Raw genomic sequence first — 115,343 nt, 5'->3', positions numbered from 1 at the left:
CTGGACGGACCGATGCTCTCCTGGCGCGGCCTGGACAACGCCGGGTACTACCTGCACGAGGGCCCTGGCCACGCCGGCTATCTGGACGTGACCGGATGCGGGAACTCCTTGGACTTCCGCAACCGCGAGGTGGTGCGGATGACGCTGGACTCGCTGCGGTACTGGAGTCAGGTGGTGGGGGTGGATGGGTTCCGGTTCGACCTGGCGGTGACCCTGGGGCGCCGCGAACGGCACTTCGACCCCGACCACCCGTTCCTCGTGGCGCTGGGATGCGACCCGGACCTGGCCCCGCTGAAACTCATCGCCGAACCGTGGGACATCGGCCCGGACGGGTGGCGCACCGGTCAGTTCCCGGCCCCGTTGGCGGAGTGGAACGACAAGTTCCGCGACGCGGTGCGTACGTTCTGGATCACCGACGCAGCCACCGCGGTGCACGGCGACGCCGAGCTGAACGACCTGCGGGACCTCGCCACGCGACTGTCCGGGTCCGCCGACCTGTTCGCCCATCTGCCCGCCCCGGACGGGCGCGGACCAGGCGCGTCGATCAACTACGTGACCGCCCACGACGGGTTCACCCTGGCCGACCTGGTGGCCTACGACGTCAAGCACAACGAGCCCAACGGTGAGGACAACCGGGACGGCAGCGACCACAACATCTCCTGGAACCACGGAGTGGAGGGCCCCACAGACGAAGCCGAGGTGCTCGCCCACCGGCGCCGCACGATGCGCAACATCCTCGGCACCCTGCTGCTCGGCTCCGGCACGCCCATGCTCACCGCCGGTGACGAGCTCGGGCGCACACAGCACGGGAACAACAACGCCTACTGCCGTGACGACGCCGCGGTGTGGGTGGACTGGACACTCGAGTCCTGGCAGGAGGACCTGCTCGCGACCACCGCCCACCTGCTCACGCTGCGATACGAGCACGCCGCGTTGCGACCGGTCGGGTTCCACACCCCGGACCCGCACGACCCGCACCCGGTGCTCGCCTGGTACGACGAGCACGGCGGGCAGATGACGGCGCAGCGCTGGCACGACCCGCACCGCCGGGTGCTGCAGATGTACCGCTCGGACTCCGATGGTGGCCGCGACGCGCTGCTGGTGATCAACGGTGCGGCGAACCCGGTGCGGGTGACCCTGACCAGTGCCGCAGCTGAGGAGTTCACGCTGGTCTGGGACTCGGCCCGGGAACGGCCCGAGGACGTCCCTGCGGAACAGCTCACCGACGCCGGCAGCACGGTCGAGGTACCCGAGCTGAGCACCCGGCTGTACCTGAGCAGCTGAGTCAGGCGGTGACCGCCTCGACCGCCAGCCGGGCGGCGATGCTGCGCGCCAGCAGCACACGCACCCCGCTGCGTGCGCCGCGGCGCATCGCCTCGGTGTAGCCGATGCAGTCCAGGAAGACCCAGTCGGCACCAGCAGCGGCCAGTCGGTCGGCGGCCGCGCCGACCACCTCGGCGGAGTCGGTGTAGGGGTTCGCGGCGGTGACGAGCACCTCCCGGCCGAGGGCGCGGTGCCAGCGCGCCGCGGACGCCTCGCTCTGGTCGGGCAGCGGGGAGACGACCCCCAGCCGAGGTCCGTCGGCGCCGTCACCCAGCAGACCTGCCACGGCGGCGTGCGCTAGGGCTTCGGCATGCAGCACCGGCACGCTCGCGTCGACGTGATCCAGGTCCCCCGTGCACAGCACCAGCACCGCACGCGCACCGTCGTCGACGCACCGCTGCACCGCCGTGCGCAGGTGCGGCATCAGCCGGCGGTGCGTCAGCACCACCGAGCTGCCATCGGCGAGGCGACTGGTGAGCACCGGCTCGCCCGGCGACGGCGCCAGTCGGGCGATCGCCGCGGCGTCCAGACCGTCCAGGGCGCCGTGCTCCAGGGTGGGCACCGTGAGCACGTCCGCGATGTCTCCGGTGAGGTCCACCCGCGGGGACTGACCGATGGTGACCATGCCGAGGCGCGCCGTCATCAGGCGGCCTGCCCGTCACCGGCGGCGGCGATCCCGCGTTCGACGATCTCGCGGCGCTGGCTGCGGTTGTGTCGCTGGCTCGGGTCGGTGACCGGCACGGCGGCGAGCAGCGCACGGGTGTACGGGTGGCGCGCCGCGGTGAAGATCTGCTCGGTGCTGCCCTGCTCGACGACCTGCCCGTGACTCATCACCACCACGTGGTCGGCCATCATCTCCACCACGGACAGGTCGTGCGAGATGAACACGTAGGTGAGTCCGAGCCGGTCTTGCAGGTCCTTCATCAGGTCCAGGACCTGCGCCTGCACCGACACGTCCAGCGCGGAGACGGGTTCGTCGCAGACCACCAGGTCCGGGTCGAGCAGCAGGGCGCGGGCGATCCCGATCCGCTGGCGTTGCCCGCCGGAGAACTCGTGCGGGAACCGGTCCGCGTGCGCCGGCTCCAGGCCCACCAGGGTGAGTACCTCGGCGATCCGTTCCTCGATCTGCGCGGCGGTCATCTCGGTGTGCAGGCGCAGCGGCTCGGCCAGCGTCTTGCCGATCAACCAGCGCGGGTCGAGCGAAGCGTACGTGTCCTGGAAGACGATCTGCATGCGTGCGCGCATCTGCCGCATGGCGGCGTCGTCGAGACCGAGCAGGTCCTGCCCGTCGAAGGTGACCGACCCGGAGGTGGGCTCGTGCAGCCGCAGGAGTGCCCGGCCGGTGGTCGACTTCCCGGACCCGGACTCGCCCACGATGGCCACCGTGTTGCCCCGGGGCACGGTGAAGCTCACCCCGCGCACCGCATGCACGGGCTCGGACCGGCGTCCGCCGACCCGGCGCCCGGGAAACGTCTTCACCAGGTCCCGCACCTGCAGCAGGGCGGGTGCGCCGTTGTCCGCATCCTGCGGATCGTCCCCGGGCTGCTCGGCGGGAGGGGCTGGCTCGTCCACAGGAGTGGGCTCGTCCAGGTGCAGCGCGTCCGCGACCCGGCCACGCCCCTCAGGCATGAAGCTGAGCAGCCGCTTGGTGTACTCCGCCTGCGGGCGGGCGAACAGGTCCGCCACGCCCGCGGTCTCCTGGATCCGGCCGTCGTACATCACGGCGACCTCGTCACAGGTCTGCGCCACCACACCGAGGTCGTGCGTGATCAGCAGCACGGCGGTGCCGTGGTCGGCCTGCAGGTCGAGGATCAGATCGAGGATCTGCAGCTGGGTGGTCACGTCCAGGGCCGTGGTGGGTTCGTCAGCGATCAACAGCGCCGGTTCGCACGACATCGCCATCGCGATCATCGCCCGCTGCCGCATCCCACCGGAGAGTTGGTGCGGGTAACTGTCCAGCACCCGCGCGCTCTCCCGGATGCCCACCATGTCCAGCAGCTCGCGGGACCGGTCCCGCGCGGCACGGCGTCCCATCCCCATGTGCCGGCGCAGCGGTTCGGCCATCTGGTTCCCGATGGTGAACACGGGGTTCAGGGCCGTCATCGGCTCCTGGAAGATCGTGGCCACCTGGCCGCCGCGCACGCCGCGCAGCTGCCGTTCGCTGAGCGTGCTCAGGTCACGGCCCTCCAGCAGGATCCGCCCACTGGTCAGATGCACGTTCCGGCGCGGCAGCAGCCGGGTGATGCTCATCGCCGTCACCGACTTCCCGCTCCCGGACTCCCCCACCAGGCCGAGCGATCCGCCGCGTGGGATGCGCAGGTTCACGTGCTGGACCGGGTCGATCGGACCGCGCGAGGTATCGATCCGTACCGAGAGGTCCTCCACCACGAGCAGATCGTCCGTGGCGGTGGGGGTGGGCGTGTCCATGGGGGCTCCTGTGGGGAGGAAGGTCAGGCGTGCTGGACGCCCAGGGTCTGCAGGTGCTCCGCCGACCCGTACCGGCGGGTCAGTTCGGCGAAGGCGGGCTCGTCGTGCAGGCTCACGGTGCCGGCGCCGTAACCCTTGGCCACCTCGATGCAGAACCGGGCTGCCAGGGCGATGTCGGTCTCATGGCTGGCGCCGGTCGCGCACCCGGCGACCGCTGTCACCGTGGTGAGGGCGACCCCTACCACCGGGCCGGTCGCGACCACAGCGGGCTGGAGGATCGAGTTGATGTGGTCCAGTCCATTGCCGTACGGGGTGATGTCCTGGGTGGAGAGGGCGAACACCTCGGCGGGCTCACCGGAGACGGTCTCCAGCACGGAGATCAGGTCGGGGCTGACCGGCAGGATGTAGCCCTGCCGCACCGTCGGTGAGATCGCCACCCCGCGGTGGTTGATCACCCGGTTCCCCTTGGTGGTGTCGATGGAGAGGATCGCCTCCATCTCCGGCTTGACCTCCTGGGCGTTCATCGTGTGGACGTTCACCGGGGAGGACATGAACGGCACCGGGTCGTGCGGCTGGGTCGGCGCCCACGCGCACACGTGGGTGGAGACGATCACGTCACCGGGCAGCCGATCCCCGCGGGTGTGCATGGTCAGCAGTCGTGCCGCGGCCGCCAGGGCGGCGGTGGCCCCGTCACCGTCGGAGACGTAGCCGATCAGCTCCGGACGTGCGCCGACGCCGCCGAGCCGGCCCACGACACCGAGGGTCGGCGCCTCTCCCCCGGACTGCCGGCCGCGCGTCCCGGGGATGGTGACGGTGACGAAGTCGGTCGACCCGTCCTCACCGGCCACACGTTCGGACTCGATCGTGCAGCCGGAATCCGCCGGGGTCAGCGTGCGCAGGTGCGCGGCGACGGTCTCCCCGTCGGCGCTGGGGCTGTCCAGCAGGTCGAGGATGGTCAGGACGTCCTTGAGCAATGATCTTTCCTTCGTATCGATGGTTCAGACGGCGGATCGGTCGTCCGCGCGCACTCCGAGATAACGCAACGTCGTCAGGGCATAGGTCTTCGCGGCGAGGATCACCGACTCCACCGGCGCCCGCTCGTCGAACCCGTGGATGGTGGCGAGCTCGGCGGGGCCGTACTGCAGCACGGGGATCCCGTGGCTCCGGAACGTCCGGGCGTCCGAGGAGGCCCACTGCAGCACCCCGGCGGTCTCCGGATCGCCACTGAGTTCACCGAGCGCATCCACGAGGGTGGCAACCACCGGGTCGTCCGGGAGGGTCCAGTTCGGCTCGCTGCGGAAGCCGATCTCCTCGATCTCGGCCTGCACGCCTGCCTCGGCGAGCAGGCGGCGCACCTCGGCGAGCACCTGGGCCCGGGTCAGCCCGATCGGCACCCGGGTGTCCACCTCCACCACGCACGCGTCGGACACCACGTTCGTGGACGAACCGCCGTGCACGGTGCCGATGTTGACGGTCACGTGCTCGAACACCGCCGAGATGCCGGCCTGATAGCCCTCCCGCTCCTCGGCGAAGACCTTCGAGGACTCGATCAGCTCCCGCACCTCCGGCGGCGCGTCCGGAGTCATCTCCCACAGTCCCTGCAGCGCGAGGATCGCCTTGGCGGCGAGCAGGTTCGCGTTCTCCCCGTGCAGCGGTTGCAGGCTGCCGTGCCCGGGTCGGCCGGAGATCGTGAGCCGGAACCAGTTGCTGCCCTTCTGCCCGATCGTGGGGTGCGTGCGCTCGGCCGGTTCAGCGATCACGGCACCGGTGGCCCCGTCCAGGTGACCGTTCTCCAGCACCCAGTGCGCGCCCAGCGGCCCGCCGGTCTCCTCGTCGGCCACGGAGGCCAGCGAGAGGGTCCCGGCCAGCGGTACCCGGAGGCGATGCAGCAGGGCCGCCGTGAACAGCGTCCCGGCGAGCCCTGCCTTCATGTCGCTGGCGCCGCGCCCACGCAGGTATCCGTCGACGACGTCCCCCGCGAAGGGAGGGAACGTCCAGCGGGAGTTGTCCCCCACCGGGACGACGTCGTGGTGCCCGGCCAGCACGAGGTGACGTCGCCCGTCCGGGGCGAGCTCCGCCGTCGTGGGCTGCTCGATGCGGGAGAGCACGTTGAGGCGCCCTTCACCCGCATCGAGCACCTCCACCTCGAGCCCCGCCTCGCGCAGGTACCCGGCGACGTACCCGGCCACCTCGGTGCAGTCACCGGGCGGGTTCTCGCTCGGGATGCGGATGAGATCTCCGGCCAGGGCCAGCAGGTCCTCGCTGGTGCGGTCGATCTCGTCGAGGACGATCTGTTCCCACTGCTGCACGGTGGTCAACGGGTGCTCCTTCGGGTAGGTGTCGCGCGTGGTGCCGGGCTCAGGCCGTGCGGCTCATCTGGAAGAACCGGATGATGCCGTCCGGGTAGGAGGTGTAGCCCTCCACGCCGTCCCGGTGGGCGACCACGATGTTGTACTCGTACAGATAGGCCCAGGGCGCCTCGGTGGAGATGATCTCCTGCATCTGCCCGTACAGGTCCGCACGGATGTCCGCGTCCGGCTCAGTGGCGGCCTGCTCCCACAGGTCGTTCACCTCGTCGTTGCGGTAGTTGACGTAGTTGCTGGTGCCGTCCTCGGTGAGCAGCAGGCCCAGGTGGTAGCCCGGGTCGTTCACGAAGGAGGTCCACCGGCTGATGTAGGACTGCACCTCACCAGTGGCGAGAGCGTCCAGGAACTGGGGGCGGGCCATGTTCTCGATGTTCATCGTGACGCCGATCTCGGCCAGCTCGGCCTGGATCAGCACTGCGTCGTCGGCCCAGTCCTGGAAGCCGGAGCCGAGGGTGAAGTCGAACTCGAAGCCGTCCGGGTAGCCAGCCTCCTCGAGGAGCTCACGAGCCCTGTCGAGATCGTGGGAGTAGCCGTACCCGGCGTCGGTCCAGCCCGGCGTGGAGCTGGCCACCGAGGAGTGCATCGGCGAGGCCTGGCCCATCATCACGTCGCTGATGAGGTTCTCGTACGGGATGGCGTAGGAGATCGCCTGGCGCACCAGCGGGTCGTCGAACGGCTCGATCGCGTTGTTCATCGCGAAGTAGAGGATCTTGTTGCTCGCGCGCGAGTCGATCGTCACACCGTCGACTGCGTCGAGGGACTCCACGTCCTTCGGCGGCACCTCCAGGGCGACGTCCACCTCACCGTTCTGCAGCAGCTGCACGCGGTTGGAGGCCTCCCCGATGAACTTCATCGTCACCTGACGCAGGGCAGGCGCCTCGCCCCAGTAGTCGTCGTTGCGGGAGAGCACCGCTTCGGAAGCCGGGTCCCAGGAGTCCACGGTGTACGGGCCGGACCCGGCGGTGTTGCTCGCCAGCCAGTCGGTACCGCCGTTCTCCTCGACGAGGTCCATGTTGATGATCGAGAACGAGTACATCGGAAGGATCTGCAGGAACAGGTGGTTCGGGGCGGTGAGGTCGATCTGCACCGTGTACTCGTCGATGGCCTGGACGTCGTCGATCCCGGCCATCCCGTACAGGAACGAGGCGTTCGAGGAGGAGGCGATGTAGTCGAACGTGGCGTCCACGTCCTCGGCGGTCAGGTCGCTGCCGTCGTGGAAGGTCGCGCCCTCACGCAGGTGGAAGGTGTACCGGGTGTCGTCCTCGGAGACGTCCCAGCTCTCCGCGAGCATCGGCTCGATCTCGGACGTGTCGGCCTCGAACTGGCCGTCGGTCTCGGTGCGGGCATAGGTGACGAGCTGGTCGTAGGCGGCCAGCACGAAGGTGTCGGAGGTGACGTCGCTGGCGATCGCCGGGTCGAGCGTGGTCCCGCCCTCGGAGTAGGCGACGGTCAGGGTGTCGGTAGCGGTACCGGCACCGTCTGCGTCGCCGTCGTTCGAGTTGGCGTTGGCACCGCAGGCGCTGAGCACCAGCGCGGTTCCGACGGCCAGCGTCACTGCATGGCGTTTCATCGTTGCTCCATTCGGGTGGGGGTAGAGGTCGTTCATCGGCTGGTGCGCAGGCGTGGATCGAGTACGTCCCGCAGACCGTCGCCGAGCAGGTTGAAGCCGAGGATGGACGTGGCGATGGCCAGGCCGGGGAACGCCGTCATCCACCACTCGCCGCTGATGATGTAGCCGCGCCCGTCGGAGATCATCACGCCCCACTCGGCCAGCGGCGGCTGGGCACCGAGGCCGATGAAGCTGAGCGAGGCGGCCGTGAGGATCGCGTAGCCCATGCCGAGCGTGGCGCGGACCAGGATGGGGGCGAGCGCGTTGGGCACCACGTGCCGGGAGAAGATGGTCATCCGCGGCAGTCCGATCGCGTGCCCGGCCTCCACGAAGTCCCGCTCCCGCAGGGAGACCGTCTGGCTGTACATGATCCGGGCGAACTCGGGGATCCCGACGATACCGACGGCGACCATCGCGCTGCTCATCCCGGCACCGAGGCTCGCCGCGATCGCCATGGCGAGCACGAGCGGCGGGAAGGCGAGGAGCACGTCCATCACACGCATCACGATGTTGCCGAACCGGCCGCCGATGAACCCGGACAGCCCGCCCAGCGGCACCCCGATCACGAACGAGATGCCCACGGCGAGCAGACCGGTCCACAGGGAGACCTGCCCGCCGGCGAGCACCCGGGTAAGGATGTCCCGCCCGAAGTTGTCGGTGCCGAACAGGTGGTCGGCACCGGGAGGGCTGAGCAGCGGGCCAGCGTTGGTCTGCGAGGCACCGTACGGGCTGAGAGGTACCAAGAGCGCGCCGATGGTCCACAGCACCACGAATCCGAGCCCGACGACGGCGATCCGGTTGCGCAGCAGGAGGCGCCACGCCGTGGTGGGGCGCTCCGTGCGCGGCCCCGCGCCGGAGGCCGGTGCCTCGGTGGTGGTCGTCTGCCCGTCGCTGGTCGGCTCACGCATGGGTCGTCCTCGGGTCGAGCACGCCGTTGATCAGGTCCACCAGGAGGTTCACCACGAGGTAGACGACGGCGGCCAGCAGTGTGAAAGCCTGGACGGGGGCGTAGTCGGTCGCCAGCACCGCGTCGGTCACGTAGGAGCCGAGCCCCGGCCAGGTGAAGATGGTCTCGGTGATCACCGCACCGCCGAGCAGCTGCCCGAACTGCAGACCCACCACGGTCATGGTCACCGGGGCGGCATTCTTCAGCGCGTGCTTGACGACGACGGTGAGCGGGGGCAGACCCTTCGAGCGTGCGGTGCGGATGTAGTCCTGATCGATCACCTCGAGCATCGCCGACCGGGTCATCCGGGCGATGATCGCGGTGCTCCCGGTGGCCAGCACCATGGCCGGCCAGATCAGATGTGCCAGTGAGGATCGCAACGCGACCGTGTCCCCGGTGAGCAGGGAGTCGATCACGTACAGCCCCGTGATGGAGGTCGGCGGATTGACCCCGGAGTCGACGCGACCGAGCGGTGCGGGCTCCCACCCGAGCTGGCCGTAGAACAGGTAGATCACCATCAACCCGAGCCAGAACAGCGGCATCGACGCGCCAACGAGGGAGAGCACGCGGCTGATGTGATCGATCGGCCGGTCCCGCCGCGTGGCGCTGATGATCCCGACCGGGACTCCGATCAGGAGCGCGATGACGAGGGCCGCGAGGCTGAGCTCGACAGTGGCGGGGAGCCGGATCGTGAACTCCTCGACGACCGTGCGGCCGGTGTGCCAGGAAAAGCCGAGGTCACCGCGCAGCAGGTCGGCCACGTATCGCAGGAACTGTTCCCACAGTGGAAGGTCCAGGCCCATTTCCCGCCGCACCTGCTCCACGACGCTCGGTGCGGCCTGCTCCCCCGCGAACGTGCGGGCGGGGTCACCGGGGAGCACCCGCGTGATGAGGAAGATGCACACGATCACGCCCAGCAGCGCGGGGATCATCGAGGCGATCCGGCGAAGGACGTACGGCACGGCACCACACCTCCCATCTCACTCAGCGGACATTGCGTCCGGCACTCGGGCACCACGTGAGAGCGAGCGTCCATCCAATAGGTCATTTTCTGCAACCTCATCTCACTATCTGCACCACAACATCAGTCTGTGACCTTCGCGCTGCTACGGTGAGGCGACCGAACGAAGGGACGAGATGAACGCCACGGCCGAGGACCGGCGGCGGTCCCCGTTGCAGACCGTGGACCGCGCCCTGCAGGTGCTGCTCTCCTACTCCGAGCGCCGGACGCAGTGGTCTGTGACGGAGCTGGCCGAGGAGTTCTCGCTCGACAAGTCGACCGCGCAGCGACTGCTCGCGGCGCTGGCCGCCCGTGGCTTCCTGCGCGCGGATCCGGACACCCGCCGCTACACGCTCGGTCCGACCATGTGGCGGATGGCGCTGCTCTGGGAGCGCACCGGCGGGCTCGCGCGGCTCGCCGACCCGGTGGTGCTGCGCCTCGCAGAGGACACCGGGGCCGCCGCGGCGTTCGCGATCCCGGACGGCACGCACGTGCGGTGCGTCGCTGCCGCCGACGGCTCCGACGGCCCGCTGCGCAGCTCGGCGCTGGTCGGTGACCTGTATCCCGCGCATGCCGGCGCGACGTCCCGTGCCTATTTCGCGTTCATCGGTCCGACCGAACGCCGGGCCCTGCTGTGGGGGCGGCCGATGGGCCGGTTCACCGATCGCACCGAGGTGGATGTGCACGCTCTCGAGGAGCGGTTCGCCGAGACCGAACGCCTCGGGTACGCCTCCTCGGAGGGTGAGTACGACGAGAACACCCGTGCACTCGCCGTCCCTGTGATGCTGGGCCGACGGCCCGTCGGGTCACTCACCGTGGGACAGTCCGTCGTCGAGCACCCGGGTACCACCCTGGCCGACCATCTCCCCCGGCTGCTCTCCGCCAGCCTCGAGCTCACCGACCTACTCGGCCAGAACAGCGCTGCTGTGCGCCGACGCCGCCCGACCATCACACGAAGGGGATCCCGATGACTCTGCTGCTGCTGTCCAACTCCACCGCACCCGGTCGCGGCTACCTCGAGCACGCGCTTGAGGAGATCCACTCGGTCGCGGGCGAGGCGCGGGAAATCCTGTTCGTCCCGTTCGCGCTCGCCGATCATGCGTCCTACACCGCGCAGGTCGCTGCGGCCCTGGCACCGTCCGGGTTCTCGGTGACCGGGCTGCACGAGGCCGATGACGCGCCAGGGGCGATCGCGGCGGCCGAGCTCATCTTCGTCGGTGGCGGGAACACCTTCCGGCTGGTGGACGCCCTGCACCGGCACGGCCTGATCGACCCGATCCGGTCCGCGGTCGCCGCAGGCATCCCGTATCTGGGATCCAGCGCCGGCACGAATGTGGCGTGCCCGAGCCTGCGCACCACCAACGACATGCCAATCGTGCAGCCGCCCACGTTCGACACGCTCGGGCTGGTCCCGTTCCAGATCAACCCCCATTATCTCGACCCGGACCCCTCGTCCCGCCACCAGGGCGAGACCCGTGAGCTGCGCATCCTGCAGTACCTGGAGGAGAATCCCGGCCCGGTTCTCGGGCTGCGCGAAGGAACCTGGTTGCGGCGCGACGGCAACCGTCTGCACCTCGGCGGGACCCCGGCGGGTGGGCGGCTGTTCTCGCGCGGCTCCTCACCGCAGGAAATCCCGGTCGGGACCGACCTCAGCACCATGCTCAGCAGTTCCTGAAGCTCGGTCGGTCCGGCGTCTCCCGCTAGGCTGCTGAGCATGACTGACACTGACGTCATCGTCGTCGGGGCCGGCCTGGCCGGGCTGGTCACCGCCACCGAACTGACACGTCGCGGGGAGCGGGTGCTGCTGCTCGATGCCGAACCGGCGGCCTCGCTCGGCGGCCAGGCGCACTGGAGCTTCGGGGGCCTGTTCCTGGTGGACTCCCCCGAGCAGCGCCGCCTCGGCGTGCGCGACAACGCCGGCCTCGCCTTCGCCGACTGGGTCGGCGCCGCTGACTTCGCAGCCGGGGCGGACCGCGGCGAGGGGCCCGACGCTCAGGGCTACACCTGGGCGCAGCGATTCGTGGAGTTCGCGTCCGGGCCGATGCGCTCCTGGCTGCACGGCAAAGGAGTGCGCTGGTTCCCGCTCGTGCAGTGGGCCGAGCGCGGCGGGTACCCGGCCGGTGGCCACGGCAACAGCGTGCCCCGCTTCCACGTCACCTGGGGCACCGGGCCCGGTGTGCTGGCCCCGTTCCTGACCGCGGCCCGGGAGGCGCGCGAGGAAGGGCTGCTGGAGGTCCGGCTCCGGCACCGGGTCACCTCCCTGGTGACCACTGATGGCGTCGTGACGGGGGTCCGTGTGGATCAGTTGGAGCCCTCGGAGGTGCGTCGCGGTGAACTCTCCGGCCGGGAGGTGATCGGCACGGTCGAGCTCTCCGCCGGTGCCGTGGTGCTGGCCACCGGCGGCATGGGCGGCGACCATGACACGGTCCGGGCCGCCTGGCCTGCCGAGGCGGGTCGGCTGCCGGACGAGCTGCTCTCCGGGGTTCCGGAGAGCACCGACGGCAGCGGCATCCGGATCGCAGGCGACGTCGGAGCCGCGCAGGTGCACAACGACCGGATGTGGCACTACCCGGAGGGCATCGAGATGCACTCGCCGGTGTGGCGCCGGCACGGGGTCCGAATCCTGCCCGGGCCGAGCTCGCTGTGGCTGGACGCCGACGGTGTACGGCTGCCCCCGCCACTGTTCCCAGGATTCGACGCCCACGGTGCGCTGCGGCACGTGACCGGGCATCAACACCAGCATTCTTGGTTTGTGCTGAACAAGGCCATCATGGAGACCGAGTTCGCCCTCTCCGGTTCCGACCTGAACCCCGACCTCACCGAGAAGGACCCCCGGCTCCTCGCTCAGCGGGTGCTGCCCGGAGCCGCCGGACCGCTGGCCGAGTTCGCCCGTCGTTCCCCGGACTTCGTCTGGGGCCACGACCCGACCGAACTGGCCCACGGGATGAACGCCCTCGTAGGCACCAACCAGATCGACCCCGCCGCCCTGGCCGCCCTGATCGACGCACGGGACGCGCAGGTGCGCACGGGACTGGGCAAGGACCCGCAGGTGACGGCGATCCACCATGCCCGCCGCTACATCGTCGACAAGCGGATGCGGGTGGCGCCCCCACGGCCGCTGACCACTATCAAGGACGGCCCGTTGCTCGCCGTCAGGTTGCGCGTGCTCACCCGCAAGAGCCTCGGCGGTCTGCACACCGACGGCCAGGCTCGCGTGCTGCGTGGCGACGGCACCGTGCTCCCCGGGCTGTACGCCGTCGGGGAAGCGGCCGGGTTCGGTGGCGGTGGCATCCACGGGCACCGAGCCCTCGAAGGCACCTTCCTCGGCGGGTGCCTGTTCAGCGGGAAGGTCGCCGGCGAGGCGATCTGACGGCGCCGGTGCTCATAGGATGGGCCGGTGAGTTCCGACGTCTCCCCCGCCGAGTCCGTGTCCGCCGATGCCGACGAGCTGAGCACCGAAGCAACCGCTGACCGGTCGCTGGCCACCGCGGTCGGACGCAGCGCCGACATCGAGGCCCAGCTGGCCGCCGACCCGACCGGGTTCCGGGTACTCACCGGGGACCGGCCCACCGGACGACTACACCTGGGCCACTACCTGGGCACCCTGCGCAACCGGGTACGGCTGCAGAACCTCGGCGTGGAGACGATGCTGCTGGTGGCCGACTACCAGGTGATCACCGACCGGGACGACGCCGGCCCGATCGCCCAGCGGGTGCGTGACTTGGTCACCGACTACCTGGCGATCGGGATCGACCCGGCACGGACGACGATCTTCGCGCACTCGGCCGTGCCCGCCCTGAACCAGCTGATGCTGCCGTTCCTCTCCCTGGTGACCGATTCCGAGCTGCGGCGCAACCCCACGGTGAAGGCCGAGTTCGAGGCCAGCGGCGGGCGGCCGATGAGCGGGCTGCTGCTCACCTACCCGGTGCACCAGGCCGCGGACATCCTGTTCTGCAAGGGGAACCTGGTGCCGGTGGGCAAGGACCAACTGCCGCACCTGGAGCTCACTCGGGTGATCGCGCGGCGGTTCAACGAACGCTACGCCGGCGGGAAGTCGATCTTCCCGTCCCCGGACGCGCTGCTCACCCAGGCCACGAACGTGCTCGGGGTGGACGGGCAGAAGATGTCGAAGTCGCGGCGCAACACCATCGAGCTGGCGATGACCGAGGACGAGACCGCCAAGCAGCTCAAGAGGGCCGTCACCGACTCGGACCGGACCATCACCTACGACCCGGACGGGCGCCCCGAGGTGGCGAACCTGCTGCTTATCGCGGCCGAGATGACCGGGCGCGACCCGGTCGAGATCGCCGCCGAGATCGGCGATGGCGGGGGCGGCGGCCTGAAAAAGTTCGTCACCGAGGCCGTGAACGAGCACCTGCGCCCCATTCGCGAGCGTCGCCGGGAGCTCGAGGCGGATCCGAGCGCTGTGGACGAGGTGCTGCGCCGCGGCAACGAGCGTGCCAGCCAGATCGCCGGAGAGACCCTCGATGAGGTCCGCCGGGCGATGCAGATGGTGTATTAATCCGTTGGACGCTTCCCGAGGTTCCCGTGCGGACCTACATACTGGAACAGGGCCGTCATGCCCCCGCACCCACCAGCCCGGGAACACCTGCGACGAGAAGACTATGGGCGAGGTCCCCAGAGGAACCGAAAGCGACTGCAGTAATAGTGATCACGAACCCGAGGCCGACCTTAGCCGCACGTCGTGCAGTCGAACACATTCGATGATGAATGGCCCGTTGTTGCATCACAGGCACCTAACCGATGAATTGTCGGCGTCGTAGACTCGGATCTCCAGCCGATTCGCGCAACGCGGATGCCAGTTCACCCACCATGTTGCTCTCCCGCCCCCACCTCAGTTGAGGTGATCTAAATCACACTAGCACGGGAGCAGGGAGGCAACGGCCGGCCACGAGGGGCGCCCGAGGGATACCGAGGCGCATGTGCGACGCCTGAAGCGCACTCTCTCAGGACGCCGCAGCCACCAGCCCCAGTTCGGTCGCACCAGCCAGTGCCGGGTGCCGCGGCACGATCCGCACCGCGTAGCCGAAGGGTCCGGACTGAGCCAGCGTGAACGCCCGGGAGAACTGGTAGCGCCCGCCTTCGTAGGTGTCGGTCAGGGCCAGCTCGGCGGTGCCGAACTCGTCCAGCTCGTCGTCCTCACCGACCCGGCCGTAGTTCACCTGCACCTCGACGTCCTCGGGCCGCAGGGACCCGAGCGCCACGAACGCCTTGAGGGTCACCCGGTCGCCGACCTTGACGACGTCGTGCACGTCCTCGGATTCCACGTGCTCCACCCGTACACCGGGCCACGCCTGGTGCACCTGTGCCTTCCAGTCCGCGAGCGCCGGGGCCGCCGATCGGTCAGCACCGTCGCCGCCGCCCAACGCCCGGTAGAACTCAGCCGTCGGCGTGTACAGCTCGGTGATGTAGTCGCGCACCATCCGGGTGGCCTGCACCTTCGGCCCGAGCGTGGCGAGGGTGTGCCGCACGTTCTCCAGCCAGTGCACCGGCAACCCGTCGGTGCGGTCGTAGAACCGCGGTGCCACGGTGTTCTCCAGCAGGTCGTACAGAGCCGCGGACTCCAGGTCGTCGCGACGCTCCGGATCGTCCACACCGTCGGCGGTGGGGATCGCCCAGCCATTCTCGCCGTCGAACATCTCGTCCCACCAGCCGTCCAGGATGGACAGGTTGAGGGAACCGTTCAGCGCGGCCTTCATCCCGGAGGTCCCGCACGCCTCCAACGGCCGCAACGGGTTGTTCAGCCACACGTCACAGCCCGGATAGAGGGTCTGCGCCATCTCGATGTCGTAGTTCGGCAGGAAGACGATGCGCTCACGCACGTCCTCGCTGTCGGCGAACTGCACGAGCTTCTGGATCAGCCGGATGCCCTGCTCGTCGGCAGGGTGGGACTTGCCGGCCACCACGATCTGCACGGGCCGCTCGGGGTCGGTGAGCAGCCGCCGCAGCCTGTCGGTGTCCCGCAGCATCAGCGTCAACCGCTTGTAGGTCGGCACCCGGCGGGCGAAGCCAATCGTGAGCACGTCCGGGTCCAGCACGCCATCCACCCAGCCCAGCTCGGCCGGTGACGCGCCCCGCTTGAGCCAGGACTTGCGCACCCGCACCCGGGCGTCGGCCACCAGCCGCGAGCGCATCTGCCGGCGCAGCTCCCACAGGGTGGTGTTGTCGATCCCTCCCTCGGACTTGTACCAGCCGGCACCGGACGCGAGCTCGTCGGGAGTGAAGGCCTCGGTCTGCGCCCGCACGAACGACGGGTCGGTCCAGGTGTCGCCGTGCACACCATTGGTGATCGAGGTGATCGGCACCTCACTGGTGTCGAATCCGGGCCACAGGTGAGCGAACATGCCGCGGGAGACCCGTCCGTGCAGCTGGGCCACCCCGTTGGCCTTCTTCGCGAGCCGCAGCCCCATCACGGCCATGTTGAACACAGCCGGGTCACCGCCGTCGTAGGACTCACGTCCCAGCGCGAGCACGTCCTCGACGCCGATCCCGGGCAGTTCGTTCCCGCCGCCGAAGTGCTCGGCCACCAGGTCGGCGCCGAAGCGGTCGATCCCGGCCGGCACGGGGGTGTGCGTGGTGAACACGGTCCCGGCCCGCACCGCCTCGGTGGCCGCGGCGAAGGACAGACCGGCGCGCTCGATCAGCTCCCGGATCCGTTCGATCCCGAGGAAGCCGGCGTGACCCTCGTTGCAGTGGTACACCTCGGGTTCGGGCGTACCAGTGAGCCGGGCATGCACCCGCAGTGCCTTCACTCCGCCCATGCCCAGCAGCAGCTCCTGGTGCAGCCGGTGCTCGCTGGTCCCGCCGTAGAGACGGTCCGTCACCCGGCGGGCGAGGTCGTCGTTCTCCGGCACGTTGGAGTCGAGCAGCAGCAACGGCACCCGCCCGACGTCGGCCCGCCAGATCTGTGCGTGCAGCACCCGGCCGCCGGGCAGGGGCAGGCTGATCCTCGACGGCGTCCCGTCACCTTCGCGCAGCAGCGTCAGCGGGAGGTTGTCCGGGTCGAGCAACGGGTAGGTCTCGTGCTGCCAGCCGTCCCGGGTGAGGAACTGGCGGAAGTAGCCGGCGCCGTAAAGGAGGCCGAGGCCGATGATCGGCGCGCCCAGGTCGGAGGCGCTCTTCAGATGGTCACCGGCCAGGATGCCGAGGCCGCCGGAGTACTGCGGCAGCGCGGCGGTGATCCCGAACTCGGCGGAGAAGTAGGCGATCGAGGACGGCAGTGCCGGTTCGCCGGCAGCCACACGCCGCTGCGCCTCGTCCTGGTACCACCGGTCCTCGCTGCGGTATCGGTGCAGGTCGTCGGCGAGGCCGTTCAGCCGGGCCACGAACTCGGCATCGGCGGCCAGCTCGGCGAGCCGCTCCGGGGAGAGCCCGCCGAGGAACCGGACCGGGTCGCCGTGCACGTCACCCCATCGTTCGGGGTCGATCGAGGCGAACAGCTCCCGGGTGGGTGCGTGCCACGACCAGCGCAGGTTCAGTGCGAGGTCGTCCAGGGCCGCGAGCGCCTCGGGCAGCACGGTGCGGACGGTGAATCGTCGGATAGCTCTCACGCGAGGCAGCATAGGCCACTGAGTAGGCGTTTCTGTATTTTTCAGAATGCGTTACAGCGATGTGGCCGGTCACGACCTGATCACGTCACGAACCGAGTGCCAATCCCAGATGTGTACGGGCTCTCATCTGGGTAGGTTCGAGTCCGTGAGCATTCCAGTCCCCACCCCCGCGACCCCGATCGGCCGGATCCCCGTCATCGAGGTCGGCCCCACCGTCGAGAACGGCCGCTGGCCCACCAAAGCTGTCGTCGGCGAGGCCATTCCGGTCCGGGCCACGGTGTTCCGCGAGGGGCACGATGCCGTGGCCGCCACCGCCGTCCTGGTCGGCCCGGACGGACACGATCACTCGAGCGCACCGATGGAGGACGTCTCCCCCGGCAACGACGTGTACGAGGCGTGGCTGGTGCCGGACGCCGTCGGCACCTGGGGGTTCCGGGTGGAGGGCTGGTCGGACCCGTACGGCACGTGGAGCCACGATGCTGAGCTGAAGGTGCACGCCGGCGTCGACACCGAGCTGATGCTCACCGAGGGCGCGCTGGTGCTCGAGCGTGCTCTGACCGAGGTGGAGGTGTCCGCCACCCCCGACGGCGTTCGCGTGCTCCGGGAGGCCGTCCTCGCCCTGCGCGACACCTCCCGCCCGCCACTGGCCCGTCTGGCCGTGGCCACCTCGCCCGAGGTGCGAGCCACCCTGGCCGCCGCACCACTGCGTGACGACGTCTCCCCCTCGGCCACCTATCCGCTGGTGGTGCACCGCGAGCGCGCCCTGTACGGCTCGTGGTACGAGATGTTCCCCCGCTCCGAGGGCGCCTTCCAGGACCCGGACACCGGCCGGTGGATCTCCGGCACCCTGCGCACGGCAGCGCATCGGCTCCCCTCGATCGCGCAGATGGGGTTCGACATCGTCTACCTCACCCCGATCCACCCGATCGGGACCACGAACCGCAAGGGCCGCAACAACACGCTCGAGGCGCTCGAGGGAGACCCAGGCTCCCGTACGGGATCGGCGCCGCCGATGGCGGCCATGATGCGATCCACCAGGACCTGGGTGACTTCGACGACTTCGACGACTTCGTCGCCCGCGCCCGCGAGCTGGGCCTCGAGGTGGCTCTGGACATCGCGCTGCAGGCCTCCCCCGATCACCCGTGGGTGTCCGAGCACCCGGAGTGGTTCACCACGCGTGCGGACGGGTCGATCGCGTACGCGGAGAATCCGCCGAAGAAGTACCAGGACATCTACCCGCTGAACTTCGACAACGACCCCGAGGGCATCTACGTCGCGATCCGGGACATGCTGCAGCTGTGGATCGACCACGGGGTCACCGCGTTCCGGGTGGACAACCCGCACACGAAGCCGCTGCCGTTCTGGGAGCGCCTGCTCGCCGAGATCGGGGCAGCGCACCCCGAGGTGATCTTCCTCTCCGAGGCGTTCACCCGGCCCGCAATGATGCGCACCCTGGCGGCGGTGGGCTTCCACCAGTCCTACACCTACTTCACCTGGCGGAACACGAAGGCCGAGCTGGCCGAGTACTTCACCGAGGTGAGCGGGGACGCAGCGGCGGTGATGCGGCCCAGCTTCTGGCCCACCACGCACGACATCCTGACCCCCTATATGCAGCAGGGAGGCGCCTCGGCGTTCGCGATCCGCGCTGTGCTGGCCGCCACCGGCTCGCCCACGTGGGGCATCTACTCCGGATACGAGCTGGCCGAGCACGTGGCCCGACCCGGCGCGCAGGAGCAGATCGACAACGAGAAGTACGAGTACAAGCCGCGCGACTGGGACGCGGCCGCCCGCCAGCACGGACTGACCGACCTGCTCCGACTGCTGAACACGGTGCGCCGCGAGCACCCAGCGCTGCAACGGCTGCGCAACCTCACGGTGCATCCCACCACCGACGACGCGATCTTCTGCTTCTCCCGCCACCTGCCGGCGCACCTGTCCCCCACCGGGCGGGCGGACACGGTGATCGTGGTGGTCACCCTGGATCCCTACACCACCCGGGAGTCGGTCATCGAGCTCGACCTGGCAGCGCTGGGCTTGACCGGTCGGAGCGAATTCACCGCCCACGACCGCCTCACCGGGGAGACCTACGCGTGGTCGAAGGAGCCGTTCGTCCGACTCGACCCGTTCGGGCGATGCGCGCACATCATCCAGGTGAGCTCCCAGTGACCTCCCCCGGCAGCCGCGGACGGCTGGCCCTCGCGGGCGGGCCGCGCCCGGGTCTGAGCGAGGACCCGCAGTGGTACAAGACCGCCGTGTTCTACGAGGTGCTGCTGCGCGCGTTCTCCGACTCCGACGGCAGCGGCACCGGTGATCTGCGTGGGCTCATCAACCGGCTCGACTACCTGCAGTGGCTCGGGGTGGACTGCCTCTGGCTGCCACCGTTCTACCCCTCCCCACTGCGCGACGGCGGCTACGACGTCTCCGACTACACCGCGGTGGCTGCCGAGTACGGGTCCATCGAGGACTTCGCCGAGCTGATGGAGTCCGCGCACGCCCGCGGCATCCGAGTGATCATCGACCTGGTGATGAACCACACCAGCGACCAGCACCCGTGGTTCCAATCCTCCCGCTCCAACCCCACCGGCCCGTACGGTGACTTCTACGTCTGGGGCGACGATCCGGAGCAGTACGGCGACGCGCGCATCATCTTCGTCGATACCGAGGTCTCCAACTGGACCTTCGACCCCGTGCGCCGGCAGTACTTCTGGCACCGGTTCTTCTCCCACCAGCCGGACCTGAACTTCGAGAACCCACGGGTGCGGGAAGCAATGTTCGAGGTGGTCCGGTTCTGGATGCGCACGGGGGTTGACGGCTTCCGGCTGGACGCGGTGCCCTACCTGTTCGAGGAGGAGGGCACCAACTCCGAGAACCTCCCCGCCACGCATACCTTCCTCGCCCAGGTACGGGCGATGGTGGACGAGGAGTTCCCCGGACGCCTGATGCTCGCCGAGGCGAACCAGTGGCCGCACGAAGTGGTGGAGTACTTCGGCACCGCGGACGCCCCGGAGTGTCACATGTGCTTCCACTTCCCGGTGATGCCCCGGATCTTCTACTCCCTGCGCGAGCAGTCCGCACGCAGCATTATCCAGATCCTCGCCGACACCCCGCAGATCCCGGCCGAGGCGCAGTGGGGCACGTTCTTGCGCAACCACGACGAGCTCACCCTGGAGATGGTCTCCACCGAGGAACGGGCCGCCATGTACGGCTGGTACGCCCCCGACCCGCGGATGCGTGCGAACGTGGGCATCCGCCGTCGGCTGGCGCCACTGCTGGACAACTCGCGAGCCGAGATCGAACTGGCGCACGCACTGCTCCTCTCCCTCCCGGGCAGCCCCTGCCTGTACTACGGCGACGAGCTCGGGATGGGCGACAACATCTGGCTCCCGGACCGGGACGCCGTCCGGACCCCGATGCAGTGGGACCCGGACCGCAACGCGGGCTTCTCCGCCGCCACGGACCCGGGTCGGCTGTACCTCCCCGTGGTGCAGAACCTCACGAACAGCTACCACCAGCTGAACGTAGAGGCACAACTGGCGATCCCCACCTCCCTGCTGCACTGGGTGCGCGGCATCCTCGAGGTGCGGCGTGCTCACCCGGTGTTCGGCACCGGCGCCTACGTCCCGCTGCAGACCGACAATGACGCCGTCCTGGCGTTCCTGCGCACGGACGAGGGCGCCGACGGCGAGACCATCCTGTGCGTGGCGAACCTCGCTGCCACCCCGCGATCGGCGACGATCGCGCTGCCCGGGTTGGCCGGCGCCGCTCTGGTGGACGTGTTCGGAGGCGAGAACTTCCCCGCTGTGCAGACCGCAGCTTCCGCGGCGGACGAGGACGCCCCGGCGGAGGATCCGGACCACGCTGAGCGGACGGACGGGACCGCCGTGCTGACGCTCGGCTCCCGCGATTTCTTCTGGTTGCAGGTGGTGAGCCGATGACGGCGACCGACGGATCCCTACTCCTGGATCTGCTCACCCCGTGGGTACGGCAGGCGCGCTGGTTCCCCGCCAAGGACGCGACCGACGCCGACCTGCGCATCCTCACCACTCTCGACCTCCCCGATCCGGAGGACGAGGGGGCCTGCACCGTGGTGCTGCTGGCCCTGGAGCGCGACAGCGGCACCGCCGTCCTCCAGGTCCCCCTCGTGGTGGCCCGCCGGGAGGACGAACCGCTCCCGGGGCAGATCGCCGCCGTGGGCACGGACTCGGTGCTGGTGGACGGACCGCACCACCCGGCCTTCCTGCGCGCCTGGCTGGCCGCCGCCGCCACGCCTGAACACCCGAGCCTCGCCCTGCCTGACCTGGACCCGACCGCCGGGCAGGTGCACACCGGCGAGCAGTCCAACACCTCCATCCGTATCCCCGCCGTCGACGGCGACCGGTCGGCGATCCTGAAGGTCTTTCGCGTGCTCGCACCGGGCCCGAATCCCGAGATCGAGATCACCCGCGCCCTGCACGGCGCCCGATGGCGTCAGGTGCCCGAACCACTCGGCTGGCTCTCCGGTCGGTGGCCGTCCCCGCACGGCACCGGGACGCCGGACGGATCACAGGCTGGTGACCTGGGCGTGCTGTCGGCATTCGTCCCCGATGCCCGGGACGGCTTCGAGCTCGCCTGCGAGCACGCGCGCGAAGCCCGCTCGTTCGCCGACCTCGCCCGGGAGCTGGGCCGGTGCACCGGGGCCATGCACACCGCCCTGCGCGAGGCGCTGCCGGTGCGCGATCAGCCGGCCGACCTGGCCGATGCGCTGCGCGCCCGCGCCCGATGGGCACTCACCGCCGTCCCAGCACTGAGCGAATGGGCCGACGGCGTGGAACAGGTGATCTCCGCCGTCACCTCACGGCCCCTCCCGCCGGACCAGCGCATTCACGGTGACCTGCACCTGGGCCAGGCGCTGCGTGGGCCGGAGGAGTGGTTCCTGCTGGACTTCGAGGGTGAGCCATTGCGCCCCCTCGCCGAACGCCGCGCCCCGGACCACCCGCTGCGCGACCTGGCCGGGATGCTCCGCTCCATCGACTACGCGGCCGCCGTCGGCCCAGCCGGCGACCCACGATGGACCGAGGACGCCCGCGAGGCCCTCATCGAGGGATACCGCCGCGAGGGCGGGGACGCCGATCCGGTGGTCCTGCGCGCCCTCGAGCTCGACAAGGCACTCTACGAAGCCGTCTACGAACAACAGAACCGCCCCGACTGGCTGTCGATCCCCCTGGGTGGCATCCGGCGAATCATCGAGGAGCAGGCCATGAGAGAGAACGACACCCCCACACCCGCGCCTGCGACCCCGGCGGGTGCGAGCCCCGCCCCGACCGACGACCAAGTGCTGCAGGCACTCTCCGAGGGAGCACACTTCGCCCCGCACGACGTCCTGGGACCGCACCTGGCCGACGGCGTGGTCACGATCCGAACCGTGCGGCACCTGGCCACCGCCGTCACCATACGCACCGTCGCCGGCGACCATCCGGCCACCCACGAGTGGGGCGGGATCTGGACCGTGGCCCTGACTGCCGAGGAGATCCCCGACTATCGTGTGCTGGCCACCTACGCCGGCGGAGAGGTTCTCACCGACGACCCGTACCGCTTCCTGCCCACCCTCGGTGAGATGGACCAGCACCTCATCTCCGAGGGGCGGCACGAGGAGCTCTGGAAGGTGCTCGGCGCCCAGGTGCGTCGCTACCCATCCAGCCTGGGGGACGTCGTCGGGACCTCGTTCGCGGTCTGGGCACCCAACGCACGCGCCGTCCGGGTAGTCGGCGACTTCAACCACTGGGACGGGCGCGGCAGCGCGATGCGCTCACTCGGGTCCAGCGGCGTGTGGGAGATCTTCCTGCCCGAGGTGGGTCCGGGTGAGCGGTACAAGTACGAGATCTGCCACACCGACGGTTCCTGGCACACCAAGGCCGACCCGATGGCCCGAGCCACCGAGATCCCGCCCGCGACGGCCTCCGTCGTGGACGAGTCCGGGTACACCTGGGCCGACCAGACCTGGATGGACAGCCGGGCGTCGTCCGATCCGCACCAGGGCCCGATGAGCGTGTACGAGGTGCACCTCGGCTCCTGGCGGCAAGGGCTGTCCTACACCGAGCTCGCCGAGCAGCTCGTGGAGTACGTCAGCTGGATGGGCTTCACCCACGTGGAGTTGCTCCCGGTGGCCGAGCACCCGTTCGGCGGCTCCTGGGGCTACCAGGTGACCTCTTACTACGCCCCGACCTCCCGCTTCGGCAGCCCCGACGAGTTCCGGCACCTCGTCGACGCGCTGCACCAGGCCGGGATCGGCGTGATCGTGGACTGGGTGCCGGCACACTTCCCGAAGGACGCCTGGGCGCTCGCCCGGTTCGACGGCACCGCTCTGTACGAGGACCCGGACCCGCTGCGCGGGGAGCAGCTGGACTGGGGCACGTACGTGTTCAACTTCGGACGCAACGAGGTGCGCAACTTCCTCGTGGCGAACGCGCTGTACTGGCTCACCGAGTTCCACGTGGACGCGCTCCGGGTGGACGCCGTGGCCTCGATGCTCTACCTCGACTACTCCCGCGAACCGGGCCAGTGGCGGCCCAACGTGCGCGGCGGGCGGGAGAACCTGGAGGCGATCCAGTTCCTCCAGGAGACGAACGCGACCGCCTACCGGGTAGCGCCCGGCACGATGATGATCGCCGAGGAGTCCACCGCCTGGCCCGGGGTGACCACACCCACCGAGCACGGGGGCCTCGGTTTCGGTCTGAAGTGGAACATGGGCTGGATGAACGACACGCTGCGCTACCTGGCGGAGGAGCCGATCAATCGGCGCTACCACCACGGCGAGCTCACGTTCTCCCTCGTGTACGCCTTCTCCGAGCAGTTCGTGCTCCCCCTCAGCCACGACGAGGTCGTGCACGGCAAGGGATCCCTGTGGGAGCGGATGCCCGGTGACCTGTGGGCCAAGCTCGCCGGGGTGCGGCTGCTGCTGGCCTACCAGTGGTCCCATCCGGGCAAGAACCTGCTGTTCATGGGTGGTGAGTTCGCGCAGAACACCGAGTGGGCCGAGGCCCGGTCCCTCGACTGGGGGCTCAGCGACACGCCCTCGCACGCCGGGGTGCGGCTGATGCTGCGCCAGCTCAACCTGCTCTACACCGCCTCCCCCGCGCTCTGGGCGGACGACTTCTCACCCAGCGGGTTCGAGTGGATCGAGGCCAACGACGGCGACCACAACGTGCTCGCGTACCTGCGCCGAGGCGCCGGTGAGCAGCTCCTGGTGGTGGCGAACTTCTCCGGCACCGCGCACGAGGACTACCGGGTGGCCGTCCCGCAAGCAGGCACGTGGGAGGAGGTGCTGAACACCGACCACACCGACTTCGGCGGCAGTGGGGTAGTCAACACCGGCCCGCTGACGGCCGAGGAGGTGCCGTGGCACGGTCGCTCGGAGTCGATCGTGCTGCGGGTGCCCCCACTCGGCGTCACCTTCCTACGCCCGACGCCCACCCCCTGACGCACTCGTCCTCCTGACGCCCCTCCCCTGACGCGAGTGCGGCTGATTTCGCTCATATCCCGGGATATGAGCGAGATCAGCCGCACTCGCTGTGGTGTCGGTGCCCGGTCGAGTGGGTGCTGGGTGAGGTGAGTGCTGGGTGAGGTGAGTGCTGGGTGGTCGGACTCAGTAGAGCGCGACCGCGAGGTCGCGGCGTGCCTTGACGACCTCAGGTGCATCGTGCGGGGCGAGCTGGAAGAGTTCCAGCAGGCGGGTCCGGGCCGCATCGCGGTCATCCCCGGCGGTCACCCGGATGACGCCGATCAGCCGGGCGAATCCCTCGGCGAGCTTGCCGGAGGCCACCTCGATGTCAGCGGCCGGAAGGTGCGCTGCGACGTCACCGGCGGCAGCCTCGCTCGCCGCGGTGAGCACCTGCTGCGGGTCCAGACCGGCGATCCGGCGGAGCAGCTCCACCTGCGCCAGCCCGGCAGCAGCCTCCTCGTCCCGCGGGTTCTCGTCGAGCCCCTGCTGGAACGCTGCGGCCGCACCATCGAGGTCATCGGCCTCGATCGCGTCGTAGGCAGCCTGGATGTGCGGCGGCAACGGGGGCTCGGCCGGCTCGGCGTCCTCCGCATCGTTCTCGGCGACCTCCACCGTCCCGGTCACGCCGTTCTCCTGGGCAGCCTGCAGGACCTGGTCGAGCACCGGGCGCAACTGGTCGGCAGCGTGCGACCCCTGGAACAGCGGCAGCGGCTGGCCCTTGATCACGGCCAGCACGGTCGGAACCGACTGCACCTGGAACACCTGAGCGATCCGCGGGTTCGCCGCCACGTCCACGCGGGCCAGGAGGAACTTCCCGCCGTACTCGGTGGCGAGCGCTTCCATGGTGGGGTTGAGCTGGATGCTCTGTCCCTCTCCGACCTGCCAGAGCATGACCACGACCGGCACGGTCATGGACTGCTGGACCACATCGTTGAAGGTGGCCTCGCTGACGTCGACCACCAGCCCGTCCGGTGTGCTCTCCGAGGGAGCGGGGGGCTTCGGGGCGGCGATCGAGGAGAGGTCCACGGCGCCGTGCAGGTTGACCGGGTTCGATGGCTGACTCATGGGGTTGATCCTAGTTCGTACGAGAGGTCGCCGATCACTCGTCGGCGTCTGCGTGACTCACCTCGGTGAGCACCCGCTCCGCACCGACAACGGTCACCTGTGCGTCCTCGGCCTCAGCGGGCACGTGCAGGGCGACCATGAGGCGATACCGCGCGTTCAGCGACTCACCGTCCTCGGACACCTCACCGTCTTCGGGGTCGAGCGCCGCGATCTCACCGCCCAGACTCAGCTCAGATCCCTCGACGGTCTTGGTGAACGTGTACTGCGTGTTCATCGCACCGACCACGAGATAGCCGCCGGCGGCTGTCGCAAGGGTGAGGATGTCATCCCCTGGTGCGGTGGTGTTGTGGCTGAACTCACCGGCCTCGTCGAAGTCGAAGCTGTCCAGCTGCTCGGTCACCAGCTCACGGAACGGGTCCTCGACGAAGGTGTCACCGATGGTCCCCTCCTCGTCGCGGTCGCCGAGCAGCTGTGCGTAGGCATCCAACGCTTCCTGCGGTGTATACACGTAGCCCTCAGCGTCCAGCGGCACCGGCGCGCTTCCCACGGACGGGACAGCGGTCTCCGGCATCTCGACTCCCGGGAGCAGCCGCACCCAACTGTGCATCCGGTACTGGTCTCGCGGCGTCTCCTGCTCCAGGGTGACCAGCAGCGGCACATTGGACTCGTCCGGGATCTCGGTGACGACCATCACCGTGCGCGGCCAGGTGTCGGTCACCGCCACGATCTCCACCTGCGTCTCGGCGGTCAAGGGCTGCGGGGTGTAGGACTGATCGGTGTCAGCCGTCGCAGCCGCGAGCGCGTACTCCGCCTCGCGCACCGAGAGCGCCGGATCCTCCATCCGGCCGGCCAGCAGCTCAGCGTCCTGCTCCTCGTCCGCCGCGGCGATGTCCTCGCCAAGCTCAGCGAGGAGGCGCTCCAGCCGGGGCTCGTCGAGCACGGGCAACGTCTCGGTCTGCTCCGGCGGCTCCTGAGGCTCGGGGATCTCGATCGCGCACGCGGTCAGCATCCCCGCCGCGGCGAGCAGCGCGGTGATCCCGGTCATCCGGCGTCGACGACTCATCGCTGGTCCTCCTCGTCTCCGTCGGTGGGTGTCTCCTCCGGCTGCGTCTCGGGCGCAGCCCGGTGCAGGCCCCAGGTCTGCCGCCACGAGGCTCCGGACGCCTGCGGGTTGTGCTCCTCCGGCGAGTCCGTCGTGGCTCCCGGATCGGCAGCGCCGTCCTCGGTCTCGGACGACTCACGTGGCGTGTCCACGCGCTCACCCGCTGCGGCGCTCCTCTCAGCGGCGGCGGCCCCGATCGTCGGCGCCCCCCAGGTGGAGAAGTCACCGAGTCCTGCGGAGCCGCTCTCTTCCGTGACGTGGTGCTCGTCCGCATCGCCCGTGTGCCGGGACCGACCGAACTGCCACCACCGGCGGCGTGGCGTGTCCTCCTTGGTCCCGGACGGGTCGGCGTCATCGACCTCGGCACCATCGGTCGGAGCGTCATCTGCCGAGGCGGCGCTCAGCGCATCTGAGTCCGGAGCGTCGGCCGTGGACCTGTCCTCATCGAGACTGTCGCGGGTGTCGCTCTCTGTCTCGCCGTCGCCGGAATCGGCATCCTCGGTGGAATCGCTGCTGGCGTGCTCAGGCAACGCGTCCTCGCCGTGGGACCCTTCGTCGTCCGGCGCTGCGTCCTTCCGGCCGGCGTTGACCCAGGCCGCCAGGTCCGTCGCTCCGTCCTCGGTGGTGTCCGTGTCCTCGGTGGTGTCCGTGTCCTCAGTGGATCCGTCCTCCCTGGGGTCCGCGTCCTCGGTCACGGCGATCGCTCCGGTGCGCTGCTGCTCCTCCGCGGCACGAGCGGCCTCCCGCAACTGACGGCGGGTCAACGGGGTGCCGTCCTCGGCGACCGTCGACACCATCGCCGGCGCCGCGTCCTCGGCCTCTGACTCGGCCGCACGGCGTCGGGCCTGCTTCTCCTCCCGGGCCATCAGCAGCAGGATCACCAGCCACACCAGACCGATCAGGAACAACACACCGCCGACGATGATCCCGGGCACCATCAACGGTGTGGTCACCTCACGCTCCCAGGTGAGCGAGACCGTCGGCGCCGGGGTGGAGCCGTCGGTGGCCACCAGCATCAGCCAGTCACCCTCGACCTGCGACCACTCATACGTGAGCTCGCCGGTGTCGCTGAGCTCCTCGATCCACAGGTCCGAGCCACGAGGATCGGGAACGGTCGGCATCTCGGCCTCAGCCTCGGCGCCCTCGTCGGCGGTCTCGGCATCACTGCTCTCGCTCTCGGCGCCCTCGGCATCGTCGGAAGGCGACTCGGACGGATCGGCCGACGCGTCCTCGCTCGGCTCCTCGGTCGGATCAGCGGTCACCTGCTCGACCGAGAGCGTCTCCCAATCGGTCAGCCCGGTGATCTCGACGGCGGGCGCGTCCGCGACCCAGGCGCGCACGTCGGCTGTCCGACCCATCGCGAGGACCACCGGTGTCTCACCGTCGGCGGCAGACACGGTGACGGTGACGTCCGGGTTCACCGTGGCCAGTACGTGCCCGGGCGCGAGGACGACGGGAACCTCCGGGTCCTGCGGCAGGGTGGCGGTGACCACCTCGTCAGGGCGCCAGACGGTGCCCGAGGCGATACCTGCACCTGCCGTGCCGAGCCCCAGCACGATGAGCAGGACCGCGAAGATCCTTCCAAGCACGAGCGGGCCACCCCTTCTGGTCGTGGTCGAGCGGTGTCGTCGACAGCCTCCCAGGGTACGTGACCATTCCGTGATCTGGGACAGGAGGTGACGCGAGACACATCCGCGCCTCAATGGGTACCGATACGCTGTCCTGGACTCTTCGAGCACCCGACACAGGCAGGAGACTGGTGTGGCTGACGACGCGTCGACCTTTCCGGTAGTGATGCGCGGCTATGACCGTGCGCAGGTCGATCAGTACATCCATTCCCTCGAACGCAAGGTCGCCGACGGCGAGCGCAAGCTGGCCGAGGTCCGCACGCAGGTGGAATCCCTGGATGGTTCCGTGATGCAGGTGTCGGGTGAGCTGGCCGATGCTCAGGCACAGCTCCGTGAGGCGGAGAAGCCGAGCTACGCCGGTCTGGGCGCCCGGATCGAGCACCTACTGCGTTCGGCAGAGGAGCAGTCCAGCGACGTCGTCACGCAGGCGAACCTGCAGGCCAAGGAGCTCCTCGAACGAGCCGAGGCCGGTGCCGCCGAACTGTCCTCCCAGGCGGAGAACGAGGCGGCCGAGCGGCTCTCGAACGCACGCCGGGACGCCGACAGCACCACCCAGCGGGCCACCAGCAAGGCCGAGGGAGTTCTGCTCGCAGCGCAGCGCAAGGCCGAAGAGCTGGTCGGCTCCGCGGAGCGGGAGGCCGCTCGGATCGCCAGCGTCTCAGCCACCGAGCAGAGCGAACGGCACGCGAGCCTGGAGCGCGAGCTCGGCACGCTCCGTGCCACGGCCGAGCAGGAGGTGGCCGAGCTCAAGGTGGGCTCCGAACGTGACGCCCGGGAGCTGAAGGCCACCAGCGAGACTGAGGCCACCGAGCTGCGCGAGCGTGCCAAGGCCGACGCCGAGTCACTGCGTGCGGACGCCCAGCGCACGGCTACGGCGACCATCAGCGAAGCGGAGGAGCAGGCGGCCGAGATCCTGCGGACGGCGAACGCCGAAGCGGATGAGATCCGCCGGTCGGTGGCCGACATGCGCGAGACGGCCGAGCTCGAGGTCGCCGCACGTCGAGCCGCCTCGGAGGAGGCCGACGCGCAGATGCACACGCAGGCCAAGGCCGACACCGACGCCATGATCGCTGATGCGCAGGCTCACGCCCAGGATGCCGAGGCCCGGGTGGCCGAGGCGCTGGCGAAGGCTGAGGAGGTACGTTCCGCGGCCGAAGCACAGGCGGAGGAGATCCTTACCGATGCCCAGTCCAGCGCCGAGCGGATCACCCGCGAGGCGCGGGAGAACGCCGATCGGTTGCGTAGCGACACGTCGGCGCAGACCGACCGTGAGCGGCGCACGGCGCAGCGGCAGGTGGACGACCTGAACCGGCAGCGTGAGTCCATCACCGGGTATCTCGATGAGCTGCGCGCCCTCCTCGGCTCCGGCCAGGTGGCCGAAGCCGCGGACCTGGCCGCTCCAGAGGACGACACCGACGAGAACGGTTCGCAGGAGCAACCAGACGAGGCGCACGACACCGAGGCCACCGAGGCCACCGACGATGCGGATCCGTCACAGGACGTGGAGGAGACCGACGAGTCTCCCGCGGAGGCAGCCGACCAGACCGAACCTGACCAGACCGAGTCGAGCGAGGACGCGGGGTCGAACGACGACACCCAGGTGCTCGACCAGGTCAAGGACTGAGCCGGCCGGGTCGTCCAAGGCCGGATCGCGCGCCCGGCTAGCGGACCATCCGCACCACAGCAAGGTTGCCCCACGCGTCGACGCGGCGTGCGGCACCGTCGGCCTCGAAGCCGTGTTTGCGATAGAACGCCAAGGCCCGCGGATTGTCCTGCGCGACCCAGAGCATGCACGGGGCATCGCCGGTGGCCAGTTGGAGCAGGTTCGCTGCCGTCCCCTGCCCGTACTCGCTGGCGCGCACATACAGTGCAGCGAGCTCGAGGGCCCGGACCTGCCCCGTCCCCGCTGCCTCCGCCCACGCGAACCCGACCGGCTCACCGTCCCGATGAGCCAGCCAGACCGACGGGCCGGCCATATCGGTGAGTCGGTGCTCCCAGGCTGGCAGCCCGTCCCGCTCGCGTGCCTCGAACACGTGCTCCGGCAGGAGATCGGCGTACGCCTCCCGCCAGGTGGCGGTGTGCAGCGCGTGCAGGGCGGCAGCGTCCCCGGCGTGCGCTGGTCGGATCCGTGCCGTCGTCATGGCCGTACTCTAGACGCCGCCGGCGACCCGGCACGCGTGCCGACGCGGGCGGGCACGTACCCTGGTGCGGTGAGCACGGAGCAGGACTGGGCGCGCCAACGCCGCGAAGCCGCGGCCGAGCACGAACGACGCCTCGCGAACCGCAAAGCCAGTGAGAGCAGCAGGGCACAACGACTGCTGGAGGAGTTCGCGGACGCCGCCGGCCGTGCCGGACTGGCGCCCCAGGCGCTCGAGGTAAAGGGCTACGGCGGCCGGGGTAAGGCACGCACCCCCCTACGCGGCTGGTACCTGCGCAACGACGGAACGGCCGCCGTCGGGACGGACGGCGCGTTCTACGTGCTCACCGCACCGCTCTCCCCGTGGGAGCGATTGCGCGGGGTCACACCCACGCCCAAGGATCCCCCGCTGGTACTCGGAGCGGGCGGGAAGGACGGCGAGTCGATCGACCTTCCGGTCGCCCTGGAGCGGTTGCTGCCCGGCTGGCGCGACGAGTGATCGCCCTGGCCGTGCACTAGACGCTCGTCCCCCGGATCGTCACCGCCATCGACTCCGTCGTACGTCCGGTCAGGTAGACCCGCGGCCCGGTGAGCGCGTCGGTGCCGCCGAGGAAGGTGTAGGCCTCCCCCGGGTGGTACACCGGCGGCCGGTCCGGCCCGCTCCCGTGGCCCGGCCCCACGATGATCTCGTCCCGACCGACCCGGTACGCGGCGTGCCCCTCGTCCAGCTCGACCGCGCCGGTGCCCAGGTCACGACCGCCGGTCAGCGTGCCACCGGCACGAAACGCGACCTCGACGGCGAACGGCACGTCGGCCCCGGAGAAGCTCAGGTCCAGCCGGAGACCGTCCGGCTCCTCGCGCACACCGAGCTCGGTACGCAGCCGGACCGTATCCACCGGGCGCCGGGAGAAGTTCATCGCCGCGGCGAACCGGCCCTCGAACTCGAGGTCGTACCGGCCGTCGAAGCGGTGCTGGTCCGGCGGCAGCGGCTGGTAGTAGCCGGTAGTGAGCTCCTCGACCAGCAGCAGGCCGCCGTCGATCTCCTGCCACTGGCTCGGCCGGAACGGCCCGAGACCGAAGAAGTCTCGGGAGAGGCGCACCGAGTCCAGCAGCGCCGCCCCGTAGCGGTACCGCAGCACGGTGGGGTTGCAGGCCAGACCGGAGGCGATCCGCCCGCTACGGGCCACGTCCGAGCCGGCGTAGACCGTGCTCATCTGCTGCGCGTCCCGCCGACGGCGCAACCCGAGTTCGAAGGTGCGCCTCACCTCGGGCGGTGGTCCCGTCTCCACGTCTGCTCCGAGTGCCGGCTCGGCGAGCAGCTGGGCGAGCGCATCGACCGGGTCGAAGCCCGGCGCCGTCTGCGCCGCCCCGCAGGCGTGCGCGCACCGCCGACACCCGGCCACGGCGAACCGGCGCCACTGCATGGCGAACGGACCGATGGGGAACCGCTGACGTTGGTCCTGCCGGCGCGAGTGCACGGTCTCCACCTCGCCGGCGTCGGTGAGGTCGATCATCGCGTGCAGGTTGCGGTGCACCACCTCTCGCAGCGAGTCCTCACCCAGCGCATCGGCGAGCGTGAGCAGCGACGGGTTGGACACGTGCGCGGCATAGTTCGCCGACCGTTCGGAGTAGATGCCGTCGGGGTCCACATCCACGCCCTCGGCGAGCCACTGCCGAGCCCGCCCGGTGCACCGGTCGTCGCCGAGCACCTGGGCCAACCCGGCGAGGGCGGAGGCGATCTCCCACCGATGGTTCGGCGTGTGCACGCCACCGGTCAGGACGGCGTCCGCGGCGCGGCAGGCGACCTCGGCCAACCCCGAGCGCACCGCCTCCCATCCTCGCTGGCCAGTGAGCAGCGTGTGCACGACGGCGAGGTCGTTCAGCGTGAAGCTGGAGTCCGGCGGGGAATCGACGTTGTCACCGGAGGTGAACAGCCCGCTCGGTCCCTGGGCATTCTCGAGCTCGGTCAGCCAGCCCGACGCCGCCCGGAGTGGCTCGTCCCGCCCGGACCACCGGGAGGTCGGACTCAGCGAACAGACCACCGCGGCCTTGATCATCGCCATCAGACCGCGATGACCACGCACGCGCTCGGCCGCCGCGGCCGGGCCACCGTCGATCAGTGCCGCCAGCACCTCGTCCGCACCCGATACGGCCTGGGTGGTGAAGACCGTCTGGTCGTCTCCCTGCACGCGCGGTCAGTCCTTCAAGCCGGAGTTCATATCTGCGCTCATGATCTGACGCTGGAATATCAGGAACAGGATGATCATCGGCAGCAACGAGATCACCGAGGCCGAGAGCAGCACCGACCAGTCGATGTTGTCCGCACCCACGATGGAGCGCAGCGCGATCTGCAGCGTGTACTGGTTCGGATCGTTCAGCACCAGCAGGGGCCAGATGTAGTCGTTCCAGCGCCACTGGAACGAGAAGATCGCCAGGGTCACCGCCATCGGCTTCGCCAGCGGGAGCATGATCGAGAAGAACGTCCGGATCTCCCCCACCCCGTCGATCCGGGCAGCCTCGAGCAGCTCGTCCGGCACCGTCTTGAAGTACTGCCGGAACATGAACACACCGGTCGCGGTGACGATCGAGGGGATGATGATGCCTGGCAGGGAGTCGTAGAGGCCGAGGTCGCGGATCACCACGAAGGTCGAGGGCATGATGACCTCGGTCGGCAGCATCGTGGTGGCCAGGATGCACATGAAGAAAACGTTCAGCCACCACGCCTTGTACTTGGCGAGCGCGTATCCGGTCATCGAGGAGACGAGCACGGTCAGCGCGGTGGTGACCACCGCCACGATGCCGGTGTTCATGAAGTACCGGGCGAAGTTGAACCGGCTCCAGGCGTCCACGTATCCGGAGACCGTCCAGTTCTCCGGGAGGATCGACAGCGGCAGGCTGAACAGCTCGCTACCGGGTTTGAACGAGCTGAGGATGAACCACAGCAGCGGGAAGGCGTAGATCGCCACCAGCACCCACAGCAGCACGGTCGCCGGGGCGGCCGAGGGCTTCTTCTCCCGGCGCACCGAACGGTCGGACGCTTTCGTCACCGAGCTCACTGGACGTCCTTCCGGTCGAAGCGCATCTGGATCAGCGCGATCACGATGAGGATCAGCATCAGCACCATCGATGCTGCACTGGCGTAGCCGATGTCCCCGCGTTCGAACCCGGTCCGGTAGATGTACTGCACCATCAGCACGTTCTCGGTACCCGGACCGCCGCCGTTGAGCGCCTGGATCATCGCGAACTCCTTCATGCCGCCGATCGTGGTCAGCAGGACCACCAGGAACGTCGTCGGCGCCAGCAACGGCATGGTGATCCGGAAAAAGCGCTGGGCCCTGGTGGCGCCGTCGATGGCTGCCGCCTCCAGGTAGGACCGGGGGATGTTTCGCAAGGCCGCGATGAACAACAGCATCGTGAACGCGGTCCCACCCCAGGTCCCGGCGATCAGCACCACCACGAGAGCGAGCTCACCGTTGGTCTGCCACTGCACCGGCCCGATCCCGAAGAGGGACAGGAAGTAGTTGAAGAAGCCGAAGTTCTCCCCGAACAGCCACCGCCAGATCACACCGTTGACGATCGGCGAGATGAGCCAGGGAAGAAAGAAGACGGCGCGCGCCACGGTCTGACCGCGGGCGAGCTTGGTGGTGAGCAGTACCGCGAGACCGAGCGGGATCGCATAGTGCAGCGGCACGGAGAGCCCGACGAAGAGGAAGGTCCGCCCGAGCGCGCTGTAGAACTCGGGATCACCGAACAACAGGGTGTAGTTGTCGAACCCGATGATGTCCGGGCTGCCGAAGCCGCGGTAGTCGGAGAGCGAGTAGATGAAGCCGAAGACGCCCGGCCACACGAAGAACAGCGCGAACAGCACCACGGCGGCGGCGATGAAGATCAGCGGTGCGAGGGTCTGACCACGGCGGATCGATCGACGCCGACGTCGGGAAGGCGGGGGCACCGGCGCGGTCTGCTGAACCGGCTCGGCGGTGGACGCAGTCATGGGGCTCCTTCGGATGGACTCCGGGTGCGCCCGGCTCGTCGGCCGGGCGCACCCGAACGGTCAGCGGATCGAGGTCAGCGCCTGCGTGAGCTGGTCCTTGATGCTCTGGATCGCGGTGTCCACGTCCTGCTCGTCGTTGAGGTACTTGACGACCTCGTCGCGCAACGGGTCGCCCTCGAGCTGGAGCCCCTCGGACTGGAGCACGAGCTCCTGCGCCTTGACCTCACCCGCGATCGGGTCGCACGCCTCGATCTCGGCGTTGTAGAGGTCGAAGAACTCCTGGTGGTTCTCGTAGGCGATCGTCAGCCCCTCCACGGCCGGGAGGAAGCCGGAGGTCTCGCTGAGCTCGGTGTAGTTCTCCGGCTGGTACAGCCAGTTGATGAAGTCGTAGGCGGCGTCGGCCTGGTCGCCCTCGAAGACCACGATGTTGGCGGCGTTGCCGAAGTTGGTGGCACGCACCGGCTGCTTGGGCAGGTAGACCGAGACCCACTCGAAGTCGGTGATGTTCTCCGCGAAGTCGGCGATCTGCCAGGAGCCGGAGAGATAGGAGACTACGTCACCGCTCTTGAACAGGGCGTTCGGGTCACCATCGGAGAGCCAGACCGAGCGCGGCATGAACGAGTCGTCGTTCAGCCCGTAGAAGTACTCCAGCGCCGGCTTGGTGTTCTCGTTGGTCTGGTACTCGTTGTTGTCATCCGCCAGGAAGGCGTCCGAGCCGAACTCGTACAGGAACGCCTTCAGCCGGTGGGAGGTCCGGTCCATCACCATGCCGTAGCTGACGCCGGCGGCTTCCTGCACGCGCTTGACGGTGGCGACGAACTCGTCCCAGGTCCAGATCTCCTCCGGCGACTGCGGGTAGCTCTCGCCCGCCTCATCGAAGAGCGACTTGTTCAGGAACAGGCCCACGGCCGTGACGTCGCTCGGCAACGACAGGACCCGGCCGGACTCGTCGATGACGGACAGGTCGGTCATCGCGCCGGTCGACTCGGCGATCTCGGTGAGGTCGCGGCAGGCGTTCATCCACTGCGGGTCGAAGCCGCCCGGCCGGGCGAGCGCGGGCAGGTCGTCCGCAAGAGCGGCGTTGCGCAGGCGCGTCTGCAGGTCCTCGTTGGCCACGTCCACGATCTCGATGCGGACGCCGGTCTCCTCTTCGTACTTGGTGGCCATGTGCTGGTAGCCGCCACCCTGGTTGGCGTCACCGGAGAGGTAGAACTGCAGCGTGCCCACGTCCGAGCCACTGCCGCTGCCACCACCATCGGAGCCGCATGCGGAGAGACCGACCACGGCGGCACCTGAGGCGAGTCCGCCGGCGAGCACCTGACGGCGACCGAGAATGGGATTCATGAGGAGTACCTCTCATCGTTGAGTGTGTCAGGGCGTCCGGAGGGGGGCACTCGTGACACGGGAAGCGTTTACCTCGGACAATAAGCGACATGTCGGCATGAACGCAAGGTTTGTCCTGACATAGTCCGATCACAACTCGGACACAGGTGACAACTTCAGCCGGTGTGGCGCACCCGTGCCACGAGGTCTGACAATGCCTCGGCCACGGCACCTGGCGCCTCCACCGCGCTCATGTGACCCGCACCGGCCACCTGCACCACGTCCGTTCCGAGCGCACGTGACATCGCCTCATGGTCGGCCACGCTGGCCGTGGCATCGTCGCTCCCCCGCAGCACCAGCCCAGGGATGTCGAGCCCGTCGAGCACATTGAGCCGATCGGGGCGCGCGGCCATGGCGCGCTGCCCCCAGGCGATTCCCGACGGCGGTGCCTCCTCCAGCCATCTGGTCACCGTGGCGCGCACCTGCGCTGGTGCACCCGGGGCGGTCAGCACGTCGATCATCGGCGCCACCGCCGCCGCACCCTCCGGTCCAAGCGCCGCGTCGGCGACCCGGAGCCGATTCTGCCGGGCCGGCTCCGGGTCGGCCTGCGCCTTGGTGTCCAGCAGACCGATACCCGCCAGCCGGTCGGGGTGCCGCTCGGCGAGCGCCAGGGCCACATATCCCCCCATCGACAGCCCGGCCACGACGGCGCGCTGCACACCACGTGCGGTCAGCGTCTCGGCCACAGCATCGGCATAGTCCTCCAGTCCACCGTCGATCGGCGCAGACCTCCCGAACCCGGGTGCGTCCATCGTGAGCACCCCCACCCTGGGCATCGCGGCCAGCACATCGGCCCACATCCGGGAGTCGAACGGGAACCCGTGCAGCAGCACCAGAGGTTCGGTCACTGTCGGTCCGTAGGCGTTCACGGTCAGCATGTCAGCCTCTCTCACGCGTCAGTCTCGTCCTCGCGAGCCTACTCACGACCTACGGCCGCACCCGATCGACGGGAATGCGTCGAGTCATGAGCAATAGGCCCCTGGCATGACGCATCACCGTCGATCACACCTGGAATCGGTGGCGGGCGAGCCACCGGGGTGGTGGGATGTGAGGACGCCGTACGGCGATCGCCGACCTGGAGGAGCTCGCGATGGGCGATGAGATCACCACGCACACGTTCTCCCGCGAACAGCGTCAGCGGTATCGCGAGAAGGTCCGGCGCTGCCTCGACGTATTCGAGGACATGCTCGGCAGCCACCACTTCGCGGATGCACCTTCGCGCAGCGGACTCGAGATCGAGCTGAACCTCGTCGATGCCCAGTACCAGCCGGCGATGCGGAACGCGCAGGTGCTCGACGAGATCGCCGACCCTGCCTTCCAGACCGAGCTCGCCCGGTACAACATCGAGCTGAACGTGCCGCCGGCGGAACTCCCTGGCGAGTCGGTGCTCGAGCTGGAACAGCGGCTGCGCAAGCACCTCAACGTCGCGGAGGAACGGGCGGGGAAGCACGGCATCGCGATCGCCATGATCGGGATCCTGCCGACCTTGCGCCCCGAGCACCTGACCGGCAACTGGATGAGCGCCAACCCGCGCTACCAAGCCCTCGAGGAAGCTGTCTTCGCCGCCCGCCGGGAGGACCTCGATCTGGACATCTCCGGACCGGAGCCGTTGCGGATGACCACCGGCACGATCGCCCCGGAGTCGGCCTGCACCTCGGTCCAGCTGCACCTGCAGGTCTCCCCGAACGAGTTCGCCGCACACTGGAACGCCGCCCAGCTGCTCGCCGGTCCGCAGCTCGCCCTCGGCGCGAACTCGCCGTACCTGTTCGGCAAGCAGCTGTGGGCCGAGACCCGCACCGAGCTGTTCCTGCAGGCCACCGACACCCGCTCCCCCGAGCTGCGCAACCAGGGCGTCCGCCCGCCGGTGTTCTTCGGCGACGGGTGGATCACCTCGATCTTCGACCTGTTCGAAGAGAACGTGCGTTTCTTCCCGGCGCTGCTGCCCGAGTGCACCGACGAGGACCCGGAGGCCGAGCTGGCGGCCGGGCGGACGCCACGCCTGCAGGAGCTACGCCTGCACAACGGCACGGTATATCGGTGGAATCGCCCGATCTACGACGTGGTCGACGGCGAGGCACACCTGCGCGTGGAGAACCGGGTGCTTCCTGCCGGTCCGACCGTGGTGGACATCCTCGCGAACGCCGCCTTCTACTACGGCGCGTTGGAGATGCTCGCCCGGGAGGAGCGCCCCGCTTGGACCCGGATCTCCTTCGCCGCTGCCCACGGCAACTTCACCAACGGCGCGCGGGACGGCGTCGAGGCGCAGATGTACTGGCCGGGCTATGGCGAGGTGCCCTGGGACGAGCTGGTGCTGCGGCACCTGCTGCCCCTGGCCGCGGAGGGGCTGGCGCTGCGCGGGGTCTCCCCGAGCGTGATCGATCGCTATCTGCCGATCATCGAGGGGCGCTGCAAGTGGCGCCGGAACGGGGCGTGGTGGCAGACCGAGACCGTTGCCGCCCTGGAGCGCCGCGGGCTCGACCGCACCGAGGCGCTCACCGAGATGCTGCGCCACTACCTCGACGGGATGCACTCCAACGAGCCGGTGCACACCTGGGAGGTCCCCGCCTGACGGCGTCAGCGTGGGCCGCGCCGGTGCCGCGCCCGCCAGCATGCCCGGTGCCAGTGCCGCCGTTCGGCGAGCGCCGCATCCGCACCGAAGAGGTGGTCGTCGCCCCAGGCGACCACGTGCCCGACCCCTGCCGGGATCATCTGCTCGCATCCCGGGCACCGGTAGGTCTTGTCCGAGCCGGCCACCTCGCGCACGTTCCAGCGTCCGCCGTCGGGTCCTGACTCCACTCGCGGACGGCCACGCAGCACGGCCTCCACGTCGAGCTCGGGATGAGGCTCGTCGTAACGACGTTTCCGGGACCGGCGTACCACCACCCCAGTATCACCCGCCGGCACCGATGACCACACCGTGGCGCCTCAACTCTGCGGCACCGGCAGTTCCCCGCTCGCGACCAGGCGCGCGTACCAGTGCGCCGAGTCCTTGCGGGTCCGCTGCTGGGTGTCGTAGTCCACCCGGACGATCCCGAACCGCCGCTCGTAGCCGTAGGCCCACTCGAAGTTGTCGAAGAGGGACCACACGAAGTAGCCGCGCACGTCCACCCCGGCTTCCCGGGCCTGCCCGACGGCGTCGATGTGGCCGTGCAGGTAGGCGATCCGGTCGGAGTCGTGCACCGTGCCATCGGCACCCACCCGGTCGTCGAAGGCGGCACCGTTCTCGGTGACCATCAGCGGCACGCCGTACTCGTCATGCAGCCGGTGCAGCAGCTCGGCGAGCCCGGACGGGTCGATGTTCCACCCCATCGCGGTGTGCGGGCCCGGCATCGGGAGGAACTCCACGTCGTCCGCGCCGACCCACGGGCTGTGCTCGGAGTCGCCATGCGCAGTCGAGCTCTCCCGCACTCCGCCACGGAACTGGCGGGCCGCCCCGGTGCAGTAGTAGTTCACCCCGAGCAGGTCGAGCGGCTGACAGATCAGCTCGGCGTCGCCCTCGTGCACGAAGGAGAAGTCGGTGAGGTGGGCGACGTCAGCGAGCAGGTCGTCCGGATAGTGCCCGCGCAGCATCGGGTCGAGGAAGATCCGATTCCCGACGGCGTCCAGTCGCCGCACGGCGTCCACGTCACCGGGGTGGTCTGGGTCCGCCGGGCGGTTCACGTGGGTGTTCAGGGTCACCGACACCTTCGTGTCCGGTCCGAGCTCGGCGCGGATCGCCGTGGCAGCCAGGCCGTGTGCCAGGTTGAGGTGGTGCGCGGCCTGCAGGGCCGCCACCGGGTCGGTGATGCCCGGGGCGTGCACGCCGGAGGCATAGCCGAGGAAGGCGGCGCACCACGGTTCGTTCAGCGTGGTCCACATCTGCACGCGGTCACCGAGCGCCCGGGCGACGATCCGGGCGTACTCGGCGAAGGCGTATGCGCTCTCCCGGTTGGTCCACCCGCCGGTGGTCTGCAGCTCGGCCGGCAGGTCCCAGTGGTAGAGCGTCACCACCGGGGTGATGCCATGCTCCACGAGTGCATCGACCAGGGCGGAGTAGAACGCCAGCCCCTCGGCGTTCGGCTCTCCGCGCCCGCCGGGCTGCACCCGCGGCCAGGAGACCGAGAAGCGATACGCGCCCAGGCCGAGCTCGGCCATCAGGGCGACGTCCGCACGCATCCGGTGGTAGTGGTCGATCGCCACGTCACCGGTATCACCGTTCAGCGTGGTGCCCGGGGTGTGGGAGAAGACGTCCCAGATGGACGGGCCGCGACCTCCCTCGGCCGCAGCTCCTTCCACCTGGTAGGCGGCCGTGGCCGAGCCCCAGACGAAGTCGGGTGGGAAGGTGCGGGTCATCGGGTGCTCCCGGGGTCGATCTCGGCAGACAGGTCGATGGACGCCCTGGCGCCGTCGGCCTCGCAGCGCACCCCGCGGTGCACCAGAGCCCAGGCCGGGCTGGATCCGCGGGTGAGGGTGGCCTCGATCAGGTCCCCGGACCGGCGCACGGTGAACTCGGCAGCGCACCCTGCGCCGTCGGGCGTGGGCACCTCGACGATCAGCTCGGAACCGTCAGCCGGCTCGAAGACGTGCAGTTCCACACCGTCGGCGTAGGCATAGTCCGGCCGGTCGGTGCGGGAGCCGAAGGCGATGACGCTGCCGGGCCGGGCGAGCAGCGGGACCGAGTCGAACGCGTGCTCCTCACGCACCCAGCGCGGCCCGGTCACGGTCTGGCCGGTGAGCACCTGGGTCCAGGTGCCCGCTGGGACGTAGTACTCGGCAGTGCTCTCGTGCAGCACCGGGGCTACCAGCAGGTCGCCGCCGAGCAGGTACTGGGTGTCGGCGGCGACCACGCTCCGGTCGCCGGGGAAGTCCAGCATCATCGGGCGCATCACCGGGACCCCGTCGGACGAGGCGAACTGCCCGGCGCGGGCGAGGTAGGGCATCAGGCGGTGCTTGAGGTGGGTGAAGCGCCGGGTCACGTGGACCGCTTCGTCGTCGAACGCCCAGGGCACCCGGTACGAGCTCGACCCGTGCAGGCGGCTGTGCGAGGAGAGCAGACCGAAGGCCACCCAGCGCTTGAACACGGCCGGGTCGGGGGTGCCCTCGAAGCCGCCGATGTCGTGGCTCCAGAAGCCGAAACCGGAGGCGGCCAGCGACAGTCCGCCGCGGAGGGACTCTGCCATGGCGGTGAACGTCGACTCGCAGTCGCCGCCCCAGTGCACCGGGAACTGCTGGCCGCCGGCGGTCGCGGACCGTGCGAAGACCACCGCATCGCCCGCGCCGCGCTCGTCCTCGAGGAGCTCGAAGACGCACTGGTTGTACAGCTGGGCGTAGTAGTTGTGCATCCGCTGCGGGTCGGAGCCGTCGTGCCAGAGGACGTCGGTGGGGATCCGTTCGCCGAAGTCGGTCTTGAAGGCGTCCACGCCCTGGCGCAGCAGCACCCGCAGCTTGTCCTGGTACCAGGCCCAGGCGTCGGGATTGGTGAAGTCCACCAGGCCCATCCCGGCCTGCCACATGTCCCACTGCCACACATCTCCCGACGGCGTCGTGACCAGATAGCCCTTCTCGGCGCCTTCGGCGAACAGGTGGGAGCGCTGGGCAATGTAGGGGTTGATCCAGACGCAGACCTTCAGGTCGCGTTCGTGCAACCGGGCAAGCATGCCTTCCGGATCCGGGAAGGTCACCGGGTCCCAGACGAAGTCGCTCCAGTGGAACTGGCGCATCCAGAAGCAGTCGAAGTGGAAGACCGAGAGCGGCAGGTCACGCTCGGCCATGCCCTCGATGAAGGAGGTGACGGTGGCCTCGTCGTAGTCGGTGGTGAACGAGGTGGACAGCCACAACCCGTAGGACCAGGTGGGCACCGCGGCAGGCCGGCCGGTGAGCGCGGTGTAGCGACGCAGCACGTCCTTCGGGTCGGGCCCGTCGATGACGTAGTACTGCAGGTGCTGACCGGCCACGGAGAACTGCGTACGGGAGGCGACCTCGGTGGCAATCTCATAGGAGACCCGTTCGGGGTGGTCCACGAAGACGCCGTAGCCGCGGTCGGAGAGGTGGAACGGCACGTTCTTGTACGCCTGCTCCGAGGCCGTCCCGCCGTCGGCGTTCCAGACGTCGATGCTCTGCCCGTTCTTGACCAGCGGGCCGAACCGTTCGCCGAGACCGTACAGGTGCTCGCCGATACCGAGGGAGTGCTGCTCACGCACGAATGGTCCGTCCGGTGTGCTGATCACCGCGGTACCGCGGTCTGTCGACTCGGTGAGCACGGAGCCGTCGGCGCGCACCAGTTCCAGGCGCCACGGACCGTCGGTGGCCACTCGGGCGGTCAACCCGCCGGAGGTGAGCGTGGCCGGCCCGCCCTCCGGGAGGTGCACCTCAGCGGCGGCACCGGTGGAAGCAAGCGCGAAGTGCGGGCCACGGTCGCGCACACCGCGGAAATGCTCGATCCGCACACCGATCACGCCCTCGGCCGGAGCATCCACGCGGATCGTGATCATCGGCCGGTTCAACGTGTCGCCACGATGACGCAGTGGCACGGTGGAGGCGTACACGAGGAGGTGATCCCCGCCGTCGACCACCGACTCCACATCACGGGGACGGAGGATCTCCACACCCGGAAGCGTCTGCCAGTAGCCATCGGTGAACTTCATCGTCGCCTTCCTGTGCTCGCGCTCGAATAGCGGAGCGGGGTTGCATTCGACTCGACCCGTCGAAGCGCTTCAACACTGTACGGTCTGCACTGTAGGGGCGACGTCACGCAGATCGCAACGCGGCGCCACGACCAGCACTGGGAGGACGAGGGATGGCCACGATCGATGACGTCGCCAAGCGCGCCGGCGTCGCCACCTCCACGGTCTCCTACGTCCTCTCCGGCAAGCGCCGCATCTCGGCCGCGACGCGAGCCAAGGTGCAGGCCGCCGTCGCCGAGCTCGGCTATCACCCGCACGCCGGCGCCCGTGCGCTTGCCTCGGCCCGCACGAACGTGCTCGCACTGATGGTGCCACTCCCCCTCACCCCTGGCACGAAGGCGCTGCGGCCGGACATCGACGTCAACGTGCTCATGCAGTTCGTCGCCGGGATCGCACCACGGGCGCGCGCCCTGGGCTATGACGTGCTGCTGGTCACCGACGACGACCCCTCGGCGACCGAGCGCGTCTGGGCAGGTTCGACAGCGGACGCGATCATCGCGATGAGCGTCCAGGCGGAGGATCCCCGGATCGAGGCGCTCTCCCGAGCGCGGACCCCGGCGATCCTGATCGGCCTGCCGGACGATCCGCACGGCCTGAGTTGCGTCGACTTCGACTTCGAGAGTGCCGGACGGCTGGCGATCCGGCACCTGGCCGCGCACGGGCATCGCCGGATCGCCATGGTGGGCCCACCATCGGTGACGTTCGAGCGCCGGATGTCCTTCGCCGAACGCATGGTGCGCGGACTGAGCGAACAGTCGGCCGCCGCCGGCGCGCAGTTCAGCATCGCCCCCACGGCCGCCCGCCGTGACGCCGTGGCGACGGCACTCGCCCCCGTACTGGACGGGCCGGATCGCGCCACGGCACTGGTGGTGCACCACGAAGCGGCGCTACCCAGCGTCCTGGACGTCCTGCGCGAGAGGCAGCTCCGCCTCCCGCAGGACATCTCCGTGATCGCCGTGTGCCCACCGAGCATCGCCGAGCAACAGGCCGCTCCACTCAGCTCGATCGACGTCCCGGCACAGTCGATCGGCGCCACGGCCGTGGAGATGGCCGTGGCCGCACTCCGTGGCGAGGGAGCCCCCGAGACGCGCCTCGTCCGCGCCGAACTCACCGACCGCGCCAGCACAAGCGCACCGCTGGCCTGACCCCGGGGCCACCAACCGCTTCGATCCGCTTCGGCCATCGCCCGCACCGGTGCGCCGAGATCGCATTTGTGCGGCCATCTCACTGGTCCAAGCATCCTTTCCCCTTTTGACAGGTGGCTGATCATCGGTCCATGATCGGACGCAGCAATCGAAGCGCTTCGCTAGTGCGACGATGCCACCCGCCTCATCCCAGCACGTCGAAGGAGATGTGAGACATGCGCAAGAACCTCCTGGCCGTCGCCGGCCTGTCCGTGGCAGGACTGACCCTGGCCGCCTGCTCAGCCGGAGCGGACGGCAATGCCGAGGCACCGAGCCCGGACGGCCCGATCACCATCGACTACTGGGCCTGGGGAACCGCTCAGCAGCCCATGGTGGACGCCTGGAATGAGACCCATCCGGACATCCAAGTGGTGCACACCGACGCCGGCGGCGGTTCCGACTCCTCCGCCAAGCTCGTCACCGCCACCCGGGCGGAGAACGCCCCGGACGTGGCGATCGTGGAGTACAACACCCTGCCGGCGATGATCGTGGCCGGCGTGGCCGCGGACATCAGCGCCCACACCACCGACCTGGAGAGCGAGTACGCCCCAGGGGTGTGGAGCCAGGCCAGCTTCGACGGTGCGACCTACGGGGTCCCGCAGGATGCCGGCCCGATGGCCCTGACCTACAACCAGGCCCGCTTCGACGAGCTCGGCGTCGAGGTGCCGACCACCTGGGAGGAGTTCGCCGAGGCTGCCGAGCAGGTGCGCGCCGCCGACCCGAACGCCTACATCACCACCTTCGCCCCGGCCGAGTTCGGCGGTTTCGCGGGCTTCGCCCAGCAGGCCGGGGGCGAGTGGTGGTCCGTGGACGGTGACACCTGGACGGTGGGAATCGACGACCCCGCCTCCCAGGAGGTGGCCGACTACTGGCAGGACCTGATTGATCGGGACCTGGTGCTCGCCGAGCCGCTGCTCACGCCCGAGTGGAACGCGGCGCTGAACTCCGGCGAGATCCTCTCCTGGCCCGCCGGGCTGTGGGCGGCAGGTGTGCTCTACGGGGTGGCCGAACCCATGGCCGGCGACTGGGCGATGGCTCCCCTGCCGCAGTGGAACGACGGCGATCCCGGGGTCGCGTTCCAGGGTGGCTCCGCCGTCGTGGTGACCACCTCGGCCGAGTACCCCGAGGCAGCCGCCGAGTTCGCCGCCTGGATGGGCGCGAGCGAGGAAGCTGCCGCGATCCAGATCGAGCAGGGTCAGTACCCGGCCTCGCTGACCGGCCAGGAGCTCACTCTCGACTCCGAGCCGCCGCTGCTGATGCCGCAGCAGTCCGACTACTGGGAGGTCGCCGCGGAGATCGCGGCCACCACGGTGCCCGACATCAGCTGGGGCCCGAACGTGAACGTCGCCTCGAGCGCCTTCCAGGACGCCATGTCCGCGGCCATCGAGAACGGCACGCCGCTGCGCGAGGCCCTGGCCGCGACGCAGGACGTCGTGGTCGAGGACATGGAGACCGCTGGCTTCACGGTCACCACCAACTGACGCACCCCGGGTGCCGGCGGGAGCCATGTCCTCCTCGCCGGCACCCGCTCGACGAAGGAGCACGTGTGCGATGAGCACCGCTACCGAACCGAGACCGACCCGGCGCCGGATCCGCCACCGCTGGGTCGCCCCCTACGGCTTCCTGCTGCCTGCCGGGATCCTCTACCTCACCTTCCTCGCGATCCCGATCGGGTACGCGATCGTGCTGAGCTTCCGCGGGTTACGGGTGAGCGGCGACGGCCCGTTCGGCGTGCAGGAGGAGACCTGGGTCGGCTTCGCCAACTACGCCACGACCTTCACTGACCCCGAGTTCCTGGCCGGATTCGGGCGCCTGGCGATCTACGGCTTCATCGCCGTGCCACTCACTCTTGGCCTCGCCCTCACCTTCGCGCTGCTGCTCGACCTCCCCCGGGTGGCGGGCGCACGCTTCGCGCGCACCGCGATCTTCATCCCGTACGCCGTGCCGGGAGTGATCGCCTCGCTCCTGTGGGGTTTCCTGTACCTGCCCTCGACCAGCCCGCTGAACTACGTGCTGCGCCGGATCGGGCTCGATCCGATCGCTGTGCTGGACGGCGCCATGTTGTTCCCGTCCGTGGCAAACATCGCGATCTGGACCGGCGTCGGTTTCAACATGATCATCCTGTACACCTCGTTGCGTGGCATCCCCGGAGAGGTGTACGAGGCGGCCCGTCTCGACGGTGCGAACGAGTGGCACATCGCCTACCGGATCAAGATCCCGCTCGTCGGCCCCGCCCTCGTGCTGACCGGGCTGTTCGCGCTGATCGGCACCCTGCAGGTGTACGGCGAGCCGACCACCTTGCGCCCGATGACCAACTCCATCTCCCAGACGTGGGTGCCGTTGATGAAGATCTACCGCGACGCCTTCGTCCGCGATGACCTGTCCCTGGCCGCCGCCTCGTCGGTGGTGTTGGCGCTGGGCACCCTGATCGTGTCGGTGCTGCTGCTCCGACTCACCCAGAAGCGCACGTTCGGAGCCGCCTGATGAGTACCAGCACCGCCGCACGCCCGGTGGTCCGGTCGGTCTCGAGCACCGCACCGCGGCCCCGCTCCCACCCGCGCCGGGTCCTGCCCACCCTGGTCCTGCTGCTCGGCGCCCTCTACTGCCTGGTGCCGGTGGCCTGGGTGGTGATCGCCTCGACGAAGTCGAACGCCGAGCTGTTCACCACCTTCACCTTCGCCCCCGGCTCCGGCCTACTGGACAACCTGCGAGACCTGTTCACCTACGGTGGCGGTCAATTCCCGCAGTGGGCGCTGAACAGCCTGATCTTCGCCGGCTTCGGTGCGGCAGCCTCCACCCTGATCTCCACGATGGCCGGCTTCGCGCTCGCCAAGTACACCTTCCCCGGCCGCCAGGCGGTGTTCTACGCCATTCTCGGCGGGGTGCTGCTGCCCGGCATCACACTGGCGATCCCGCAGTATCTGCTGATGTCCGAGATCGGGTTGGCCGGCACCTACTGGTCGGTGCTGCTGCCCTCGCTGATCTCCCCGTTCGGGATCTATCTCGCCCGGGTCTACGCCGCCTCGGCGATCCCCAGCGACACGATGGAGGCGGCTCGGATCGACGGGGCCAACGACGTGCGGATCTTCACCGCCATCGCCCTGCCGATGATGGTCCCCGGGATGGTGACCATCTTCCTGCTGCAGTTCGTGGGCATCTGGAACAACTTCCTGCTGCCGTTCATCATGCTCTCCGATGAGCGGATGTACCCGTTGACGGTCGGCCTGTACACGTTGCTGTCGAAGGGGTCCGGTACGCCGTCGCTGTACAGCCTGGCGATCATCGGCGCGGCCGTGGCAATCATCCCGCTGGTCGTGATGATGCTGGTGCTGCAACGCTACTGGCGCCTGGACCTGATCAGCGGCGGCATCAAGGGCTGACCACCACACCGCGAGTGCGGCCGATTTCGCTCATATCCCGGGATATGAGCGAAATCGGCCGCACTCGCCGAGAAGTGAAGGAGGACCGCGTGTCCGAGATCGCATCCGGCACCACCGGATTCCTGTTCGGCGGCGACTACAACCCCGAGCAGTGGCCCCGTGAGGTATGGGCGCAGGATATGGAGCTGATGCGCCGGGCCGGGGTGAACACCGTCACCCTCGGGGTGTTCTCCTGGGCGCTGCTCGAACCGCGGGAGGGTGAGTTCGACGCCACCTGGCTGGACGAGGTGATCGCCACCCTGGACGAGGCGGGTATCTCCTTCTTCCTCGCCACCCCGACCGCCTCTCCCCCGCCGTGGTTCACTCGCGCCCACCCCGACGCGATGCCGGTCCGCCCGGACGGCACCCGGGTGCTGCATGGCTCCCGGGACACGTACGCGATCAGCGCCCCGGCCTACCGCCAGGCATGCCGCCGGGTCGCCCGGTTCCTCGCCGAACGCTACGGGCAGCACCCGCGACTGCGCGGCTGGCACGTGCACAACGAGTACGGCACGATCGACCACGGCCCGCACGCCGCGGCGGCGTTCCGCCGGTGGCTGCAGGCCCGCTACGGCACCCTCAATGCCCTCAACGACGCCTGGTACACCGCGTTCTGGTCCCAGCACTACAGCGACTGGGAGGACATCCTCCCGCCGATGCAGACCCAGTACCTGCACAACCCCGCCCAGGTGGTGGACTTCAAACGGTTCTGCTCGGACGAGATGCTCGCCGCCTACCGCGAGCAGGTCACCGAGATCCGGGCGTCCTCGGCCGCACCGGTCACCACCAACTTCATGCTGCCCACCTGGAACCACCTGGATCAATGGGCCTGGGCCGAGCACCAGGACGTCGTCTCCGTGGACCACTACCTGGACAGCGCCGGACCCGACGGCGAGGCGCACGTGGCGTACGGCGCCGACCTCACCCGGTCCTGGGCCGACGGCCCATGGCTGCTGATGGAGCAGAATGCCACCGGCATCCGCACCGGCGAGCTGACCCTCGTCAAGGATCCGGACCGGAACATCCGCAACTCCCTCGGCTACATCGCTCGCGGCTCGCAGGCATCACTGTTCTTCCAGTGGCGCGCCTCGGCGGCCGGTGCGGAGTTCTGGCACGGTGCCCTGGTCCCGCACGCGGGGCCCGAGAGCCGCTCCTTCGAGGCCACCATCGAGCTCGGGCGCATCCTGACACGCATCGCCGAGGTGGCCGAGCCCCCTGCGGACGGGCCGTTGGTGGAGGCGCAGGTGGGCATCGTCTGGGACGCGAACGGGTGGTGGTCCCTGGAGACTCCGCACCTGCCGCACGACGGGATCGACTACGCCGAGGAGGTACGCGCCACGCACCGCTCGCTCTGGCGGGCCGGGATCGCGTCCGACTTCATCCGACCGGGCGCGGACGCCTCCCGCTACCGGATCCTCGCCGTGCCCAGCCTGTTCGCCATGGATGACGCGACCGTGGCCTGGCTGGACGCCTATGTCGCATCCGGCGGCCACCTGGTGGTCGGTCACTTCAGCGGCGTCGCGGACGAGAACCAGCGGGTCGTCCTCGGCGGCTACCCGGGGCGGATCCGCGACCTGCTCGGGATCCGGGTGGAGGAGATCCGGCCGCTCGCCCCCGAGATCACCGGCTCACTCACCGATGGCAGCCAGGTCCAGCAGTGGACCGAGCGGGTGCACCTCGAAGGGGCCGAACAGGTAGCGGGCTACGCCGATGGCGACCTGGCCGGGCTACCGGCGATCACCCGCCGCACCGTCGGTGCCGGCACTGCCACCTACCTGTCCGCCCGGCTCGTGCAGGAGTCCCGGGACGTCTTCTGGGCGAGGCTGTGCCAGGCCGAGAACATCTACGCACCTGTCCCGGACGCCGTCGGGACGGGCCTGGAAGTGGTGCGCCGCCGTGGCGCGCAGGCGGACTACCTGTTCTTCCTGCACCACGGCAGCGCGCCGGTCCGGGTCACCGGAGCCGGCCACGATCTCCTCACCGAGGCCAGCACCGACGGCGGTATCCTGCTGGAACCGGGTGAGGTCGCCGTGGTCCGGGAACAGCCGGGCGCCACCTGGCACGTCACCACCCCATGACCGCAAGGAGCCCTGTGCCTGCGTCCAACCCACCGAACGTCCTGCTGATCCTCTCCGACGACCATGGGTACGGTGACCGCAGCGCCCTCGGGTTCGACCCGGCCGTGCGGACCCCGGCGCTGGACCGGCTCGCCGCGAACGGGGTGAGCTGCTCCGACGCCTACGTGGCCGCGCCGATCTGCAACCCCTCCCGCGGTGCGATCATCAGCGGCTCCTATCCGGCACGGTGGGGGTCCACCTGGTTCTCCGACACGCGCTTCCCGGACGAGCGCAGCACGCTCGCCGAACGGTTCGGCGAGCTCGGCTACACCTGCGGCTACTTCGGCAAGGTGCACTACGGCCCGGAGGAGCCCGGTGATCGTGCCTGCCCGTCCGAGCACGGGTTCGACGAGTCCTACTACGGCCTTGCCGGGCAGCAGCAGGGGCGCCTCAACTACCTGGTGCACAGCGATGACGCGGTCGCCGAGTACGGACCGGAGGCGCAGTGGCGGATGGCGGTGCAGCCGATGCTGCACAACGGCGACGAGGTGGAGCTCGACTCCTTCCTCACCGCTGAGCTGGGCCGGCGCACCCGCGACTTCATCACCACCACCGAGGGCCCGTACTTCGCCATGGTCGCGTTCAACGCGGTGCACAACTTCTGCTGGCAGCTGCCGGCCGAGGAGCTCGAGAAGCGCGGCCTTCCCGCGAAGGCCGACTGGCACGACGCCGACGCGCTCAGCTACCACGACTGGTACGACGGGGCGATCGCCCCGAACCTGGAGCACGGCCGGGAGTACTACCTGGCCCAGCTGGAGCTGATGGACGCCGAGATCGGCCGCCTCCTGGACACGCTGGACGAGTCCGGGAACGCCGATAACACCATCGTTGTCTACCTCACCGACAACGGCGGCTCCACCTGCAACTACGGCGACAACACCCCGCTCAGCGGCACCAAGTACACCCTCGCCGAGGGTGGGGTGCGGGTGCCCTACCTGGTGCGCTGGCCCGACGGCGGCTGGTCCGGTGGGCGCACCCAGCCGGGCCTGGTCAGTTCGATGGACCTCTACCCGACGCTGCTCGCCGCCGCCGGCTATGACGTGGCCACCCTGGACAGCGATGGCACCGACCAGGGCGCGCTGTGGCGTGGTGAGGGCGGCGCGGGGCACGAGTCGCTGCACTGGGAGACCGGGTTCCAGTCGGCCGTGCGGGTGGGAGATCTCAAGCTGCGGATCACCCACGGTGACTCGGACGAGGCGCGCGGTGTACACACCGTCGAGCACGTGGACGTCGGGGACGGCGTGCACCTGTTCGACCTGTCCGCCGACCTCGCCGAGTCTCAGGATCTCCTCGGCGAACGTCCCGACGACGTCCGTCGCCTCTGGGAGCGGCACTCAGCCTGGTTGCACGAAGTGGGGCGAGCGGACCTGGCCACCCGGCACGGCGAGCGGGTGCAGGCCGCGCTCGTCTGAGAGGCGCGGCGTCGCCGCTACTCGCTGACCACCGCGAGCGCGTCGATCTCGACGAGCATCTCCTCACGGGGCAGTCCGCAGATCACGGTGGTGCGTGCCGGGAACACGTCCTGGCCGCCGTGCTGCTCGACGAATGCCGCGTAAGCCTCGTTCATGGCGGGGAACAGCGACCGGTCGGTGAGGAAGACGCGCAGGGAGATCACGTCGGAGAAGGACGCGCCGCCGGCGCGCACGATGGCCGCGACGTTTTCCAGCACGCGGGTCGTCTGCGCGGCGACGTCGTCGGGGAAGACGTACTCGCGGGTCGCCGGATCCACCGGCCCCTGGCCGGAGACCTGCAGGAACGGTCCCTTGCGTACCCCCTGCGGGAAGGCGTGCGCGGGCGGCGGGGCAGCGTCGGTGTGAACGGCTGTCTTGGTCATGATGGCTCCTTCGGTTCAGAACTGGGTGGTGATCAGGTCGACGGCGCGCAGCTGGTCATCGACCACTACGGCCGTGCGCCATTTGTCGAACAGGGTGCAGGGGTGGGAGATCCCGAGCCCGACGACGTCCCCCGGGCTGAGCGGGGTGGAGGTGCCGTTAGTGGTGCGCAGGTAGGCGTGCTGGTCGTTCAGCGTCGTCACCTGCCATCCTTCGATCGGGCCGGGGCCGGCCCACGCCCCGGTCTCGGCCAGGCCGAGCACGTGCAGCGGCACCGGAAGGTCGATGTCGAAGGGGACGTCGCGTCGTCCGGCGTTGAGCAGCGCAAGCCCCTCTTCCGGGGTGGACAGCACGGACGCCCACACCACGGCAGCGGGCTGCAGCGCCAGGCCGAGGTGCTGCCACGGGTTGGCTCTCGCGCAGAGCCCGTGATCGTGGGTGAGGGAGGCGCCGGAGCGGATCACCCCGCGGATCGGCATTCGGCCGTCGACCTCGCCCAACTCGGACAGAATCACGTCGATGACATCACTGCCGCCCACTGTGACGACGGGGGCAAGGCCGTCGGTGCCGATACCCGGGCCCCACAGATTCTCCCGATCGATCGCCTCGGCCAGGTCTCGCAGCGCGCGCACGTACTCGATCACCCGGCCGGCTCGCGGCCGTTCGTCGTGGTCGACCAGCGGACCCTCGTACCCGGCTACACCGACCAGCGGAATCCTCGCGGCGGCGAGGCCCCGGGCCAGCTCGAGTGCGTCGGCGGCGGAGCGCACCCCGGTGCGCCCACCCGGAACGCCGAGCTCGATCAACACGCCGTAACCCGACGGCGCCGGGTCACCCTCCGGCCGGAGCGCCTGCCGCGCCAGCTCGACACCACACAAGCTGTCCACCCAGTGCCAGACAGTGGCCGGCTCGCCGTCCCTCGCCGCGCCGATGAGGTGCTCGCGCAACCAGCGCAGCTCGCGGGGGTCAGTCAGCTCGTTCGCGAGCATCACCGGTGACGACCCCCACGAGCGGACGGCGCGCAGCTGCGCCGGGGTGGCCACCGTGGCGCCCCACGCCCCTGCCCCGGCTTGGCGTGCGTAGAGCTCTTGGGACATCGCCGTCTTCACGTGGGGGGCGTGCAGCACGCCGGCGTCGGCGCACACGCTGGCCATGGTCTGAATGTTGTGCTCCAGCGCGACCTCGCTCAGGGTCAGCAGCGGCCAGGAGAACACGTCATCGGTGATCGACGGTGTGCCCGCGAGCAGCTCGGGCACCGATGTGCCAGGGTCGACGTTCAGCCCTTTGAGGTGGGTGTCCAGTATCCGTTCAGGCATCAGCGGGTCACCTTCGGGGGTCGTAGCGCGCGGCCGGTTCGTTCGGGGGTCAGCATGCCGCCGGTCAGCACGGGCGTGCCGTTGACCAGCACGTCGTCGACGCCGGTGGCGAGGGTGCGTGGCGTCTCGTAGTCAGCGTTGTCCTGGACGGCGTCCGGATCGATGAGTGCGATGTCCGCCGCCATTCCGGGCGCCAGTGCGCCACGATCATGGAGACAGAACCGGGCGGCAGCCGCACCGGAGAGGTGCCACTGTGACTCGGCCCACGTCCAGTCGCTGAGCCGGCGTACGTGCTCGGCGAGGAAACGTGCGAATGCTCCCCAGCCGCGCGGGTGCGGCTTCCCACCGGAATAGATCGCGTCGGAGGAACCGATGTGCCCCGGCGAGCCCAGGAGGGTGCGGACCGAGGCTTCCGAGTTGGTAGGCGGCTGGGCGAAGATGCAGCCCGCCCGCAGCTCGGTGCTGATCAGCAGTTCCACCACGGTCTGCGCCGGGGACAGGCGGAGCCGGTCCGCCACCTGCATCAGGCCGAGCCCTTCGGCCCACGCCAGCTTGCCTGGCACGTGCGCCATCGTGATCCGCGGCCACACCTCCTCCAGCTGCGGGAGGTGCTCGGCGTGCAGCCGCTCCTGAACGTCCGGGCGCCGCAGCAGCGCCACCGCCTGCGCCGGATCGGCCAGCGGGACCCAGTCCGGCAGTGCCACCATGGACAGGATCGAGGCTCCGCGCAGATACGGGTAGGAGTCGAACGTGACGTCGAGCCCCTCCGCCTGCATGCTGTCCAACGCTGCGACGAGTTGATCGTCCGGGCCGTGCAGATGTGAGATATGGGTGGCGACGCCGCTGTCGTGAGCGATCTGAGCAAGCTCGGCCATGGCGCCGACGGCGAGCCCCTCGTAGCCACGCATGTGGCTGACGTGCGGGAGTCGGTGCTCCGCCACCACCCGAGCCAGGGCCGTCAGCTCGGCCACGTCGGCATATCCACCGGGCTGGTACTCGAGGCCGGTGGACAGCCCGCAGGCCCCGTCGGACAGGCCCTGCTCAAGCAGGCTGACCATCTCGTCGAGCTCACCCGCGGTGGCGGGCCGGTCCGATCCGCCGATCACGGCATGGCGCAGGTTCCCGTGCGGCACCAAGGTCGCCACGTTCACCCGGGTGCGTCCGTTGTAGCCCGCACGCAGATCCGCGATCCGTGCCTGCGCACCATCGGGGTGCTCACCGTTGATCGCGATGAAGTAGTCACTGGCCCACTCGGCTGTCGGACCGGGTGCAGGCGCGAACGACACACCGTCGTTGCCCACCACCACGCTGGTCACCCCCTGGCGGAGCATCGCCAGCTGCACCTCGTCGTCGAAGACGGCGCCTTCGGCGTGCGCGTGTGCATCGATGAAGCCCGGCATGGCGAGGCGACCACCGCCGTCGATGATCGAATCCGCCTCGGTCGCCCGAGCTGCGGGATGCACCGCCACGATCTGTCCGTCAGCGACGTGGATGTCCACCAGCTGTCCAGACATGGGCTCGTCAGCCAGTTGTACGCCCCGGATGACGGTCGACGGCATGGCTGGGCTCCTCACGGCCTGACGGACTATTATGTTTGCAACTATAACTTAATGCGTGACACCCCAGCGCGCATCAGGATGAGGTGAAGGCGACGCCCATGAACGAGCAGGAGCACCACATTGGCTCGCGTCGACAGGAACCGTCGATGGCGACCACCAGCGTTCTCGGCCCTGCTGACCTCGGCCGGGCCAACCGCGCCCGGGTCATCCGTGCCCTCCAGGTGCACGGCCCGATGAGCCGGTCCGAGGTGGCACGCGAGCTCGGCATCGGCCGGGGCAGCGTCACCACGATCGTGCAACCGTTGCTCGACCAGGGCCTGTTGCTCGAGTTGGCGAAGGTTCCGGCCGCGCACGGCAAACCACCTCGGCCATTGTGGTTCGCCGACACCTGGCAGCTCGGCGCCGTGTTCGCCGCACCGGATGTGCTCGTCGTGGCCACTGTCTCGCTCGACGGGCAGGTCCTGCAGCGCAGCCGTGCCCGGTTCACCGACGTCGACTCCTTCCGTACAACCCTGCTGACCCACAGCGAGCGGCTGTTCCGGGCGGACACCCTGCTCGGGATCGGCGTGGGATCGGCCGGTGCCGTCGACGTTCCGACCGGCACCATCATGGAGAACTATCGGATCCCGACCCTCAATCACCTCCCACTGGGACCCTTGCTCGCCGATCACTTCGGCGTGCCGGTCTACGTCGACCACCACCCGCGCGTGCAGGCCATCGGCGACCTGTGGTTCGGAGTGGGCCGCGACTGCCGCGACTTCGCCTCCGTCTACACCGGGGACGTTCTCGGCGTGGGCCTGGTAGCCGACGGCCGCGCCGTGCACGGTCCGCGTGGCGGGGGTGGCGAGATCGGGCACACCGTGGTCGACCAGCACGGGACCAGATGCATGTGCGGACAACTCGGCTGCTGGTACACGGTGGCGTCATTGGGCTGGCTGCGCGATCGGGCCCGCGAGCTCGGGATCGCTCGCCCGGACGAGCTCACCTCCCGCATCCTGGCCGCCGACCCCAGCGACGCAGCCCGCACGCTGCGCGGCGAGTACGCCCGGAACCTGGCACTGGGACTGGCCAACCTCGAGCAGCTGCTCGGATCCGGGACGTACGTGCTGCACGGCGATGCTGCCGGTGGCGGCGACGCGTTCGCTGCCCTGGTGGCCGAGGAGATCACGCGGCGCATCCCGCGCCGAGGTGCCGAGATCCGAGTGATCGCGGCGCCCGAGCAGGATGATGCCACCATCCTCGGTGCCGCCGGCCTGGTGATGTTCCGAACCTACGACGCCCAGCTCTGAGCGCTCGGCGGAGGACTCATCGGCCTCGGGCGACGTCCTGCCCGTCCCGGATCACCCGTTGGACCTGGAGGTCACTGTCGACCACGACGATGTCGGCGCGGTACCCGGCTCGCAACGCGCCGAAAGGCGTGCTGCCGCCCCTGCGCGATCGCAGCACCTCGGCCGGGGTGAGCGAGGCGCTGCGCACAGCGTCCACCAGGGGCACTCCCCCGCTGGCAGTGATGCGCACGACATCGATGAGGTGGGCCGTACCACCGGCGATCGAGCCGCCGTGAGCCAGTCGTGCCACCCCCTCGGCCACCCGCACGTCGAGGCTGCCCAGCCGGTACTCCCCGTCCGCCATCCCGGCGGCGGCCATCGCGTCGGTGACCAGGGCGACGTTCTCCGCACCGACGGTGGCGATGATGTCCCGCACCAGCTCGGGGTGCACGTGCACGCCATCAGCAATCAGCTCGAGCACGATCTCGCCGCGCCGTGCCGCGGCGAGGAGCACCGGGATCGGGCCGGGATCGCGGTGGTGTAGCGGGCGCATCCCGTTGAACAGGTGCGTCACCGTCACGCGGCGTCCACTCCCGGCGAGCCGCGCGGTGAGCCGCTCGACGGCGGCGCGGGTGGTTTCGGAGGCGGCGTCGGTGTGGCCGATGGACGGCAGCGCGCCGGCCTCGACGAGGGCGTCCAGCGCGGCGTCCGCACCATGGACCTCGGGCGCGACGGTCATCGTGGCGAGGTGACCACGCGCCGTGGCGGCTAGCTGCTCCACGAGCGAGGGGTCGCCGTCGATGAGGAAGGTGGGGTCCTGTGCACCGCAGCGGGACTCGGCCAGGAACGGCCCCTCCGAGTGGATCCCCTCGATCTCCCCGGCGTCGGCGAGGTCGGCAAGCACCGCGGCGCGGGCGAGCAGCACCTCCGGCGCCGCCGTGACGAGCGAGGCGAGCATGCGCGTGGTGCCGTGCCGGCGATGCTCGGTGACGGCCTGCAGGGCCTCGACCGTATCCTCGACGGCGGGGATGCTGGCGCCACCACCGCCGTGGTTGTGGATGTCCACCAGCCCGGGCAGCAACGAGGTGTCCGGTGCCGCAGGTACTGTCGCGAGCTCGGCTGCCACGTCGGCTGGGGCGTCCGCGACAGCTCCCACCCAGGTGAGCCGGTCCCCCTCCCAGCACACTCCGCCGTCAGGAATCTCCTGCTCGGGGGTGATGACCCGGCCCCGCACTGCCTGCACCATGGATTTCCTCTCAGAACAGCCGGGAGTCGACGTCGTCGATCCCGCGCATCGCGTCGTAGTCGAGCACCACGCACCGGATCCCCGGTCGGTGGCGAGCACCCGCGCCTGGGGCTTGATCTCCTGGGCAGCGAACACCCCGGCGACCGGTGCGAGGAGCGGGTCACGGTTCAGCAGGTCCAGATAGCGGGTGAGCTGCTCCACACCGTCAATGTCACCACGGCGCTTGATCTCCACGGCCACATGCCCGGTGTCGGCCCGCGCCAGGATGTCCACCGGACCGATCGCGGTGGGGTACTCCCGGCGGACCAACGAGTGCCCATCGCCAAGCACGCCGATCTGCTCGGCCAACAGCTTCTGCAGGTGGGCCTCCACCCCGTCCTTGACGAGGCCCGGGTCCACGCCGAGCTCGTAGGAGTGCTCCCCGAGCACCTCGTGCAGCGACACGATCAGGCGGTCGTCAGACTTGCTGCTGCGGACCGTCCACACCGCCTGCACGCCGGCCTCGCGCTGCTCCGGCGAGGGGTCGGACTCCGTCAGCGTGCACGGCGGGGTCATCCAGTTCAACGGTTTGTACGATCCACCGTCGGAGTGCACCAGCACCGAGCCGTCGGCCTTCACCATCAGCACCCTCGTCGCCAGGGGAAGGTGTGCGGTCAGTCGTCCGGTGTAGTCCACCGAGCACGTCGCGATGACGATCCTCACGTGTGGTGCTGCCTCTCCGTCACTTGGGGCGTTCTGCGCGGGTGCGCTCTCACACGATACGAGACGTGCTGGTGTCCGGTGGTGCCGCCTCCAGCCAGGACCGGAGACCGTCCAGTGCGCCGTCCTCGGCGACCACCAGGAACTCCTCACCTCGGTACCGGCAGCGCGCCTCGCTCAACGGCTCGCTGTGCCCGTGCACGCTGCGATGACGCCGGCCCAGGATGTCCAGCTCGCGCCGCCCCCACCGGCGGGACGGGCGTAACGACAACGAGACCACCTCGTACCAGTCGAGGTGGTCTCGTGTGTAGGCGGCGATGCCGGCCTTCCAGCGGCTGTCGGACTGCACGGCGCACTCGAAGGAGCCGACCCTGCGCCCGAGGGTGCGCAGCCGCCAAAAGAACAGACCGACGAGCAGCAGGGCAGCGATGACCACCACAATGACGGCGATCATCACCACCCGCATGCCCGGCTCTCAGGCCTCGCCTGCGCCGACGGCGTCCTCCGAGGTGGTGGGATCGACGACGATCGTGACGTCGTCAGAGTCCACCGAGAGGAAACCGCCCGTGACTTCCATGGTGACCGGATCGCCGTCGGACGGGCGAACCTTCACCGTGCCGGCACGCAGCACGGCCAGGACGGGCTGGTGACCAGGCAGGATACCCAGGTCACCGTCCGCCGCCGGGGCGCCGATGCTTGTTGCTTCCCCGGACCACCAGGTGCGGTCCGCGGAGACCATCTCCACCGTGAGCGGCACGCCGCCCTCCTTCGTCTCGTCCAGTCCAGCGGGCTCTGTCAGTCCTCGTCGCGCATCTTCGCAGCGTTGCGCTCGAGGTCCTCAAGACCACCGATGTTGAAGAACGCCTGCTCCGGCACGTGGTCGAACTCACCGCCGGCGATCTTGCTGAACGCCTCGATGGTCTCCGACAGCGGCACGGTCGAGCCCTTCACGCCGGTGAACTTCTCGGCCATGTAGGTGTTCTGGGAGAGGAACTGCTCGATCCGGCGTGCCCGGTTCACCGTGACCTTGTCCTCTTCGGACAGTTCGTCGATACCGAGGATCGCGATGATGTCCTGCAGTTCCTTGTTCTTCTGCAGAATCGCCTTCGCCTGGTTGGCCACCCGGTAGTGCTCTTCGCCCACGTACTGCGGGTCGAGGATGCGGGAGGTGGAGGCCAGCGGGTCGATCGCCGGGTACAGACCACGCGAGGCGATCTCACGGGAGAGCTCGGTCGTCGCGTCCAGGTGGGCGAACGTCGTGGCCGGGGCCGGATCGGTGTAGTCGTCAGCTGGCACGTAGATCGCCTGCAGCGAGGTGATCGAGTGACCACGCGTGGAGGTGATGCGCTCCTGCAGCAAGCCCATCTCGTCGGCCAGGGTGGGCTGGTAACCCACCGCCGACGGCATCCGGCCCAGCAGCGTGGAGACCTCCTGGCCGGCCTGGGTGAAGCGGAAGATGTTGTCGATGAAGAGCAGCACGTCCTGCTTCTGCACGTCGCGGAAGTACTCCGCCATCGTCAGGGCGGACAGCGCGACCCGCAGACGGGTGCCCGGCGGCTCGTCCATCTGACCGAAGACCAGTGCCGTCTTGTCGAAGACCCCGGCCTCGTCCATCTCGTCGATCAGGTCGCCACCCTCACGGGTGCGCTCACCGACACCGGCGAAGACCGAGACACCACCGTGGTCGGCAGCCACACGGTAGATCATCTCCTGGATGAGCACCGTCTTGCCGACACCCGCACCGCCGAAGAGGCCGATCTTTCCACCCTGAACGTACGGGGTGAGCAGGTCGATCGACTTGATGCCGGTCTCGAACATCTGCGTCTTGGACTCGAGCTGGTCGAACGCGGGCGGCTGGCGGTGGATGGGCCAGCGCTCGGTCACCTCGAGGGTCTCCCCCTCGGCCAGGTTCAGGGCGTCACCGGTCACGTTGAAGACCTTGCCCTTGGTGATGTCACCGACGGGCACCGAGATCGGAGAGCCGGTGTCACGGACCTCACCACCACGGACGAGACCATCCGTGGGCTTGAGCGCAATGGCGCGGACGATGTTGTCACCCAGGTGCTGGGCGACCTCGAGCGTCATGTCGTAGGCGTCCTGACCGGGCAGGTCCACCCGGGTGGTCAGGGCGTTGTACATCTCCGGGATGGCGTCCGGCGGGAATTCGATGTCCAGCACGGGGCCGATCACGCGGGCGATCCGGCCCACGCCCGGCTCGCCGGCGCCGCTGGCCTGTGCCTCGGATGCGGTAGCAGTCATGGGAGTGCGTTCCTTCGTGTGGGTGGGTGCTCAGTCAGCTGGCGGCCAGGGCGTCGGAACCCGAGACGATCTCGCTGATCTCCTGGGTGATCTCGGCCTGCCGGGCCTGGTTGGCGAGCCGGGTGTACTTGCGGATGATGTCCTCGGCGTTCTTCGTGGCAGTGTTCATCGCACGCTGCCGAGCCGCCAGCTCCGAGGCCGCTGCCTGGAGGATGGCGTTGAAGAGGCGGCTGCGGATGTACCGCGGGAGCAACGCATCCAGCACTGCCTCCGAGGACGGCTCGAACTCATACAGCGGGAGCGCCTTCTCCTCAGCCGGCGCCACGCCGTCGACGACCTCGAGCGGAAGCAACCGGATCACCTGAGGCTCCTGCGCGACCATGGACTTGAACTGGGTGAAGACCACGTGCAGCTCAGCCACCCCACCCTCATCGGCTGGGGCCTCGAAGGCGTCGAGGAGGACGTTGCCGATCTCCTGCGCGGTCTCGAGCGACGGGTTGTCCGAGTCACCGGTCCAGCTCTTGGTGATCTCGCGACGACGGAACTGGTAGAAGCTCACGCCGCGACGACCGGTGACGTAGAGGGCAACTTCCTTGCCCTCCTCCTCCAGCTGTTGCCGGAGCGCCTCGGCCTCACGCAACACGCTCGCCGAGTATGCGCCGGCCTGACCACGGTCGGCCGTCACCACCAGGACTGCCGCCCGGTTGGTATCGGTGCGCTCGGAGGTGAGCGGGTGCTTGATGTCCGCGTGTGTGGCCACCGCCGAGACAGCTCGGGTGATGGCCCGCGCATAGGGGCTCGCCTTGACCGCGCGGTCCCGGGCCTTGCCGATCCGGGAGGCGGCGATCAGCTCCATGGCGCGGAACATCTTCTTGAGGGTCTGGGTCGACCTGATCCTCTGCTTGTAGATCCGCTGCTGGGCGCCCATGCTCAGCCCCGCTTCTGCCGGACGATCTGCTCCTGGTCGATGTCCACGTCCTCGGAGTCGTCCACCTCATCACCCACGGGGGCGGAGGGTTCCGATCCGAGGAAGGTGTCGCGGAACTTCTCGACCGCGGCGCGCAGCTCCTCCGCCGTCTCATCCTCGAACTTCCCGCTCGTGCGGATGGTGTCCAGCACGCCGGTGTGGCGACGGATGTGGTCGAGGAGCTCTCCCTCGAACCGCCGCACGTCGGAGAGTTCGACGTCGTCGAAGTAGCCGTTGGTCCCGGCCCAGATGGAGACCACCTGGTCCTCGGCGTCCATCGGCGTGTACTGGGGCTGCTTGAGCAGCTCCATCAGTCGGGCACCACGGGTGAGCTGACGACGAGAGGTCGGGTCCAGGTCGGAGGCGAACATCGCGAAGGCTTCCAGCGCCCGGTACTGGGCGAGGTCGATCTTCAGCGTTCCGGCCACCTTCTTCATGGCCTTGATCTGGGCGTCACCACCCACGCGGGAGACCGAGATACCGACATCGACGGCGGGGCGCTGACCTGCGTTGAACAGGTCCGACTGCAGGAAGATCTGACCGTCGGTGATGGAGATGACGTTGGTCGGAATGTAGGCCGACACGTCATTCGCCTTGGTCTCGATGATCGGCAGACCGGTCATCGAACCGGCACCCAGACCGTCGGAGAGCTTCGCGCAGCGCTCGAGGAGACGGGAGTGCAGGTAGAAGACGTCACCCGGGTAGGCCTCACGGCCCGGCGGACGGCGCAGCAGGAGGGAGACTGCACGGTAGGCCTCGGCCTGCTTGGACAGGTCGTCGAAAACGATGAGGACGTGCTTGCCCTGGTACATCCAGTGCTGGCCGATGGCCGAACCGGTGTACGGCGCGATGTACTTGAAGCCTGCGGCGTCAGAGGCGGGAGCGGCCACGATGGTGGTGTACTCCAGCGCGCCGGCATCCTCGAGCGCACCGCGCACGGACGCGATCGTCGAGCCCTTCTGACCGATCGCGACGTAGATGCAGCGGACCTGCTTGTCCGGGTCGCCGCTCTCCCAGTTGGCCTTCTGGTTGATGATCGTGTCGAGCGCGATCGCCGTCTTACCTGTCTGGCGGTCACCGATGATCAGCTGGCGCTGTCCGCGCCCGACCGGGATCATCGCGTCGATGCCCTTGAGCCCGGTCTGCAGCGGCTCGTGCACGCTCTTTCGCTCCATCACACCAGCGGCCTGGAGCTCCAGGGCACGGCGACCGTCGGTGGCGATCTCGCCGAGTCCGTCGATAGCCTGACCGAGCGGATCCACCACACGGCCGAGGTAACCGTCGCCGACCGGCACGGAGAGCACTTCGCCGGTCCGGCGGACGCTCTGGCCCTGCTCGATCCCGCTGAACTCACCGAGCACCACCACACCGATGGAGCGCACGTCCAGGTTGAGCGCGAGGCCCAGCGTGCCGTCCTCGAACGTGAGCAGCTCGTTCGCCATCACGCCCGGCAGTCCCTCGACCTCCGCGATACCGTCGGCCGCGAGGGTGACCGTGCCGACCTCCTCCGCCGCGCTCGTGGCCGGCTCGTAGGAGTTCACGAAGCTGTCCAGCGCAGCCCGGATCTCCTCGGGCTTGATCGTCAGTTCAGCCATCTTGTGTGTCCTTCTCCTTAGACCGCCGTCGGCGATCGGTTCGTTCTTCAGCGATGGGGGCGGGGTCAGCCGGCCAGGCGCCGGCGAGCCTCGTCGAGGCGGCTGAGCGTGGTCGCGTCCACGACCTCGTCACCGATCTGGATCCGCACGCCGCCCACGACGTTCGGGTCCACAGCCACGTTGAGCTGCACACCGCGCCCGTAGGCGCGGTGCAGGATGTCGCTCAACCGGTCCCGCTGACCTTGGTTGAGCGGAACAGCGGCCGTCACGGTGGCGACGAGCTGCTGACGGCGTGCCGCCGCTGCCTCGTTCAGACGCACCAGGCCTGCCGTGAGGGTCGGCGCTCGGCGGTTCCCGAGTGCCCGCTGGAGCAGCAGCCCCGTCTGCGAAGCGACTCGTCCACCGGCGACATTCTCCAGCAGTCCAGCGCGGTCCTCGATCGATCGCGACTTGTCCGAGAGCGCCAACCGCAGCTCACGGTTCGCGGCCAACAGCCGGATCACCGAGAAGATCTGCGTCTCCACGTCAAGAAGCGTGCCGGCAGCCTCGGCGCTCGCGAGCACCGCGTCGGTCCCGAGAACCTCGATCGCGTCCGCGATATCCCGGTCGGTCGACCAGCGCGCCCGAGCCAGCCCGGCGAGCAGGTCCTCGGAGTCGGAACTGACCTTGCCGCCGAAGACGTCGGTCATGACCTGCGCCTTGTCCTGCCCCTCACGGGAGGGGTCGGTCAGGGCGCGTCGCAGGCCGGCCGAGGAGTCCAGGACGTCCACGACCGCGAACAGCTCCGTGCCGAGCGCGTCGGCGGACTCCCCCGCCGCACGCAGCACGGGCTCGAAACGCTCCCGGGCGGCGTCGGTGGAAGACTGGCTGTTCGCGCGCATCACGCCTCCGGGTTCGCCGGCGCCGCAGCAGAGGCGCTCGAGGAGTTCTGTGCCGGCGTCTCGGCCGAGGCGTCCACGGTGCTGTCGAGCTCGGCCAGGAAGCGGTCGACCACGCGCGACTGGCGTGCATCGTCGGCGAGCGACTCACCGACGATCCGTGAGGCCAGTTCGGTGGCCAAGGAGCCCACCTCGCTACGCAGCGAGACGATCGCCGACTGCCGCTCCGCCTCGATCTGCCGCTGCGCGTTCTCCGCAATCCGAGTCGCCTCGGCCTGGGCCTTGGTCTTGGCCTCGGACACGATCTGAGCGCCGTCGGCAGAAGCCTCCTCACGGATGCCCGCTGCCTCCTTGCGCGCCTCGATCAACTCACGCTCGACTGCTGCCTTGGACTCGGCGGCTTCGGCCTTGGCCTGCTCCGCCAGCTGCAACCCGCCCTCGATCTTTGCGGCGCGCTCGTCCAGGATCGCGTTGATCTTGGGCAGCACGTACTTGATCACGAACGCCGCGATGATCGCGATGACGATCAGCGACCACACGATCTCGTAGACCGGTGGAATGAACGGGTTCGGAGCGTCGCCCTCTGCTGTGATCATTCAGAACTCCTTAGGCTCATCGAGTCCGGGTTCGATCAGGCAGGAACGATGTAACCGACCACGAGGCCGAGCAGTGCGAGCACCTCGATGAAGCCGATACCGATGAACATGTTGGTCCGGAGCTGACCGGCCATCTCGGGCTGACGGGCCATCGCGGCCTGCGTCTGACCGATCATGATGCCCAGACCGATGCCGGGGCCGATGGCGGCGAGACCGTAAGCCACGGTGTTGAGGTTGCCTTCCACGGTGATTCCTTCCTGTGGCGCTCGGGAGAGCGTCCGGGTTTAGGTACTTGGATATGTGACGTGCGTGAGGCGGATATGAGAGACCCGCCCACCCGCGAAGATGATCAGTGTTCCTCTTCGAGGGCGAAGTTCAGGTAGATCGACGAGAGCAGCACGAAGATGTAGGTCTGCAGGAATGCGACCATCAGTTCGAACAGGAAGATGAAGATCCCACCGGCGAAGGTCAGGATGCTCAGGCCCTTCAGCACCCCGGCTCCCTCGAGAAGGAGGAAGTTGGTGGCGGCCAGGGCCAGGATCATCATGAAGTGGCCGGCCATCATGTTGGCCACGAGCCGCAATGCCAGCGTGGCCGGGCGCAGGATGAACACCTGCAGGATCTCGATCGGGGTGAGCAGGAAGTACATCGGCCACGGCACCCCGGGCGGGAAGAGCTGCGACTTCAGGTAGCCACCCAGCCCTTGCTTCCGGACGCCCGCGCTGAGATACACGATGAACACCCAGAGAGCCAGCAGCAGCGGGATACCGATGCGCGAGGTCCCGGCGATGTTCAGCCCCGGGACCAGGCCGGCGAGGTTCATCGTGAGGACGATGAAGAAGATGGCGGTGAGCATCGGCACGAACGGCCGGGCTCGCTCGACGCCCATCACCTGCTCGGCGATCTGCACGCGGACGAAGTCCACGGAGAGCTCGAGGATGCTCTGCCCACGCCCCGGCACCAACTTGGCCTTGCGCACTCCCAGCCAGAGCAGCAGCAGGAGGATGGCGACGATCACCAGCCGGACGAAGATGATCCGATCGAACTCGAGGAACGTCCCGGCGCCGAAGATCGCATCGGGGAAGAACTCTTCCAGCGTGGGAGCGTGGAAACCGCCAGAGTCTTCACTCTGCGCGTCGGCGAGTACGGGGACGTCGATCGCTGCAGTGGACAGGGTGCTCTCCCAGGGTTGTCAGACGGCTATCCCCTGTTCAGGATGCTCCAGGCAACACTGCGGGGACCGAACTCGGGCGAGTAACGGGGACTGCGGTCAGCCTACCTGATTCGCGGAGGTTTCGTGACCTTCCCGTGAAGGTGTGAGGTGGGCCTCAACTGCCCTGATCCTCACCCTTCGACGGTTGCACATAGGGGATCCGGGACTTCATCACGGTGAGCGTCTCCACGGTGAGTCCGGCCACGACGATCGCCACGATCGCCACGATGAACATGGTGCGGTGGTAGAAGGTCATGTCGCTGAGCCAGTTCAGCAGCAGAACGAGCAGGACGATCTTGACCAGCCAGCCGCCGAGCAGCACGATCTGGAACATCTCCGGCCCTCGACCGGCCATGACGTACATGGACACCACGGTGACACCCATGAACACCAGCCCGACGGCGGACGCGATCAGCGCACCCCACAAGCCGGGCATCCCTGCGACGAGCACGCCCAGCAGACAGACCACGACCGTGACGGCAAGCCCGACCAGAGCAAAACGACGGATCACCAGCCGTAGCATCCCGAGCACTGAATCGGTCGGGACGTGCGGCGAGGAAGAGTTCTCAGGCACTCGGGATCCTTTAGCTGTGGTCGGGTCCGGCGGTGCGCTGCTTGAGGAACGCCGGAGTGGGTAGCGGCACCACGGTAATGATCGTGGCGAGCACAGCACCAATCCCGGCGCCGATGAGGACCTGCTGCAGGGGGAACCAGACCAGCGCGGCCGCGCTGAACGAGATCACGCCTGTCCAGACGTACATGATCGCCACGGCCCGACGATGCGAGTGCCCACGGTCCAGCAGCTTGTGGTGCAGGTGGGTCCGGTCGGCGTGGAACGGCGACTTCCCGGAGAGCAGCCGGCGCAGACTCGTCACGCCGACATCCAGCAGCGGCAGCATGAGCACCGCGACGGGCAAGATGATCGGAACGAAGGCGGGGATCGCCTGCCGAGCCTCGAGCACGTTCGGGTCGATCTGACTGGTCACCATGATCGCCGCCGCAGCCACGGTGAGTCCGAGCGCCATCGCTCCGGAATCACCCATGAAGATGCGTGCAGGGTGGAAATTGTGCGGAAGGAAGCCGAGGCAGCCGCCGACGACAGCCGCGATCAGCACGGTCGCGAGGTTGGAATAGTCGGTGGGGTTGTTGTTCTGGGTGAGCACGTACGTGTAGATGAAGAACGCCGATCCGCCGATCGCGATCACCCCAGCGGCCAGTCCATCGAGGCCGTCCACCCAGTTGACGGCATTGATCGCCACCACCACCACGATCACGGTGACCATCAGCGAGAGCCGGAAGGAACCGATGGTCAGCCCGAAGATCGGCAGGCTGGCCAACTGCACCCCTTGCCAGGCGAGAACGCCCGCGACCACGATCTGGCCGATCAACTTGGTGATCCAGTCCAGGTCCCAGATGTCGTCAGCGACCCCGAGCAGGCAGATCCCGACGGCGCAGGCCAGGATCGCCCAGGGCAGCGAATCGGAGAACACCGGCTGCAAGAACCGGGTCTGGGACGCGAACACGAGCGCGGCGCCCAGACCGGCAACCATCGCCACACCCCCCAACCGCGGGGTCGGGATCGTGTGCACGTCCCGTGCGCGTACCGCCGTCACTGCTCCGGTGCGCTGTGCCAACCGACGCGCCAACGGCGTCGTCAGGTACGTCACCGCTGCAGCGATCGCGAGGACGAGCAGGTAGACGCTCACGGTTCGGTGCTACCCCTGGGCGTCTCGTCGGCGGATGCCTGGTCGGTCCCTGCTGCGGTCTCGGTCGACTCGGAGTCGTGCTCCTCGGGGTCTGGCTCGTCGGCTTCTGGCGTCTCGGCGTCGGGCAGGTCCGCATCACCGTCCTGCGGGCCGCCGGCGTCGTCATCGCGCTCCCCGTCGGCTGCCTCGTCGTCCGCCGGTTCCTCGTGAGCCGGCTCGTCGTCAGTCGGCTCGTCGGCCGGCTCCTCCACCTGGTTCTCCGGCAGGAGTTCCGGCGCGATCGAACCGAGTTCCTCCGCAGTCAGCACACCCTCCCGCACGATCCTCAGCCGTGGGCCGGTCGCGTCCACGATGGTGGACGGCACTGCACCCGGGGTCGCTCCGCCGTCGAGGTAGAGACGCACGGCCCGCTTCAGCTGCTCGGCCGCGTCCGCACACGTCACGGCGGCGTCCTGGCCGGTCTTGTTCGCGCTGGAGACAGCCAGGGGGCCGGTGCGACGCAGCAGCTCAAGGGCTATCTCGTTGTCCGGCATCCGCAGGGCGACGGTGCCATGGGTCTCCCCCAGGTCCCAGTGCAAGCTGGGCTGCGCGGTGAGGATCACGGTGAGCGGCCCGGGCCAGAACTCCGCGACCAGGTCCCGCACCGGCTGCGGGATCTCCGTCGCCAGACCGTCAAGGGTGCGCAGGTCGCCGATCAGCACCGGGGGTGGCATCTGCCGGCCCCGTCCTTTCGCGTTCAACAACGCCGTGACCGCCTTCGGGGTGAAGGCGTCCGCAGCGATGCCGTAGACCGTATCGGTGGGGAACACCACGAGGCCCCCGGTGGCCAGAGTCTTGACTGCCTCGTCCAGGTGGCCCGGTCGGGTCCCTGCGTCGGAGCAGTCCCGCATCTGTTCGTCACTCACGAGAGGTGAGTCTTTCATGTTTTGCCGCCCGTGTGCCTCCACGCATCGTCAGGCAACGGCTGCCGTGGGCCGCGGCATGGCACAGTGACCATGTGCCGAACTCCGCACCGCACCCGCCTGGCTCGTCCTCCACTCGTTCGCGATCGGCACGGCTGCTCCAAGCGGCGTTCGTCGCGGCGGTGCTGCTGCAACTGGCGGCGCTCTACGTGCCGCAGACTCCCGACGGCGCCCCCAGCCCACCCGGGTCCGACAAGGCCCTGCACGTGCTGATCTTCGCCCTGGTCATGCTGACTGGACGACTGGCCCGGTACCCGTCGATCCCGCTCGCGATCGGCCTGGCGGCTCACGCGGGCATCAGTGAGCTCATCCAGCATCTCCTACTGCCCGCGCGCTCGGGAGACCTGCTCGACGTCGTCGCGGACCTGGCCGGTATCGCCGTGGGCTGGTACGTCGCGTCGATGATCACCCGGCACCGGCTCCGCCGCTGAGGCTTGCCCGCTACCGCTTGCGGGCGAGCAGCATCCGGTCCCGGCCGGTGAGGTCCTGGCCGGTCCGTACCTCGTCGAGCACTCCGGTCGCCTCGGCGAGCTCGCGCAACGCCCCCGCCTGCACCTCGGCGTGCTCCATCACGAGCGCCCCACCGTGGCGCAACAGCGTCACCGCACGGGCGAGCACCGCCTCGGGAATCTCCAGACCGTCGGTTCCGCCGCCGTACAACGCCAGGTCGGGATCATGGTCACGCACCTCGGGGTCCACCGGCACGGCATCCGGAGGGATGTAGGGCGGGTTCGAGACCACCACATCCACCGTGCCGTCAAGGTAGTCCAGCACGTCCGGTGATGTCGCGTCCGACCATTGCACATCGATGGTCAGTCCCAGGCGTTCGGCGTTCTCCTCCGTCGCCGACGCCGCCACCTGCCCGAGCTCCACCGCGTACACCTCGGCGCCAGGAACCTCGTCCGCAACTGAGCACGCGATCGCGCCACTGCCACTACACAGGTCGACGACGATCGGCGCAGCGTTGCCTGCCTCGATCGCCGCCTGAGCGGCCTCGATCGCGGCGCCGGCCACCAGCTCGGTCTCCGGGCGCGGGACGAAAATCCCAGGCCCGACCTCCAGCTCGATGTAGCGGAAGGCCGCCGTGCCGGTGATGTGCTGCAGGGGTTCCCTCCGCCGTCGGCGATCGATCGCCTCGGCGAACCGACCAGGGAAGTCGGTCGGCATCCGCGGCGGGACCACCAGGGTGAGCCGCTGTGTGCTGAGCAGGTGCTCAGCGATCCGCAAGGCATCCACCTCCGGTGAGGGCACCCCCGCCTCGGCGAGGATCGCCGCGCCGGCGCGCACGATGGCATCCAACGACGGCGCAGGTTGCGTCGGACCGTCCGTCGCCAATCCAAGGCTCTCCCAGGCGTGGGCACGTGCCTGTTCGGCGTCGGCGCTCAGCCCCACCCCGCCGATGCGACCGGTGGAGCGACGGCGGTCACTCACCTGCGGTGGCGAGGCGCTCGGCCTCGTCCATCTCGATCGCGGAGGCGATCACCGTTCCGAGATCTCCCGCCAGCACGGTGTCGAGGTTGTAGGCCTTGTATCCGGTGCGGTGGTCTGCGATCCGGTTCTCCGGGAAGTTGTAGGTGCGGATCCGTTCGCTCCGGTCCACGGTGCGCACCTGCGAACGGCGCAGCTCGGCAGCCTCCGCATCCGCCGCCTCCTGCTGAGCGGCGAGCAACCGAGCTCGAAGCACCCGCATCGCCTGCTCACGGTTCTGCAGCTGCGACTTCTCGTTCTGCATGGAGACCGTGATGCCGGTCGGCAGGTGGGTGATCCGCACGGCGGAGTCGGTGGTGTTCACGCTCTGCCCACCCGGGCCGGAGGACCGGAACACGTCGATGCGGAGATCGTTCTGGTCGATCTCCACCTCACCAGGGTCGTCCACCTCGGGGAACACCAGCACACCGGCCGCCGACGTGTGGATGCGGCCCTGCGACTCGGTCACGGGCACCCGCTGCACCCGGTGCACGCCGCCCTCGTACTTCAGGTGGGCCCAGACACCCTCGGCGGGATCGGTGCTCTTGGACTTCACCGCCATCGAGACATCCTTGTACCCGCCGAGATCGGAGTGCGTCTCGTCCAGCACCTGCGTGGTCCAGCCCTGTCGCTCGGCGTAGCGCTGATACATCCGCAGCAGGTCGGCGGCGAACAGCGCGGACTCCTCGCCACCCTCCCCCGCCTTGACCTGGACGATCGCGTCCCGGCCGTCGTCGGGGTCTCGCGGGATGAGCACATTGCGCAGCGCGTCGGCGGCCTCGGCCGCTGCGGCACGCAGCGGCTCGACCTCCTCGGCGAACGCGGGGTCGTCGGCAGCCAATTCGGCAGCAGCGCCGGCGTCGTCCACCGCGCTACGCCAGGTGCGGTACGCCGTCACCACGCGCCCGAGCTCGGCGTACCGGCGCCCCAACGTACGCGCCCGTGCCTGATCGGCATGAACGTCCGGGTCCGCCAGAGCGGACTCGATCTCCGCGTACTCGACGAGCAGCGGTTCGACCGCAGCGAACTCCTCGCTCATGCTCACCCTCTCTGGTTGATCGACTCGTGCGCACTGACGGTGACGCGAGTGCGGCGAATCTCGGGCATATCTCACCAAGTGAGCGAGATCGGCCGCACTCGCGTGACAGTGGGGCTAGTCGCGGTCGCCAGCGTTCGAGTGCGTGGGAGTCGTCTTGCTCACCGTGAGCAGGAACTCAGCGTTCGAGGACGTGTTCCGCAGCTTGGACTGCAGCAGCTCGATCGCCTGCTGCTGGTCCAGGGACCCCAGCAACCGCCGCAACTTCCAGATGATCGCCAGTTCTTCTGCGGAGATCAGCAGTTCCTCCCGGCGGGTACCGGAGACATTGACATCCACGGCCGGGAAGATCCGCTTGTCGGCGAGCTGGCGGGACAGACGCAGCTCCATGTTGCCGGTGCCCTTGAACTCCTCGAAGATCACCTCGTCCATCTTCGATCCGGTCTCCACCAGCGCCGAAGCGAGGATGGTCAGCGAACCACCGTGCTCGATGTTGCGCGCTGCTCCGAAGAACTTCTTCGGTGGGTACAGCGCCGATGCGTCGACCCCACCGGAGAGGATCCGCCCCGAGGCGGGTGCGGCGAGGTTGTAGGCACGGGAGAGCCGGGTAAGCGAGTCGAGCAGCACCACGACGTCCTGCCCCAGCTCCACCAGCCGCTTCGCGCGCTCGATGGCGAGCTCGGCCACGATGGTGTGGTCCGACGCCGGGCGGTCGAAGGTGGAGGCAATCACCTCACCGGAGACCGTGCGCTCCATCTCGGTGACCTCTTCGGGCCGCTCGTCCACGAGCACCACCATGAGGTGGACCTCGGGGTTGTTCGCCGTGATCGCGTTGGCGATCTGCTGCATGATGCTCGTCTTACCCGCCTTCGGCGGTGCCACGATCAGCCCGCGCTGGCCCTTGCCGATCGGGGCCACGATGTCCATGACCCGTGAGGTGAGCTCCTTCGGGGAGGTCTCCAGGCGGAGCCGGTCCTGCGGGTAGAGCGGAGTGAGCGAGGAGAACTCCGGCCGGTGCCCGGAATCATCCACGGGCACACCGTTGACCTGGTCCAGACGCACCAGGGCGTTGTACTTCTGCCGCTGATTGTTCTCTCCCTCGCGGGGCTGGCGCACGGCGCCCACGACGGCGTCACCGCGACGCAGTCCGTGCTTCTTCACCTGGCCGAGGGAGACATAGACGTCGTTGGGCCCGGGCAGGTAGCCGCTGGTGCGCACGAAGGCGTAGTTCTCCAGGATGTCCAGGATGCCGCCGACAGGCAGCAGCACATCGTCCTCAGAGATCTCCACCTCTTCCTCGACCGGCTCCGGGGAACGGCCCCGGCGCTTGCGGTCGCGGTACCGGTCGCGTCCCCGCCGACGGCGGCCCGACCGGTCGTCGTCCTGCTCACCGGAGCGAGAGGGACCCGAGTCCGGTCGGCCGTCCCGGCCGGCGTCCGAGCCGCCACCGGAGCCGCTCCGCCCGCCCTTCCGGGCGTTCTTGCCGGCGTTGTCGCCCTGACCACCATTGTCGTTGCGGCCGGGCCCGTCACCCGGACCGTCCGGGCGCCGCCCCTCGGGCAGCTGGATGTCGTCCAGGGACGGCGTGCGTGGCGCCTTGGACTCCTGATCGGCCGGCATCGGGAGGTCGAGCTGAGGCTGCCCGCCTCCGGAGGAGCGTGCACGACGGTTCCGTCGGCTCCCCGAGGAGCTGTCGGACTGGTCACCGCTAGCGGGCTGGTCGTCCCGCGTGGCCGCCTGGTCCCGCGTGGCCGCCTGGTTGCCACTCGCGACCTGGTTGCCCCCGGCTGATCGGCTGCTCTCGCCTCGTGACCGGCGTGGCCGATCGGCTGACGTGTCCTGCTGATCGGTCGTGCTGGTCGCCGCTGACGACTCAACCGGGTCCGCAGCGGCAGCCGCAGACTTGCTCGACGTCGAGCGTCGCGGTGCACGGGCCGACTTCTGCGGAGCGGAGGCATCCTCCTGCTTCTGCGAACGCGAGCCGGACGGGGCCGCATTGCCCGCGCCGCCGCTGCGGGCAGCCTTGATGGCCTCGATCAGGTCGCTCTTGCGCATCCTGCCGGTGCCTTTCAGGCCCAGCTCTGTGGCGAGCGCCTGCAGCTCAGCGAGCCGCAACGAGGAGAGTGCACCGCTACGGGGCGTAGCGGATGAGGTGGTGGGTTCTGACACGAGGTTCCTTCCCTCGACGCGCACCTGGCCTCAGAGCGCCAGGGCGGGGATGACATCGGCCTTGACCGGCCGGAGTGGAATGGGGCCACGCACTCGGCAATGCGGTACGTGGACGGGCATCGCTGCAAGGGACGTCGTCCCCCGGGTGCAGCCTGCAGAGCCAGCCTAGCACCGGTCCGGCACCAGGGGCAGGGCATCACACGCCGACCGGTCTGCGTTCACGGCTCGGGCAGGGTCAGAGGAGCTGTGCCCCGGCGGTATCGATGGTCGGCCGCCGCACCGTCCAGGTCTCCCCTGCCCCGGCGAGCCCGACGGCCTCCAGGTCCCGGTGCTCCAGCTCGCTGAAGACCAGCACGGTCGGGCCTGCCCCGGAGACGACCGCCGGATGGCCTGCCTCTCGCAACCGCCCTACCAGGGCGATGGTCGCCATCATCGCGTCGGCCCGCTGCGTCTGGTGCAGGCGGTCCTCGGTGGCCGCCATCAGCAGATCCGGTCGGGTGCTCAGTGCCAGGGTGAGCAGCCCCGCACGCCCCGCATTGAACGCAGCATCGGCGTGCGAGATGGTGGCTGGCAATGCCGCGCGGGCGCGCTTCGTGGGCAACCGCTCGGTCGGGATCAGCACGGTGAGTGCGATCTGCGGGTTGACCTCGATCCGCGCGGCGCGGGCAGCTCGCCCCTGCATCCACGCGACGGTGGCTCCTCCGAGCAGTGCCGGCGCCGCATTGTCGGGGTGCCCTTCGAACTCGGTCGCCAGCTCGAGCAGCACCTGGTCGTCCAACGCCTCCGGTTCGCTGATCAGGCCACGTGCCGCGACGAGACCGGCCACAACGGCTCCCGCACTGGAGCCCAGTCCTCGGCCGTGCGGGATCGCATTCTCACAGTCAAGAGAGAATCCGGCCTGCGGTGCGCCGACGTGCTCGAGCCCAGCACGCAACGCGCGCACCACGAGGTGGTCGTCACCGTCGGAGACCTCTCCGGCGCCCTCCCCGATCACCCGCACCTCGGTAGCGCCGGTCGTGGCACGTACTCGCACCTGGTCATGCACGGTGTGGGCGAGCCCGAAGGCATCGAACCCGGGGCCGAGGTTGGCACTGGTGGCGGGCACCCGTACCCGCACCTCGTCGCGAACGAGCCTCATGTCAGGCGAGGCCGAGGGCGCGGGCCGCATCGGCCACGTCGGTCCCGATCACCTGCGGGTCCACATCCCGCCCGCCCAGGGCGGTAGCGGTGTCCTTGAGGCCATTCCCGGTCACCGTGCACACCACGGTGGCACCCTCGGGCACCTCACCTGCCTGCGCACGCGCCAGCAGGCCGGCCACGCTCGCCGCCGAGGCGGGTTCCACGAACACCCCGACCTCACGGGCGATCAGCGCTTGAGCCTCGAGGATCTCGGCGTCACTCACGGCATCGATACGCCCACCGGAATCGTCCCGGGCGGCGGTCGCCAAGGTCCAGGAAGCCGGGTTCCCGATCCGGATGGCGGTGGCCACCGTCTCAGGGAACTCCACGGGCGCGCCCTTGACCAACGGCGCCGCGCCGTCGGCCTGGACACCCCACATCTGTGGGGTGCGGGAGGCCAGACCATCGGCGGCGTACTCGCGGTAGCCCATCCAGTAGGCGGAGATGTTGCCTGCGTTGCCCACCGGCAGCACGTGGATGGCCGGCGCGTCGCCGAGGGCGTCCACGACCTCGAAGGCTGCAGTCTTCTGCCCCTGCAGCCGGTACGGGTTCACCGAGTTCACCAGGGCCACCGGATAGGAGTCGGCGAGCTCGCGCACGATCCGCAGGCAGTCGTCGAAGTTGCCGTCCACGGCCAGCAGCGTGGCGCCGTGCACGATCGCCTGGGCGAGCTTGCCGGCCGCGATCTTGCCGTGCGGGAGCACGACGGCGCATCCCAGCCCGGCGCGAACGGCGTACGCGGCCGCCGAGGCGGAGGTGTTCCCGGTCGAGGCACACACGACCGCCTCGGTGCCCGTGCCGGCCACCTTGCTCATCGCCATCGTCATGCCGCGGTCCTTGAAGGAGCCGGTCGGATTCGCCCCCTCCACCTTGAGGTAGACCTGGGCACCGGTCGTCGACGACAGGGCCGGGGCCGGCACCAGCGGGGTGCCGCCCTCACCCAGGGTGACGACCGGGTCGCCATCCTCGATCGGAAGTCGGTCGGCGTACTCGGCGATCACGCCACGCCACGGCTTGGCCATCAGTTTCCTTCCACACGCAGGATCGAGGTGATCCGCTCGACCACATCGAGGGTATCGAGGTCGGCCACCGTCGCCGCGAGCGCGGACTCGCTGGCGGAGTGAGTGACGATCATCAGGGCGGCACCCTCCTCCGGGTCCCGCACCCCCTGCCGGACCGTCTCGATCGAGACACCGTGGGCAGCCACGGCGGCAGCGATCTCGGCCAGGACGCCGGGCACGTCGAGCACGTCCAGGCGCATCTGGTAGCGCGTGTGCACCGCCTGGGCCGGCATCGCGGGCAAGGCGGCATGGGCCGACTCCGAGGGCGCCTTCCCTCCGTTCACCCGGTCACGTGCGGCGGCGACGACGTCGCCGAGAACGGCGCTGGAGGTCGCCGCTCCCCCGGCCCCAGCCCCGTAGAACATCAGCGTGCCGGCGGCCTCGGCCTCCACGAACACAGCGTTGTACGGGCCACGAACGCTGGCCAGCGGGTGGGTCTCGGGCACCAGGGCCGGGTGCACGCGCACGGCCAGGCCTCGGATGCCGTCGTGCTCGCCCTGCTCAGCGATCGCGAGCATCTTGATCACATGTCCGGTCTGCGCCGCAGCCGAGATGTCCTCCGGGGTGATCGAGGTGATCCCCTGCACCGGGACGTCATCCATGGAGGTCCGGGAGTGGAACGCGAGCGACGCGAGGATGGTGGCTTTGGCGGCAGCGTCGAATCCCTCGACATCAGCGGTCGGGTCCGCCTCCGCGTAACCGAGATCCTGGGCCTGCGCCAGAGCGGTGCCGAAGTCGAGCCCGTTGGACGTCATCTCGTCCAAGATGTAGTTCGTGGTGCCGTTGACGATCCCGAGCACCCGGGTGATCTTGTCGCCCGCGAGCGATTCGCGCACCCCACGCACCACCGGGACCGCACCGGCCACGGCAGCCTCGTAGAAGAGGTCCACCCGGGAGGCGTCGGCAGCCTCGTACAACGTGGGCCCGTGCTGGGCCAGGAGGGCCTTGTTCGCCGTCACCACGCTCGCGCCTGCGGCCAGGGCGTCCAGGATCAGAGCTCGGGCCGGCTCGATGCCGCCCATCAGCTCGATCACCAGGTCGGCCCGCTCGACCAGGCCCGTCAGGTCCTCGGTCAACAGGTCGACCGGGACGACCGCATCTCGTGGCGTCGCAGTCGAACGCACGCCGATGCCGACGAGATCGAGCTGGGTACCGGTACGGGAACGGAGCTCGACGGCATTGTCGAGGAGTCCTCGGACCACCTCGGTGCCGACCACACCGCAACCGAGCACGGCCACCCGGAGGGTGGCGGGGGCGCCGTCGTTCATGGTCTCCTTCGTGGCTGTAGGTGAAGCGGCGGCTGGTCCGACACCGCCCGCAGCACCTCAACAATAGAGGGCTTGCGGCCGGTTCTCGCTCGCGTTTCACCTGCCGGGCGGTGTGGACCTGATCACCCGGCCCATCGATGGTTCAGCCGAGATCGAGCGCGAGCAGGTCCTGCAGGGTCTCCCGACGGACGATCTCACGCGGGGCACCATCGCCGACCGCCACCACGCCGGGGCGCGGAAGCAGGTTGTACTGGCTTGCCATCGAGCGTCCGTAGGCGCCGGTGGCCGGGACCGCGAGCAGATCGCCGGCGCGAACATCGGCCGGAAGCTCGACGTCACGCACCACGATGTCTCCGCTCTCGCAGTGCTTTCCGACGACGCGCGCGGCCACACCCGGTGCGTCCGACGCCCGGGAGGCCAGTTCGGCGTGGTAAGCGGCGCCGTACAACGCGGGGCGGATGTTGTCACTCATGCCACCGTCCACAGACACATACAGGCGCGAGCCGCCGTCCAACTGGACCGACTTGACCGTGCCCACCTTGTACAGCGTGATCATGCTCGGCCCGACGATGGCGCGGCCGGGCTCGAAAGAGAACGCCGGCATCGGGGTGCCGAGTCGTTCGCACTCGGACCGGCATGCGTGCGCGAGCGAGGACGCCACGGCCACCACGTCCACCGCAGTCTCCTCCGGGGTGTACGCGATGCCGTACCCGCCACCGAGGTCGAGCTCGGTGACCATGTGACCGGTGCGTGCAGCGAGGTCGGCGCGCAGCCCGAGCAGTGCCGCGGCAGCAGCAGCGAACCCGTCCGCGTCGAGGATCTGGGAACCGATGTGGGAGTGCAGGCCGAGCAGTTCCAGCTCCGGCAGTTCCAGGATGCGCTCCAGGGCCGTCATCGCGGCTCCGCCGGCGAGGGACAGGCCGAATTTCTGGTCCTCGTGCGCGGTGGCGATGAAGTCGTGGCCGCCGGCGTGCACGCCGGTGGTGACGCGCACCATCACCGGTGCACGGACCCCGCGGGCGGCCGCACGCTGGGCCACCAGCTCGATCTCCGGCAGTGAGTCGATCACGATCCGGCCGACGCCGTGCTCCAGCGCGAGGTCGATCTCATCGCGGGACTTGTTGTTGCCGTGCAGGCCGATGTCCCGGCCGTCGATCCCGGCCGCGAGCGCGGTGGTGAGCTCGCCTGCCGACGCGGTGTCGATCCGCAATCCTTCGGCGTGCACCCAGCGCGCAACAGCGGTGGACAGGAAAGCCTTGCCCGCGTAGTACACCTGCACCTCCGCCGGCGCGAAGGCGTCGGTGAACGCGGCCCGGTAGTGGGCCGCCCTCGCTCGCAGGCCCGGAACATCGAGGACGTAGGACGGCGTCCCGAACGTGTCCGCCAGCGCGGTCACTGGTGTACCACCCAGGTGCAGCGCGCCGTCGATGAGGTCGGTGGACTGCGGCCACAGGCCGGGGGCGTGGGGATGTGTCACAGGTGCTCCGGGGCGTCGAGGCCGACGGCGGTCAACTCCGTGGCGAGGGCCACGGCGACCGCATCGTTAAGGGCAAGTCGAGTGCGATGGATCGAGGTTATCTCGTCGGCGGCGCGAGGAGCCGTCCTCGTGCTCGCGTACCAGAGGTGATAGGCCGAGGTGAGCGCCCGGGCGTGCGCGTGCACGGCACGCACGGTCCCGACCCTCAGGGCGGACCGGGAGCCGGCCAGGGCCACCAGGAGGCGCCGGTCCGGTGTCTCGAGCTCGGTCGCCACGCCTGGGAGGACCGCAGGGGCGACTCTGTGGGCTCGCGCGATCCGGGAGACGTTCCGGGCGCGGGCATGCGCGAACCGGACGTCGCTGAGCGCATCGGCGTCTGCACGCCTTTCGCCGGTCCGCCGTGGAGTGTCGGGCCACTCCGACAGCACAGCGGGAACGACCCGCAGGAGGCAGGTTGAGGTGAGGGCGACCCGTACCGTCGCCCCGTCTGCCCACGCCCGGACGACGTCGTCGTGGGAGTCCAACCCGTCAGCCAGGCGGCGCGCGGTAGCGTTCTGCCACGCATCGACCGTGTCGGGATCTGCGGCCGCCTCGGGGTCGAGCCATCGGATGAGCGTCCGAGCAGCGTCGGTGTGCCAGTCGGCGGAGGCGTGGGTGCCCGCCCGCAACGGGACCGGCGCCCCCGCCGGAATGGCGAGCACGCGGGCGATCGCGGCGGCAAGGTCATCCGGCCACACGATCGGTGGCGGCTCGGCGCGCTCAGCGTCGGACGTCAGAACGGCAATCCCGCGTAGAAGGACTCAGCAGCCCCGGTGGGCCCGGCAACCGAGAAGACCAGCATCGAGGCGTCGTCGCGCCAGTACACGGTGCTCTCCTCCCCCGACTCGTAGTCGAAGCGGGTGCCGCTGCCGTCTTCCCAGACTGCACCCTCGTAGTCCGGCTCCCCGGAATCCTCACGTACCTGGTCCAGGTACGCCGTGGCAGCCTCCTCGTCGGCGAAGGAGAGCGCCGTGAGGGTGACCGCCCCGGAGTCAGCGGCGAACGTTCCGGTGTAGGCCTCGACCGCCTCTGCGCTGGTATCCGGCGACTCGACCCAGCCCGCTTCGTCCAGAAGCCACGTCTCTCCGTCGGCGTCGGTGACCACATCGGCGTCCTCGAGCAGCATCTCGTGCAACTCACCGGCAGGCTCCGGGGCAGTGTCGCTAGCCGTGGGCGTGGGATCGGTCTCGATCGGCTCGTCCCGGGAGTCGACCAGCACCACCGCGCCGACGATCAGTGCGGCGAGCAGTGCCAGTCCGCCCACGACGGCACCGACCACCGCGAGCGCTCCACGCCTTCCCGACGGCGCTCCTGGTTCCGGTCCGGGTGGCGGGGTCGGGTCGTTGGTCCCGGGTGCCTGTGTCATCGCGTCTCCTCTCAGGTGGATCAGGACGCGATGCGCCCGGAAGCCATCGTAGGACCGTGACGGCGACTCCGGTCAGGTGAGATCGAGCGCGGGCGCGCACGGGGACAAGCCTGACGTCGGTCGATTTCAGTCCGACCGCTCCATCCTGATAGGCTCCAGCGCGGCGAAAGCCCCTGTAGCTCAGTGGATAGAGCGTCTGCCTCCGGAGCAGAAGGTCGTGGGTTCGAATCCCGCCGGGGGCACCCTTTGTGACAGTTCACGACTCCGCGAACGGGTGAACCCCATCGGGTCACCCGTTCTGCTCTTGGGTCGGGTGAGCCGAGGTGTCATCTGTCCTCTGTGCTTGTAGCCCGACAATATCAAGGCGGGTCGGCCGAGGATCGCCCCGATACCAGTGAGGCGAAGACCGAGAACCGGACAGATACCTGATCAGATGTCGTGAGTTGCGTTGCCCAAGCCTGAGACATTCGACCTATCGCTTCGGATTGAGCCTTCGCAAGGTCGGGAACCCTTGCTCCGAGGATGGGTCAAGGGATCCGGGTGCCTCACGATGGAGTTCTGCCCCGGTATGACGGGGTCATTGCATGTGCAAAGTCACCGGACCGTAGAGTCCGGAAGCCATCTGGGAAGGGAACACCCACGACGTCGGCGTCGACTCATGGAGGAACGGACCCAACGTGTTGTTGACTGTGACGGTCACGTGCAAGAGTCCTCGCCGATCACCGATATCCACGCGGTAGGGCGCGCAGAACAGATCAGCAACCACGTCGCCATCGATCTCGATGCGCATGCTTCCCCTTGCGCCACCAAGATCGAGCACGGCAGCCGTCGCATCGGCGCGAACCTCGATGTCGGTGCTGTATTGCACCCCCCCGGACCATGACGCGAGGCCAATTGCCCGCCAGTCGCCGAGCTGAATGGGAGCTTCGTCGACCGTCGCACGGATTGGACCTGTGAAGGCCGAACCACCGCGGTGGAAGGCCGTTTCGTCCGTCTCGATCTCCACCCTGCTCGGTGTCTTGAGCGGTGCGTCGAGGACGGCGCGCCCCTCCTCGCACCCGACTTCGCGACCGTCAACTCTCACGCGAGCGTCGACGATCATCGGGATCTCGAGTTCGCGCGTACCGGCCGGCACGGTGAAGCGGTAATACTGCGCACGGCGCTCGACCGAGTCGGACGTCCGGAAGCCGGGTACGGTCCGACCAACGAGAGGCACTCCCCTGAGCCATTCGGCGTCAGGAAGCGGGTGCGCTCGTAGCGCAGCACGAGTCGACGCCGGGTCGTCCCAGTGGCCGAGGTGCTCGATCGTCTGACCTTGGACGCCGCCGGTCGTCACGGTCCATCCGGGTTCGCTCACGAGAGTGACAGTGCGCTCCCCGACCGTTGTGACAAGGTCGACGAAGAGAACATCGTTCGCCTTCACGCTTTGCGCGACGATCGTGACCGTATGCGATCCGGCCGTCAGCAGGTCAGCGATGTCGTGTGAGAAATACGCCGGGTTGGCGCCCCACTCGGACTCGTAGTACTCAACCTTCGCCTGTCGCGCGACAACCACGTCATCGATGAGGACCGTGACGCCGACGGCGGCGCCGACGACGAGCTGCGACCATTCGGCATCCGCTGGCATCGTCACGGACGACTCAAACCTCACCGCACCGTCCGGAACAAGACCCTCGGGGAGGCGCATGAAGGCAGGACGGCTTTCGAACGTGTCGGGCGCGGTGACAGTGAAGCCACAGCCAAGATACTCGTCGCCGCGGGCTGTGGCTCCGGGAGCGTTGCGACTCTCGCCCAATCGATACTCGAGAACATTCACGTCCTCGACCGTGACGCGGGCGGTCGCGATGTTGGCATCGGTGCGCGCCACCTCGGTGCCGTTCCACCAGACTGTCTTCTCTGCCCCGCGTACACGAGAAGGTCCGCTTCGCCACGCACATCGCTCTCGACGAGGGTTCTGACCACTGCGGTTTCACCGGCCTTGGGCACTCCTACGTGAATGAACTCCTCCGGAACAAGTCCCTTGTTCCCTAGCGCCCCAAGCCCAGGCTTCTCGATACCGCGACTACTCGAGAACACCGAGACTTCCCAATCCTCGGCGAGGTTCTGCTCTCCAGCCCTGATCCGCGCAACCGCACAGGAGTCAAGCGGATCGGGCGCCTCCGCGATCGGGATCGGCCCCTGCTTCCGCACGCGGTTGCCGTACGTGGCCTTCGCCCGCCGCCATTCCACACACCGACCTTCGCGCCAGTCGAACGACCAGATCTGCAGTGCGTCGACATCAGTACCCATCGGGAGGGCGAGGTCGCCCCACGTGTTGTCGAGCGTCGGAACGAGTGTTCCCGTCCACGGGCCGTCGACCGTGCAGCTCCCACCTGGCCCTACCTCCGGCCGTGGACGCGACGCAGATTTGTCACCCTCGGTCCAGGTGACCAGAACCGCAGGTGCGCCTCCCGTGACGAATCGGAGGATGCTGCCATCTCCGTCTGGTTCGATGACCGGAGTTGATCTCTCACCCGTCGCCGGGTTCAAGACGGTGGCTTCCACCACTGGCGCCGCCACTCGTAGCCATCTGTTATCCGCATACAGGTTCGAGTCGAACGTGTTGTCCGGCCACAGCCAACCCGTCTCCTCCGTTCGACGGTCCCCACTCGCATTCGGGAACGCGCCCGTGACGAAGGCAAGGCCGTTCATGCCGTCCCGACGAACGAGTACCGGAACGTCGCTCACCGCATGACCTGCAAGGCTCTGGAACGCCTCAGCAGCGGTCACGACGTTCCCGTATCGCTCAACACTGGGGTGATCGGACAGCGCCTGCACGACATTGTCATCACCGGAGCGGCCCGCCGCCAGACGAGGAGCCATCCCGACAACGGCCACGCGCCCCCCGGCATCCAACAGTTCAACCAACCGCCGCGCCGTCGCCTCTTCAAGCACGGTCATCGATGGAATGATCACCGCACGATAGCGCTGCGCACCTACTACGATAGAAGCGCCATCCAACGCCTCGCGAACAAGGGAGTCGTCGTCGATGACGTCAAAGGCAACACGAGCTCGGTCGAGAGCACCAATACGCGTATCGAACCAGTCGTTGGTGCCGACCAGGTCGAGATATACCGTTTGTGCGCTGTCGACGTCTTCGTAGGCGTCCGTCCCGATCTGGCCATCACCGAAGTGGTCCACGGGGACATCGAGGGTGAGCCCCGCCTGCGCGGTACTCGTGGGATACAGCACAGTGACATCCGCATCATACGTTCCCCATGACAGCATCGATGCGATTCGCGCAACCGCCCGCGAGAAAGCCGGATACTGCTGCCAGTACGGCTGGCGCCAGTCGGTCGACGGGGGCGCCCATTCAAACCAACCTCCCGCTGTGCCAAAATAACTGGCGTGAGGGTTGTAGAGGTTTGCGCCACTCCGGAAAAACGGTAGAAGCCAGTCGTAGGTATCCTCCAATGTCCCACCCCACCCACTCGAGTGGAACGACTCGATCCATACTCGCTCATGCTCGTAGAGATGAGCAAGGGAGGAATGGATCTTCGAGTCGCCCTGATGGTCACTCCCAGCCGCGCCATACCAGCGATGGGTACGCATGTAGTCGGTGTACAGCTGCGTCGACTGAGTGGGATATCCGGCGCGAGCGGGATTGAATTGGTCAGCACCGATGATCATCCCTCTCTCACTGTGCCATTCAGCTAGCGGCCGGAAGAATGATGCCTCCGCCAGTGCACCCCTCACAGCGTAGTAGTCACTGCGAATCTTCTGCGCTTCTGCGCTTGTCCCTGTGAAGAGCGACGGGAGATGGTCAAGGATGTCATAGCCACAGCGTGCCGTGAACTCCTCCGCGAGTCGCGGTGTCCAAGCGTTCGTCGCAGGCGCTTCATCCTGGAAACTGCCAGGAATCACACTCCCCAGATACTCCGGAACTCTCCGGTCGTACTCCCCGTGCACCAGATCCAACAGCAGACTCACGGCCGATGGGTCAAGATAGTCGAACGCGGTGGGTACAACAGTGACGATCCGAACCTCGCTCCCGGTACCGACCCCTTCGACCTTACCGTCCGAGGAACACTCGAGGCGCCCTTCGTCTGAGAGACGATAGGCCCCGATCAGTGTTTCGTTGCCGTCAAGCAGAACGCCCCCGCCATCAACCCGAACAATACGTGACCTCAGCGTGCTACCGGTAGCCTCAGGGTGCTCGCCGGTGATCCGGCCCTGAATATTCGCACCCGAGAATCCGATCTGGTCATAGAACCACACCTTCATGTCACGGTCGGACGCGATCTCGCATGTTTGGACGAAACGGTCCCACCACGTCTCACTGAACCATGGCGGGTCATCAGGGACCGAACTGAACAGAGGACCGGCCGGCGCCAGATTGATAACCACAAGATTATGAATCCCCCCCTCGTCATAACGCTCCATCTGCCACGCTAGTCGTTCAGCCGTCACAGCCGCACCCGACCACCACCACAGCGGATTCGGCCCGAAGGTCCGGGGCGGGTCGACAAACAACTTGTCGAGTTCGGGGGTCATCTTCTTCCTCTCTCGAGGCGCGAACCGCGCGCCTCTCTCGAATGTCAATCGTTCATCACGCGGACGTTCAGGTAGGGCGCGACAACAATGCACCCTCGCCCCCGAACCTGTACCCGCACTAGACCACCTCAGGCCCCCAGCACAGCAACGCAGCTCAGAGCCCGGGTCACCCCTTGAGCCCGCTCGCGAAACCTCGAATCATGTACCGCTGCAGCGCCAGGAAAACCACCAGCATCGGCAAAGCTGCCAACACGACCGCAGCGAAGACAAGACCCCATTCAGCCTGGTACTGCCCCACAAATGCGTAGATCACCACTGGAAGAGTCTCGTTTCCAGATCCATTGAGATACAGAAGCGGCGTGAGAAAATCATTCCATATGAACACGCCATTCAAAATCACCACAGTACCCGTTATCGGACGTAGCAGCGGGAACGTGATTCGCGCGAAGCTCTGCAGATGACTCGCTCCATCCACGAGTGCCGCTTCCCCGTACTCAGCCGGCAGAGCACGCGTAAACCCGGCGTACAAAAAGATCGTTAAGGGCATTTGTAAACCGACGTAGAAAACGATCATCGAGGTGAACGTCCCGAGCAGCCCCGCATCCTGCACCATTCGATACAAGGGAACCAGCGCAAGCTGGAACGGCAGCACTATTCCAGCGAGAAATAGCAGGTACGATCCGTGACTGAGTCCACTCTTCACCCGAGCCAGGTAGTACGCCGCCGACGAACCGAGCACCACGAGCAGAACGAGGCTCGCCACTGTGATAGCCATCGAGTTAGAGAAGGCTGCGCCCATCGAAGCCCCTTCCCACGCTTCGGGATAGTTCATCAAATAGAGGTCGGCAGGCGGACCAAGACCTCCTGCGTTAATCTCCTGCGCGGACTTGAAGGAAAGAGAAACTAGGATGTAGACCGGCAGCAGGAAAACCACAGCCACGCCGATCATCACGACTTCCAAGGCAAGCGTGCGGAACCTGTATTTCGACATCATCCCTCAGTCTCCTTGCTCCGCAACCATCGCAACTGCACCAGTGCGATCGTTCCTACCAGGAGCGTCAGGACTAGCGCTACTGCCGTCGAGTATCCGTAGTTTCCATACACAAATGCCTCTTTGTATATCAGAGTAGATGGCATCTCCGTCGCATATCCGGGACCACCATTGGTCATGGCGAATACCTGATCGAACAGCTTGAGGCCCCCGATGGTCGAGAGCATCACCACGATGGTGATGGCCGGCGCGAGCATCGGAATCGTCACCGAGCGGAACCGCCAGAAAGGGCCTGCCCCGTCAAGGGCCGCTGCCTCATACAGACCCTTAGGTATACCTTGCAGACCAGCCAAGAATATAACCATAGAGTATCCCGCCAATTGCCAAACGATCGTCATTCCAATTGCCCACAGCGCAATGTCAGGATCACCGAGCCAATCTTGCTGCAAGAAATCGAGGCCAATCATTCCGAGAATCGCATTAATTCCCTGGTCCTGCCTAGGGTCAAATAGGTACTTCCATAGAAAAGCGACAACAACTGGACTGACCACAGCCGGCGCGAAGAATATTGTCCTCAACACATTTCTGGCCTTGAGTCGCGCATTCACTCCCAGCGCCAGCAGCAGGCCGACACCGTTCTGCACGACCACGATCATCACGGTGAGCAGGATCGCATTGGACAGTGCATCCAACGATTGCCCATCGCTGAAGATGCTTCGGAAATTGTCCAGCCCCACGAATTGCAGATCCTCACCCAGCCCACTCCAATCAGTGAAAGCATAGACCGCTCCCGACAGTGAAGGGTAGATCACCACGAATGCATAGACAGTCAGGGCCGGGATGGCAAACCAGAACGGAGGCCTGGTCGATGATCTAGATAGTCGTTTAGTAGTTCTCATTGACGGGTCTACAGCCCTGTTGTGCGAGGCGCGCGAATTCATGGAATTAGCCACGAGAATCAGCCGGCGTATGCCGTATCCAGCTTCTCGAGCGCCTCGTCGACGGTGATCGCATCCGAGAACAGTTCCTGGATCACTGCAAAGTGCGTCGGCTGAACCTCCGCGTTGGGCCATTCCTGGTCCATGAACGGTATGGCCATGTCATTTTCCATGTAGGGAACGAATGGCTGCAGTATCGGGTCCAGCGACGTCGCATCTTCAACAACAAACGGAAGTGCAGAGTTGGCCGCCGCAAACATCTCCATCTGCTCTTCTTGCCCTGCAAAGCTGAGGAAATCCTTCGCGACCTCGACGTGATCTCCCGTGGGGCTCGCGACCAAGCCCGAACTGATCCCCGCTGGAATGCGCAGATCTTCGAAATTGCCCGATGCAGGGAAAGGGAACATTGCATACTCGGCACGCCCCTCAGAGACTTCTTCTACCTGCTGATAGATACCCGAAACCTGCACCATCATCGCAGCGTCGCCGTCGGCAAGCATACTGATTGCCTGCTCCAGCGTCGTTCCGTTGGCATTGTCATTGAAGCACCCGCGCTCGTCCATCTCCATGTACTGCTGCAGGGTTTGCCTCCAACCGGAATTCGAGAACGTTGCCTCCCCTGTCATCATCTCCTGAGCAAGATCTGGATTCGACCCGAACGCAACCGATGGTGCGATTGCGTAACTGACCAGTTGCGTAACCCACGGAGTCTGGTTAGCCAAGGCGAAGGGTGCGATGCCGATGTCCTGCAACTGTGCGCATGTCGCCAGCAGGTCATCCCACGTCTGGGGTATCTGTATGTCGTGCTCGTCGAACACAGACTCGTTGTAGATCGTCCCTATGACGGTCACACCGGCGGACCATAGATAGTCCTCACCCTCGTGCCCGAGCAAAGACCTCAATGAGCTAGGCACTCCGTCCAACCACTCCTGCCCGCTGATGGGCTCCAGGAGGCCGGCCTGTGCGAGTTGCACGGTGGACATCGCGCTGCCATTGCCTGGCCACGCAACGAAAAGATCCGGGGCGTTCCCGGCGCCGAGCCGCGTTCTCAATGCTGTTTGCGCCTGATCGACAGGCAGGTAGGAGGTCTCGATCCTGACGTTCGGATTCTCGCTCTCGTACGCCCGGACGAGCGCCTCGGTCGGCTCCGTCTGATCCTGGTTCCCGACCAGTTCCAACGTCACCGCTGCAGTGTCATCACCGCCTTGTTCACCCACTCCCCCGCACGCAGCGAGCGCCAATGCCAGCGCGGCAGCGGAGGCCGCCCCAACGATGCCGCGTCGGTTGCGGTACCCAGACCCGCCTGTAGCCGCATAGCGGCATGATCGTTGTGTCACCGTGTCCTCCTTTGGACTGGGCGGCAGTGCCGCTCGTTCGGATTTATTCGATTAAATAGACCGTAGGGGCCGATCGGGTCGCTCGTCAAGACCTGCTGTGCTCGCGTGCTCCCGCCGTGCTTCGCCGTGGGTGAGCCCGTGCACCACCAGCAGGCATATTGCGATCGCTCATCGAGCGGGTACGCAGCAGCGAGCCAAGTGGTCGTGACGGCCGCAGGGTTCCAGCGAAGCCTCCTCGCGATATCGCACCGTCTGTCGACATCGGCACGGGCAGCACACGCACGAGGACCGGGCCGAGACACGGAGGGCCGTCCGCAGTCCGTGGAAATCCGGTAGGAACAGGAGAACTCCCGACAGGCTACGCTCATGCTGATGCGCAGATCCGTCGACAGGAAGCTCCGTGGCCACTAAGAAGCGAGCGCACGAGTTGGGCGTCGCTGCCGTCGCGAAGCGGGCCGGAGTGTCCACCGCTACGGTCTCGAATACCCTGAATCGACCGCACATGGTGGCGCCGGCCACCCAAGCACGCGTTCGTGCCGCGATCGAGGAGCTGCAGTTCGTGCCGAACCGGTCCGCCTCTGCCCTACGCAACGGGTCCGGACGCCTGATCGGTCTGGTGGTGCCCGACATCGTCAACCCGTTCTATGCCGCGATTGCCAAGGTGGTCGCAACCGCGACACGGGAACGCGGGTATGTGATGGCGCTGTGCGTCAGCGGCGACGACGCCGAGGTCGAGATGGCCCACTTCACGATGCTCGCCGAGCAACGGGCCGCCGGCGCAATCGTCGTCCCGCTCGGAGCGGACACCTCCCGCTTGGCTCGCCTTCGCCTCGTCGACGCCCATCCCGTGCTGGTGGACCGTCGATGGCCCGTGGACGACGGGTGCTCGGTCGCGATCGACGACGAGCGTGGCGGCTTCCTCGCAGTCCGTCACCTGCTGGAGACGACGACCGGCGCCGTCGCGATCATCAATGGACCGCTCGACATTCCCCAGTGCCTGGAGCGCGAGACCGGCGCACGCGCCGCGCTCGGCGCAGCGGGCCTCGATCCGGACCAGCTCATCACCAGGACAGTGGCGGAAATGACGATCGAGGCCGGCGAGACCGCCGCCCTCGAGCTGGCGTCGCAGACCCCCGGCGGTGTCTTCACCACGAACGACCAGCTGGCGGTCGGTGCAATCCGCGGGTTTGCCCGGGCAGGAGTACGGGTACCCGACGAGGTGTCCGTGGTTGGCTACGGCGACCTCGCGCTCGCGACCGAGTCCCTGCTCCCGCTCACCACGATCCGTCAGCCGAAGGATCTGTTGGGCAGATCTGCCGTCGACCTGCTCCTCGGCGAGATCGAGTCCGCCGGCAAGCGGCACCACCACGAGGCGGTCCTGCACGACCCTTCGCTCGTCGTGCGGTCTTCGGCTCCCTGACCTCCCCTGATGGGTCCATTGACAAATCAGAGACAGCCACTACGCTGATTTTAATCCATTAAATCCCCGCTGCGTTCCCTCCGTGGACCGCTATCGACGATGATCAGGGAGCCCCAGATGCAACATCCCGGCGCCAGCCTCGATTCGCCCGCTCTTGGCCAGACACCGCTTCTGGCTCCGAAGACAAGGCGGAGACCACGCGTCGGCCTGGTCGCCGGTGGGCTCGGCACCTACTGGCCCCAGTTTCCCGGTCTCCTCCCTCAGCTCGAGGAGTCCGCGCAGTACGTCTCTCAGCGGTTCCAGCAGATGGATGCCGAGGTGACCGACGTCGGTTTCATCTCGGATGCCGCAGAGGGGGCGGTCGCAGCCGATACGCTCCGGCGCACTGACTGCGACCTCATCGTCCTGTTCCTGACGACGTACCTCACCTCGTCGATGGTGCTTCCGATCGCGCAACGCGCGAACGCCCCGGTGCTCGTGATCGACCTTCAACCCAGCGAGAAGATGGACCACGCCAACTTCGACACGGGGGCGTGGCTGGCCTACTGCGGCCAGTGCCCGGTGCCGGAGGTTGGCAACGTGTTCCGCCGCGCCGGGATCGAGTTCCGCTCCGTCTCCGGCTGGCTCCGGCAGGAGTCCGCCTGGAGTCGCATCGAGCAGTGGATCAACGCCGCTCATGTACGTGCCGCGATCAGGCACGCTCGGCACGGCCTGATGGGCCACCTTTACCCTGGGATGCTCGACGTGTCGACCGACCTCACCCTGCTGCCCACCACCTTCGGGTCGCACATCGAGGTCCTCGAGTTCGACGACCTCCGGGTCCGGGTGGAAGCTGCGACGGAGACCGAGACCCAGAAACGGATGGCTCTCGCTCGTGAGATCTTCACCCGCGACGACAGCGTGAACGATGACGACTTCGAGTGGGGTGCACGTGTCTCGATCGGTCTGGACCGCCTGGTCGAGGATTTCGAGCTCGACACGCTCGCCTACTACCACCGTGGGCTGAACGGCGAGCAGCACGAACGGCTCGGCGCCGGGATGATTCTCGGCGCCTCCTTGCTCACCGCACGGGGAATCCCAACGACGGGAGAGTACGAGCTGCGGACCACCGTTGCGCAGCTGGCGACCGAGGTTGTCGGGGCCGGCGGTTCCTTCTGCGAGATCCAAGCCCTGAACTTCGAGGACGGCGTGGTCGAGATGGGGCACGACGGACCGGCTCACCTCGCTGTGTCGAGCCGCGACCCGCTACTTCGGGGGCTCGGCGTCTATCATGGCAAGCGCGGGTGGGGAGCCAGCGTCGAGTTCGACGTGCAGCACGGACCCGTGACACTCCTGGGGCTCGGCCAGGACCGGGACGGGAGTCTGGTGTTCATCGCCTCGGAGGGAACCGTCGTCGCCGGCCCGTTGCTGGAAATCGGCAACACGACGAGTCGGGTCGACTTCGGGCGCGACCCCGGTGAGTGGGTCGACGAATGGTCCGCCACCGGCGTCGGTCACCACTGGTCCCTGTCGGTCGGGCATCGCGCCAACGACTACCGTGCCGCCGCCTCACTTCTTGGGATCGAGTTCCGTCAGGTCTGACCCAGATATCGACAATCGACCTGCCAACCAACTGCAGCGCCGCGTCCATCCGGCGACCTCCGCAGGACGGTCCAGTCTCCGCATGAGCACCCGCGAAAGGGCAGCACTCAGTCACCTCCGCCGAGGAGGCCACCCACGAGATCGTCCACCACCCCGACCACGTCTCCGATCAGCCCCGAGTCGTCCTCATCCTCCTCGTCTGCAGGCTCTTCTGGCGCAGGCTCGGGGCTCGGCTCCGGAGAAGGTTCCGGGCTCGGCTCCGGGGCAGGCGTAGGACTCGGAGCAGGGGGCTGCGTCGGCGTGGGGCTCGGCGCGGGCTCCTGAGTCGGCGGCTGCGTCGGCGTGGGGCTCGACGGCTGCGTCGGCGTAGGACTCGGTGCCGTCGTCGGACCCGACTCGGACCCCGACGGCGCTGGCGCCGACTCCGTCGGCGACGGCGCAGCAGGCGCGGATGTGGTCGGTGCCGTCGTGGTCGGGCCAGTGTCGCTGGGTTGGGATCCAGTACCACTCTCCGTCGCGCTCGGCTCGCTCTCGTCTGCCGACTCGGCATCGTCGACGTCGGCGGGATCCTCGGTGGATCCGGCATCCTCCGTCTCGTCCGACGTGGGCGTGATGCTCGCCTCACCGGACCAACGCACGGTCGCGTCTCCGGACAGGTCGTTCGCTATCCCTTCGGCCGCAAGTCCGGAGGCGTCGCGGTCGGCCAGGTCCAGCGGTGCCGTCAGGGACGGAATGATGAGGAAGGCCAGACCTGCCAGGACGAAGGCAACACCGACCGGGATGCGCCACGGAACAACGCGACGTCGTGGCGGAGGCTCCGTCGCAGACGCGGTCGCCGCGGCGCCAGGCTCCGGGGCGAGGAAGAGAGTGGCCGTGAGCGGAGCCAGGAACCGATCGGCCGCCGCCGTTCCGGCGCTCAATGCAGCCACCTGTCCGCGGCAGGAGTCGCATCGGCGGGCGTGACCGCCGTCGTGGATCTCCTGCCGGTCCATGGCCGCACCGAGGATTCGTTTGCGGAACCGATCGCAAACGACGTCCCCGGCTGAGGCGACGAGTGGTGCCAAATACGCGCGGCGGAACTGCCGATCGGCATGCACGGCACGGGCGGCGACTCGTGTGCTGTCCAGATCCAGCTCAGCGGCGACGTCGTCGACGGAGCGGCCCTCGACGCACATCCTGGTGACGATGGTGTGCGACTGACGTCCCAGCACCTCAAGAGTGACCTGCGCGCGAGCGTCGCCACCCACCTCCGTGCCGTAGGCAGGCTCGCGCGGCGCGGTCGTGCTCATCGTTCCCCCGATGGTCGGCCAGATTAGTCGTCCGTACAGTATGCCGCCTCTCGTCCGATTCGGCGAGAGTCGACCACTGAGAGGTCTCAACGGAGCCGCTAGGGTGAAGAGGTGCCACTCACACCACCGACCGGACAGCAGTTCCAGATCACCCATTCAGGTGCCGTCGCCACCGTCACCGAGGTCGGCGCCCACCTGCGCGAGTATCGCGTCGCCGACCGCGATGTGGTGGTCGGTTTCCCCGCGGACGAACTGCCCCCTGCCTCGAACGGCGCGGTGCTCGTGCCCTGGCCGAACCGGATCCGAGACGGTCGGTACACGTGGGACGGTGTGGACTATCAAGTACCGGTGACGGAGCCGGCCCGCGGCACCGCTCTGCACGGGCTGGCCTCGTGGCAGCGCTGGGTAGCGAACGAGCACACCGACGACGCGGTCGAACTCGGCATCGACCTGCCCCCGACACCGGGGTACCCATTCCCGCTCAGTATCACTGTGCGCTACGTGCTCAGTGCCACTGGTCTGCAGATCACCACGACGGCGACCAACATCGGCGCAGCGGACGCACCCTACGGGGTGGGTTTCCATCCCTGGCTCTCACCCGGCCCCGGGTCGCTCGACGACGCCGTGCTGCAGCTCGACGCCACTCGGTGGATCCCCACCGATGATCGCCTGCTGCCGACGGGCGTAGCCGACCTGCCGGAAGAGCTCGACTTCCGTGCGCCTCGCTCGCTGGGACGCACGGCACTGGACGATGCCTTCGTCGGCGCCACCTACGACGACGACGGTCTCTCGTGGCTGCGCCTGCGCGGCTCCGACGGGCGGACCGCGGCCGTGTGGATGGACCGAACGATGAGTTGCTGGCAGATGTGCACTGGAGACGAGGTGGCCGCAGTGGCCGCGCAGCGCACCGGACTCGCCGCTGAACCGATGAGCTGTGTCGCCGATGCGTTCCGCACCGGAGACGACCTGGTCCGGCTCTCCCCCGGCGCCAGCCACACTGTCACCTGGGGAATAACCCTCGACTGAGCGAGGAGGAGGCGCCCCCCTGTCAGCCCTGGGTGGTGTCTGTCAGCCCTGGGTGCCCTCGGTGCACTGGAGCGTCTCGGACGTCAGCGGCACGGCATCGCGCTGCGCGAGCCATGTCTCCGGGTCCACCGAGGTCAGCGCCTCGTCGACGTGGACCTCGAGGTGCAGGTGCGGCCCGGTGGAGTTGCCGTAGGAACCGACCGCACCGATGACCTCGCCGGCGGATACCTGCTGCCCCTCCTGGACATAGACCCCGTTCGGGTACATGTGCACATACCAGGTCCAGTACTTCTCACCGTCAATCTCATGCTCGATGATCACGAGCATGCTGCTGCGACCGTCCCGCCCAGCGCCCGCGTGCACCACAGTTCCGTCGGCCACGGCATGGATCGGGGTCCCGGCAGCGGCGGACATGTCGAGCCCTGTGTGCACGCTAGAAGTGCCGAAGATGGGGTGCACCCGAGGCCCGTACCGCGAGGTGAAATTGTAGGACCCCTCTGCCAACGGCTGGACGACCTCCGGCGCCACGGTCTCCACCTCGGAGGCCAGCACACCGTTGGCGTCCACCGGGCGCGTCCCGCACGCACTCGGTGCGCGGTCCGCGTCGCTCCGGCTCGCCGAGGCGAGGGAGCGCAGGGACGCGAGGGGGTCCGCAGCCAGTGCAGCCGAGGCATCCGTGGAAGCTGGCGTGCCGCCGGCGGCGAGGACCTCGAAGGCGCTCGACGCGGACACGGGGTGGCCGGTCGCGACATCACTGGAGGTGGCTGGCATCGCCGCCCCGGTCAGTGGGACCACGGTCGTCAACGCACCGAGCGCGCCGAGCACGGCCAGTCGCGGCAGCCATCGGTGGTTCGAACGCGCAGTACGCGCAGCCTTCGCGCGGATCGCGGCCTCCTGCACACGAGCGGTGCGACGAATCCGAATAGCTCGGCTCTCGGCCGCGGTCCCGGCGCTCGCAGCCACCGGCACGGGTCGTTCGACGGCAGGCAGGGGCAGTGCGGCGATGACCCGAGCGCGCGAGTCCTCGGAGACCGACGCGACGTTCCCGCCCGCTCCCGCTCCGGTCTGAGCACCACTGGACCCCTTGAGCATCGCCCGCTCACGTCGCCGGATCTCGCGGCGAGTCAACCGAGGTTCCTCATCGGTGGCCGGCGACGACGCCATCACGGTCCTGGTGAGCCCAGGGGTCGACGACCGGTCCGGCACCGTCTCACCGCGTCGAGCGGCTTCACGGAGCTGGCGTCGGGTCGGGAGCGCGTCAGGGGCGGACACACGCTGCGGCCTCACACAACCTCCGGGCAGGGGGACGAAGAAGGATGGTCAGTAGCCCGCGGAGGGACGCGGCGCACTGATCTGGTCTTACATGGTGGGAAGAGTTAGTCCAGTTTACGCCAACCGCAGGACCCGGAGGGGCATTGCCGGTCGTGTCAACCAGATCACGAAAGCGTAACGGACCAGGGTGCGCCCGGTCTACCACTGTGAACGAACACACGCCGGCACGGCGCTCCGGCCAGGCGGACCAGCCAGTCGGAGACCGATATGGAACAGTGTGTCCATGCCTGCCGCAGCATCAGGGTCGCCCTCCACCGTCGTGCTCGTCGTCGAGGACGAACCGGAGATCGCCACCCAGATTGCCCGCCGCCTCGAGGCGGAGGGCTGGCGACCGCACACGGCCGGCGACGGCCTCGCCGGTGTGCGGGCTGCGGAGACCCTGCAGCCCGACCTCATCGTGATGGACGTGATGCTTCCGGGTGTCGACGGTCTGGAAGCGTGCCGCCGCATCCAGGCGCTGCACGCCGGAGCGGGCACCACGGCACCCCCGATTCTGATGCTCACCGCACGCGACGATGAGACGGACTTGATCATCGGACTTGGTGTGGGAGCCGATGACTACATGACCAAGCCGTTCTCCATGCGCGAGCTCCTTGCCCGCCTCAAGGTGCTACTGCGGCGGGTGGATCGAGCACGGCATGCACCGGTCTCCGACTCCGGTGCGCTGCCCCTGACCCTCGGCGACCTGGTGATCGACCGCGCGGCGCGACGGGTGAGCCGAGACGGCAAGGAAGCCCATCTGACGCCGACGGAGTTCGACCTGTTGGTGTGCCTGGCACAGAGCCCGAAGACAGTGCTCTCGCGCGAGCGGCTGCTCGCGCAGGTGTGGGACTGGGCGGACGCCTCGGGAACCCGGACGGTCGACTCCCATGTCAAGGCGCTGCGGCGCAAGCTCGGCTCGGACCTGATCCGCACGGTGCACGGCGTGGGCTATGCCCTCGAGCCGAGCATCGAACCAGGCACGGCCTGAGCTGCTCCGATCAGGAGGGCCATCGAGGTGAGTCGATGAAGAGGGCTGGCAGCCTTCGGCACGCGCGCAACGCCGTCAGCTGGCGGGACCGCCTGGACGGCCTCTACGGCGACCTACGCCCGCTGGACCCGGTGCGCTCGATCAAGATGAAGCTCATCGTGATCATCGGTGCCACGGTCGCACTGTTCACCCTGGTCACCTGGATCGGGGATCGGTTCGACTTCGGGGTGCTCCGCACCTTTCCGGTGGCGCTCGTGTGCTCGCTCGTGCTCACCCAGATTCTGGCCCGCGGAATGACACGCCCTCTCCGGGAGATGACGGCGGCGGCCGGCGCCATGGCTCGTGGCGACTACAGCCAGCAGGTCCACACCGACAGTCAGGACGAGGTCGGGCAACTCGCGGCCGCGTTCAACTCCATGGCACACGACCTGGACATGCTCGACACGCAGCGCCGGGAGATGGTTGCCAACGTCTCGCACGAGCTGCGCACGCCCGTGGCGGCCCTGCGTGCCCAGCTGGAGAACCTGGCCGACGGGGTGGTCGAGCCCGATCCGCGGGAGCTGGAGTCCGCACTCACCCAGGTGGAGCGCCTCTCCCGCCTGATCAGCTATCTGCTCGACCTGTCTCGCTTGGAGGCCGGCGCAGCGGACCTCGACCTCGACGATCTCGCCATCGGCCCGTTCTTGCAGGATGTGGTCACCCAAGCGCGCCACGCGGCCGCTGAGACCGGCCGGGACCTGCGGTGGGAGGTCAGCACCAACCCCGAGGACCTGCATCTGCGCGCCGATGAAGAGCGGCTCCGTCAAGTGATCTCGAACCTCCTGGGCAATGCGTCCCGACACTCCCCGCCCGGCGGCACCATCTGGCTCAGCGCACGGACAGAACCCCACCGGTCCGCCGTCGTGATCGAGGTGCTCGATGAGGGGCAGGGCATACCGGTGGCCGATCGACAGAAAGTCTTCGAACGCTTCGAACGCGGCAACGCCCCCGGCCAACGCAGCGGACAGAGCACCGGCGGCACCGGGTTGGGACTCGCGATTGCCCGGTGGGCGGTCACTCTGCACGGCGGCACGATCGCCGTTGCTGACCCTCCGCGCGGCTCGGGCGCGATGATCCGCGTGACCCTGCCGGGTGCGGGTCCGCGACGCGGTGTCACCACGACCCGACCGAGCACGCATCCGCCGGCGGACGGAACCGATGCAGGCGCCACATCCCCGGCCGACAGGTGAGGTCTACTCCTGACCGGGTGTTGACTTCACCTTGATCCCGAGGCTTCACGGCGGCCGCATCCCGAGCCGAATCGCGGAATCGCGGCACTCAAGATGCGCAGACCACCGCCTGCGTCGCCTAGGCTGGACCACACACATCCACACACGCGCACCACGTGAAAGAGGGCGATCCCCGAGTGTCCCAGCAGGCACCCCACGATGACACGTCAGCATCGGCGACCTTCGGCGGGAACGAGTGGCTCATCGAGGAGATGTACGCCCAGTTCCGCGAGGACAAGTCGCAGGTGGATCCAGCCTGGTGGGACTTCTTCGAGTCGTACTCACCACGCGAAGTGAGCCCGGACTCCTACGGCGAGAGCGCTGAGCCCTCGACCGCCTCTGCGGCACCGTCCCAGCCGGTCGAAAACGCTCCCGCTGCACCCGAGCCCGCCGGTAAGCCAGCACCACGCACCGGAAACCAGACCGCTCCGGCGGACGCCACCCCCACGCCGACTGCGTCCGGCACCCCGCACGTCGTCCCGGCCAAGCCGATCGAACCAGCTCCGGCCACCACGGCTCAGGCGAACGACACCACGCCACCGACGCTCAACGTCAAAGGTGACGTCCCCCCAGAACCACCGATGGCTACCGCAGAGGCCCCAACGGCCACCTACACCCGGTCCATCACCGGCGGCGGCCCCCGTGACGCAGGTGGCGACGACGAGGTCGCAAAGTTGCGCGGCCCCGCTGCCCGGGTGGTCACCAACATGGAGGCTAGCCTCGCCGTCCCGACGGCGACGAGCGTGCGGACTGTTCCCGCGAAGCTCCTCGTGGACAACCGGATCGTGCTGAACAATCACCTCCGCCGCAGCCGTGGCGGCAAGGTGTCCTTCACCCACCTCATCGGGTTCGCCGTGGTGGAAGCGCTCGGCGACATGCCCGAGATGAACGCCGGCTACCGCACAGTGGACGGTAAGCCCGGACAGGTACGTCCCTCGCACGTGAACTTCGGGCTCGCGATCGACCTGGCCAAGCCGGACGGATCCCGCCAGCTCCTCGTGCCCTCGATCAAGGGCGCGGAGTCGATGGACTTCGCCGAGTTCTGGCGCGGGTACGAGGACGTCGTGGCCAAGGCCCGCAACAACAAGCTCACGATCGAAGACTTCGCCGGCACCACGATCACCCTCACCAACCCAGGCACCATCGGCACCGTGCACTCGGTGCCGCGCCTGATGGAGGGACAAGGCACGATCATCGGTGTCGGGGCGATGAACTACCCGGCCGAGTACCAGGGCGCGGCACCGGAGACCCTCTCCAAACTGGGTATCTCGAAGATCCTCACGATCACCTCCACCTACGACCACCGGATCATCCAGGGCGCACAGTCCGGCGACTTCCTGCGGATCGTGCACAGCAAGCTGATCGGTGAGGACGGCTTCTACGACCGGGTGTTCGCGGCCCTGCGGGTGCCGTACGAGCCGGTGCGGTGGACCACCGACGTCTACTCCGACAGCGAGGACGACCTGGGCAAGCCGGCGCGGATCGCCGAACTGATCCACGCCTACCGCTCCCGCGGGCACCTCCTGGCCGATACCGACCCGCTCGCCTACCGGCAGCGCAAGCACCCCGACCTCGACGTGCAGAACCACCGGCTGACGCTGTGGGACCTGGACCGTACATTCCCGACCGGCGGGTTCGGCGGCAAGGCGAAGATGCTGCTTCGCGACATCCTCGGGCTGCTGCGCAACTCGTACTGCCGCACCATCGGCGCGGAGTACATGCACCTGCACGACGGCGCACAGCGTCGGTGGTTCCAGCAGCGCCTGGAGTCCGGCTGGGCGAAGCCGGACGTCGAGGAGCAGAAGCGGATCCTGCGTACCCTGAACGCGGCCGAGGCCTTCGAGACGTTCCTGCAGACGAAGTTCGTCGGGCAGAAGCGGTTCAGCCTGGAGGGTGGCGAGTCGCTGATCCCGTTGCTGGACCGTGTGCTCGAACGATCCGCCGAGGAAGCACTGGACGAGGTGAGCATCGGGATGCCGCACCGCGGCCGTCTCAACGTGCTGGCCAATATCGCCGGGAAGTCCTATGCGCAGATCTTCGCTGAGTTCGAGGGCAACCAGGACCCGCGCACCGTCCAAGGCTCGGGGACGTGAAGTACCACCTCGGCACCGAGGGCACGTTCACCGCCTCCACCGGCTCCACCACGAAGGTGTACCTCGCTGCCAACCCGTCGCACCTCGAGGCCGTGAACGGCGTGCTCGAGGGCGTGGTGCGCGCCAAGCAGGACCGCATCGATCTCGGCGGGGCCGGATTCTCGGTGCTGCCGCTGCTGATCCACGGTGACGCCGCGTTCGCCGGCCAGGGTGTGGTGACGGAGACACTCCAGCTCTCCCAGCTGCGCGGATACCGCACGGGCGGCACCGTGCACGTGATCATCAACAACCAGGTGGGCTTCACCACCGGCGCGTCCTCGTCCCGCTCCACGCTGTACTCCACCGATGTGGCGAAGGGTCTGCAGATCCCGATCTTCCACGTCAACGGGGACGACCCGGAGGCGGTGGCGCACGTCGCCGAGCTCGCCTTCGACTACCGGCAGGAGTTCAACAAGGACGTCATCATCGACATGGTGTGCTACCGCCGCCGCGGGCACAACGAAGGCGACGATCCGTCGATGACCCAGCCAGTGATGTACTCCCTCATCGAGAAGAAGCGCAGCGTCCGCAAGCTCTACACCGAAGCCCTGGTGGGCCGCGGCGACCTCACCGAGGACGAGGCCGAAGAGGCCCTGCAGCACTACAAGTCCGAGCTGGAGCGGGTCTTCACCGAGGCACGCAAGAGCGACGGCCAGCAGTCCTCCGCCACCCAGGTGGCCGGTCTCGAGCGCCCGGAGTCCCAGATGGAGGACGCCGGGGTGATCATCGGGTGGCAGACTGCCGTCCCGGACAAGGTGCTCGCGCACATCGGCGCCGCTCATACCCGCCCGCCCGAGGGCTTCAACGTGCACCCCAAGCTCAACCAGTTGCTGGACAAGCGCTCGCAGATGTCCACCGACGGTGCCGTGGACTGGGCGTTCGGAGAGATCCTCGCCTTCGGCAGTCTGCTGATGGAGGGCACCCCGGTGCGCCTGGCCGGTCAGGACTCCCGCCGTGGCACGTTCGTCCAGCGGCACGCCGTCCTGCACGATCGCTTGAACGGCGCCGAGTGGACGCCGTTGATGTATCTCTCCCCGGACCAGTCCAAGTTCTGGGTCTATGACTCGTCGCTGAGCGAGTACGCCTGCCTCGCGTTCGAGTACGGCTACTCGGTGGAACGCCCCGATGCCCTCGTGCTCTGGGAAGCCCAGTTCGGTGACTTCGTGAACGGCGCCCAGGTCGTGATCGACGAGTTCATCTCGGCGGCCGAGCAGAAGTGGGGGCAGACCTCGTCGGTGGTGCTGCTCCTGCCGCACGGGTACGAGGGGCAAGGTCCGGACCACTCCTCGGCACGCAAGGAGAGGTTCCTCCAGCTGGCGGCCGAGGACAACATGATCGTGGCCGAGCCTTCCACCCCGGCGAACCATTTCCACCTGCTGCGGCGCCAGGCCTACCAGCGCCCGCGCCGTCCGCTGGTGGTGTTCACCCCCAAGCAGCTGCTCCGCCTCAAGGCGGCGACGAGTTCGATCGAGGACTTCACCTCGGGCACCTTCCAGCCCGTGATCGGGGACTCCAGCGTCGACCCCGCCGCCGTGCAGCGGGTGCTGCTGTGCAGCGGTCGGGTCTACTACGACCTGCTCGCCGAGCGTTCCAAGCGGGAGGACGCCACCACGGCCCTGGTCCGGATCGAGCAGCTCTACCCGCTCGATGCCGAGCAGATCGTCGCCGAACTGGACCGCTACCCGAACGCCGAGTTCGTGTGGGTACAGGACGAGCCTCGGAACCAGGGCGCGTGGACGTACCTGATCACCCGACTGCCGGCCTACGTGCCTGTGGTCGCCGAGCGCGGGATGCGAGTGATCTCCCGGCCTGCCTCAGCCGCACCGTCCGCCGGGACGGCGAAGGTGCACCAGGCAGAACAGGCCACGCTCCTGGAGGAGGCGTTCGCCCGGTGAGCGCATACGCCGCGGAACAGACCGGTCGGCGGCGGATCTGCGTGATCGGCGATGAACTCGTCGCCGGTGTCGGGGATGCTCGGGGTCTCGGCTGGACGGGCCGGGTCGCCGCACGCACGCGCAGCGACGAGGTGCTGGAGTACTACCCGCTGCCCGTACCGAACGAGACGACGACAGCGCTCTCAGCCCGCTGGGAGACCGAGTGCAACCGCCGGTTCGGCCCCGGGGAGAACCGGCTCGTCGTGGCCCCCGGCTCGGCCGACCTTCGGCACGGCGTGACTCTGGCGCGCAGCCGGCTCAACCTGGCCAACGTGCTGGACGACGCCTCGGCGCGGCAGATCCCCACATTCGTGCTGGGTCCGCCGCCGCGCACGGACACCGATGCCGCAGCCCAGGCCGAGTTGTCGACGGCGTTCTCGGACGTGTGCAGCCGCCGTGGCGTGCCGTACGTGGAGACCTACGCGCCGCTCGCAGACCACGAGCAGTGGCTCGCGGACCTCGCCTCCAGTGGCGGGACGCACCCCGAGCAAGCCGGTTACGGCCTGCTCACCTGGCTGGTCCTGCACAACGGATGGCACGACTGGCTGGGCATCCCGCAGGACGACTGATACCTGGCGCCCAGCTCCCGCCGGGCCGACCGCTGGGTTCTGCGGCACCTGACGCGACAGTTGCCGCAGAACCCCGCGTTCGCCACCAGGGCCCGGTCAAGTGGACGGCGGTGCGTCCGCCTTGCCGTCGCCGTCGATGTCGTAGGAGTCCGGCTCCTCCGGGTGCTTGCGTAGGTGCATCAAGGCTGCGACCAGCGCACCCCAGACCAGACCCAGGGCGATGATCATCATGATCACGGCGCTCGCGTCCATCACGCCTCCTTCCCGGGGAGCTTTGCGCTCCCCTCCTGATCCAGCGGTGCGTCCACGACTCCCTTGCGCCAGGGGATGAGCGTGAGGATGACGGCGATGACGACCAGCGCGATCGCCGATCCCCAGCCGTAGAGGGTGACGTACTCGGACGGCATCTCCCCGTACCCTTCCTGGATCCGGTCGATGATCTCGGTGACGAACATAAAGCCCAGGATGATCGGTGTCACCAGGGCGATCATGAGCTTCCAGACCATGCCCACCTTGAACGAGGACACCCCGTTGAGGTGGTCACCGAGCACACGGAGCTTGCGCAGCAACCAGGCGAGAGTGATCACCGAGACGAGCCCGGCGCCGACGATGCCGAAGTTGTTCGCGAAGGCGTCTACCACGTCGAGCAGGTTCAATCCGGTGGTGGTGGGGAACAGCAGGATGGAGATGATCGCCATCAGACCGCCCACCCCGAACACTGCCGCGTTCCGGCTGATCCCGAACTTGTCCTCCACTGCGGTCAGCACCACCTCGACGATGCTGACGAGCGAGGTGATGCCGGCGAGCACAAGGGACAAGAAGAACAGCACCCCGAAGATCGGACCACCGGGCATGGTGGACAGCATGGTGGGGAAGGCGATGAACGCCAGCCCGATGCCGGCCCCCGCTACCTCGCCCACACCCACACCAGCTGCCTGGGCCATGAATCCGAGCGTGGCGAACACAGCGACACCGGCGAGCAGCTCGAACCCGGAGTTGGAGAACGCGACCGTCAGGCCGGAGCCGGTGAGGTTCGTCTTCCGCTTCAGGTGCGCGGAGTAGGTGATCATGATGCCGAACCCGATGGACAAGGAGAAGAAGATCTGCCCGTAGGCGGCAACCCACACGTTGGAGTCACCCAGGGCCGCCCAGTTCGGGGTGAACAGGGCGTTCAGCCCATCGAAGGCCCCCGGAAGGGTCAGCGACCAGATCATCAGGAGCAGGAAGATCCCGACCAGGATGGGGATGAAGATCATCGAGATCCGGGCGATACCGCCCTGGATCCCGCGCCAGTGCACAATCAGGGCGAATATCCAGACCAGCACCAGCGGGATCGCCACACCCGGTACCAGGTTCACCCCGACCTCGAATGCGGCGTCACCCTCGGCCTGTTGCAGGAAGTCCCCGAGCAGGAAGCCTGCGGCGTCGTCGCCCCAGGCCTGGGTGGCGGAGAACCCGACGTAACGCACCGCCCAGGCGATGATCACGGCGTAGTAGACGGCGATCACGAACGAGATCCCGACCTGCCACCAGCCGATCGCCTCGGCGCCACCGCCGAGTCGGCGCCAGCTCAGCGGCGCAGACCCGCGGTACTTGTGCCCGATCGCGTAGTACATGAAGAGCAGTGGCACACCCGCGGTGAGCAGTGCCACCAGGTACGGCAGGATGAACGCACCACCGCCGCCCTCGTAGGCCACGTACGGGAAACGCCAGATATTGCCGAGTCCGACGGCGGACCCGATGGCGGCGAAGATGAACGCCCGCCGCCCTTTGAATTGCTGTCTCTCGCTCATGCTCTGCCCCTTCGTGGTCTCACCTCGGCACCTCAGCGCTCAGTGAAGTGCCTCACACCGTAGCGCTCTACACACCCGCAGGTCACGCGAAACACTCAGGTCGTCAGCACCACCTTCCCGAATGCTGCACCGGAGTCGAGCCGCTCGAACGCGGCACGCACCCCAGCCTCGCTACCGAGGTCGTGCTCGGAGTCGATCACCGGCCGCACACCGGTGGTCTCCACCATCGCCGCCAGCTCAGCCAGCTGGGCTGCCGTGCCCATCGTGCTGCCCAGGATCCGCAGGCTGCGGAAGAACACTCGATTCAGGTCCGCCGACGGGTCGGGCCCGCTGGTGGCACCCGCCACGACCACCACGCCGCCCGGACGCAGAGACCGCAGCGAGTGCTCCCAGGTGGCAGCACCGACCGTCTCGATCACCGCGTCCACCGGATTCACCCGGGTGCCGGTCGGCACCGCCTCGTGCGCACCCAGGATGCGGGCTCGCTCGAGCTTGGCCTCAGTCCTGGAGGTGACCACCACCTGGGCGCCCGCAGCCAGCGCCAGCTGGACGGCCGCCGTCGCGACTCCTCCCCCAGCGCCCTGCACGAGCACCCGCTGACCTGGGCGCACCTGCGCCTCGTGCACCACCATCCGGAATGCGGTGAGGTACGCCGTCGGCAGGCAAGCGGCCTCGGCCGCTGAGAGCGAGTGCGGTACCGGGATCAGGTTGCGGGCCGGCACCCAGACACGTTCGGCGAGCGTGCCAGGGTGCTTCTCCGAGAGCAACGTGCGGCGAGGGTCGAGCGTCTCCTCCCCCACCCAGTCCGTGGACGAGATGACGGCGTGGACGAGCACCTGGCGGCCATCGGGATCAGTGCCGACCGCATCGGTACCAAGGATCATCGGCAACTGTTCGCCACGCAGGCCGACGCCGCGCAGGCTCCACAGGTCGTGATGGTTCAGGGCGGCGGCACGCACCTGTACGGGCACCCATCCCGTCGGCGGGGCCGGTTCGGGCAGGTCCCCCACCTCCAGACCCGTCAGCGGGGCGGCTGCATCCTGTCGAGCTGCGTAGATCGCACGCATCCGTTAAGCGTACGATCCCCGAAGGTCGGACGCGCTCTGAGTGCAGGGGCGAATGTGGGATGATGGACGACGGCCCTGATCACCCGAACCCGAGGAGCTGCGATGAGCAAGCGCGGACGCAAGCGCAAGGCGCGCCGTCACGGCGCCGCCAACCACGGCAAGCGCCCCAACTCCTGACCGAGCTGGAACGCAGCGACACGCCGGGTCCACCGTGAGGTGGGCCCGGCGTTCGTCGTTCGTCCTGGAGTCAGGCGCGACGACTCTCCCGCAGCAGAGTCAGTTGCGTGCGCACCCGCATCCGCAACTCATCCGGTGCGACCTCCACGCAGGACTTACGCAGGATCACTCGCACTTCCCGCTCCCGGCTCACCGCTTCGAGGCAGGTAGCGCACTCGGCGATATGGGCGCGCAAGCGGTCCAACTCCAGCTGGGTCATCTCCGCGTCGATATACTCGTACAAGTGTTCCAGCGCCTCTTCGCACTGGCACTCGTGCCCACGTTCGGTGTTCATGTCCGTACTTCCTTGTCGGCGCTGACCTTGATCCCGAGCGAGCGCGCGTGCTCGGCGAGCAGCTGACGCAGCTGGGCACGACCACGGTGCAACCGGGACATCACCGTCCCGATCGGAGTATCCATGATCTCGGCGATCTCCTTGTATGCGAAGCCCTCCACGTCAGCGAGGTAGACCGCGAGGCGGAAGTCCTCTCCCAGTTCCGCCAACGCCTCCTTGACCTCTGAACTGCCCAGTGCATCCAGGGCCTCGGTCTCTGCCGAGCGCAGCCCCGTGGACGTGTGCGAGGCGGCACGGTGGATCTGCCAGTCCTCCACCTGGTCCGAGTCCGACTGCTGCGGCGTGCGCTGCTTCTTGCGGTAGGTGTTGATGAACGTGTTGGTGAGGATCCGGTACAGCCACGCCTTCAAGTTGGTCCCTGGCTTGTACTGCGCGAAAGCCGCATAGGCCTTGGCGAAGGTCTCCTGCACCAGGTCTTCGGCATCGGCCGGATTGCGGGTCATCCGCAGGGCGGCGCCATAGAGCTGGTCGAGGTACGGCATCGCGTCATCCTCGAACCGCCGTTCCCGCTCGGCCACGCTCTCGGCCTGCGGTGCCCGATCGTTGAAGTCAGTCATCACCTGTGAGCCTAGTGGGCGCACGGCGCGGCGCATCACCGCACGGTCGCGGGAGGGCTGACTGGGCGGGCGTGTCGGGGTGTTGGAGGTCCGCCGATCGCGGCCGCGGACGGGATTCGAGGTCGCGGGAAGGGTTGCTGCACTCACGTTGTGCGCAACGCCTCCACTCGCTCAGACATTCCACCCGGCAGTGTGGCATGTCACTCCGGACGACACAGGTGCACTGATGGGCTCGCACCCAAGCCGGATCTGCGGTAGCAATGACGCATGGATCCCGTGCGCGCTATCGCCCGACCTCTGCTCGCCTCCGTCTTCGTCGTGGACGGTATCGATGCGATCAAGAATGCCGACGAGCATGCTGCCCTGCTCGAACCGTGGGAGCCGCTACTGGCCAAGGTCTCCGAGAAGGTGCCCGGGATACCGAAGAAGCGCACCACGATGGTGCGGGTGATGGGTGGGACCAGCGTGGCGGCCGGGGCACTCCTCGCCTCCGGGAAGGCTCCTCGGCTGGCCGCGGGTGTGCTGGCCGTGGTGGCGCTGAAGCAGACCGTCGTGCGTTACCCGTTCTGGAGCGCGAAGGGTGCCGAACGCCGCGAGAAGTTGAACGGCTTCATGCGCAACGGCGCTCTGGTGGCCGGGTTGATCTTCGCCGCGCAGGACCGTCGCGGGAAGCCATCGCTCGCCTGGCAGGTGGAGAACTGGCGTGAACATCGCACCGATCTCTCCGACGTCAAATCCGATCTCGAAGATCAACTCCGGATCGCCAAGGCGGAGATCAAGGCGGGCAAGGCCGAATTGAAGTCCGGGCTGCGCACTGCACAAGCCACGTTGTCCTGAGCCGCGCAGCAGTACAGACCACTCAACCGAGTCGGTCCCCTGAGGCGTCGAGGTAGCAGGTCCCGCATCTGGCCTCGTAGGCAACCCGCTGACCATCGATGGCGACTTGATCACCGTCCAGGACCACGCGCCCACCCACCGTGCGGGTCGTGAGCACCGCCTTTCGACCACATCGACAGATGGTCTTCAGTTCTTCGAGGGAGTGCGCGAGCTCCAGCAGCCGCGCGGATCCGGCGAACGCGCGGGTTCGGAAGTCCGTGCGGATGCCGTAGGCGAGCACGGGCACCCCATCGATCACGGCGATCCGGAACAGGTCCTCCACCTGCTCAGTCGTCAGGAACTGGGCCTCGTCCACCAGCAGGCACGCCACGGACGGGACGTCGATATCCAGTGTGCCGGGTTCACGACCTGCCGCGTGCGCGGTGAAGAGATCACGGACTGACGCCTCCGGCGGCACCAGGAAGTCCGCAGCGCGGGTAAGACCGAGTCTGGAGATGACCTCACCCTCACCCTTCGTGTCCACCGAAGGCTTCGCCAACAGGACCCGCTGCCCACGCTCCTCGTAGTTGAACGCAGCCTGCAGCAGACTGGTGGATTTTCCGGAGTTCATCGCTCCGTACCGGAAGTAGAGCTTGGCCACGCACGGTCCTTTCGCCGCGGGCCACTCTAGACGTGATGCAAGTCTGACGGTGCGCGTGCTCGGGTGAGGTCGCGAGCGGCGACGGGCTGGCAGCGCGACCGCCGGTCCCGGCCAGGCGGCGGGTCCTGCCTGAGGTGGGTGAGGGTGAGAACGGGGGGTCGGTACGGGGGCGGTGTGCGGACCGACCGGTTCCAGGCGATGCGCTCGAACAGGCTTTCCGTGTCTGGCGTCCGGCTGTCCACGGAGACCTGGTCGACCGGTCCGATGTCGGTGGTCTCAGGAAGTATGTGAATATGACGTTGACAGCCACTAGTTCCGCATTCTCAGCATTGGTTGAGAACGAGCTGGCTGCCGCGTGGATGAGCATTCCTGAGCCGCTGGCTGAGGGATTCTGTGTCAGCTTTCCAGGACGGGCTATCACCATCTCTCGTTGGAGCGGGACTTATCCACAGGTGTCGCCTTTGGCATGGCCATTGTCAGTGGCTGCTGGGAGAATAAGGGTATGACGTCGACAGCTACTGGTTCCGTGTTCTCGGCCCCGGCCGGGAATGCGGTGCTGGCTGCCCTGCGGGAGAACGTCACCACGGCTCGGGCAGTTGATGTTGAGCGTGCCGAGCTGGTGGTCGCCTGGGTGGGCGAGCGAGCCATCGACCCAGCCACGATGGGCTCCGCGACGGGTGGGCCGATGTTCGACCCGGACGAACACGAAGGCCTACCGGTTCCGGATGAGCATGCCGGACTACCGGTCGAGTATGCGGGGGTGCCGGGGACGGAGCAGCCGATGCGCCTAGCTGGGGATGGTGCCCCGTTGGTCTCGGACCTGGAGTTCACCCGGTTGGCGACTGCGTTGGGGCAGTCGAACGAAGCAGCCCTGGCCTATGTGGGTGTGGTGGTCGAGCTCGCCTACCGGCTCCCCCAACTCTGGGAACGGGTACGGGCCGAGCAGGTCAGCATCCACCGGGCCCGGACAGTGACCCGGATGAGCAAGAGGCTCCCGTTCGCCGGTGCCGCCTGGGTGGACGCCCAGGTGGCCTGGACGATCGGGTCCTGCACGGTCGCGCAGATTGAGCGGACCGTGAGTGCGGCGATGGCCACCTTCGACCCCGACCAAGCCGCCAAGGACGAACAAGCAGCGTTGGAGGGGCGCCACTTCGATATCCGTCTCGATGAGGCAGGCACCACCGCGGCGCCGGGATCGGGATTGGGTGTGGGGTCGGTGGTGCGGGTCGAGGGCGGCCTCGACCTTGCTGACGCGTTGGATCTTGAGGCTGCGGTGTCCGACCAGGCCCGTGCGCTGGCAGGGTTCCTGCCCGGCACCAGTGAGAATGTGCGCCGCTCCATCGCCGTGGGCGACCTCGCCCGCGGACACACCACCCTGCCCATCCCCGAGACCACCCCCGGCAGCGGAGCTGCTGGCAACGGCGGCGGAGTGACGGGCCCGGACGGAGGTTCGACCGGGGGTGAGGACCCGGCTGGCGGAACGACCGGCGGCACCGGCACGACCGGCCCCAGCATCGAGGGGGCGACTGGTGCTACTGGTGGGATGGGGCGGACCGTGATGCTCTACCTCCACCTGCCCGCCGACGCCCTCAACGACCACACCGGTGCAGGGGCGGACGGCGCCGGGAACGTGTTCGGGTCCGGGATCGTGGGCCGGTGCGAAAACACCAAATCACCGGTCTCGAAAGAGCAGATTCGTCAATGGTGTGCCACTGCGGGACGAATCCTGGTGCGTCCGGTGATCGATCTGGCCGGGCACACCGATGCCACCACGTATGAGGCCAGCCCGACACTGCGCGAGCGGATCATTCTTCGTGACGGGCGGTGCCGGTTTCCCTATTGCAATCGCTCCGCGCGTTCTGCCGATCTGGATCATAGTGTTCCCTACGACCAGGGTGGTCGAACGAGTTCGGTGAATATGGCCGCTTTGTGTCGACGTCACCACCGGGCGAAAACCCATACCGGGTGGTCGTATTCGATGATCACCCCTGGGGTGTATTACTGGGCTGCACCCGATGGTGTCCATTATCTGGTGACACCTTCTGGCACCTACCCCATCCCCACCGCCGGCAATAGGCCACGAAACGGACGGGGCAGCCCCCGTGGCAGCGGTCCGCCCGAGAGCAGACCTGACCAGCCACACAGCGAGTGCGTCGCTGATCCACCGCGGCCAAACCTGCCCGGCCACACCGACCCACCACCAGACTGACCACCCCACCCCGAACCCCGCCGACACCACCCGTCAGCGGGGGCCTCGGCATGTCCGGGAGCCAGATTGAGCCCCGCGGTCGACCGCTATCGCGCACCAGCGACAGCCGGCGCCGCCCACCAGCCCAGTAGGCTGACCTCGTGGCGACTTCTCCCGTTCTCAGCGACACCTCCGACATCTGGCCAGCCCCGACTGCCGCAGCACCGCTTGACGCAACAGTCATCGTTCCGGGGTCGAAGTCCCTCACGAACAGAGCTCTCCCCCTGGCCGCGATCGCCGCCGAACCCACGACCATCCGCGGGGCATTGCGCTCCCGCGACGCCGATCTGATGATCGGCGCATTGCGCACGCTCGGCACCGAGATCTCCAGCAGTGACCACGGTGCCACCCTCGAGGTGCGTCCGGGTCCCCTACGTGGCGACGTGAGTATCGACTGCGGCCTCGCGGGAACCGTGATGCGGTTCGTGCCACCGATCGCTGCCCTCGCCGACGGGCCGGTGCACCTTGACGGTGACCCCGGAGCACGCGTGCGACCGATGGGCCCCGTGCTGCGCGCCCTCGCTGCCCTCGGAGTACCGGTGACGGCGTCCGGCAGGGCTCCCTCCGCCACCGACAGCACCGGCCGCCAGGATCCCGACACGGTGCCGCAGTACTTGCCCGTGGCCGTCCACGGCACCGGAGGGATCCGCGGCAGCGAGATCGACGTCGACGCGTCGACGTCCTCTCAGTTCATCTCCGGCCTGCTGCTCGCCGCGCCCCGGTTCGAAGCCGGGCTGACCCTGCACCACGTCGGTGAGGTGCTGCCCAGCCAGCCGCACATCGACATGACGATCGCGGTCCTGCGCGAGCGTGGCGTGGAGGTCGATGACGTCGCGCCCGGCAAGTGGCGAGTGGAGCCTGGCGAAATCTCCGGCGGCGACGTGCTGATCGAACCGGACCTGTCCAACGCGGCGCCGTTCCTCGGTGCCGCCCTGGCCGTGGGCGGGAGCGTGAGCGTGCCGTTCTGGCCGTCCACCACGACGCAACCCGGTGGCCTGTTGCCCGAGATCCTCACCCGGCTCGGCGGCACCGTGGAACTCTCCGACGGCGTCCTGACCGTTCACGGGACCGGCAGCATCACACCTGTGGACCTCGACCTCTCCGCAGCGGGTGAGCTGGCCCCGACGGTCGCTGCTCTCGCAGCCCTCGCCCCCGGCGAGTCCCGCCTGCACGGGATCGCACACCTACGCGGTCACGAGACGGACCGGCTTGCCGCATTGGTCACCGAGATCACCCGGCTCGGCGGGATCGCCGAAGAGCTCGAAGACGGCGTCTGGATCCGCGGGGGCGACCTGCACGGGGCAGACGTGGAGACCTACCACGACCACCGGATGGCCACCTTCGCCGCCATGATCGGCCTGGCCGTACCGGGCGTGGGAGTCGTCAACGTGGGCACCACAGCCAAGACCCTCCCCGACCTCCCCGGCATGTGGCACTCGATGCTCGGCGGCGGCACGCACTGATGGTCCGACGGGAGGCATACACCGAGGCCGACGTCCGGGTACGCCCGAACCGGCGCGGTTCGCGGCCACGCTCGAAGCAGCGCCCCGAGCACGCCGACGCCGTCCCCGGACTGGTCACCGCCGTGGACCGCGGCCGCTACCAGGTGCTCACCGATACAGGCGTCCCGGTAGTCGCAGTGAAGGCACGAGAGCTGGGCAGGGGTGCCGTGGTGGTCGGCGACCGGGTCGACCTCGTCGGGGACGTCTCCGGATCCGAAGGCACGCTGGCGCGCGTGGTGCGCGTCCAGGAACGGCAGACGCTGCTGCGCCGATCCGCCGACGATACCGACCCCACCGAGCGCGGGATCGTGGCGAACGCCGATCAGCTCGTGATCGTCACGGCGCTGGCGGACCCGGAGCCACGGCCCCGCATGGTCGACCGGTTCCTCGTGGCCGCCTTCGACGCCGGAATGGAGGCGCTGCTGGTGCTCACCAAGGCCGACCTGGTCAGCGACTCCTACGCAGCCGACTTCGCAGACCGGTACGCCACCTTGGACGTGCGGTCAGTGGCGACCCGCCGCGACCGCGACAGCACCGCCTGGGTCGACGCGGTCGCCGAGCACCTGACGGGGCGCGTATCCGTCCTCGTCGGGCACTCCGGCGTCGGCAAGTCGACCCTGGTGAACGCCCTGGTCCCGGATGCTGACCGGGCCACCGGCGATGTGAACGAGGTCACCGGCCGGGGGCGCCACACCAGTTCGTCCGCCGTCGCCCTGCCGCTGCCGGCCGGCGGGTGGATCATCGACACTCCAGGGGTGCGGTCCTTCGGGCTCGCCCACGTGGATCCGGATCAGTTCGTCGCAGCATTCGACGACCTCGCACAGGTCGCAGCAGGCTGCCCTCGGGGATGCACCCATGCCGACGACGCCCCCGACTGCGCCCTCGACCCGTGGGCGGAGCAGGGCAGCACCTCCGACCGCGCACGGCTGAACTCGTTCCGCCGTCTCCTCACCAGCCGGCAGGCCGGCGACTCCTGATCAGCGGCGGTGCGAGAGTGCGCCGAGCACGTCCCGGTTCATCCGCGAGATCAGATCGAGCTGGATCCCCTTCGGGCAGGCGGCCGTGCACTCACCGATCTGCGTGCACCCGCCGAAGCCCTCGTGGTCGTGCTGGGCAAGCATGTCCAGAGCGCGGGAGTCCCGCTCCGGCTGCCCCTGCGGCAACAGACCCAGGTGGGTGATCTTCGCCGCCACGAACAGCGACGCCGACCCGTTCGGGCACGCTGCCACACAGGCACCGCAGCCGATGCAGGTGGCGGCGTCGAACGCGGCATCGGCATCGGCCTTCGGTACCGGAGCGGCGTGCGCGTCCGGCGCGGTGCCGGTCGGGGCGCTGATGTAGCCACCGGCCTGGATGATCCGGTCGAAGGAGGACCGATCCACGATGAGGTCCTTGATCACCGTGAACGGCTGCGCGCGCCACGGCTCCACGTCGATCACGTCGCCGTCGGAGAAGCTGCGCATGTGCAGCTGGCAGGTGGTGACCATGTCGTTCGGTCCATGCGCGAGGCCGTTGATCACGAGCCCGCACATGCCGCAGATTCCCTCGCGGCAGTCGCTGTCGAACGCGATCGGGTCATCGCCGGCCACGGTGAGTTGCTCGTTCAGGACGTCCAGCATCTCCAGGAACGACATGTCCGGGGAGACATCGGCCACCTGATAGGTCTGCATCGCGCCCGGGGCGTCGGAGTTCTTCTGTCGCCAGATGCGAAGGGTGATGTTCACTTGTAGCTCCGCTGCTTCATCTCGATCTCGGTGTAGACCAGGTCCTCCTTGTGCAGGATCGGACTGCCGCCGTCCCCACCGAACTCCCAGGCCGCCACATAGGCGAAGTTCTCGTCGTCGCGCAACGCCTCGCCTTCCTCGGTCTGGTGCTCGGCACGGAAGTGACCGCCGCAAGACTCCTCACGGTGCAGGGCGTCGATGCACATCAACTCACCGAGCTCGATGAAGTCCGCGACGCGACCCGCCCGCTCCAAGGTCTGGTTGAGCTCCTCGTTCACCCCACTGACCTTCACATCTCGCCAGAACTCCTCGCGCAGTTCGCGGATCAGGCCGATCGCCTTCGTCAACCCTTCCTTGGTGCGCTCCATCCCGCAGTACTCCCACATGATGTGGCCGAGCTCGCGGTGGAAGGAATCCACCGTCCGGGATCCGTCGATCGAGAGGAACGTCTCGATCCGTGCGCGCACGCCGTCGGCCGTGGCGACAGCCTCTGGATGGTCCGCACCGGCCTCGCCGAACGGTGCCTCCGCGAGGTAGTGGCTCAGCATCGGCGGGAGCACGAAGTAGCCGTCCGCGAGGCCCTGCATGAGCGCACTCGCACCCAGGCGATTGGCACCGTGGTCAGAGAAGTTCGCCTCACCGATCACGAACAGCCCCGGCACCGAGCTCTGCAGGTCGTAGTCGACCCAGAGCCCGCCCATCGTGTAGTGCACCGCCGGGTAGATCCGCATCGGCGTCTCGTACGGATTCTCCCCAGTGATCTGGGCGTACATGTCGAACAGGTTGCCGTACTTGGCCTCGACGGTCTCACGACCCATCCGCTCGATCGCGTCCGCGAAGTCGAGATACACACCACGCCCGCCCGGACCCACACCGCGGCCCTCGTCGCAGACCTGCTTGGCAGCCCTGGAGGCCACGTCACGGGGAACGAGGTTGCCGAACGCGGGGTACCGCCGCTCCAGGTAGTAGTCCCGCTCGGACTCCGGGATCTGGCGGGGGTCGCGCTTGTCGTCACCGTCCCGGGGAACCCAGATCCGGCCGTCGTTCCGCAGCGACTCGCTCATCAGGGTGAGCTTGGACTGGTGGTCCCCCGAGACCGGGATGCAGGTCGGGTGGATCTGCGTGTAGCAGGGGTTGCTGAAGTAGGCCCCCTTACGGTGGGCCCGCCAGGAGGCGGTGACATTGCAGCCCATCGCGTTCGTGGACAGGAAGAAGACGTTGCCGTAGCCGCCGGTTCCGAGCACGACGGCGTCCGCCATGTGGGTCTCGACCTCACCAGTGACCATGTCCCGCGCGACGATGCCACGAGCGCGACCGTCAATGACGATCACGTCGAGCATCTCGTGGCGAGTATGCATCTCCACGGTGCCGGCGGCGATCTGGCGCTCCAACGCCTGGTAGGCACCGATCAGCAGCTGCTGGCCGGTCTGCCCGCGGGCGTAGAAGGTCCGGGAGACCTGCACGCCTCCGAAGGACCGGTTGTCCAGCAGCCCGCCGTACTCCCGTGCGAAGGGCACGCCCTGGGCCACGCACTGGTCGATGATCTCCACGCTCGTCTGCGCGAGGCGGTACACGTTCGACTCGCGGGAGCGGTAGTCGCCGCCCTTGACGGTGTCGTAGAAAAGGCGGTGGATGCTGTCGCCGTCGTTGCGGTAGTTCTTCGCGGCGTTGATCCCACCCTGCGCGGCGATCGAGTGCGCCCGGCGCGGGGAGTCCTGATAGCAGAAGTTCTTCACGTGATAGCCGGCCTCGCCCAGAGTGGCGGCAGCCGCACCACCGGCGAGACCGGTGCCCACGATGATCACGGACCGCTTGCGCCGGTTCGTGGGGTTCACCAGCTTGGCGTCGAAGCGCCGCTGGTCCCACTTCTGGCTCATCGGCACCTCGGGTGCCTTGGTGTCGGCGATCGGTTCGCCGTCGGTGTAGAAGGGCTGGGACGTGACGCTCACTTAGCCGACCAATCCGAAGAAGATTCCGAACGGCGGGAGCAGGAAGCCCACCGTGATGACCGCGGCGACGACGGTCGCCAGGATGTTGAGCTGACGGCGACGCCGCGGGCTCGTGTTGGCACCGAGACTGGCCAGCGAGGCCCAGACACCGTGGCGCAGGTGGAAACCGACGGCCAGCAGCGCGATCGTGTAGCTCAGCACCACCCACCAGATCTCGAAGCCATTCACCACCCGCTCGTATGGGCTGTCCGAGGCGCCACCGGGTGCCACGGTGTTCCAGGTGAAGTGCATGAGGTGGTAGATCACAAACAGCACGATCACCACACCACCCCAGCGCATCGTGAACGAGGCGTAGCTCCGCTGACTGCCACGCTTGGCCTTCGAGCTGGCGTACCGGTTCCCACCCTGACCGCCGGTCGCAGCGCGCGATCGGCGCCACAGCGTCACCGCGGAGTAGATGTGAGCTCCGATCGCCGCCAGCAGCACGACGCGGATGATCCACAGCGCACCCGCGTAGGGCAGCATGGGCTCACCGAGCTCGCGCAGGTGGTGGGCATACTCGTCGAACGCCTCCTGGCCGGCGAAGACCTTCAGATTCCCGTACATGTGCGCGAGCAAATAGCCCACCAGCACGAGACCACTGACAGCCATCGCGGCCTTCAGGACGACGGTCGAGCGCCACACCGGGATTCGGGAGGTCGAGTTCTCCGTTCGCGTTGCCACGGGCCCTAACCTAACGCCTCGGACGAGGTCTGCGCGCACCGAGCACGCGCCGTGACATCACCGAGATATGAACGATTCGTGTCACACAATTTCCTCGGCGAGGTCGATCACCGTGAGGTGCCAGCGACCCAAATTGGAGGTGAACAGCTCCGATCCCCGGAAGGCGACGTTGGTGGGATGGCACAGCAGGTGCGCCGTCGGATCGGCGAACACGACGCTCACCGCACCGCTGCCCGGGTCCACCCGGAGCACCTGGGAGGGCTCGTAACAGCCCACGTACAGCAGACCGTCCGGGCCGATCGTGACGCCGTCGGGTAGCACGCCTGGCATCGTGGCGACCACCTCGGCGGTGCCGGGACCGCCGTTGGGCAGGATCGGGATCCGCACCACCCGGGAGGCGAACGTCTCGACCACGTACACGCTGGTCTCGTCCGCCGACACCGCCACGCCGTTCGCGAAGTCCAGCGGCTCGTCGTACCAGCGCCCACCAGCGCCGTCGGGACCGAACCGGTACACCCCGCCGCCCGGTTGGCCCTGCACGTTCGAGTCCGTGACGTACAGCGCACCCGACGGCGCCACCCGCACCATGTTCGGCGTGACGAAGGGGTGAGCTCCCCCGCGGGTGAGCTGTTCCAGGCCCGTGGACGGCGCATACCGGTACAACGCTCGGTGCGCAAGATCACACAGGTACACGGCACCAGAAGGGGCGATGTCCACCCCGAGCACGAACCCACCGGTGCTGGCCACCTGCTCACGCGATCCGCCGTCGGGTGCCACCCGGTACAGCTGACCACGCTCACCGCCGCACCAGATGCTCCCGTCCGGGTGCACGGCCACCCCCTCGGGGTGGTCCAGGCGCGGCTCGGTGAGGGGCCCGTCGTGGAAGATGTGGGCGGTGGCCATGTCTCAGCCCTGCTCGACGGCGCCGTCCGGGCCGATCCGGCGCACCTCACCGGTCGGCGCGAAGGTGGTGGCCTCGATCCGGGTGCTGCGGGTCTCCCCGCCCGCCAGCTTCACCAGGTTGGCCCCCTGCGCCTTCGCGTGGGCGATGCCGTGCCCAGGAATCGTGGACGCCGGTTCGATGGCCGTCACGTACACCTCGCCCCACCACGGCGCCCCGCCGCTCGCCCGTAGCTCCTGCCAGTACCAGGCGTGCGGGAACAGGTCGGCGTCCCAGCGCAGCGCCACCCCGAGGTCGATCTCCGGGTTCACCATGGCGTACCAGCCCGACTCCTCGAACTCACCGAGATAGGCCAACGTGGCCCGCGGGGTGCTCGGAATGCGGGAGAAGTCAGCCGGCTCGGCGCCCGCTGGAGCCTGCGGATGCGGCCAGGCGGCCGTGGCCGAGGGCTCCAGGTCGGCGCCGGCGTCGGTGGCGTCGGCCGTGATCGTGGTGGCGCTGGTGTAGATCCGGGTGGCCGGACCGATCAGCGGCTCGCCGAAGGCCGGGTGGTGCGACCACATGATCTCGACCGGGTCCGGGCTGGTGTTCGTGACCGACTCGTCAATGCTGAGCACGCCACCGCGGACGGCGACCCGTCGTTCGATCTGCAAGGGCGCCCTGGTCAGCCGGGTCCGCAGGTCGGCGAAGGCCGTGCCCTCGTCGTCGACCCCGAAGTCAGCCAGCTGCCACGGCACCCGCGAGGCCTCTCCGTGCCAGCCCCAGGTCAGGCCGCCGGGTGCCTCGCTGGCGTCGCCCCCGTTCGGGCACAGCAACTGCCAGCCTCCGGAGTACCGCTCCAGCCACTCGGCCTCGTCCTCGGCGTTCCACCGCCCCGCCCCGATCGGCGGCATCGCCCAGGGCGTCTTCCAGAGCACGTCCACACCGGTGCGCAGGTCCACCA

91 protein-coding genes, 1 tRNA gene and 4 pseudogenes (2 of these 96 running past the window's edge) are annotated in these 115,343 nt (G+C 68.4%); 32 read left to right on the top strand and 64 right to left on the bottom strand.

The window, feature by feature from the left end:
* On the top strand, positions 1-1,284 hold the 3' portion of the coding sequence (gene glgX / locus BLU77_RS21295) for a glycogen debranching protein GlgX (RefSeq protein ID WP_089775501.1). The gene continues 903 nt to the left of window position 1, outside the view; 1,284 of the gene's 2,187 nt are visible here — the last part of the coding sequence; the start codon falls outside the window, past its left edge; the stop codon is at positions 1,282-1,284.
* A gap of 1 nt (position 1,285) precedes the next feature.
* Here the strand turns inward: glgX and BLU77_RS21290 are convergent, their stop codons facing one another.
* Genes BLU77_RS21290 through BLU77_RS21260 form a run of 7 tightly spaced genes read right to left on the bottom strand, consistent with a single transcriptional unit; the run spans position 1,286 to position 9,633 of the window.
* Entirely contained in the window at positions 1,286-1,966 is a 681-nt protein-coding gene (locus BLU77_RS21290) for an AroM family protein (RefSeq protein WP_089775499.1), read from the bottom strand.
* Entirely contained in the window at positions 1,966-3,750 is a 1,785-nt protein-coding gene (locus BLU77_RS21285) for an ABC transporter ATP-binding protein (RefSeq protein WP_089775497.1), read from the bottom strand. The genes BLU77_RS21290 and BLU77_RS21285 overlap by 1 nt, the downstream gene beginning before the upstream one ends.
* A gap of 23 nt (positions 3,751-3,773) precedes the next feature.
* On the bottom strand, positions 3,774-4,724 hold the full coding sequence (locus BLU77_RS21280) for a DUF1177 domain-containing protein (protein ID WP_089775494.1): 951 nt from the start codon (positions 4,722-4,724) through the stop codon (positions 3,774-3,776).
* Between the two features lie 24 nt (positions 4,725-4,748).
* Complete coding sequence (locus tag BLU77_RS21275; protein WP_089776109.1) at positions 4,749-6,059, bottom strand: M20 family metallopeptidase; 1,311 nt, start codon at positions 6,057-6,059, stop codon at positions 4,749-4,751.
* Positions 6,060-6,108: 49 nt separating this feature from the next.
* Positions 6,109-7,686 (bottom strand): ABC transporter substrate-binding protein, encoded by a 1,578-nt coding sequence (locus BLU77_RS21270; protein ID WP_089775492.1) that lies wholly within the window; start codon positions 7,684-7,686, stop codon positions 6,109-6,111.
* A gap of 32 nt (positions 7,687-7,718) precedes the next feature.
* Complete coding sequence (locus BLU77_RS21265; protein WP_089775491.1) at positions 7,719-8,633, bottom strand: ABC transporter permease; 915 nt, start codon at positions 8,631-8,633, stop codon at positions 7,719-7,721.
* Positions 8,626-9,633 (bottom strand): ABC transporter permease, encoded by a 1,008-nt coding sequence (locus tag BLU77_RS21260; protein WP_217632531.1) that lies wholly within the window; start codon positions 9,631-9,633, stop codon positions 8,626-8,628. The genes BLU77_RS21265 and BLU77_RS21260 overlap by 8 nt, the downstream gene beginning before the upstream one ends.
* 175 nt (positions 9,634-9,808) lie before the next feature.
* Between BLU77_RS21260 and BLU77_RS21255 the strand changes: the two genes are divergently transcribed.
* Genes BLU77_RS21255 through trpS form a run of 4 tightly spaced genes read left to right on the top strand, consistent with a single transcriptional unit; the run spans position 9,809 to position 14,193 of the window.
* The gene (locus BLU77_RS21255) at positions 9,809-10,642 is read left to right on the top strand and encodes an IclR family transcriptional regulator (protein ID WP_089775489.1); all 834 of its coding nucleotides are present in this window, start codon (positions 9,809-9,811) and stop codon (positions 10,640-10,642) included.
* Positions 10,639-11,346, top strand: coding sequence for a dipeptidase PepE (gene pepE, locus BLU77_RS21250; protein WP_089775486.1), 708 nt, complete (start codon positions 10,639-10,641; stop codon positions 11,344-11,346). Before BLU77_RS21255 ends, pepE begins: the two co-directional genes overlap by 4 nt.
* A gap of 39 nt (positions 11,347-11,385) precedes the next feature.
* Positions 11,386-13,041, top strand: a complete 1,656-nt coding sequence (locus BLU77_RS21245; protein WP_089775484.1) for an FAD-binding dehydrogenase — start codon at positions 11,386-11,388, stop codon at positions 13,039-13,041.
* A gap of 27 nt (positions 13,042-13,068) precedes the next feature.
* The gene (gene trpS, locus BLU77_RS21240; protein WP_425441230.1) at positions 13,069-14,193 is read left to right on the top strand and encodes a tryptophan--tRNA ligase; all 1,125 of its coding nucleotides are present in this window, start codon (positions 13,069-13,071) and stop codon (positions 14,191-14,193) included.
* A 445-nt stretch (positions 14,194-14,638) separates the two neighbouring features.
* On the opposite strand, the gene glgP is transcribed toward trpS, so the two are convergent.
* Positions 14,639-17,242, bottom strand: a complete 2,604-nt coding sequence (glgP, locus tag BLU77_RS21235) for an alpha-glucan family phosphorylase (protein WP_089776103.1) — start codon at positions 17,240-17,242, stop codon at positions 14,639-14,641.
* A gap of 109 nt (positions 17,243-17,351) precedes the next feature.
* Here glgP and BLU77_RS21230 point away from each other — a divergent pair.
* From BLU77_RS21230 to glgB, 3 genes and pseudogenes are all read left to right on the top strand, one after another.
* Positions 17,352-19,408, top strand: a pseudogene (locus BLU77_RS21230) (alpha-1,4-glucan--maltose-1-phosphate maltosyltransferase).
* Positions 19,375-21,177 carry a maltose alpha-D-glucosyltransferase gene (treS, locus tag BLU77_RS21225; protein WP_089775482.1) on the top strand — a complete coding sequence of 601 codons (1,803 nt, stop codon included), beginning with the start codon at positions 19,375-19,377 and terminating at the stop codon, positions 21,175-21,177. The pseudogene BLU77_RS21230 and the gene treS overlap by 34 nt, the downstream one beginning before the upstream one ends.
* Positions 21,174-24,698 (top strand): 1,4-alpha-glucan branching protein GlgB, encoded by a 3,525-nt coding sequence (gene glgB / locus BLU77_RS21220; RefSeq protein WP_089775479.1) that lies wholly within the window; start codon positions 21,174-21,176, stop codon positions 24,696-24,698. Before treS ends, glgB begins: the two co-directional genes overlap by 4 nt.
* A gap of 165 nt (positions 24,699-24,863) precedes the next feature.
* On the opposite strand, the gene BLU77_RS21215 is transcribed toward glgB, so the two are convergent.
* From BLU77_RS21215 to BLU77_RS21205, 3 genes are read right to left on the bottom strand one after another with little or no spacing between them, the layout of a single operon-like run.
* Positions 24,864-25,784: a tetratricopeptide repeat protein gene (locus BLU77_RS21215; RefSeq protein ID WP_089775477.1), complete on the bottom strand. Its 921-nt coding sequence runs from the start codon at positions 25,782-25,784 to the stop codon at positions 24,864-24,866.
* 34 nt (positions 25,785-25,818) lie between these two features.
* On the bottom strand, positions 25,819-26,847 hold the full coding sequence (locus BLU77_RS21210) for a hypothetical protein (protein ID WP_139177880.1): 1,029 nt from the start codon (positions 26,845-26,847) through the stop codon (positions 25,819-25,821).
* On the bottom strand, positions 26,844-28,475 hold the full coding sequence (locus tag BLU77_RS21205) for a hypothetical protein (RefSeq protein WP_089775473.1): 1,632 nt from the start codon (positions 28,473-28,475) through the stop codon (positions 26,844-26,846). Before BLU77_RS21205 ends, BLU77_RS21210 begins: the two co-directional genes overlap by 4 nt.
* Positions 28,476-28,647: 172 nt before the next feature.
* Between BLU77_RS21205 and BLU77_RS21200 the strand changes: the two genes are divergently transcribed.
* Positions 28,648-30,138: a hypothetical protein gene (locus BLU77_RS21200; protein WP_089775470.1), complete on the top strand. Its 1,491-nt coding sequence runs from the start codon at positions 28,648-28,650 to the stop codon at positions 30,136-30,138.
* A gap of 37 nt (positions 30,139-30,175) precedes the next feature.
* Here the strand turns inward: BLU77_RS21200 and BLU77_RS21195 are convergent, their stop codons facing one another.
* Positions 30,176-30,655 carry a GNAT family N-acetyltransferase gene (locus BLU77_RS21195; RefSeq protein ID WP_089775468.1) on the bottom strand — a complete coding sequence of 160 codons (480 nt, stop codon included), beginning with the start codon at positions 30,653-30,655 and terminating at the stop codon, positions 30,176-30,178.
* A 69-nt stretch (positions 30,656-30,724) separates the two neighbouring features.
* Between BLU77_RS21195 and BLU77_RS21190 the strand changes: the two genes are divergently transcribed.
* Positions 30,725-31,150, top strand: a complete 426-nt coding sequence (locus tag BLU77_RS21190) for a hypothetical protein (protein ID WP_089775466.1) — start codon at positions 30,725-30,727, stop codon at positions 31,148-31,150.
* 16 nt (positions 31,151-31,166) lie between these two features.
* On the opposite strand, the gene BLU77_RS21185 is transcribed toward BLU77_RS21190, so the two are convergent.
* From BLU77_RS21185 to BLU77_RS21165, 5 genes are all read right to left on the bottom strand, one after another.
* Positions 31,167-32,840 carry a hypothetical protein gene (locus BLU77_RS21185; protein WP_089775464.1) on the bottom strand — a complete coding sequence of 558 codons (1,674 nt, stop codon included), beginning with the start codon at positions 32,838-32,840 and terminating at the stop codon, positions 31,167-31,169.
* Between the two features lie 6 nt (positions 32,841-32,846).
* Positions 32,847-33,698, bottom strand: a complete 852-nt coding sequence (locus BLU77_RS21180) for a carbohydrate ABC transporter permease (RefSeq protein ID WP_175477278.1) — start codon at positions 33,696-33,698, stop codon at positions 32,847-32,849.
* A 5-nt stretch (positions 33,699-33,703) separates the two neighbouring features.
* Complete coding sequence (locus BLU77_RS21175; protein WP_089775460.1) at positions 33,704-34,645, bottom strand: carbohydrate ABC transporter permease; 942 nt, start codon at positions 34,643-34,645, stop codon at positions 33,704-33,706.
* Between the two features lie 60 nt (positions 34,646-34,705).
* Positions 34,706-35,989: an ABC transporter substrate-binding protein gene (locus tag BLU77_RS21170; RefSeq protein ID WP_089775458.1), complete on the bottom strand. Its 1,284-nt coding sequence runs from the start codon at positions 35,987-35,989 to the stop codon at positions 34,706-34,708.
* Between the two features lie 155 nt (positions 35,990-36,144).
* Positions 36,145-36,921 carry an alpha/beta fold hydrolase gene (locus tag BLU77_RS21165; RefSeq protein ID WP_245708987.1) on the bottom strand — a complete coding sequence of 259 codons (777 nt, stop codon included), beginning with the start codon at positions 36,919-36,921 and terminating at the stop codon, positions 36,145-36,147.
* Between the two features lie 197 nt (positions 36,922-37,118).
* On the opposite strand from BLU77_RS21165, the gene BLU77_RS21160 reads away from it, so the two are divergent.
* Positions 37,119-38,597 (top strand): glutamate-cysteine ligase family protein, encoded by a 1,479-nt coding sequence (locus tag BLU77_RS21160; protein ID WP_089775454.1) that lies wholly within the window; start codon positions 37,119-37,121, stop codon positions 38,595-38,597.
* 5 nt (positions 38,598-38,602) lie between these two features.
* On the opposite strand, the gene BLU77_RS21155 is transcribed toward BLU77_RS21160, so the two are convergent.
* The 3 genes from BLU77_RS21155 to yicI are packed head-to-tail and all read right to left on the bottom strand — an operon-like array spanning position 38,603 to position 42,651.
* Positions 38,603-38,908, bottom strand: a complete 306-nt coding sequence (locus BLU77_RS21155; protein ID WP_089776101.1) for a hypothetical protein — start codon at positions 38,906-38,908, stop codon at positions 38,603-38,605.
* Positions 38,909-38,953: 45 nt separating this feature from the next.
* Positions 38,954-40,360: a GH1 family beta-glucosidase gene (locus BLU77_RS21150; protein ID WP_089775453.1), complete on the bottom strand. Its 1,407-nt coding sequence runs from the start codon at positions 40,358-40,360 to the stop codon at positions 38,954-38,956.
* Positions 40,357-42,651 carry an alpha-xylosidase gene (gene yicI / locus BLU77_RS21145; protein ID WP_089775451.1) on the bottom strand — a complete coding sequence of 765 codons (2,295 nt, stop codon included), beginning with the start codon at positions 42,649-42,651 and terminating at the stop codon, positions 40,357-40,359. Before yicI ends, BLU77_RS21150 begins: the two co-directional genes overlap by 4 nt.
* A 152-nt stretch (positions 42,652-42,803) precedes the next feature.
* Here yicI and BLU77_RS21140 point away from each other — a divergent pair, with 152 nt between their 5' ends.
* The 6 genes from BLU77_RS21140 to BLU77_RS21115 all read left to right on the top strand — a co-directional run bounded on the left by BLU77_RS21140 (position 42,804) and on the right by BLU77_RS21115 (position 50,822).
* The gene (locus BLU77_RS21140; protein ID WP_089775449.1) at positions 42,804-43,835 is read left to right on the top strand and encodes a LacI family DNA-binding transcriptional regulator; all 1,032 of its coding nucleotides are present in this window, start codon (positions 42,804-42,806) and stop codon (positions 43,833-43,835) included.
* A 215-nt stretch (positions 43,836-44,050) separates the two neighbouring features.
* Positions 44,051-45,355 carry an ABC transporter substrate-binding protein gene (locus BLU77_RS21135; RefSeq protein WP_089775447.1) on the top strand — a complete coding sequence of 435 codons (1,305 nt, stop codon included), beginning with the start codon at positions 44,051-44,053 and terminating at the stop codon, positions 45,353-45,355.
* A 70-nt stretch (positions 45,356-45,425) separates the two neighbouring features.
* Complete coding sequence (locus tag BLU77_RS21130; protein WP_089775445.1) at positions 45,426-46,358, top strand: carbohydrate ABC transporter permease; 933 nt, start codon at positions 45,426-45,428, stop codon at positions 46,356-46,358.
* Positions 46,358-47,254: a carbohydrate ABC transporter permease gene (locus BLU77_RS21125; protein ID WP_089775443.1), complete on the top strand. Its 897-nt coding sequence runs from the start codon at positions 46,358-46,360 to the stop codon at positions 47,252-47,254. The genes BLU77_RS21130 and BLU77_RS21125 overlap by 1 nt, the downstream gene beginning before the upstream one ends.
* Positions 47,255-47,343: 89 nt before the next feature.
* Positions 47,344-49,371, top strand: a complete 2,028-nt coding sequence (locus BLU77_RS21120) for a beta-galactosidase (RefSeq protein WP_245708986.1) — start codon at positions 47,344-47,346, stop codon at positions 49,369-49,371.
* A gap of 14 nt (positions 49,372-49,385) precedes the next feature.
* Entirely contained in the window at positions 49,386-50,822 is a 1,437-nt protein-coding gene (locus tag BLU77_RS21115; protein WP_245708985.1) for a sulfatase family protein, read from the top strand.
* A 17-nt stretch (positions 50,823-50,839) separates the two neighbouring features.
* On the opposite strand, the gene BLU77_RS21110 is transcribed toward BLU77_RS21115, so the two are convergent.
* From BLU77_RS21110 to BLU77_RS21100, 3 genes are read right to left on the bottom strand one after another with little or no spacing between them, the layout of a single operon-like run.
* The gene (locus BLU77_RS21110) at positions 50,840-51,244 is read right to left on the bottom strand and encodes a RidA family protein (RefSeq protein ID WP_175477277.1); all 405 of its coding nucleotides are present in this window, start codon (positions 51,242-51,244) and stop codon (positions 50,840-50,842) included.
* Positions 51,245-51,259: 15 nt separating this feature from the next.
* Entirely contained in the window at positions 51,260-52,558 is a 1,299-nt protein-coding gene (locus BLU77_RS21105; RefSeq protein ID WP_089775435.1) for an alanine racemase, read from the bottom strand.
* Positions 52,558-54,117 (bottom strand): N-acyl-D-amino-acid deacylase family protein, encoded by a 1,560-nt coding sequence (locus BLU77_RS21100; protein WP_089775433.1) that lies wholly within the window; start codon positions 54,115-54,117, stop codon positions 52,558-52,560. Before BLU77_RS21100 ends, BLU77_RS21105 begins: the two co-directional genes overlap by 1 nt.
* A gap of 146 nt (positions 54,118-54,263) precedes the next feature.
* On the opposite strand from BLU77_RS21100, the gene BLU77_RS21095 reads away from it, so the two are divergent.
* A complete protein-coding gene (locus BLU77_RS21095; protein ID WP_175477276.1) occupies positions 54,264-55,406 on the top strand; it encodes an ROK family protein in 1,143 nt (380 codons plus the stop codon).
* A gap of 16 nt (positions 55,407-55,422) precedes the next feature.
* Here the strand turns inward: BLU77_RS21095 and BLU77_RS21090 are convergent.
* The 14 genes and pseudogenes from BLU77_RS21090 to BLU77_RS21025 all read right to left on the bottom strand — a co-directional run.
* Positions 55,423-56,454: pseudogene (locus BLU77_RS21090) on the bottom strand (N-acetylglucosamine-6-phosphate deacetylase); the annotation flags it as partial.
* 187 nt (positions 56,455-56,641) lie between these two features.
* A pseudogene (nucS, locus tag BLU77_RS21085) lies at positions 56,642-57,333 on the bottom strand (endonuclease NucS).
* A gap of 49 nt (positions 57,334-57,382) precedes the next feature.
* Complete coding sequence (locus tag BLU77_RS21080; protein WP_089775427.1) at positions 57,383-57,796, bottom strand: DUF2550 family protein; 414 nt, start codon at positions 57,794-57,796, stop codon at positions 57,383-57,385.
* Positions 57,797-57,805: 9 nt separating this feature from the next.
* Positions 57,806-58,087, bottom strand: coding sequence for a F0F1 ATP synthase subunit epsilon (locus tag BLU77_RS21075; protein ID WP_245708984.1), 282 nt, complete (start codon positions 58,085-58,087; stop codon positions 57,806-57,808).
* A gap of 38 nt (positions 58,088-58,125) precedes the next feature.
* A complete protein-coding gene (gene atpD / locus BLU77_RS21070; protein ID WP_089775424.1) occupies positions 58,126-59,589 on the bottom strand; it encodes a F0F1 ATP synthase subunit beta in 1,464 nt (487 codons plus the stop codon).
* Between the two features lie 34 nt (positions 59,590-59,623).
* On the bottom strand, positions 59,624-60,517 hold the full coding sequence (locus BLU77_RS21065) for a F0F1 ATP synthase subunit gamma (protein WP_089775422.1): 894 nt from the start codon (positions 60,515-60,517) through the stop codon (positions 59,624-59,626).
* 2 nt (positions 60,518-60,519) lie between these two features.
* Entirely contained in the window at positions 60,520-62,151 is a 1,632-nt protein-coding gene (gene atpA / locus BLU77_RS21060; protein ID WP_089775420.1) for a F0F1 ATP synthase subunit alpha, read from the bottom strand.
* A gap of 65 nt (positions 62,152-62,216) precedes the next feature.
* Positions 62,217-63,032 carry a F0F1 ATP synthase subunit delta gene (locus BLU77_RS21055; RefSeq protein WP_089775419.1) on the bottom strand — a complete coding sequence of 272 codons (816 nt, stop codon included), beginning with the start codon at positions 63,030-63,032 and terminating at the stop codon, positions 62,217-62,219.
* On the bottom strand, positions 63,032-63,625 hold the full coding sequence (locus tag BLU77_RS21050) for a F0F1 ATP synthase subunit B (protein WP_089775417.1): 594 nt from the start codon (positions 63,623-63,625) through the stop codon (positions 63,032-63,034). The genes BLU77_RS21055 and BLU77_RS21050 overlap by 1 nt, the downstream gene beginning before the upstream one ends.
* A gap of 35 nt (positions 63,626-63,660) precedes the next feature.
* A complete protein-coding gene (gene atpE, locus BLU77_RS21045; protein ID WP_089775415.1) occupies positions 63,661-63,876 on the bottom strand; it encodes an ATP synthase F0 subunit C in 216 nt (71 codons plus the stop codon).
* A 98-nt stretch (positions 63,877-63,974) separates the two neighbouring features.
* The gene (atpB, locus tag BLU77_RS21040) at positions 63,975-64,721 is read right to left on the bottom strand and encodes a F0F1 ATP synthase subunit A (RefSeq protein WP_281242129.1); all 747 of its coding nucleotides are present in this window, start codon (positions 64,719-64,721) and stop codon (positions 63,975-63,977) included.
* A 232-nt stretch (positions 64,722-64,953) separates the two neighbouring features.
* Complete coding sequence (locus BLU77_RS21035; RefSeq protein WP_089775410.1) at positions 64,954-65,412, bottom strand: Cg1360 family ATP-synthase-associated protein; 459 nt, start codon at positions 65,410-65,412, stop codon at positions 64,954-64,956.
* Between the two features lie 10 nt (positions 65,413-65,422).
* Entirely contained in the window at positions 65,423-66,544 is a 1,122-nt protein-coding gene (locus BLU77_RS21030; protein ID WP_089775408.1) for a glycosyltransferase family 4 protein, read from the bottom strand.
* Positions 66,541-67,449: an L-threonylcarbamoyladenylate synthase gene (locus BLU77_RS21025; RefSeq protein ID WP_245708982.1), complete on the bottom strand. Its 909-nt coding sequence runs from the start codon at positions 67,447-67,449 to the stop codon at positions 66,541-66,543. The genes BLU77_RS21030 and BLU77_RS21025 overlap by 4 nt, the downstream gene beginning before the upstream one ends.
* Positions 67,450-67,541: 92 nt before the next feature.
* On the opposite strand from BLU77_RS21025, the gene BLU77_RS21020 reads away from it, so the two are divergent.
* The gene (locus tag BLU77_RS21020; protein ID WP_139177879.1) at positions 67,542-67,937 is read left to right on the top strand and encodes a VanZ family protein; all 396 of its coding nucleotides are present in this window, start codon (positions 67,542-67,544) and stop codon (positions 67,935-67,937) included.
* A 10-nt stretch (positions 67,938-67,947) separates the two neighbouring features.
* On the opposite strand, the gene prmC is transcribed toward BLU77_RS21020, so the two are convergent.
* From prmC to BLU77_RS20975, 9 genes are all read right to left on the bottom strand, one after another.
* Positions 67,948-68,937, bottom strand: a complete 990-nt coding sequence (gene prmC / locus BLU77_RS21015) for a peptide chain release factor N(5)-glutamine methyltransferase (RefSeq protein WP_245708981.1) — start codon at positions 68,935-68,937, stop codon at positions 67,948-67,950.
* Positions 68,930-70,012 (bottom strand): peptide chain release factor 1, encoded by a 1,083-nt coding sequence (gene prfA / locus BLU77_RS21010; RefSeq protein ID WP_089775404.1) that lies wholly within the window; start codon positions 70,010-70,012, stop codon positions 68,930-68,932. The genes prmC and prfA overlap by 8 nt, the downstream gene beginning before the upstream one ends.
* Positions 70,013-70,126: 114 nt before the next feature.
* Positions 70,127-72,178, bottom strand: coding sequence for a transcription termination factor Rho (gene rho, locus BLU77_RS21005; RefSeq protein WP_089775401.1), 2,052 nt, complete (start codon positions 72,176-72,178; stop codon positions 70,127-70,129).
* 235 nt (positions 72,179-72,413) lie between these two features.
* A complete protein-coding gene (gene thrB, locus BLU77_RS21000) occupies positions 72,414-73,316 on the bottom strand; it encodes a homoserine kinase (protein ID WP_089776092.1) in 903 nt (300 codons plus the stop codon).
* A gap of 1 nt (position 73,317) precedes the next feature.
* The gene (gene thrC, locus BLU77_RS20995; RefSeq protein WP_089775399.1) at positions 73,318-74,379 is read right to left on the bottom strand and encodes a threonine synthase; all 1,062 of its coding nucleotides are present in this window, start codon (positions 74,377-74,379) and stop codon (positions 73,318-73,320) included.
* On the bottom strand, positions 74,379-75,686 hold the full coding sequence (locus BLU77_RS20990; protein ID WP_089775397.1) for a homoserine dehydrogenase: 1,308 nt from the start codon (positions 75,684-75,686) through the stop codon (positions 74,379-74,381). The genes thrC and BLU77_RS20990 overlap by 1 nt, the downstream gene beginning before the upstream one ends.
* Positions 75,687-75,828: 142 nt before the next feature.
* Complete coding sequence (lysA, locus tag BLU77_RS20985) at positions 75,829-77,163, bottom strand: diaminopimelate decarboxylase (protein WP_089775395.1); 1,335 nt, start codon at positions 77,161-77,163, stop codon at positions 75,829-75,831.
* The gene (locus BLU77_RS20980; RefSeq protein ID WP_175477275.1) at positions 77,160-77,900 is read right to left on the bottom strand and encodes an ArgS family protein; all 741 of its coding nucleotides are present in this window, start codon (positions 77,898-77,900) and stop codon (positions 77,160-77,162) included. Before BLU77_RS20980 ends, lysA begins: the two co-directional genes overlap by 4 nt.
* 35 nt (positions 77,901-77,935) lie before the next feature.
* Positions 77,936-78,568: a hypothetical protein gene (locus BLU77_RS20975; protein WP_139177878.1), complete on the bottom strand. Its 633-nt coding sequence runs from the start codon at positions 78,566-78,568 to the stop codon at positions 77,936-77,938.
* A gap of 169 nt (positions 78,569-78,737) precedes the next feature.
* On the opposite strand from BLU77_RS20975, the gene BLU77_RS20970 reads away from it, so the two are divergent.
* Positions 78,738-78,810 (top strand) — tRNA-Arg (locus BLU77_RS20970).
* 335 nt (positions 78,811-79,145) lie between these two features.
* Here BLU77_RS20970 and BLU77_RS22450 read toward each other — a convergent pair.
* From BLU77_RS22450 to BLU77_RS20950, 5 genes are all read right to left on the bottom strand, one after another.
* On the bottom strand, positions 79,146-80,435 hold the full coding sequence (locus BLU77_RS22450; protein ID WP_217632530.1) for a hypothetical protein: 1,290 nt from the start codon (positions 80,433-80,435) through the stop codon (positions 79,146-79,148).
* The gene (locus BLU77_RS20965; RefSeq protein ID WP_217632529.1) at positions 80,381-83,101 is read right to left on the bottom strand and encodes a glycosyl hydrolase family 2 protein; all 2,721 of its coding nucleotides are present in this window, start codon (positions 83,099-83,101) and stop codon (positions 80,381-80,383) included. Before BLU77_RS20965 ends, BLU77_RS22450 begins: the two co-directional genes overlap by 55 nt.
* Before the next feature lie 166 nt (positions 83,102-83,267).
* On the bottom strand, positions 83,268-84,095 hold the full coding sequence (locus BLU77_RS20960) for a carbohydrate ABC transporter permease (protein WP_217632528.1): 828 nt from the start codon (positions 84,093-84,095) through the stop codon (positions 83,268-83,270).
* Entirely contained in the window at positions 84,092-84,904 is an 813-nt protein-coding gene (locus BLU77_RS20955) for a carbohydrate ABC transporter permease (protein ID WP_217632527.1), read from the bottom strand. Before BLU77_RS20955 ends, BLU77_RS20960 begins: the two co-directional genes overlap by 4 nt.
* Before the next feature lie 146 nt (positions 84,905-85,050).
* Positions 85,051-86,367 carry an ABC transporter substrate-binding protein gene (locus BLU77_RS20950; RefSeq protein WP_175477274.1) on the bottom strand — a complete coding sequence of 439 codons (1,317 nt, stop codon included), beginning with the start codon at positions 86,365-86,367 and terminating at the stop codon, positions 85,051-85,053.
* Between the two features lie 400 nt (positions 86,368-86,767).
* Here BLU77_RS20950 and BLU77_RS20945 point away from each other — a divergent pair, with 400 nt between their 5' ends.
* Both BLU77_RS20945 and BLU77_RS20940 read left to right on the top strand, forming a co-directional pair.
* On the top strand, positions 86,768-87,787 hold the full coding sequence (locus tag BLU77_RS20945; protein WP_217632526.1) for a substrate-binding domain-containing protein: 1,020 nt from the start codon (positions 86,768-86,770) through the stop codon (positions 87,785-87,787).
* A gap of 117 nt (positions 87,788-87,904) precedes the next feature.
* Positions 87,905-89,368, top strand: coding sequence for an L-fucose/L-arabinose isomerase family protein (locus tag BLU77_RS20940; protein ID WP_089775384.1), 1,464 nt, complete (start codon positions 87,905-87,907; stop codon positions 89,366-89,368).
* A 107-nt stretch (positions 89,369-89,475) separates the two neighbouring features.
* Here the strand turns inward: BLU77_RS20940 and BLU77_RS20935 are convergent, their stop codons facing one another.
* Complete coding sequence (locus BLU77_RS20935; protein WP_089775382.1) at positions 89,476-90,657, bottom strand: hypothetical protein; 1,182 nt, start codon at positions 90,655-90,657, stop codon at positions 89,476-89,478.
* A 111-nt stretch (positions 90,658-90,768) separates the two neighbouring features.
* Between BLU77_RS20935 and BLU77_RS20930 the strand changes: the two genes are divergently transcribed.
* Entirely contained in the window at positions 90,769-91,683 is a 915-nt protein-coding gene (locus BLU77_RS20930; RefSeq protein WP_089775380.1) for an aldose 1-epimerase family protein, read from the top strand.
* A 42-nt stretch (positions 91,684-91,725) separates the two neighbouring features.
* On the opposite strand, the gene BLU77_RS20925 is transcribed toward BLU77_RS20930, so the two are convergent.
* A complete protein-coding gene (locus tag BLU77_RS20925) occupies positions 91,726-92,811 on the bottom strand; it encodes a M23 family metallopeptidase (protein ID WP_139177877.1) in 1,086 nt (361 codons plus the stop codon).
* A gap of 427 nt (positions 92,812-93,238) precedes the next feature.
* Between BLU77_RS20925 and BLU77_RS20920 the strand changes: the two genes are divergently transcribed.
* The 4 genes and pseudogenes from BLU77_RS20920 to BLU77_RS20905 all read left to right on the top strand — a co-directional run bounded on the left by BLU77_RS20920 (position 93,239) and on the right by BLU77_RS20905 (position 99,888).
* On the top strand, positions 93,239-93,985 hold the full coding sequence (locus BLU77_RS20920; RefSeq protein WP_089775376.1) for a response regulator transcription factor: 747 nt from the start codon (positions 93,239-93,241) through the stop codon (positions 93,983-93,985).
* A 35-nt stretch (positions 93,986-94,020) separates the two neighbouring features.
* A complete protein-coding gene (locus BLU77_RS20915) occupies positions 94,021-95,214 on the top strand; it encodes a sensor histidine kinase (protein ID WP_089775375.1) in 1,194 nt (397 codons plus the stop codon).
* 251 nt (positions 95,215-95,465) lie between these two features.
* A pseudogene (locus BLU77_RS20910) lies at positions 95,466-99,280 on the top strand (multifunctional oxoglutarate decarboxylase/oxoglutarate dehydrogenase thiamine pyrophosphate-binding subunit/dihydrolipoyllysine-residue succinyltransferase subunit).
* Positions 99,277-99,888: a GDSL-type esterase/lipase family protein gene (locus BLU77_RS20905; protein ID WP_089775373.1), complete on the top strand. Its 612-nt coding sequence runs from the start codon at positions 99,277-99,279 to the stop codon at positions 99,886-99,888. The pseudogene BLU77_RS20910 and the gene BLU77_RS20905 overlap by 4 nt, the downstream one beginning before the upstream one ends.
* A 96-nt stretch (positions 99,889-99,984) precedes the next feature.
* Here the strand turns inward: BLU77_RS20905 and BLU77_RS20900 are convergent, their stop codons facing one another.
* The 3 genes from BLU77_RS20900 to BLU77_RS20890 form a co-directional block, all read right to left on the bottom strand.
* The gene (locus BLU77_RS20900; protein ID WP_089775371.1) at positions 99,985-100,140 is read right to left on the bottom strand and encodes a methionine/alanine import family NSS transporter small subunit; all 156 of its coding nucleotides are present in this window, start codon (positions 100,138-100,140) and stop codon (positions 99,985-99,987) included.
* Positions 100,140-101,681: a sodium-dependent transporter gene (locus tag BLU77_RS20895; RefSeq protein WP_089775369.1), complete on the bottom strand. Its 1,542-nt coding sequence runs from the start codon at positions 101,679-101,681 to the stop codon at positions 100,140-100,142. The genes BLU77_RS20900 and BLU77_RS20895 overlap by 1 nt, the downstream gene beginning before the upstream one ends.
* Before the next feature lie 95 nt (positions 101,682-101,776).
* On the bottom strand, positions 101,777-102,748 hold the full coding sequence (locus BLU77_RS20890; protein WP_089775367.1) for a zinc-binding dehydrogenase: 972 nt from the start codon (positions 102,746-102,748) through the stop codon (positions 101,777-101,779).
* Between the two features lie 102 nt (positions 102,749-102,850).
* Between BLU77_RS20890 and BLU77_RS23300 the strand changes: the two genes are divergently transcribed.
* Positions 102,851-102,925 (top strand): 50S ribosomal protein bL37, encoded by a 75-nt coding sequence (locus BLU77_RS23300; RefSeq protein ID WP_420853348.1) that lies wholly within the window; start codon positions 102,851-102,853, stop codon positions 102,923-102,925.
* A gap of 70 nt (positions 102,926-102,995) precedes the next feature.
* Here BLU77_RS23300 and rsrA read toward each other — a convergent pair whose 3' ends face one another.
* Together rsrA and BLU77_RS20880 are read right to left on the bottom strand one after the other, a co-directional pair.
* On the bottom strand, positions 102,996-103,259 hold the full coding sequence (rsrA, locus tag BLU77_RS20885; RefSeq protein WP_089775365.1) for a mycothiol system anti-sigma-R factor: 264 nt from the start codon (positions 103,257-103,259) through the stop codon (positions 102,996-102,998).
* The gene (locus BLU77_RS20880; protein ID WP_425441229.1) at positions 103,256-104,023 is read right to left on the bottom strand and encodes a sigma-70 family RNA polymerase sigma factor; all 768 of its coding nucleotides are present in this window, start codon (positions 104,021-104,023) and stop codon (positions 103,256-103,258) included. Before BLU77_RS20880 ends, rsrA begins: the two co-directional genes overlap by 4 nt.
* 120 nt (positions 104,024-104,143) lie before the next feature.
* Here BLU77_RS20880 and BLU77_RS20875 point away from each other — a divergent pair, with 120 nt between their 5' ends.
* Positions 104,144-104,713 (top strand): DoxX family protein, encoded by a 570-nt coding sequence (locus BLU77_RS20875; RefSeq protein ID WP_089775361.1) that lies wholly within the window; start codon positions 104,144-104,146, stop codon positions 104,711-104,713.
* Positions 104,714-104,735: 22 nt separating this feature from the next.
* On the opposite strand, the gene BLU77_RS20870 is transcribed toward BLU77_RS20875, so the two are convergent.
* Entirely contained in the window at positions 104,736-105,353 is a 618-nt protein-coding gene (locus BLU77_RS20870) for a thymidine kinase (protein WP_089775359.1), read from the bottom strand.
* 502 nt (positions 105,354-105,855) lie between these two features.
* Between BLU77_RS20870 and BLU77_RS20865 the strand changes: the two genes are divergently transcribed.
* From BLU77_RS20865 to rsgA, 3 genes are all read left to right on the top strand, one after another.
* On the top strand, positions 105,856-107,562 hold the full coding sequence (locus BLU77_RS20865; protein WP_175477272.1) for an HNH endonuclease: 1,707 nt from the start codon (positions 105,856-105,858) through the stop codon (positions 107,560-107,562).
* 140 nt (positions 107,563-107,702) lie between these two features.
* Positions 107,703-109,064 carry a 3-phosphoshikimate 1-carboxyvinyltransferase gene (aroA, locus tag BLU77_RS20860; protein WP_089775355.1) on the top strand — a complete coding sequence of 454 codons (1,362 nt, stop codon included), beginning with the start codon at positions 107,703-107,705 and terminating at the stop codon, positions 109,062-109,064.
* A complete protein-coding gene (rsgA, locus tag BLU77_RS20855) occupies positions 109,064-110,080 on the top strand; it encodes a ribosome small subunit-dependent GTPase A (RefSeq protein ID WP_089776088.1) in 1,017 nt (338 codons plus the stop codon). Before aroA ends, rsgA begins: the two co-directional genes overlap by 1 nt.
* On the opposite strand, the gene BLU77_RS20850 is transcribed toward rsgA, so the two are convergent.
* The 5 genes from BLU77_RS20850 to BLU77_RS20830 all read right to left on the bottom strand — a co-directional run.
* Positions 110,081-110,827, bottom strand: coding sequence for a succinate dehydrogenase/fumarate reductase iron-sulfur subunit (locus BLU77_RS20850; RefSeq protein WP_089775353.1), 747 nt, complete (start codon positions 110,825-110,827; stop codon positions 110,081-110,083). It abuts the gene before it with no gap.
* Positions 110,824-112,776 carry a fumarate reductase/succinate dehydrogenase flavoprotein subunit gene (locus BLU77_RS20845; protein ID WP_089775351.1) on the bottom strand — a complete coding sequence of 651 codons (1,953 nt, stop codon included), beginning with the start codon at positions 112,774-112,776 and terminating at the stop codon, positions 110,824-110,826. Before BLU77_RS20845 ends, BLU77_RS20850 begins: the two co-directional genes overlap by 4 nt.
* Positions 112,777-113,499 carry a succinate dehydrogenase cytochrome b subunit gene (locus BLU77_RS20840; protein ID WP_217632525.1) on the bottom strand — a complete coding sequence of 241 codons (723 nt, stop codon included), beginning with the start codon at positions 113,497-113,499 and terminating at the stop codon, positions 112,777-112,779. It abuts the gene before it with no gap.
* A gap of 81 nt (positions 113,500-113,580) precedes the next feature.
* On the bottom strand, positions 113,581-114,402 hold the full coding sequence (locus BLU77_RS20835; protein WP_089775349.1) for an SMP-30/gluconolactonase/LRE family protein: 822 nt from the start codon (positions 114,400-114,402) through the stop codon (positions 113,581-113,583).
* A gap of 3 nt (positions 114,403-114,405) precedes the next feature.
* On the bottom strand, positions 114,406-115,343 hold the 3' portion of the coding sequence (locus BLU77_RS20830) for an aldose 1-epimerase (RefSeq protein ID WP_089775346.1). It continues 118 nt past the right edge of the window; the window shows 938 of its 1,056 coding nt (coding positions 119-1,056); its start codon lies beyond the right edge, outside the window; the stop codon is at positions 114,406-114,408.

This window comes from Ruania alba (assembly GCF_900105765.1).
GTDB lineage: Bacteria > Actinomycetota > Actinomycetes > Actinomycetales > Beutenbergiaceae > Ruania > Ruania alba.
The sequence above is the reverse complement of the archived record's forward strand: the minus strand, read 5'-3'. Positions and strand labels throughout refer to the sequence as shown.

Excerpts from the sequence above, each read along its gene's own strand:
- BLU77_RS21290 (WP_089775499.1), bottom strand. The coding sequence starts at position 1,966 with ATGACGGCGCGCCTCGGCATGGTCACCATCGGTCAGTCCCCGCGGGTG.
- BLU77_RS21285 (WP_089775497.1), bottom strand. The coding sequence starts at position 3,750 with ATGGACACGCCCACCCCCACCGCCACGGACGATCTGCTCGTGGTGGAG.
- BLU77_RS21270 (WP_089775492.1), bottom strand. The coding sequence starts at position 7,686 with ATGAAACGCCATGCAGTGACGCTGGCCGTCGGAACCGCGCTGGTGCTC.
- BLU77_RS21265 (WP_089775491.1), bottom strand. The coding sequence starts at position 8,633 with ATGCGTGAGCCGACCAGCGACGGGCAGACGACCACCACCGAGGCACCG.
- BLU77_RS21255 (WP_089775489.1), top strand. The coding sequence starts at position 9,809 with ATGAACGCCACGGCCGAGGACCGGCGGCGGTCCCCGTTGCAGACCGTG.
- pepE (WP_089775486.1), top strand. The coding sequence starts at position 10,639 with ATGACTCTGCTGCTGCTGTCCAACTCCACCGCACCCGGTCGCGGCTAC.
- BLU77_RS21245 (WP_089775484.1), top strand. The coding sequence starts at position 11,386 with ATGACTGACACTGACGTCATCGTCGTCGGGGCCGGCCTGGCCGGGCTG.
- treS (WP_089775482.1), top strand. The coding sequence starts at position 19,375 with ATGCGCGCACATCATCCAGGTGAGCTCCCAGTGACCTCCCCCGGCAGC.
- glgB (WP_089775479.1), top strand. The coding sequence starts at position 21,174 with ATGACGGCGACCGACGGATCCCTACTCCTGGATCTGCTCACCCCGTGG.
- BLU77_RS21215 (WP_089775477.1), bottom strand. The coding sequence starts at position 25,784 with ATGAGTCAGCCATCGAACCCGGTCAACCTGCACGGCGCCGTGGACCTC.
- BLU77_RS21210 (WP_139177880.1), bottom strand. The coding sequence starts at position 26,847 with ATGAGTCGTCGACGCCGGATGACCGGGATCACCGCGCTGCTCGCCGCG.
- BLU77_RS21195 (WP_089775468.1), bottom strand. The coding sequence starts at position 30,655 with ATGACGACGGCACGGATCCGACCAGCGCACGCCGGGGACGCTGCCGCC.
- BLU77_RS21175 (WP_089775460.1), bottom strand. The coding sequence starts at position 34,645 with ATGACTGCGTCCACCGCCGAGCCGGTTCAGCAGACCGCGCCGGTGCCC.
- BLU77_RS21170 (WP_089775458.1), bottom strand. The coding sequence starts at position 35,989 with ATGAATCCCATTCTCGGTCGCCGTCAGGTGCTCGCCGGCGGACTCGCC.
- BLU77_RS21160 (WP_089775454.1), top strand. The coding sequence starts at position 37,119 with ATGGGCGATGAGATCACCACGCACACGTTCTCCCGCGAACAGCGTCAG.
- BLU77_RS21150 (WP_089775453.1), bottom strand. The coding sequence starts at position 40,360 with ATGACCCGCACCTTCCCACCCGACTTCGTCTGGGGCTCGGCCACGGCC.
- yicI (WP_089775451.1), bottom strand. The coding sequence starts at position 42,651 with ATGAAGTTCACCGATGGCTACTGGCAGACGCTTCCGGGTGTGGAGATC.
- BLU77_RS21140 (WP_089775449.1), top strand. The coding sequence starts at position 42,804 with ATGGCCACGATCGATGACGTCGCCAAGCGCGCCGGCGTCGCCACCTCC.
- BLU77_RS21135 (WP_089775447.1), top strand. The coding sequence starts at position 44,051 with ATGCGCAAGAACCTCCTGGCCGTCGCCGGCCTGTCCGTGGCAGGACTG.
- BLU77_RS21130 (WP_089775445.1), top strand. The coding sequence starts at position 45,426 with ATGAGCACCGCTACCGAACCGAGACCGACCCGGCGCCGGATCCGCCAC.
- BLU77_RS21125 (WP_089775443.1), top strand. The coding sequence starts at position 46,358 with ATGAGTACCAGCACCGCCGCACGCCCGGTGGTCCGGTCGGTCTCGAGC.
- BLU77_RS21110 (WP_175477277.1), bottom strand. The coding sequence starts at position 51,244 with ATGACCAAGACAGCCGTTCACACCGACGCTGCCCCGCCGCCCGCGCAC.
- BLU77_RS21105 (WP_089775435.1), bottom strand. The coding sequence starts at position 52,558 with ATGCCTGAACGGATACTGGACACCCACCTCAAAGGGCTGAACGTCGAC.
- BLU77_RS21100 (WP_089775433.1), bottom strand. The coding sequence starts at position 54,117 with ATGCCGTCGACCGTCATCCGGGGCGTACAACTGGCTGACGAGCCCATG.
- BLU77_RS21095 (WP_175477276.1), top strand. The coding sequence starts at position 54,264 with ATGGCGACCACCAGCGTTCTCGGCCCTGCTGACCTCGGCCGGGCCAAC.
- BLU77_RS21080 (WP_089775427.1), bottom strand. The coding sequence starts at position 57,796 with ATGCGGGTGGTGATGATCGCCGTCATTGTGGTGGTCATCGCTGCCCTG.
- atpD (WP_089775424.1), bottom strand. The coding sequence starts at position 59,589 with ATGACTGCTACCGCATCCGAGGCACAGGCCAGCGGCGCCGGCGAGCCG.
- BLU77_RS21065 (WP_089775422.1), bottom strand. The coding sequence starts at position 60,517 with ATGGGCGCCCAGCAGCGGATCTACAAGCAGAGGATCAGGTCGACCCAG.
- atpA (WP_089775420.1), bottom strand. The coding sequence starts at position 62,151 with ATGGCTGAACTGACGATCAAGCCCGAGGAGATCCGGGCTGCGCTGGAC.
- BLU77_RS21055 (WP_089775419.1), bottom strand. The coding sequence starts at position 63,032 with ATGCGCGCGAACAGCCAGTCTTCCACCGACGCCGCCCGGGAGCGTTTC.
- BLU77_RS21050 (WP_089775417.1), bottom strand. The coding sequence starts at position 63,625 with ATGATCACAGCAGAGGGCGACGCTCCGAACCCGTTCATTCCACCGGTC.
- prfA (WP_089775404.1), bottom strand. The coding sequence starts at position 70,012 with ATGAGCGAGGAGTTCGCTGCGGTCGAACCGCTGCTCGTCGAGTACGCG.
- thrB (WP_089776092.1), bottom strand. The coding sequence starts at position 73,316 with ATGAGGCTCGTTCGCGACGAGGTGCGGGTACGGGTGCCCGCCACCAGT.
- thrC (WP_089775399.1), bottom strand. The coding sequence starts at position 74,379 with ATGGCCAAGCCGTGGCGTGGCGTGATCGCCGAGTACGCCGACCGACTT.
- BLU77_RS20990 (WP_089775397.1), bottom strand. The coding sequence starts at position 75,686 with ATGAACGACGGCGCCCCCGCCACCCTCCGGGTGGCCGTGCTCGGTTGC.
- BLU77_RS20975 (WP_139177878.1), bottom strand. The coding sequence starts at position 78,568 with ATGACACAGGCACCCGGGACCAACGACCCGACCCCGCCACCCGGACCG.
- BLU77_RS20965 (WP_217632529.1), bottom strand. The coding sequence starts at position 83,101 with ATGACCCCCGAACTCGACAAGTTGTTTGTCGACCCGCCCCGGACCTTC.
- BLU77_RS20960 (WP_217632528.1), bottom strand. The coding sequence starts at position 84,095 with ATGATGTCGAAATACAGGTTCCGCACGCTTGCCTTGGAAGTCGTGATG.
- BLU77_RS20940 (WP_089775384.1), top strand. The coding sequence starts at position 87,905 with ATGCAACATCCCGGCGCCAGCCTCGATTCGCCCGCTCTTGGCCAGACA.
- BLU77_RS20935 (WP_089775382.1), bottom strand. The coding sequence starts at position 90,657 with ATGAGCACGACCGCGCCGCGCGAGCCTGCCTACGGCACGGAGGTGGGT.
- BLU77_RS20920 (WP_089775376.1), top strand. The coding sequence starts at position 93,239 with ATGCCTGCCGCAGCATCAGGGTCGCCCTCCACCGTCGTGCTCGTCGTC.
- BLU77_RS20915 (WP_089775375.1), top strand. The coding sequence starts at position 94,021 with ATGAAGAGGGCTGGCAGCCTTCGGCACGCGCGCAACGCCGTCAGCTGG.
- BLU77_RS20900 (WP_089775371.1), bottom strand. The coding sequence starts at position 100,140 with ATGGACGCGAGCGCCGTGATCATGATGATCATCGCCCTGGGTCTGGTC.
- BLU77_RS20895 (WP_089775369.1), bottom strand. The coding sequence starts at position 101,681 with ATGAGCGAGAGACAGCAATTCAAAGGGCGGCGGGCGTTCATCTTCGCC.
- BLU77_RS20890 (WP_089775367.1), bottom strand. The coding sequence starts at position 102,748 with ATGCGTGCGATCTACGCAGCTCGACAGGATGCAGCCGCCCCGCTGACG.
- rsrA (WP_089775365.1), bottom strand. The coding sequence starts at position 103,259 with ATGAACACCGAACGTGGGCACGAGTGCCAGTGCGAAGAGGCGCTGGAA.
- BLU77_RS20875 (WP_089775361.1), top strand. The coding sequence starts at position 104,144 with ATGGATCCCGTGCGCGCTATCGCCCGACCTCTGCTCGCCTCCGTCTTC.
- BLU77_RS20865 (WP_175477272.1), top strand. The coding sequence starts at position 105,856 with ATGACGTCGACAGCTACTGGTTCCGTGTTCTCGGCCCCGGCCGGGAAT.
- rsgA (WP_089776088.1), top strand. The coding sequence starts at position 109,064 with ATGGTCCGACGGGAGGCATACACCGAGGCCGACGTCCGGGTACGCCCG.
- BLU77_RS20835 (WP_089775349.1), bottom strand. The coding sequence starts at position 114,402 with ATGGCCACCGCCCACATCTTCCACGACGGGCCCCTCACCGAGCCGCGC.